Annotated in this window: 90 protein-coding genes and 2 tRNA genes (1 of these 92 running past the window's edge); 52 read left to right on the top strand and 40 right to left on the bottom strand. The window is 43.0% G+C overall.

Translation table 11 applies throughout. From position 1 onward, the window contains the following. Nucleotides 1-460, top strand: partial view of an alpha/beta fold hydrolase gene (locus BM090_RS09670; RefSeq protein WP_091511615.1) — the 3' portion only. The gene continues 452 nt to the left of window position 1, outside the view; only the last 460 of its 912 coding nucleotides appear in the window; its start codon lies beyond the left edge, outside the window; it ends in the stop codon at nucleotides 458-460. 50 nt (nucleotides 461-510) lie between these two features. Here the strand turns inward: BM090_RS09670 and BM090_RS09665 are convergent, their stop codons facing one another. After that, nucleotides 511-2223, bottom strand: coding sequence for a PAS domain S-box protein (locus tag BM090_RS09665; RefSeq protein ID WP_091511611.1), 1713 nt, complete (start codon nucleotides 2221-2223; stop codon nucleotides 511-513). Nucleotides 2224-2431: 208 nt separating this feature from the next. After that, a complete protein-coding gene (locus BM090_RS09660) occupies nucleotides 2432-2980 on the bottom strand; it encodes a rhomboid family intramembrane serine protease (protein WP_091511608.1) in 549 nt (182 codons plus the stop codon). A gap of 209 nt (nucleotides 2981-3189) precedes the next feature. On the opposite strand from BM090_RS09660, the gene BM090_RS09655 reads away from it, so the two are divergent. From BM090_RS09655 to BM090_RS09640, 4 genes are all read left to right on the top strand, one after another. Then, nucleotides 3190-3972 carry a hypothetical protein gene (locus tag BM090_RS09655; RefSeq protein WP_091511605.1) on the top strand — a complete coding sequence of 261 codons (783 nt, stop codon included), beginning with the start codon at nucleotides 3190-3192 and terminating at the stop codon, nucleotides 3970-3972. Between the two features lie 127 nt (nucleotides 3973-4099). Then, entirely contained in the window at nucleotides 4100-5809 is a 1710-nt protein-coding gene (locus BM090_RS09650; RefSeq protein ID WP_091511602.1) for a M3 family oligoendopeptidase, read from the top strand. A gap of 72 nt (nucleotides 5810-5881) precedes the next feature. Then, nucleotides 5882-6682, top strand: a complete 801-nt coding sequence (gene proC / locus BM090_RS09645) for a pyrroline-5-carboxylate reductase (protein WP_091511599.1) — start codon at nucleotides 5882-5884, stop codon at nucleotides 6680-6682. A 12-nt stretch (nucleotides 6683-6694) separates the two neighbouring features. Beyond that, entirely contained in the window at nucleotides 6695-7972 is a 1278-nt protein-coding gene (locus tag BM090_RS09640; RefSeq protein ID WP_091511595.1) for a sensor histidine kinase, read from the top strand. Nucleotides 7973-8022: 50 nt separating this feature from the next. Here the strand turns inward: BM090_RS09640 and BM090_RS09635 are convergent, their stop codons facing one another. From BM090_RS09635 to BM090_RS09610, 6 genes are all read right to left on the bottom strand, one after another. After that, entirely contained in the window at nucleotides 8023-8460 is a 438-nt protein-coding gene (locus tag BM090_RS09635) for a GNAT family N-acetyltransferase (protein ID WP_091511592.1), read from the bottom strand. 91 nt (nucleotides 8461-8551) lie between these two features. Beyond that, nucleotides 8552-9331: a LytR/AlgR family response regulator transcription factor gene (locus tag BM090_RS09630; RefSeq protein ID WP_091511590.1), complete on the bottom strand. Its 780-nt coding sequence runs from the start codon at nucleotides 9329-9331 to the stop codon at nucleotides 8552-8554. A gap of 18 nt (nucleotides 9332-9349) precedes the next feature. Continuing rightward, the gene (locus tag BM090_RS09625) at nucleotides 9350-10462 is read right to left on the bottom strand and encodes a sensor histidine kinase (protein WP_177199896.1); all 1113 of its coding nucleotides are present in this window, start codon (nucleotides 10460-10462) and stop codon (nucleotides 9350-9352) included. A 106-nt stretch (nucleotides 10463-10568) separates the two neighbouring features. Beyond that, the gene (locus BM090_RS09620) at nucleotides 10569-11282 is read right to left on the bottom strand and encodes a response regulator transcription factor (protein ID WP_091511584.1); all 714 of its coding nucleotides are present in this window, start codon (nucleotides 11280-11282) and stop codon (nucleotides 10569-10571) included. Nucleotides 11283-11290: 8 nt separating this feature from the next. Continuing rightward, nucleotides 11291-12421, bottom strand: a complete 1131-nt coding sequence (gene hemW / locus BM090_RS09615; protein ID WP_091511582.1) for a radical SAM family heme chaperone HemW — start codon at nucleotides 12419-12421, stop codon at nucleotides 11291-11293. A 75-nt stretch (nucleotides 12422-12496) separates the two neighbouring features. Continuing rightward, nucleotides 12497-13669, bottom strand: a complete 1173-nt coding sequence (locus BM090_RS09610; protein ID WP_091511579.1) for an AIR synthase related protein — start codon at nucleotides 13667-13669, stop codon at nucleotides 12497-12499. A 234-nt stretch (nucleotides 13670-13903) separates the two neighbouring features. Between BM090_RS09610 and BM090_RS09605 the strand changes: the two genes are divergently transcribed. Continuing rightward, nucleotides 13904-14761: an Rpn family recombination-promoting nuclease/putative transposase gene (locus BM090_RS09605; protein WP_091511576.1), complete on the top strand. Its 858-nt coding sequence runs from the start codon at nucleotides 13904-13906 to the stop codon at nucleotides 14759-14761. A gap of 60 nt (nucleotides 14762-14821) precedes the next feature. Here BM090_RS09605 and rseP read toward each other — a convergent pair whose 3' ends face one another. Next, entirely contained in the window at nucleotides 14822-16120 is a 1299-nt protein-coding gene (gene rseP / locus BM090_RS09600; RefSeq protein ID WP_245756710.1) for an RIP metalloprotease RseP, read from the bottom strand. Nucleotides 16121-16416: 296 nt separating this feature from the next. Here rseP and BM090_RS09595 point away from each other — a divergent pair, with 296 nt between their 5' ends. From BM090_RS09595 to BM090_RS09570, 5 genes are all read left to right on the top strand, one after another. Then, nucleotides 16417-21006 carry a PAS domain S-box protein gene (locus BM090_RS09595; RefSeq protein ID WP_091511572.1) on the top strand — a complete coding sequence of 1530 codons (4590 nt, stop codon included), beginning with the start codon at nucleotides 16417-16419 and terminating at the stop codon, nucleotides 21004-21006. Between the two features lie 13 nt (nucleotides 21007-21019). Next, nucleotides 21020-22171, top strand: a complete 1152-nt coding sequence (locus BM090_RS09590) for an aminotransferase class I/II-fold pyridoxal phosphate-dependent enzyme (RefSeq protein ID WP_091511568.1) — start codon at nucleotides 21020-21022, stop codon at nucleotides 22169-22171. 550 nt (nucleotides 22172-22721) lie between these two features. Further along, nucleotides 22722-23426: a hypothetical protein gene (locus tag BM090_RS09580; RefSeq protein ID WP_091511561.1), complete on the top strand. Its 705-nt coding sequence runs from the start codon at nucleotides 22722-22724 to the stop codon at nucleotides 23424-23426. A 376-nt stretch (nucleotides 23427-23802) separates the two neighbouring features. Further along, complete coding sequence (locus tag BM090_RS09575; RefSeq protein WP_091511557.1) at nucleotides 23803-24204, top strand: hypothetical protein; 402 nt, start codon at nucleotides 23803-23805, stop codon at nucleotides 24202-24204. Nucleotides 24205-24354: 150 nt separating this feature from the next. Next, nucleotides 24355-25494, top strand: a complete 1140-nt coding sequence (locus BM090_RS09570) for a hypothetical protein (RefSeq protein WP_143083937.1) — start codon at nucleotides 24355-24357, stop codon at nucleotides 25492-25494. A 53-nt stretch (nucleotides 25495-25547) separates the two neighbouring features. Here the strand turns inward: BM090_RS09570 and gcvT are convergent, their stop codons facing one another. Continuing rightward, a complete protein-coding gene (gcvT, locus tag BM090_RS09565) occupies nucleotides 25548-26648 on the bottom strand; it encodes a glycine cleavage system aminomethyltransferase GcvT (RefSeq protein WP_091511552.1) in 1101 nt (366 codons plus the stop codon). A 231-nt stretch (nucleotides 26649-26879) separates the two neighbouring features. Between gcvT and BM090_RS09560 the strand changes: the two genes are divergently transcribed. The 6 genes from BM090_RS09560 to BM090_RS09535 all read left to right on the top strand — a co-directional run bounded on the left by BM090_RS09560 (nucleotide 26880) and on the right by BM090_RS09535 (nucleotide 32017). Continuing rightward, entirely contained in the window at nucleotides 26880-27485 is a 606-nt protein-coding gene (locus tag BM090_RS09560) for an SOS response-associated peptidase (protein WP_091511549.1), read from the top strand. Between the two features lie 115 nt (nucleotides 27486-27600). Further along, entirely contained in the window at nucleotides 27601-28512 is a 912-nt protein-coding gene (locus BM090_RS09555; RefSeq protein WP_091511546.1) for a hypothetical protein, read from the top strand. 281 nt (nucleotides 28513-28793) lie between these two features. Further along, nucleotides 28794-29615 carry an alpha/beta fold hydrolase gene (locus tag BM090_RS09550; RefSeq protein WP_143083936.1) on the top strand — a complete coding sequence of 274 codons (822 nt, stop codon included), beginning with the start codon at nucleotides 28794-28796 and terminating at the stop codon, nucleotides 29613-29615. A gap of 231 nt (nucleotides 29616-29846) precedes the next feature. After that, nucleotides 29847-30443, top strand: coding sequence for a Crp/Fnr family transcriptional regulator (locus BM090_RS09545; protein ID WP_091511539.1), 597 nt, complete (start codon nucleotides 29847-29849; stop codon nucleotides 30441-30443). A 54-nt stretch (nucleotides 30444-30497) separates the two neighbouring features. Further along, entirely contained in the window at nucleotides 30498-31625 is a 1128-nt protein-coding gene (locus tag BM090_RS09540; protein ID WP_091511535.1) for an FAD-dependent monooxygenase, read from the top strand. 5 nt (nucleotides 31626-31630) lie between these two features. After that, the gene (locus BM090_RS09535; protein WP_091511532.1) at nucleotides 31631-32017 is read left to right on the top strand and encodes an LIC_13387 family protein; all 387 of its coding nucleotides are present in this window, start codon (nucleotides 31631-31633) and stop codon (nucleotides 32015-32017) included. A 79-nt stretch (nucleotides 32018-32096) separates the two neighbouring features. On the opposite strand, the gene BM090_RS09530 is transcribed toward BM090_RS09535, so the two are convergent. Then, nucleotides 32097-33425 carry a sugar MFS transporter gene (locus BM090_RS09530; protein WP_091511528.1) on the bottom strand — a complete coding sequence of 443 codons (1329 nt, stop codon included), beginning with the start codon at nucleotides 33423-33425 and terminating at the stop codon, nucleotides 32097-32099. A gap of 526 nt (nucleotides 33426-33951) precedes the next feature. Between BM090_RS09530 and BM090_RS09525 the strand changes: the two genes are divergently transcribed. The 5 genes from BM090_RS09525 (at nucleotide 33952) to BM090_RS09505 (ending at nucleotide 38698) form a co-directional block, all read left to right on the top strand. Next, nucleotides 33952-34662, top strand: coding sequence for an esterase family protein (locus BM090_RS09525; RefSeq protein ID WP_091511525.1), 711 nt, complete (start codon nucleotides 33952-33954; stop codon nucleotides 34660-34662). 108 nt (nucleotides 34663-34770) lie between these two features. Then, the gene (locus BM090_RS09520; RefSeq protein ID WP_091511521.1) at nucleotides 34771-35799 is read left to right on the top strand and encodes an ATP-grasp domain-containing protein; all 1029 of its coding nucleotides are present in this window, start codon (nucleotides 34771-34773) and stop codon (nucleotides 35797-35799) included. A 165-nt stretch (nucleotides 35800-35964) separates the two neighbouring features. Next, nucleotides 35965-37080 (top strand): carboxylate-amine ligase, encoded by a 1116-nt coding sequence (locus BM090_RS09515; protein ID WP_091511518.1) that lies wholly within the window; start codon nucleotides 35965-35967, stop codon nucleotides 37078-37080. A 148-nt stretch (nucleotides 37081-37228) separates the two neighbouring features. Next, entirely contained in the window at nucleotides 37229-37747 is a 519-nt protein-coding gene (locus BM090_RS09510; RefSeq protein ID WP_091511514.1) for an HNH endonuclease, read from the top strand. 114 nt (nucleotides 37748-37861) lie between these two features. After that, the gene (locus tag BM090_RS09505) at nucleotides 37862-38698 is read left to right on the top strand and encodes a type 1 glutamine amidotransferase (protein ID WP_091511511.1); all 837 of its coding nucleotides are present in this window, start codon (nucleotides 37862-37864) and stop codon (nucleotides 38696-38698) included. 53 nt (nucleotides 38699-38751) lie between these two features. On the opposite strand, the gene BM090_RS09500 is transcribed toward BM090_RS09505, so the two are convergent. Then, nucleotides 38752-39300 (bottom strand): hypothetical protein, encoded by a 549-nt coding sequence (locus BM090_RS09500; RefSeq protein WP_091511507.1) that lies wholly within the window; start codon nucleotides 39298-39300, stop codon nucleotides 38752-38754. 307 nt (nucleotides 39301-39607) lie between these two features. On the opposite strand from BM090_RS09500, the gene recJ reads away from it, so the two are divergent. From recJ to BM090_RS09485, 3 genes are read left to right on the top strand one after another with little or no spacing between them, the layout of a single operon-like run. Beyond that, nucleotides 39608-41344 carry a single-stranded-DNA-specific exonuclease RecJ gene (gene recJ / locus BM090_RS09495; protein ID WP_091511504.1) on the top strand — a complete coding sequence of 579 codons (1737 nt, stop codon included), beginning with the start codon at nucleotides 39608-39610 and terminating at the stop codon, nucleotides 41342-41344. Between the two features lie 15 nt (nucleotides 41345-41359). Beyond that, nucleotides 41360-42172 (top strand): outer membrane beta-barrel protein, encoded by an 813-nt coding sequence (locus BM090_RS09490; RefSeq protein ID WP_091511501.1) that lies wholly within the window; start codon nucleotides 41360-41362, stop codon nucleotides 42170-42172. Between the two features lie 58 nt (nucleotides 42173-42230). Continuing rightward, nucleotides 42231-43052, top strand: coding sequence for a DUF4197 domain-containing protein (locus tag BM090_RS09485; protein ID WP_091511497.1), 822 nt, complete (start codon nucleotides 42231-42233; stop codon nucleotides 43050-43052). An 83-nt stretch (nucleotides 43053-43135) separates the two neighbouring features. Here the strand turns inward: BM090_RS09485 and BM090_RS09480 are convergent, their stop codons facing one another. After that, entirely contained in the window at nucleotides 43136-43990 is an 855-nt protein-coding gene (locus BM090_RS09480; protein ID WP_091511494.1) for a helix-turn-helix domain-containing protein, read from the bottom strand. A 111-nt stretch (nucleotides 43991-44101) separates the two neighbouring features. On the opposite strand from BM090_RS09480, the gene BM090_RS09475 reads away from it, so the two are divergent. From BM090_RS09475 to BM090_RS09465, 3 genes are all read left to right on the top strand, one after another. Beyond that, nucleotides 44102-44497 carry a DoxX family membrane protein gene (locus BM090_RS09475; protein ID WP_091512087.1) on the top strand — a complete coding sequence of 132 codons (396 nt, stop codon included), beginning with the start codon at nucleotides 44102-44104 and terminating at the stop codon, nucleotides 44495-44497. Between the two features lie 11 nt (nucleotides 44498-44508). Continuing rightward, nucleotides 44509-45465, top strand: coding sequence for a polysaccharide deacetylase family protein (locus tag BM090_RS09470; protein WP_091511490.1), 957 nt, complete (start codon nucleotides 44509-44511; stop codon nucleotides 45463-45465). Nucleotides 45466-45657: 192 nt separating this feature from the next. Further along, complete coding sequence (locus BM090_RS09465; RefSeq protein ID WP_091511486.1) at nucleotides 45658-46005, top strand: hypothetical protein; 348 nt, start codon at nucleotides 45658-45660, stop codon at nucleotides 46003-46005. A gap of 378 nt (nucleotides 46006-46383) precedes the next feature. On the opposite strand, the gene hisF is transcribed toward BM090_RS09465, so the two are convergent. Next, nucleotides 46384-47139, bottom strand: a complete 756-nt coding sequence (gene hisF / locus BM090_RS09455; protein ID WP_091512084.1) for an imidazole glycerol phosphate synthase subunit HisF — start codon at nucleotides 47137-47139, stop codon at nucleotides 46384-46386. A gap of 151 nt (nucleotides 47140-47290) precedes the next feature. On the opposite strand from hisF, the gene BM090_RS09450 reads away from it, so the two are divergent. Then, complete coding sequence (locus BM090_RS09450; RefSeq protein WP_091511479.1) at nucleotides 47291-48835, top strand: glycosyltransferase family 39 protein; 1545 nt, start codon at nucleotides 47291-47293, stop codon at nucleotides 48833-48835. A 1-nt stretch (nucleotide 48836) separates the two neighbouring features. Here the strand turns inward: BM090_RS09450 and BM090_RS09445 are convergent, their stop codons facing one another. Genes BM090_RS09445 through BM090_RS09430 form a run of 4 tightly spaced genes read right to left on the bottom strand, consistent with a single transcriptional unit; the run spans nucleotide 48837 to nucleotide 52595 of the window. Further along, nucleotides 48837-50651 carry a gluzincin family metallopeptidase gene (locus BM090_RS09445; protein ID WP_143083935.1) on the bottom strand — a complete coding sequence of 605 codons (1815 nt, stop codon included), beginning with the start codon at nucleotides 50649-50651 and terminating at the stop codon, nucleotides 48837-48839. Between the two features lie 14 nt (nucleotides 50652-50665). After that, nucleotides 50666-51244 carry a hypothetical protein gene (locus tag BM090_RS09440; protein ID WP_091511473.1) on the bottom strand — a complete coding sequence of 193 codons (579 nt, stop codon included), beginning with the start codon at nucleotides 51242-51244 and terminating at the stop codon, nucleotides 50666-50668. After that, complete coding sequence (gene kdsB / locus BM090_RS09435; RefSeq protein ID WP_091511469.1) at nucleotides 51241-51999, bottom strand: 3-deoxy-manno-octulosonate cytidylyltransferase; 759 nt, start codon at nucleotides 51997-51999, stop codon at nucleotides 51241-51243. The genes BM090_RS09440 and kdsB overlap by 4 nt, the downstream gene beginning before the upstream one ends. Next, nucleotides 51999-52595 (bottom strand): DUF4230 domain-containing protein, encoded by a 597-nt coding sequence (locus BM090_RS09430; protein ID WP_091511467.1) that lies wholly within the window; start codon nucleotides 52593-52595, stop codon nucleotides 51999-52001. Before BM090_RS09430 ends, kdsB begins: the two co-directional genes overlap by 1 nt. A 793-nt stretch (nucleotides 52596-53388) precedes the next feature. Between BM090_RS09430 and BM090_RS09420 the strand changes: the two genes are divergently transcribed. Both BM090_RS09420 and BM090_RS09415 read left to right on the top strand, forming a co-directional pair. Continuing rightward, entirely contained in the window at nucleotides 53389-54348 is a 960-nt protein-coding gene (locus tag BM090_RS09420) for a ligand-gated ion channel (protein WP_091511461.1), read from the top strand. Nucleotides 54349-54380: 32 nt separating this feature from the next. Next, complete coding sequence (locus tag BM090_RS09415; RefSeq protein WP_091511458.1) at nucleotides 54381-54818, top strand: hypothetical protein; 438 nt, start codon at nucleotides 54381-54383, stop codon at nucleotides 54816-54818. A 422-nt stretch (nucleotides 54819-55240) separates the two neighbouring features. On the opposite strand, the gene BM090_RS09410 is transcribed toward BM090_RS09415, so the two are convergent. Both BM090_RS09410 and BM090_RS09405 read right to left on the bottom strand, forming a co-directional pair. Continuing rightward, a complete protein-coding gene (locus BM090_RS09410; RefSeq protein WP_221405373.1) occupies nucleotides 55241-55891 on the bottom strand; it encodes an acyltransferase in 651 nt (216 codons plus the stop codon). Between the two features lie 78 nt (nucleotides 55892-55969). Next, nucleotides 55970-59068, bottom strand: a complete 3099-nt coding sequence (locus BM090_RS09405) for a type ISP restriction/modification enzyme (protein ID WP_091512076.1) — start codon at nucleotides 59066-59068, stop codon at nucleotides 55970-55972. Between the two features lie 1118 nt (nucleotides 59069-60186). Between BM090_RS09405 and purL the strand changes: the two genes are divergently transcribed. The 3 genes from purL (at nucleotide 60187) to BM090_RS09385 (ending at nucleotide 64049) form a co-directional block, all read left to right on the top strand. Then, nucleotides 60187-62427: a phosphoribosylformylglycinamidine synthase subunit PurL gene (gene purL, locus BM090_RS09395; protein WP_091511451.1), complete on the top strand. Its 2241-nt coding sequence runs from the start codon at nucleotides 60187-60189 to the stop codon at nucleotides 62425-62427. Nucleotides 62428-62562: 135 nt separating this feature from the next. After that, nucleotides 62563-63534 carry a vWA domain-containing protein gene (locus tag BM090_RS09390; RefSeq protein WP_091511446.1) on the top strand — a complete coding sequence of 324 codons (972 nt, stop codon included), beginning with the start codon at nucleotides 62563-62565 and terminating at the stop codon, nucleotides 63532-63534. 26 nt (nucleotides 63535-63560) lie between these two features. Beyond that, nucleotides 63561-64049, top strand: a complete 489-nt coding sequence (locus tag BM090_RS09385; RefSeq protein ID WP_091511442.1) for a GyrI-like domain-containing protein — start codon at nucleotides 63561-63563, stop codon at nucleotides 64047-64049. Between the two features lie 73 nt (nucleotides 64050-64122). Here the strand turns inward: BM090_RS09385 and BM090_RS09380 are convergent, their stop codons facing one another. After that, nucleotides 64123-65043 (bottom strand): M20/M25/M40 family metallo-hydrolase, encoded by a 921-nt coding sequence (locus BM090_RS09380; RefSeq protein ID WP_091511439.1) that lies wholly within the window; start codon nucleotides 65041-65043, stop codon nucleotides 64123-64125. A gap of 142 nt (nucleotides 65044-65185) precedes the next feature. Here BM090_RS09380 and BM090_RS09375 point away from each other — a divergent pair, with 142 nt between their 5' ends. The 8 genes from BM090_RS09375 to BM090_RS09340 all read left to right on the top strand — a co-directional run bounded on the left by BM090_RS09375 (nucleotide 65186) and on the right by BM090_RS09340 (nucleotide 72891). Next, on the top strand, nucleotides 65186-66052 hold the full coding sequence (locus tag BM090_RS09375; RefSeq protein ID WP_091511435.1) for an Rpn family recombination-promoting nuclease/putative transposase: 867 nt from the start codon (nucleotides 65186-65188) through the stop codon (nucleotides 66050-66052). Nucleotides 66053-66194: 142 nt separating this feature from the next. Then, the gene (locus BM090_RS09370; protein ID WP_091511432.1) at nucleotides 66195-66806 is read left to right on the top strand and encodes a TetR/AcrR family transcriptional regulator; all 612 of its coding nucleotides are present in this window, start codon (nucleotides 66195-66197) and stop codon (nucleotides 66804-66806) included. A gap of 67 nt (nucleotides 66807-66873) precedes the next feature. After that, nucleotides 66874-67812, top strand: a complete 939-nt coding sequence (locus BM090_RS09365; RefSeq protein ID WP_091511429.1) for an HlyD family secretion protein — start codon at nucleotides 66874-66876, stop codon at nucleotides 67810-67812. 24 nt (nucleotides 67813-67836) lie between these two features. Then, on the top strand, nucleotides 67837-68757 hold the full coding sequence (locus BM090_RS09360) for an ABC transporter ATP-binding protein (RefSeq protein WP_091511426.1): 921 nt from the start codon (nucleotides 67837-67839) through the stop codon (nucleotides 68755-68757). Between the two features lie 24 nt (nucleotides 68758-68781). Next, nucleotides 68782-69528 carry an ABC transporter ATP-binding protein gene (locus BM090_RS09355; RefSeq protein WP_091511422.1) on the top strand — a complete coding sequence of 249 codons (747 nt, stop codon included), beginning with the start codon at nucleotides 68782-68784 and terminating at the stop codon, nucleotides 69526-69528. 526 nt (nucleotides 69529-70054) lie between these two features. Beyond that, entirely contained in the window at nucleotides 70055-71170 is a 1116-nt protein-coding gene (locus tag BM090_RS09350) for an ABC transporter permease (RefSeq protein WP_091511419.1), read from the top strand. Next, the gene (locus tag BM090_RS09345) at nucleotides 71167-72294 is read left to right on the top strand and encodes an ABC transporter permease (protein ID WP_091511415.1); all 1128 of its coding nucleotides are present in this window, start codon (nucleotides 71167-71169) and stop codon (nucleotides 72292-72294) included. Before BM090_RS09350 ends, BM090_RS09345 begins: the two co-directional genes overlap by 4 nt. A gap of 54 nt (nucleotides 72295-72348) precedes the next feature. Beyond that, nucleotides 72349-72891, top strand: a complete 543-nt coding sequence (locus BM090_RS09340; RefSeq protein ID WP_091511413.1) for a dihydrofolate reductase family protein — start codon at nucleotides 72349-72351, stop codon at nucleotides 72889-72891. Between the two features lie 70 nt (nucleotides 72892-72961). On the opposite strand, the gene BM090_RS09335 is transcribed toward BM090_RS09340, so the two are convergent. The 8 genes from BM090_RS09335 to BM090_RS09300 all read right to left on the bottom strand — a co-directional run bounded on the left by BM090_RS09335 (nucleotide 72962) and on the right by BM090_RS09300 (nucleotide 82351). Continuing rightward, nucleotides 72962-73705 (bottom strand): GLPGLI family protein, encoded by a 744-nt coding sequence (locus BM090_RS09335; protein ID WP_091511409.1) that lies wholly within the window; start codon nucleotides 73703-73705, stop codon nucleotides 72962-72964. A gap of 47 nt (nucleotides 73706-73752) precedes the next feature. Continuing rightward, the gene (locus BM090_RS09330; protein WP_091511406.1) at nucleotides 73753-76545 is read right to left on the bottom strand and encodes a TonB-dependent receptor; all 2793 of its coding nucleotides are present in this window, start codon (nucleotides 76543-76545) and stop codon (nucleotides 73753-73755) included. 259 nt (nucleotides 76546-76804) lie between these two features. Continuing rightward, nucleotides 76805-76878, bottom strand: a tRNA-Asn gene (locus tag BM090_RS09325). A gap of 44 nt (nucleotides 76879-76922) precedes the next feature. Next, nucleotides 76923-76996, bottom strand: a tRNA-Asn gene (locus BM090_RS09320). Nucleotides 76997-77116: 120 nt separating this feature from the next. Further along, nucleotides 77117-77791 (bottom strand): tyrosine-protein phosphatase, encoded by a 675-nt coding sequence (locus BM090_RS09315; protein WP_221405372.1) that lies wholly within the window; start codon nucleotides 77789-77791, stop codon nucleotides 77117-77119. 301 nt (nucleotides 77792-78092) lie between these two features. Next, entirely contained in the window at nucleotides 78093-78734 is a 642-nt protein-coding gene (gene udk, locus BM090_RS09310) for a uridine kinase (RefSeq protein WP_091511399.1), read from the bottom strand. A gap of 107 nt (nucleotides 78735-78841) precedes the next feature. Next, complete coding sequence (gene uvrC / locus BM090_RS09305; RefSeq protein WP_091511395.1) at nucleotides 78842-80659, bottom strand: excinuclease ABC subunit UvrC; 1818 nt, start codon at nucleotides 80657-80659, stop codon at nucleotides 78842-78844. A gap of 120 nt (nucleotides 80660-80779) precedes the next feature. Next, nucleotides 80780-82351: a T9SS type A sorting domain-containing protein gene (locus BM090_RS09300; protein ID WP_091511392.1), complete on the bottom strand. Its 1572-nt coding sequence runs from the start codon at nucleotides 82349-82351 to the stop codon at nucleotides 80780-80782. A 160-nt stretch (nucleotides 82352-82511) separates the two neighbouring features. Between BM090_RS09300 and BM090_RS09295 the strand changes: the two genes are divergently transcribed. Beyond that, a complete protein-coding gene (locus BM090_RS09295) occupies nucleotides 82512-83279 on the top strand; it encodes a hypothetical protein (RefSeq protein WP_091511389.1) in 768 nt (255 codons plus the stop codon). A gap of 776 nt (nucleotides 83280-84055) precedes the next feature. Here BM090_RS09295 and BM090_RS09290 read toward each other — a convergent pair. Next, nucleotides 84056-84559, bottom strand: coding sequence for a hypothetical protein (locus BM090_RS09290; RefSeq protein ID WP_091511386.1), 504 nt, complete (start codon nucleotides 84557-84559; stop codon nucleotides 84056-84058). 121 nt (nucleotides 84560-84680) lie between these two features. Between BM090_RS09290 and BM090_RS09285 the strand changes: the two genes are divergently transcribed. The 5 genes from BM090_RS09285 (at nucleotide 84681) to BM090_RS09265 (ending at nucleotide 91454) form a co-directional block, all read left to right on the top strand. Continuing rightward, nucleotides 84681-85718 (top strand): DUF3667 domain-containing protein, encoded by a 1038-nt coding sequence (locus tag BM090_RS09285; RefSeq protein WP_091511383.1) that lies wholly within the window; start codon nucleotides 84681-84683, stop codon nucleotides 85716-85718. Between the two features lie 121 nt (nucleotides 85719-85839). Then, on the top strand, nucleotides 85840-87084 hold the full coding sequence (fabF, locus tag BM090_RS09280) for a beta-ketoacyl-ACP synthase II (protein WP_091511380.1): 1245 nt from the start codon (nucleotides 85840-85842) through the stop codon (nucleotides 87082-87084). Between the two features lie 319 nt (nucleotides 87085-87403). Then, nucleotides 87404-87793 (top strand): hypothetical protein, encoded by a 390-nt coding sequence (locus BM090_RS18160; protein WP_143083934.1) that lies wholly within the window; start codon nucleotides 87404-87406, stop codon nucleotides 87791-87793. A 421-nt stretch (nucleotides 87794-88214) separates the two neighbouring features. Then, nucleotides 88215-90152, top strand: coding sequence for a fibronectin type III domain-containing protein (locus BM090_RS09270; RefSeq protein WP_177199895.1), 1938 nt, complete (start codon nucleotides 88215-88217; stop codon nucleotides 90150-90152). Between the two features lie 126 nt (nucleotides 90153-90278). Next, nucleotides 90279-91454 (top strand): T9SS type A sorting domain-containing protein, encoded by a 1176-nt coding sequence (locus BM090_RS09265; protein WP_143083933.1) that lies wholly within the window; start codon nucleotides 90279-90281, stop codon nucleotides 91452-91454. Between the two features lie 62 nt (nucleotides 91455-91516). On the opposite strand, the gene BM090_RS09260 is transcribed toward BM090_RS09265, so the two are convergent. Further along, nucleotides 91517-92305: a metal ABC transporter ATP-binding protein gene (locus tag BM090_RS09260; RefSeq protein WP_091511372.1), complete on the bottom strand. Its 789-nt coding sequence runs from the start codon at nucleotides 92303-92305 to the stop codon at nucleotides 91517-91519. Nucleotides 92306-92842: 537 nt separating this feature from the next. On the opposite strand from BM090_RS09260, the gene BM090_RS09255 reads away from it, so the two are divergent. Beyond that, nucleotides 92843-103648 (top strand): LamG domain-containing protein, encoded by a 10806-nt coding sequence (locus BM090_RS09255; RefSeq protein ID WP_143083932.1) that lies wholly within the window; start codon nucleotides 92843-92845, stop codon nucleotides 103646-103648. Nucleotides 103649-103767: 119 nt separating this feature from the next. Here the strand turns inward: BM090_RS09255 and BM090_RS09250 are convergent, their stop codons facing one another. From BM090_RS09250 to BM090_RS09225, 6 genes are all read right to left on the bottom strand, one after another. Further along, a complete protein-coding gene (locus tag BM090_RS09250) occupies nucleotides 103768-104214 on the bottom strand; it encodes a MoaF-related domain-containing protein (protein WP_091511366.1) in 447 nt (148 codons plus the stop codon). Nucleotides 104215-104245: 31 nt separating this feature from the next. Then, complete coding sequence (locus BM090_RS09245; RefSeq protein ID WP_221405371.1) at nucleotides 104246-104863, bottom strand: DsbA family protein; 618 nt, start codon at nucleotides 104861-104863, stop codon at nucleotides 104246-104248. Between the two features lie 94 nt (nucleotides 104864-104957). Continuing rightward, entirely contained in the window at nucleotides 104958-105347 is a 390-nt protein-coding gene (locus BM090_RS09240; RefSeq protein WP_091511363.1) for a nuclear transport factor 2 family protein, read from the bottom strand. 24 nt (nucleotides 105348-105371) lie between these two features. Next, entirely contained in the window at nucleotides 105372-105755 is a 384-nt protein-coding gene (locus BM090_RS09235; protein WP_091511359.1) for a DoxX family protein, read from the bottom strand. 108 nt (nucleotides 105756-105863) lie between these two features. Continuing rightward, nucleotides 105864-106454 carry a Crp/Fnr family transcriptional regulator gene (locus BM090_RS09230; RefSeq protein WP_091511356.1) on the bottom strand — a complete coding sequence of 197 codons (591 nt, stop codon included), beginning with the start codon at nucleotides 106452-106454 and terminating at the stop codon, nucleotides 105864-105866. Nucleotides 106455-106559: 105 nt separating this feature from the next. Then, a complete protein-coding gene (locus BM090_RS09225; RefSeq protein ID WP_091511353.1) occupies nucleotides 106560-107039 on the bottom strand; it encodes a hypothetical protein in 480 nt (159 codons plus the stop codon). A 98-nt stretch (nucleotides 107040-107137) separates the two neighbouring features. Between BM090_RS09225 and BM090_RS09220 the strand changes: the two genes are divergently transcribed. Next, nucleotides 107138-107698, top strand: coding sequence for a thioredoxin family protein (locus BM090_RS09220; RefSeq protein WP_091511350.1), 561 nt, complete (start codon nucleotides 107138-107140; stop codon nucleotides 107696-107698). 80 nt (nucleotides 107699-107778) lie between these two features. Here BM090_RS09220 and BM090_RS09215 read toward each other — a convergent pair whose 3' ends face one another. Next, entirely contained in the window at nucleotides 107779-108750 is a 972-nt protein-coding gene (locus tag BM090_RS09215; protein ID WP_091511346.1) for a KpsF/GutQ family sugar-phosphate isomerase, read from the bottom strand. Nucleotides 108751-109014: 264 nt separating this feature from the next. On the opposite strand from BM090_RS09215, the gene recQ reads away from it, so the two are divergent. Both recQ and BM090_RS09205 read left to right on the top strand, forming a co-directional pair. Then, entirely contained in the window at nucleotides 109015-111207 is a 2193-nt protein-coding gene (recQ, locus tag BM090_RS09210; RefSeq protein WP_091511343.1) for a DNA helicase RecQ, read from the top strand. Nucleotides 111208-111381: 174 nt separating this feature from the next. After that, entirely contained in the window at nucleotides 111382-112155 is a 774-nt protein-coding gene (locus BM090_RS09205) for an AMP nucleosidase (RefSeq protein ID WP_091511340.1), read from the top strand. 86 nt (nucleotides 112156-112241) lie between these two features. On the opposite strand, the gene BM090_RS09200 is transcribed toward BM090_RS09205, so the two are convergent. Both BM090_RS09200 and BM090_RS09195 read right to left on the bottom strand, forming a co-directional pair. Next, complete coding sequence (locus BM090_RS09200; RefSeq protein ID WP_091511337.1) at nucleotides 112242-114608, bottom strand: OmpA family protein; 2367 nt, start codon at nucleotides 114606-114608, stop codon at nucleotides 112242-112244. Nucleotides 114609-114797: 189 nt separating this feature from the next. Then, the coding region (locus tag BM090_RS09195; RefSeq protein ID WP_143083893.1) for a T9SS type A sorting domain-containing protein at nucleotides 114798-115343 on the bottom strand (546 nt) is incomplete at its 5' end.

Raw genomic sequence — 115343 nt, 5'->3', positions numbered from 1 at the left:
CGCGATTTTTAAGCATTTCGGCAAAATACATACGATTATTGGGCATTCGATGGGTGGTGCGGCTTCGTTTTATCGTTGCGCCAAAACGCCCGAAATTGAACTGGAAAATTTGGTAATGATAAGCAGTCCAACCGATATTCAAGGCATTTTCACAAGGCTCAAACAAACCTTGCATATTTCGGATAAAGTCATTGCCAATATGCAAAATGCAATGCACCATCGCTTTAATATTGATCGCGATATTTATGATTTGACACAACTCTGGAACAAGGTAAATGCCAAACGCGTGTTGTTGGTGCATGACAAAAATGATATTGTCGTGCCTTGCACCGATGCCCAACGGCTGGCGGAGGTGTGGTCGAAAGCGCAAATGCTAATTACCGAAAATTACGGGCACAACCGCATCATCAGAGAGGCTGAGCCGATCAAAGAAGTAGTGGAATTTATTAGCCAAGCATAAACAAAAAGTGTGCTAAGTCGTTGTTTCTCAAACTTAGCACACTTTTTGTTTTAGATTTGAACACCAATGACCAATACATCATCTACTTGGATTTGGTTGTTGCGCCAGCGTTCAAACTCAGTTTCAAGTGTCAGACCTTGCGCGTCCATAGGTATTTGTTGTACACTTTGCAAAAAAGATTTGAATTGCCGAGACGTATATTTTTTGCTGTCTTTGCCGCCAAATTGGTCTGTGATGCCGTCGGTAAAAATATAAAATCGGTCGCCTTTTTGAAGTTGTAACTGATGCGCTTGAAAATCTTTATGGATATGTTCTGTATTGCCGCCAATAGATATTTTGGTCGGGTTAATTTCTTCAATAACATCCCCATTTTGTCGATGAATATACAAAGGTCTGTACGCACCTGCATATGTTAGGGTATGAGTGCGCATATCTATGCAACACAAAGCCAAGTCCATGCCTTCTCTAAAGTCGGAATTTGCATTGTTTTTTTGCAAAGAAGCCGTAACGTATTGGTCTAGAGAGGCCAAAATAATATCAGGTTCATTTACCCCGAACTCATCTACGATTTTGTTCAGGTTGGTGTAGCCAATCAGCGACATAAACGCGCCTGGTACGCCATGCCCCGTGCAGTCGATGGCTGCAATAAAAATCTTGTCGTTTTTGCGGCTAAACCAATAGAAATCGCCACTTACGATGTCTTTGGGGCGATAAAAAACAAAATGATTGGGAATGTATTTGTTCAAAATGGCTTTTTCGGGCAAAATGGCCATCTGGATTTGGGAAGCGTAGCGAAGACTGTCAGTAATTTCTTTGTTTTTTTGCTCTAAAAGCGTTCGGGAAAGCGTTTCTTTTTCGAGCTTTTTTTGTTGGGTAAGGTCGCGAATTATTCCCGTAAAAATGGAACTTTTGTTGGAAACAGTTTGGTTAACCGACAGAAAAACAGGGAATTGTGCGCCATTGTAGCGAACGGCCACCGCCTCACGTCCGATATTGTGTGTAGCCGAAAAAACAGATTCGCGGAGGCGTTCGGGCAAATTGTTGGATGCTGTGGGTTGAGTAAAAAGCATCGCGACATTTTTACCGATAATATTGTAACGATGATAACCAAACATTTCTTCGGCGGCCACATTGAAAGAAGCGATAGTGCCTGTGCTATCGGTCATAATAATGGCTTCGTCGGCGTTGTCCAAAATGCCACGCATTAGGGCTTCGGATTCGCGAATCATGGCGGCTTGTGAGTGCAACTGTGCCAAACTTTGATTTAGCTCCTCAATATGTTGTCGTAGTTGCTGTTCGTAGTCTTTTATTTGGGTTAAGTCTTTGATAAGCACCACGAACAAAACGCCGTCGGCGGTCGGAATTTCGTTAAGAGAAAACTCCACATAAAACCAACGCCCATTTTTACGCACACATTTTACTTCTTTTTTGAGCGAACTGGTGTGATTTTGCCCCGTAATGCGGTAATGGCGCATATAAATATCAAATGTATGTGCGTGTTTGGGACACATCAACAACCCAACTTTTTGGCCAAGCAGTTCGGCTGGTTCGTAGCCAAACACTGCTTCTGCCGCCTGATTGAGCAAGTGAATAATGCCAGCAGCATTAACAATAATCATGGCATCGGATACGGTATTGACCAGATGGCGAATAAGTTTTTGTTCGGCTACCCCCGCGAACATGCGCAAATTAGCTTCGTGTTCTTGCTGCGTAATAAAATCACTGTTTTCGTGGTTCAAGTGTTTATTTACATGTGTTTTCATCGTGGTACGAATGGTTGAATACCCTGAAAATAAGAATGTTATAGAAGATGTATTGTAGTCGTGATGATAATACTATGGATTTGCGCTTTGTTTCTATTGAATTTACGGAACAAATACATGATTACCCAATAATTTTCTATAACGTAAATAAAACCTGTGAGTTTTTATGCGAAATGTGAATAAAAACAGAATTTTATTGCGATAATTCTTACGCTGGCTCCTCGCGGAAAATGTAGGCTCCCACGCCGCCAGTAAATGCCCCTAACAAATGCGCTTCCCAAGAAATATGAGGGTCGGTTGGGAACACGCCAGCCACCATACCGCCGTAAAGCAAAAATACAAGCAACGAGAGCAAGGCTGCTCGCCAACTTTTTCGGAAAATGCCACTAAAAAATAAAAAACTCGCGTAGCCATAAATCACGCCACTGGCACCAATGTGATAACTGGGACGAGCCGCCAGCCATACGCAAAGCCCCGTTCCGATATGAATAAACAACAGAGCAGCAGGAGCAAGGCGAGGATAAAAAAACAAAATCAAGAACATGAGCACAGCCACAGGCACAGTATTGGCTACCAAATGCCAGAGTCCGCCATGAAGAAACGGTGAAAATAAGATGCCCCAAAGCCCTGACCAATGGCGCGGCAATATGCCCCAAACGCCTAAGTCGATATGTGTAACCGCTTCAAAAAACCAAACTCCCCAGCAAATCGCCAAGAAAATAAACGGCCAACGGATAAAACGTGGTAGATTGTTCATAAGATTTGTATTGTAATGCGTCTGTGGCCTAACTTACAAATTTGATAATAAGTTTCGTTGTTATTTTCTTTCAAAGCATTTTTCCTGAATTTTTAATAATAAAAATTGAGAATAATGGTACAATCATTTTTTAAGCTCCGCTATTTGTGGTATTATTGGGGATTGTATTTTTAATAGTTCATCCTAATTCTTAAACATTTCTTTTTCCCATGAAAAAAATATTACTAGTAGGTTCATTCTTGCTTGCCACAGTATCAGCTTCTATGGCTCAACAAGCTGATCGTTTCGGAGGTTTTGGCCATTTTTTTGTTGGCTATACGGGTTTTGGCGACCAAAAATTTTATGATAAAGTCGTAAAAAATAATACAGGGTTGTTCAATTTCCCTGAGCCAAAAGCAGGTGCATTGGTGCTGGGCGGTGAGGGCTATGATGTGTTTAATAGTGTATTGATCGGTGGTGAACTGAATGTAACTTTGGGCAATAAAGCCGAACAATCTCATACTAATCTGCTGGCATTGGGCAATGAAGATGATTATAAATTTAAGTTAGGGACTCGTCGTGTGGGGGCTGCGGTATTGGTAAATGCAGGCTATATAGTGTTACACAAAAAGAATTTTGTGGTATATCCGTTGGTGGGGATTGGGTACGCTGCCAGCGGCCATATTCTTTCTGATCCACGCAGCAGCAACATCCTTACAGGCCGTAGCTACCCAGGAACAACTGAAATCTCAGAACAAAATGCATTGTATTATAACCATAATTTGGCCTTTAATGCTGCTGTGGGTGTAAACTATTTTGTACACAGTGGCGGAAATGACGACAATAAAGGATTTAATCTTGGTTTGCGTTTTGGCTACCAATCTCAAATGGCGAACAATAAATACAATGTGAACGATATTAAACTAGAAAATGCAAGTAATTATGCAAAGTCTGCTAATAATGGCTGGTATGTACGTTTGGCCATTGGTGGTGGTGCGTTACACCGCAAATAATTATTTTACGATATAATACTGGAATTGGCGAATGCTTTTCTTTGTTATCAGGGAAGCATTCGCCAATTTTGTTTTGATGCTTTTCCCGAATATATTACGATTTATCACTCCTAATATTTAAAAATTTATGCAAATACCATCTCGTCCACAAAGACATTTGCTGCCTGCCGATTTTACGGTAACTGATTGGGCAGCCTTAGAACCCTATTTCCAACAGTTAGCAGACCGCTCTATTGCTTCGGTAGATGATTTAAAAAACTGGTTGTCAGATCGCAGCGAACTGGAATCTTTATTGGAAGAAGAAATGGGTTGGCGTTATATCCGCATGACCTGCGATACGACTAACCCCGACCATACCGCCGCTTTTCATTTTTTTGTAGAAGAAATTGAGCCGAATATCGCGCCGTTTGCCAATCTTCTGAACGAAAAACTCAACGAAAGTCCCTTTGCAGGGCAACTCGATAGCGTGGCGTATCAGAATTTTTTGCGCAACGTGCGAAAAGACATTGAGATTTTCAGAGAAGAAAATATTCCACTCCAAACCCAAATCCAGACCGAACAGCAACGTTACGGGGCAATTTCGGCAGCCATGACCGTAACCCTCGACGGCCACGAATTTACGCTACAACAAGCCGCCGTGCGCCTGCAAGAAACGGATAGAGACGTTCGCCAGTCGGTGTACGAGGCCATTCAGTCGCGCCGCCTGCAAGAAAGTGAGCAACTTAACGAGTTGTACACGCAGTTGTTGGGGCTGCGCCATCAGGTTGCCCAAAATGCTGGTTTTGAAAACTTTAGAGATTATATGTTTAAGGCAATGGGGCGTTTTGACTATACGCCAGCCGACTGTTTTGCTTTCCATGAGGCCGTAGCCGAACAGGTAGTACCTTTGCTTAACGGTTTGGCAGAGCATCGCCGCCAAGCCTTAGAACTCACCGAACTGCGCCCTTGGGATTTGGCTGTAGATGAAGAACGCCGCAACCCGCTTAAACCGTTTAGTTCGGGTGAAGAACTTCTGGACAAAACCATTCAAGCATTTTATAACATTGATAAATATTTGGGTGATTGTCTGTCCGTGATGAAGGAAATGGGGCATTTGGATTTGGTCTCGCGCAAAGGCAAAGCACCAGGCGGTTATAATTATCCGCTCGACGAAATCGGCGTGCCATTTATTTTCATGAATGCAACTTCTACGTTGCGTGATTTGGTAACATTGCTTCACGAAGGCGGCCATGCGGTGCATTCGTTCCTGACGCGCGAACAGCCGTTGCAGTTTTTCAAACATCCGCCGTCGGAAGTAGCCGAGTTGGCTTCGATGTCTATGGAATTGATTTCGATGGAACAATGGCATTTGTTTTTTGAAAATGAAGACGATTTGCGCCGCGCCAAACGCGAACATTTAGCCCAAATCCTCGAAACATTGCCTTGGGTGGCCACGATTGACAAATTCCAGCACTGGGTTTACGAAAATCCTACGCACACGCTGGAGCAACGCAAAGCGGCTTGGCTCAGTATCTACGAGCAATTTAGCCCAAGTGCCGTGAACTGGAGCGGTTATGAGCATTTCAAAGCCAATATTTGGCAAAAACAATTGCATTTGTTTGAAGTGCCGTTTTATTATATCGAATACGCTATTGCGCAATTGGGTGCGGTGGCCGTTTGGAAAAATTACAAAGAAAATCCGCAACGCGGCTTAGAAGGTTATCTCAATGCTTTGCGTTTGGGTTATGCCGCGCCGATTAGCCAAATTTATGAAGCGGCTTACATTCGTTTCGATTTTTCCAAAGAGTACATCAAAGAACTTATGGACTTTGTGAGTGCCGAAATGAAAGCGTTGTAAATTATTGATTATGAATAAAATACAGGTCTGAGATACGGCCTGTATTTTCCTTTTTGCTGAAATAAAAATAAAATGAAAATACTCATTATCGGCGGCGGAAACATGGGCACTACCTACGCGGAAAGTTTGGTAGCAAGTCACGCCATTTCGCGCCAAGATTTACATTTGTTGGAGCGCACCGAAGCCAAAGCAGAGGTTTTTCGCGCCAAAGGTTTCGTGAATGTGCATTTGCAGGCAGGCGACTACATCGACGAAATAGACGTAATTATTTTGGCCGTAAAGCCTCAAGACGCGCATAAAGTTTACCCCATGATTGCGCCTTACATTAATGACAAACACTTGATTTTGAGTGTGATGGCGGGTGTAAAAATCCAAAATATACAAGCGACTTTGCCCACCGAACGCATTATTCGCGTAATGCCCAACTTGCCCGCCCAAATCGGAATGGGAATGTCGGGGTTTACGGCGGACGCGTCCGTGAGTAAAGTGGAGCTTTTCGCAATTCAAAACCTGCTGAACACGACGGGCAAATCCATTTATTTTGAACAAGAAAGCCTCATTGATGCGGTTACGGCGGTGTCGGGTAGCGGCCCTGCGTATGTGTATTATTTTATGGAATCTATGATAAATGCAGCGCAGCAAATGGGTTTTAGCTTACAGCAAGCCGAATTGTTGGTGGAACAAACTTTTATGGGTGCGGTGCATTTGCTCAACTTGCGCGATTTGTCGTGCCGCGAATGGATTACGCGCGTAGCGTCTAAAGGCGGTACTACGGAGGCCGCTTTGTCGGTGTTTGAGGCGCGTGCGCTGGACAAAATCATTGCCGAAGGTCTCCAAAAAGCCAACGAAAGAGCCATTGCTTTAGGACAATAAAAGGCCTGATTTATGAAAAATCGCACTATTGCACTCATTGTTACGCTGGGCGTGCTGTGTATCGCGGGTATTTTTTCCATTCAATTGTTTTGGCTGAATCGTGCTTTTGATTTGCGCGAAACCCAATTCAATTTTGGGGTAAATATTGCCTTGCGCAACGTGGCGGTGCGATTGCTTCATTACAACGGCCACCAGATGGCTGCCGAAAACCCTGTGAGTCAGCTTTCGCCCAATTATTTTGTGGTGCGCGTAAACGATGTGATTGATGCCAATGTGCTGGAGTTGTATTTGAGGGAAGAGTTACTCAAACGCAACGTAATCGAGAATTTCGAGTACGCCATTTATGATTGTGTGGGCGAAAAAATGGTGTATGGCAATTATGTTTCGTTGGAAAAAGATGAGAAAAATCCGTCGTGTACCAGTTCGCTGCCGCGTTGGAATACCGACAACTACTATTTTGGCGTTTATTTCCCGAATAAAGATGCTAACTTGCTCAGCAGCATGGGGATTTGGTTGTTTTCTACGGGCGTGTTGGTGTTGGTTTCCGTGTTTTTTGGCTATGCAATGTTTGTTATTTTGAAACAAAAACGCTTGTCTGAAATTCAGAAGGAGTTTATCAATAACATGAACCACGAATTTCAAACGCCGTTGGCCACTATCACCGTTGCCGCCGACGTTTTGCGTAAGCCCGACATTGGCAAACATCCCGCACGTCTCCAGAATTACGCCAATATTATTCAGCACGAAACGCAACGCTTGCGCAGCCAAGTGGAACGCCTTTTGCAAACGGCTTCCGCCGACAAAGACGTGTGGGAACTCAATCGCCAAACCGTACACTTGCATCAGGTATTGGAGCAAGTGGCCGAGAGCTACACCCAAACGTTGCAAAATGTGAATGGTCGTATCGCGCTTGATTTTCCGCAAAACTGCTCCGATGAGGTCTCCGCCGACGGCCTGCATTTACGGAATGCCTTCGCCAATTTGATAGACAATGCCATCAAATACAGCGCATTATCTCCCGAAATTGGTATTAAAACTTCGTGCCAGAAAAAAGGCGTTTTAGTAGAAATTTCGGATAAAGGCATTGGTATTTCGGCGGAGCATCAGCGCAAAATTTTTGATAAATTTTACCGCGTTCCGTCTGGAAACCTGCACAACGTCAAAGGCTTTGGGCTGGGGTTGCATTACGTGAAGTCGGTGGTAGAAAAACACGGCGGCAAAATCAATGTGCACAGCAGGGTAGGAGAAGGCACAACTTTTGGTGTGTGGCTGCCATATTCTCGAAAATAACAAAGCCCACAAATGTTTGCGGGCTTTTAAAAATACAAAAGTTAATACTTTTAAAATCTTTTAATCATTTTGAAGTGGTCGATGCCTGCTTCCTGAAAAGTGCTGCCTTCTGCCACAAAACCAAATTTGGTATAAAGTCCCATGGCTGTAAGTTGGGCGTGCAAATAAATAGTTTTTCCTTCAGACTCAGGTTTTTGGGCGATGTCTTCCAACATAAAACGCATAATAGCCGAGCCTATGCCGTAACTTCTGTATTCCTCTAACACTGAGAAGCGTTCGAGTTTTATGCCCAAATCCGTGAAACGCCAACGGCCAGTGCCCGCAGGATTGCCGTCGATGGTGGCTAATACGTGTGTGGACACGTCCTCAAACTCGTCGTATTCTTCTTCTTCGTCCACGTGTTGTTCTTCTACAAATACTTTGTGGCGAATATGGAAAGATGAAGCCATCGCTTCCTCTTTGCTTATTTTGTTAACTAAAACTTCCATAAAATTTTGTTTGGCGTATTAAAATGAAAATGATTGCATAGCGTAAATATACGCATAAAAAATATTGTTATGCAATGTTTTTCTTAGATTTTTAATCTAGCCAAGCCTTGAATAAAGTTGCTTTTTCACGGCTAATATCGATTTCAGGAGTAGAAGCACCGCCTTTGAGTTTGACTACCAATTTTCCATTAAAACCGCTCTTGAAACTCTCCACCGCTTCCAATCGAATGATGTATTGGCGGTTGGCCCTAAAAAATGTTCGGGGGTCGAGTAGTTGCTCCAACTCGTCCATTGTTTCGTATTCGCAGATGTAACGCTGTTGGTCTTCGGTTACCAAATAAATCAACTCGTCTTTGACAAAATAAGAAACTTTGTTGCTGGCCACAGGCATCATCGAATTGCGATACTGCACCATAAAACGTTCCTTGTAACGTGGCGTTTCGGTTACGGGGCTTTTCAGTAGTTTTACTAATTCTTCTACCGATTGGCTTTGGCTCTGCGAACCGTTTTGTAGCTCGCGCAGATGCTTAAATTTGTCCATCGAACGTATAAGGTCTTCGCGGTCAATGGGTTTTAGTAAATAATCTATGCTATTGACCTTGAAGGCGCGAATAGCATATTCGTTGTAGGCAGTAGTGAAAATAACGGGAACTTCGATGCGGGTTTGGTCAAAAATGGAAAAACTCACACCGTCCGAAAGTTGCACGTCCATAAAAACCAAATCGGGTTGCGGATTGTGCGCGAACCATTGCACAGCGTCTTCCACACTGCCGAGTTTGGTTACAATTTCCAAATCGGGTGCCACTTGGGCGAGCAGTTTGGTAAGGTCGCGGGCAACGAGTGGTTCGTCTTCTACGATAACGGCTTTCATAATTGTAGCTGGTTGGTTTTATAATAAAGGTAATTTCACGGCGAAAGATGTAGCCGTTTCTTCTATCAATACCTTGCGGTCGGCACTGTAGAAGCTATAAAGGTTTTGCATATTTTCAAGGCCTGTCTTGTTCGAATCCTCTACAAGCGTTTTGCGTTGCAGATTGTTTTCTACTACCAAATAATCGTTTTGGATATAAATATGAATCCGCAAATGCTTTGATTCGCTGATGATGTTGTGCTTGATGGCGTTTTCTATCAAAATTTGAAGCGTAACAGGCGCGATTTGCTTTTCCAGTTGGTCTTCTGGAACATCAAAATCAATGCGTAACATTTCTTCAAAACGGGTTTTGAGCAAGAAAACATAGTTGCTAATAAAATCCAGTTCCGTGCTCAAGCTCACCAACTCACGGTCTTTGGTTTGGAGCACATAGCGATACACGCGCGAAAGGTGCTTTAAGAAGTCAGAAGCAAGTTGCTGATTGTCAAATATTAAGCTATTGAGCGAAGTAAGGCTATTAAACAGAAAATGTGGATTGAGTTGGTTTTTTAGGTTATCGAACTGCACTTGTGCGCGTTCTTTTTGGAGGCGTTCGGCCTGTACTGCCGACTTTTTCCATTCCCTAAAGAAATAAAGCGAAATATAATTAGCGTTGATTACCAAGGTGATAAGAATATCTATGAAGAAAATAATGTGCTTTAGAATCGGAATGTTAAACTCATGCGGGAACAAATGAACCATGAGCGCGACCCAAAGTTTACGGAAGAATATAGTAAACAGCAGACTTATCGAAATTTGCAGGACAACACGTTGCATAATGCCCCGCTCGTAAGGCATTTTTTTGTCTAAATACTCGGAAAGCAGTCGCACCATGTCCCACGTAATGGTGAGGCCAACGGTAAAAACGGCAAATACCAACAAATGCAATTCGATGGCATATTGCGGGAACATGAAATAGCGCATCAAACCGCTGATAATTCCATAACCTACAATGATTTGGTAGCGGTTGGGTGCTTTGACAGGTCGCCAAGTGGTCAGGAGCGTGTGCGAATGTGGGCAACGCTTAGAAAATGTAGGAACAAAAACTTGGTGTTCCCGACGCGGAAAGAAGATAGAATGTCCGATTTTCATATTACAAAACAACTTAATTTGGTGAGGGAAATCAATTTTAATAGCGCAAACCGTATTGATTATGTGTGCAAATGCTTCAAATGCGTATTGAAGTGTATACATTGCTTTATTCGCGGACAATAAGCCGAAAGCCAACGCCGTGCACGTTTACGATTTCTATTCGGTCGTCGTGGCGCAAATATTTACGGAGCTTAGAAATGAACACATCCAAACTGCGACCATTGAAATAATCGTCGTTGCCCCACAAGGCTTTGAGAATGTAGTCGCGGCGCAAAGTTTGGTTAAGATTCAGAATGAAAATTTTGAGTAAATCCGCTTCCCGTTGGGTGAGTTGTTGGGTTTGGGCGGCGTGTTGTAATTGCAAATTGTTGCATTCCAAAACGTATTGACCTACCGAAAGTATTTCGTTATTGTTTTGATTAATAGGCGTTTGGGTGCTTGCTGCGGGTTTGCTTCTTCTCAAGAAAACTTCAATTCTCAAAATAAGTTCCTCGATGCTAAACGGCTTGGTGATGTAGTCGTCTGCGCCGAGCCGAAAGCCATGCAAACGGTCTTCTTTCAGGGCTTTGGCTGTAAGGAAAATAATCGGCATTTGTTGGTTTTGGGCTCTGATTTCGGAAGCCAACGTAAAGCCATCTTTGAGCGGAAGCATTACGTCCAATACACACAAATCAAAAGTTTGGGTGGCAAACGCCGTTGCACCTGCCGCACCGTCGGGGCAATGCGTGACGGCAAAGCCTTCTTCTTCGAGCGTGTCTTTAATCACAAACCCCAAATTTACATCGTCTTCAACTAATAGAATTGTAGCTTTGTTTTGCATTTTTTCATTTAATCAATAAACAAATCAGAGGCCAGACCGTCGGCCAGCAACTTGCCTTGCGTGGTGAGTTTGAGCACGTTGCCCGAAAGCGTAGCCCAGCCGTTGGCCTGCCATTGTTGCAGCTGTTGGGCAGCAGTCTCGGCCAAATTCAAATCTAAATTTGTGGCCAAATAACTCAAATCGCAGCCCCATTGCGTGCGCAACGTGGTCAGTATGTACTCATTCACGCGGTCGGCGCGACTCAAAATTTCTTTGGTGGCAGGAATTTCGTTTTGTTGCAAAGCCTTGATATACTGCGCGTTGTTGGCTACGTTGTATTGCCGCGACACCAAATCAAAAGAATGTGCGCTTGGCCCTACGCCCAAATACGGCTTTTGTTGCCAGTAACTGGTGTTATGGCGCGAATACATTTCGGGTTGCGCAAAATTCGATACTTCGTAATGTTCAAAACCTGCCGCCGTGAGCCTGTCGGTGAGCATTTCGAAATGCAGCGCGGCGGTGTCCTCGTCTATGGGCTTAATTTTGCCATTTTTTAGCCAATTACCAAACGCCGTGCGCGATTCTATCGTAAGACAATACGACGAAATGTGCGGCACGCCCAAGCCGATAGCCGTTGCCAAATCTTGCTCCCAAATGCGCGTCGTGTCGGGGTGCGGAATGGCGTAAATCAAATCTATGCTAATGTTGCTGATGCCCGTGTCTTGTGCTTGCTGTACGCAGAGGCTTGCTTGCGTGGCGTTGTGTGCTCTGTGCAAGTACGTTAGATTTTCGTTGTTAAAAGTCTGTATGCCAATGCTCAGGCGGTTAATGCCAGTTGCTTGCAGGCTACGGATTTTCTCCAAATTCAAATCGTCGGGGTTGGCTTCAAGGCTAATTTCGGGTTGTGCCGTTACGCTAAAATGCTGGTAAATGGTTTCTAACAAACTATCCAATTCGGCTTGCGAAAGCAGCGAAGGCGTACCGCCACCAAAGTAAATGGTTTCGATGGTTTGGCCTTGCAAATAATTTTTTTGTAACTGCAATTCTTGGCGCATGGCTGCCACCAAATCGGCTTTGAGTTGGGTGTTGGTGCTAAAATGAAAGTCGCAGTAATAACACGCCTGTTTGCAAAAGGGAATATGTAAATAAATGCCTGCCATGCTCTTCTAAACTAAAAAAGGAAAACCTTATAGGCGTTTGAATCCTATAAGGTTTGATTATTCAAAAAATAAAAATTAGGCTTTATCCCAAACGAATTGACCTTTAGGGCTGCTGATAGTGAGCTTTTTGCCGTTGTCGTGGGCTTCGGTGTGGCCAATGATTTGGGCGGCTATCCCGAAACTTTCCGAAATTTGTATAATGCTTTGGGCGGTTTGCTCGTCGGTATAAAATTCCAAACGATGTCCCATGTTAAACACTTTGTACATTTCGTCCCAAGGCGTTTGGCTTTCTTGCTGAATGAGTCGGAACAGTGGCGGCACGTCGAACAAATTATTTTTCACTACGTGCAAATTGTCCACGAAATGCAATACTTTGGTTTGTCCGCCGCCGCTACAATGCACCATACCAGCCACTTGTGCGCGATGTTCGGCTAACACTGCCTTCACGACAGGCGCGTAAGTGCGCGTAGGTGAAAGCACGGCTTTGCCCACGTTTATCGGCAAATCTTCGTAGCTGTCGGTGAGTTGGCGGCTGCCTGTGTAAACCAGTTCTTCATCAATGGCATTGTCAAAACTTTCTGGATAACGCGCGGCCAAAGATTTATGAAACACGTCATGACGTGCCGACGTAAGGCCATTGCTGCCCATGCCTGCGTTGTATTCGGTTTCGTAATGGGCTTGTCCGAACGATGCCAGCCCGACAATCACTTGTCCAGCTTTGATGTTCGCGTTGTCGATGATGTCGGTGCGGCGCATGCGAGCCGTTACGGTGCTGTCCACTACCACAGTGCGCACCAAATCGCCCAAATCGGCAGTTTCGCCGCCAGTGCTATGAATGCCCACGCCATGCGAACGCAACATTTCCAGCACTTCTTCCGTGCCCTGAATGATGGCCGCGATTACTTCGCCTGGAATAAGTTTTTTGTTTCGGCCAATGGTGGAAGAAAGCAAAATGTTGTCGGTTGCACCCACGCAAAGCAAATCGTCGGTATTCATCACGACGGCATCTTGGGCAATGCCTCGCCAAACGGAAAGGTCGCCAGTTTCGCGCCAATACATATAAGCCAGCGAGGATTTAGTCCCTGCGCCGTCGGCGTGCATGAGGTTGCAAAATGCCTCATCGCCGCCCAGCAAGTCGGGTACGATTTTGCAAAAAGCCTTCGGAAACAAACCTTTGTCCAAGTGGCTAATGGCCGCATGAACATCTTCTTTGGAAGCAGAAACTCCTCTTTGTGTGTAGCGCATCATCTTTTGGGGGAAATGGAGAATTAGGCCAAAAATTGTGTTAAAATATTGATAAACAAATGGATTTCAAATCGCCAAAAGGGGCGCAACAGCCCTAACAGGCCTCAAAGGTAAGTAAAAATTGTGAGAGGCTGCGGGAAAAGGCAAGGAAGATGTATTGCTACCATTCTGTTTTTAAAAAAGAATCTTATACCAATAAATTTGTAACTTGCACTTGTAATTTTGTCGCTTTGCCCCATGACCACGCAAGAAAAATATATCAATCCATTTACGGACTTTGGTTTTAAGAAATTATTCGGCTCTGAACCGAACAAAGACTTGTTAATGAGCTTTTTAAATGAAATATTAAAACTCAATATCGTAGAACTTACCTACAAGAAAACCGAACATTTGGGCGCGTCGGATTTGGATAGAAAAGTTATTTTTGACTTGTATTGCGAAAATGAAGCAGGAGAAAAATTCATCGTGGAACTGCAAAAAGCGCGTCAAAGTTTCTTTAAAGACCGTTCCTTGTTTTACGCTACTTTCCCGATACAAGAACAGGCGGAAAAAGGTGACTGGAACTATGAGTTAAATGCCGTTTATACGGTGGCGATTCTGGATTTTTGTTTTGAAGATGAAAACAGAAATGATTTGAAAATGAGCGTCAAGCTCATGGATGAGCATCGTAAACGCGTTTTTTATGACAAACTCACGTTTTTGTATTTGCAGATGCCGAATTTTCGGAAATCAGAAAATGAGTTGGAAACACTGGAAGACAAGTGGTTATATTTGCTAAAGAATTTGCATAAGCTGCAAAATCGCCCAGCACGATTGCAAGAGAAAGTTTTTACTAAAGCCTTTGAAACAGCAGAATTAGCCAAACTAAATGACTCCGAACGCACCGCCTATGAAGACAGTCTCAAATATTACCGCGATGTCAAAAACTCACTGGATACGGCCAAAGAGGAAGGTCGGGAAGAAGGTCGCTTAGAAACAACTATTAAAGGCATTCAGAAGGCTTTGCAGCGTGGTAAACTAACTGTAGCTGAAATCGCCGAAGATTTTGATATGCCCCTTGAATTTGTGCAGAAAGTTAAAAACCAAGAAATATAAAAAAGCCGAGCTACTTATCATTAGTAGCTCGGCTTTTTGCTTATAAATCAAAGCGATAGCCTAAAGTAAATCGTTGAGGAAAGCAAAAGCCATTAGCGAAAGCAACAGAATCATGCCAACTTTTTGGGCGTTTTCCAGCACTTTGTCCGAAGGTTTGCGACCACTAATGATTTCGTAAGTCAAAAATACCACGTGGCCACCATCAAGGGCAGGAATTGGCAACAAGTTCATAAAAGCCAAGACCATCGACAAGAAGCCAACTAAGTACCAGAATTTTTGCCAAATCCAAACGCCGCCAAATTGTTTGGCTATCCCAATAGGTCCGCTCAACGATTTGGTTGGAGAAATTTCGCCCGAAAACATTTTGCCAAAGGCTTTTACTTGCATGGCCACCAAACCGAAAGCCATACCACTGCCTTTGCTCACGCACGTTCCGAAACCGTAATGACGCGTAGAGTCTTTCAGCAAAAATTTAGGTTGAAAACCCAATGTTCCGTCGCCGCTGATTTCGGCTTTCAGGTGTAGCGTTTCTGTGCCGCGTAAAATGCCTAAATCTACGGTTTTGCCTTTTTCGGTTTCCAACACGCGTTTGAGTTCTTGGAAATAAGCAGTTTCTTTATTGTTGATAGTCAGGATTTTATCGCCAGTTTTTACGCCAGCTTTTTCCGCGCCAGTGTTCGGCGCAACCATGTCCACCACGAACGGCATACGCGGTTCTACGAAAGCTCCTTTTGCCGATGAAATTACGTCCATGAAACCTTTGGGTACTGCCAAATCCATGATTTGACCGTTGCGGTCGATGGTGTAGCGCGTGCCGTCGTTCATAAACAAATCGGGCTTGGCTACTTCATCGAAAGAATGTACCGCTTGTCCGTTGATTTTCAAGATTTTATCGCCGTCCTGAAAGCCCATTTTTTGTGCCGCAGGATGTGCAATAATGCCATATTTGGCTTGCGAAACAGGCAAATAACTTTCGCCATAGTAGGCCAACCACGCAATGAAAATCACGACACCCGTAATCACATTGACGATGATACCGCCCAACATCACGATAAGGCGTTGCCAAGCGGGTTTGGCGCGAAATTCCCAAGGTTCTGGGTCTTTTTGCATACTTTCCAAGTCCAAAGACTCGTCTATCATGCCCGAAATTTTTACAAAACCACCCAATGGAATCGCTCCAAAAGAGTATTCTGTTTCGCCCCATTGAAAGCCCCAAATTTTAGGCGGGAAACCAATAGAGTACTTTTCTACGCGCATACCAAAGAGTTTGGCAGCTAAAAGGTGTCCCAACTCGTGTAGGCCTACCAAAATTGTCAGGCCAAGGAGCAACTGCCCCGCCATGATTAGTCCTTCTAACATTTACAAAAGGAATTTTAAATTTAATTTATTGAAAAATAATAACTTACCGAATTGAATATTTTTTTGGTAAAATAAAATCGGCGCAATATACAGGCTTTGTGGCAAAAATGAAGCCATTGTGTGAGAATATGGCATTTTGACATAAATAAAACATTGCAACCACCATCACACGCACTTTGTTCGCTGAAGTAAAATAGAAAAACAAAAATATTGTTTTTCTGCACGAAACTTATGTTAATATTGTATTTTCGTACAAAGCTATATTTCAACCATTGTATAAGTTTTTTTAAGCGCAGATGGCCAAAGCAAAAATATTGATAGTAGAAGACCAACCTTTATTGGCACAAGACCTTCGCATCAAACTCACTAATATGGGGCATCAGGTGCTGGAAGTGGTCAGTTCGGGGCAAGCTGCTCTACGGGCAATTCTTAATGAAAAACCAAATATAGTGTTGATGGACATTATGTTGGAGGGGGATATGGACGGTATTGAGGCGGCCAAACGCATTCGTAATTATATCAACGTACCGATTATTTATCTCACGTCTTGCGCTGATGATGAGACTTTTGACCGTGCCAATGCTATTGGAACTTATGCCTATTTGCTCAAGCCTGTACAAGAGCGTGAGTTAGATTTGTGTATCCGTACCACTTGCCAACGCCATCAACTCGAACAAGATTTGGTAGAAACTCAAAGCCGTTACAGAAGTTTGTTCGAGAATACCAAAGAAGCCATTATTATTTTTGATGATGCAGGTAAAATTATAGACCAAAACCAGGCCAGCAAACAGCTTTATTACGCCCTTTTTGGTGATCAATTAGCCACTCATTTAAAAGATTTTTTGGGAGAAGGGAAGGATAAAATTTTTGGAGAACATTTTCATGTTTTTCTTGATCACCAAGAAAAAGAGGGCAGAATATGGGTATTTTCTGCCGATAAAAAAACAAGCAAGTGTTTGGAGTACAATGCAAAAGCTAATTTTTTGCCTCAACTGAATTTGGTTGTACTGCGCGATATTACCGAAAGTGTAATGGCGCAACGCGAAATAGAAAATCTAGCCCGATTCCCGTCAGAAGCTCCAAATCCTGTTTTGCGTGTGAGTTGTGAAGGTGATATTTTGTACGCCAACAAAGCGGCAAATGTGCTACTGGAAGAATGGACTACGACTGTTGGTGGTCGGATGCCTGACAATTTGTTGGGGCGTGTGGGCGAGCTTTCGGAAAAAGAGCCTCAGAGCCAAATGATGTTGGTGATTGGTGGAAAAATATATTCGTTGCTCTTTGTTTTTGTAGAAAAAGGCAGCTACGTGAATATTTATGCCAACGATATTTCGCAGCAAAAATATTCGGAACGAATTGTTAACTACCAAAAAGATATATTGGAAATGATTGCCCGAAATGCGACACTTTCGCATATTTTGGAGCAAATCTGTGTGCGAGTGCAATATTTCCTGACGGGCAGTGCGGCGGCTATTTTTTATTTTGATTCGCTGAATCGCAGCCTAAAACTGGCCGCAACTACGCGTTTGCCATACGATTTGGCGCACCTGATTGAGCAAGAAACCTTGCCCGAAAAGAAAAATTCTCCATGGGCAGCAGCCATTTCCGAACAAGAAGATATTATTATCGAAAACTTACAAACCGACCCTTTGGCCACTCCGTACCGAGAGCTGACCCAAAAATACGGTTATATGAGTTGCTGGATTAAGCCTGTGCAAGCCCAAGACGGCGAGGTAGTGGCTTGTTTCTTGATGTTTTACAAACAAGCCCTAAGGCCCTCTACTACAGATATTAATCTCATCAATATGGCGGCCAACTTGGTGGGTGTGGCCATTGAGCGAGATTTTATTTTTCAAAGCCTACACAAACAATCGTTGGCGTTTGAAAATATCAACGATGCTATTTTCCTGACAGATACCAGCGGCGTAATTACCGAATGGAGTCCGTCGGCGGAGCGTGTTTTTGGCCGTAGAAAAAATGAAATTGTAGGGCTTACGATTAAAGACACTAATTTATTTGAATTTACAGAAGGATTCGAAGAGTTTTTGACAAAAGATACGTTGTCCCGTTGGTCGGGTGAATTGCAATATTATTCATTGTTAGGCGAAGATGGAATCGTTCAACTCTCAATTATTCGGCTACTGGACATACAGGATGAGTATATGGGTATGCTTTGTGTGGCACGCGATATTACTCAAGAAAAAAATGTAGAAATTGCCCTCAAATACTCGGAGGCAAACCTAAAGGCCATTTTTGACAATACGGTTCAATCGTTTATTCTGATCAATGATAAATTTGAAATTGCAGCGTTTAATCGCACTGCCCGACAAATTTCGTATGCCCTGACAGGGGATTTTTTGCAAGTGGGCGAGCCGATTGTTAATTATTGGTACACAGAGGATAAAGAAACACTTCAGGATATCATGCGTCGCACGATGGACGGCGAGTATATCAGCTATGAAGAGTATATCACGACACGTACGGGCGACTCGTATTGGTTAGAAATTAATTTCTTGCCCATTTATGATTCTGCTAAAAATATTACGAGTATTTGTTTTACAACGCTTGATATTCAGGATAGAAAAAATACAGAATTGGCACTGGCTGAGAGTGAGGCGCGATTCAGATCGTTGGTACAAAACTCTTCGGACGTAATCGTAATTGTTTCGGCCAAAGGTTATATTACCTATACCAGTGAGTCGGCGGGTCGCTTTTTGGGTTATAATCCGCAAGATTTGTTGGATAATAATTTGTTGGATTTTGTTCACCCCGACGACCGCGATTATGTGGAAGTACTCATTCAGAATTTGGCTGATGGTATGAATGCCACGCCGCCTATTGAGTATCGTTTCTTGCACCAAATGGGCAAATACATTCACTTGGAGTCGGTTTGTACTAATATGCTCGACGAAGCTTCTGTGCGTGGTATCGTAATCAACTCCCGCGACGTGGAAGAGCGTAAAAATTCGGAAGAAACGCTTAAAAATATTGTGCGAGGTGTTTCGGATGCGACGGGTACGGATTTCTTCACGTCGTTGGTGGAAAATATGGCTACCTACCTCAATGTCAGTCATGTGCTTATTTCGGAGTTGGTGGAGGAGCGTCATTCTTTAAGAACTTTAGCTTATATTAAAAATAGTAATATTCAGCCTAATTTTATTTACAAAGCAGAACATACGCCTTGTGCTGATACTTTGCAACAGCAAATGTATTATGTTGAAGATAATTTACAGTTTTTGTATCCGCAAGACCAGTGGCTTTTGGACGAAAATCTGGAAACATACTTGGGCATACGTCTGAACAATAGCAAAGGCGAAGCCATAGGTTTGTTGTGTATTTTGGATAGTAAGCCGTTCCAAAATCATGACTTGGCGGGTTCGATGCTCAAAATCTTTTCGGTGCGAGCCGCCGCCGAGTTGGAGCGGATTTATACCACCGATGCCCTGATAGAAAGCCAAGCTAATTTACTTTCACTAATCGAAAACACGATCGATAATATTTGGGCAATAGACGAAAGCTATAAACTCATCGCCTTTAATACGGCATTTTCGCGGGATTTTGAGAAATATTTTGGCCATCAACTCACGCACGGGGATGTCATCATTAACTACTGTAAAGGTGAATGGGAGGGTTACTACACACGTGCGCTGAGTGGTGAGCAGTTTTTTGTAGAAATAGACCAGATTTATGACGAAGAAATTCAAAATATAGAGGTTTATTTCAATCCAATTTCTGACGAACAAGGCCATGTGAGCGGCGTAAGTATTTTCTCGCGCGATATTACCCAACGCAAACAAGCCGAAAATGCTTTGCGCGAAAGTGAAGTAAACTTGGTGGCTTTGATTGAAAATACCGACGATATTATTTTCTCGATTAATGCTAATTATCAGATATTGGCGGCCAACTCGGCTTTTAGACGCTTGCATAACCTCATGTTTAGTCGCATCATCAAACCTGGTGTGGACTTCGTGCATAGCTTGCCGACGGCTTACGGGCAAGTGTGGCAAGAGGGTTTTGATAAAGCCAAGAAAGGGGAACGTGTGCGTCAAGAAATTCATTATGCACACCCCAAGTTCCCAGTGCATTTGGAAGTTTCCCTGAACCCGATTTATTCTAAAGGCGGCATGATTAGCGGCATAAGTATTTTTGCCCGCGATATTACGTTGCGCAAGCAAGCCGAAAACGAGTTGAAGCGCACCAACTTTGAGTTGGATAGTTTCGTGTATAGGGCTTCGCACGATTTGCGTGCGCCGTTGCGCTCCGTATTGGGACTTATCAATTTGTTGCGCATAGAGGAGAGTAGCCAACAACGTGAAGTGTATTTGGGGCTAATGGAAAAGAGTATCAATAAGTTAGATACGTTCATTAGCGACTTGACGCACTTCTCGCGCAACTCACGACTTTCGCTTAACATCGAAAAGGTCGATTTCAATGCCATCATTCAGGATAGTTTGGGCAATTTGCGTTTTATGGAAAATGCCGAAAAACTCGCCGTAGAACTCAAAATTGACCAAAATGTAGATTTCTATTCGGACATATCGCGTATTAGTATCGTTTTACAAAACCTGATTTCTAACTCCATCAAATACCAACGCCGTGATGCAGGGGCAATGGTAACAATTGAAGTGAAAACGTCGGAGTTTGCGGCTACTATTATTGTTGAAGACAATGGAAAGGGCATTGAAGAGGTGTATTTGGAAAGAATTTTTGATATGTTCTTCCGTGCTTCGGAGGAGTCTTATGGTTCGGGCTTGGGGCTTTATATTACCAAACAAGTAATCGAAAAACTGGAAGGCAGCGTAAGAGTAGAATCCGAAATTGGTGTAGGAACTACGTTTATTATCAAAATACCGAATCTTAAATCACAAATTAAGATTTTATCATAACTAAGAAATTTCGATGAGTGCAATTCTTACTCGTTTAGAAAATGCCTTGTGCGAACGCGAGCAAACGCATAGCCTGCGCCGCCTGCAACTCACACAGGGCATTGATTTTTTTTCTAATGATTACTTGGGCTTGGCCACCAATGGCGCATTGGTCGAGCCTTTTTTGCAACAACAATATGCTAATCCATTGTTTGTGGGCCAAAAACACGGGGCTACGGGTTCGCGTTTGTTGTCGGGTAACAGTGCGTATGTATTGCAGGCCGAGCAATATTTGGCCAATCTTTTTGGGACAGAAAATGCACTGTTGTTCAATAGCGGTTATGCGGCGAACACGGCGGTTTTGTCGGCCATTCCCCAAAAAGGTGATGTGATTTTGTACGACGAACGCAGCCACGCCAGCCTCAAAGAAGGCGCAAGGTTGAGCTTTGCCAGTCGGTTTTCTTTCAAACACAATGATTTGCAGGATTTGGAAGCCAAACTGCTGCGACACAGCGGCAAAGGGGGCGAAGTTTTCGTGGTGGTGGAAACCGTGTATTCGATGGACGGGGATATTGCACCGCTGCCCGACATGGTGAAACTGTGCCAAGCACATCAAGCGCATCTGATTGTAGATGAGGCACACAGTACGGGCATTTGGGGTAGGGAAGGCGCAGGACTTTTGCGGGATTTGGGCTTAGAAAAAGAAGTATTTGCGGCTGTTTATACGTTTGGGAAGGCTATTGGCGGACATGGTGCGTGTGTGGCAGGCGCGGACGTGCTGGTACAATACTTAGTTAATTTTGCGAGGCCATTTATCTACACTACGGCCATGCCTTTGCAAAGTGTAGCGTATGTTTTGGCGGCTTTTGAGTACCTGAAAGCCACGCCGCAAGCCAGTGGGCAGCTTTTTGAACGGATACATTTTTTTAGAGAATACATAAATACGCTAGATATAGCGGCGCATTTTACAGAAAGTAATAGCCCCATTCAAATGCTGAAGGTGCAGGGCGGCAACGAAGCCGCGCGAACCTTGGCCAGCAACTTACAGGGGAAAGGGTATAACCTGCGGGCGGTACTTTCGCCGACAGTTCCCGAAGGACACGAACGCATTCGTATTTGTTTGCACAATTTCAATGGATTATCGGAAATTAAGACGCTTTTGGAAGAGATAAACAGGGCTGTATAGCGGTTGTTTGGCTCAAAATCTTCCCGAAAGGGAAGCCAGCAAATAGTAAACATGAAGTTTAGTGATTTGATGGAGTCATTGCGCCCAAAACTTAAGGCATTGCGCCCAAAACTTAAGGCATTGCGCCCAAAACTTAAGGCATTGCGCCCAAAACTTAAGGCATTGCGCCCAAAACTTAAGGCATTGCTCCCAAAACTTAAGGCATTGCGCCCAAAACTTAAGGCATTGCGCCCGAAACTCAAGTCATTGCGCCCGAAACTCAAGTCATTGCGCCCAATTCTTTAGCAAGAAATACAAAATACTGTATCTCTACGGCAATCAATGAAAGCAATACATTTAATTTTTAAGGTAATTTATTAAATACTTTATGAAGAAGTATGTAACGAAAGATCTGTATAGCTCTTTGGTAAAGTAAAAGTTATGTACAACATTAGGTATGTATAAATATTTTTATCAATAAAAAGAATTGTTATTTGTGTGGAATAGTTGATTTTATTATATTTGTTATATATTTAATTCATTTGTTCTAACATAAAAAGACAAGTTCTTTATGACCTCTATTTCAGAAAAATCATTTGGTGCAAGATTAGTTAATGCGGAAAGCCTTTCTATTCATTTGAAAGCGTTTGGTAATTATATACCTCCTTCGGAAGCATTAAGCATAGAAAACTTTGATCAATTTTTAAACAATATTCGTAATCATAATGCGAATGTTGCTAAGATACGGGCAAACTATTCTATGATGGTAGAAAAACGTTTACAATTATTTAGAAAAAACCCTGATTCATTGGAAAAAATATTAAGTCCGATTGGTTCTACGGTACGTGCGCAGTGTGGCAAAGATGCAAAGGTTACGTATGAGGTAGAAGATTTAATCACGCGCTTAAGAGGAAAGCATAAAGTTAAATCAATGCTTGAGCATGAAGATAATACAAAGCAAAGTATTAGTCAGTCGGAGCGTTCGTATGGTAGCATGACGCAACATTTTTCTGATTTGATCGTGATGCTTACGGCTATGGGTGCGAACTATGCGCCATCTAACGAAATGGTGAAATTATCAGCACTCAATACGAAACTAACAGCCATTAGAGCGGCTAATATTAGCGTAATTACTGCTTATGGAAGTTTAAAAATGGCCACAGATACGCGACAAAGTCAATATTTGGATTTGTTGGAGCGTACAAAGCGGATAAAAGAAGCGGTTAAAAGTCAGTTTGGAGTGAAATCAAATGAGTACGCTTTAGTAATGCAATAAAAAATACGATTTTTGCGGGAAACGTCTTTAAGCCTTTTGAATAGAAAGGCTTTTTTTATGTATATGTGTAATGTGTTTGGCAATCCAAGAGATAATAAAATATAAAGTCTAGGTATATTATCTAAAAAGCAATATTAAATGGTGGGAATTATTAACTAAAAAGTAAGTATTGTAGATATAGTTAGAAAAGTTATCCACCGTAAAGCATTACATAATATATAGTAACTTTTGAGCCGATGTATATCATGTATATTTGTGCGAGAGTATGCTTCATTTTGTAGCAATAATGCTATGTATTGTTGAAACAAGTTGGTTTTGTTGGTTACAATAATGAAACACTATTACTTACCATTTTACCATTTAAAAGTTTTCATTTATGAGTAAACTAAACATAGCCTCTAACACTTACTACAGTCTTAGTTATGATGAAAGTAAGAATCGTGTTTATTTGAGTATTAAAGGTTTTTGGCCAAATGAACAAGTAGTTAGCCATTATTTGAAAGATTGGGAACACGTATTGACTCTTACACAACCTAAATTTACATTAGTAACTAATCTTTCCTATGCTAAAATTTATACCCAAGACATAATGAGCATACATGAAGCAGCTCAACGCTTGATAGTGAATACAGGTGTTTTGCAGGTGGCAGAAGTGTTGAATGAAAGTGCCTTTTTGGAGGCGCAATCTAAAGCACTGATTATGAAAAGTCAGATGCCACGCAATAAGTTTAATTCTATGGCAGATGCAGAAGCTTGGTTGGATTCTTTGAATAGATAATTGATTATAAATAAAGTCTATGTGGCCGTTACTGAACAAGTAGCGGCCATTTGTTTTTAGAGAAAAAATGTCATTTTTGGAGTAATTAAACCTAATGTTTATTTAAGTGTCTATGATTAGTATTTTATTAAAAATTAACTACCCCAAAATATGTCATCATGTCTTTTTCAGTGTACTATTCAGCAGATAAATACTGATAGTCAAAGCCTTGTTTTAAAGCTATGCCCCACACAAGAATTTTATGAAGTTTCTTTGACAAAAGCATTTATCCTAAAAACTTTTGTGTTGGATGCAGATTGGAACAACATGAAAGAAACCAAAATGTACAAAGACCTTGCCGCCGAAGCCACCGCCTTAGACTGGGACACGCAGCAAACGCATTTGGAAAATCTTTCGTTGTGTAACCAATATATCCGCCAAGTGCGCGTGCGTCATTTGCACAACTACATTGATTGGCAAAAAAGCCAAACGCATTTCCAAAACACAGCCGCCATGCACGAGGCCGTGTATTTACTTTTCCCCAAAGGCCTGAGTAAAAGCACAGACCAAAGCATTGAGTTTGCCTATGAGTTGGAAGTGTTTTTTACTTCTGCTGATTGCATGGACGGCTTGCGAGAAGGAACGGTTTTTGATTCGTATCAGTCCGACTCTACTATTTTTGAGATAAAAGATTGGCTCGCCGAAGACGAAAGTAATATCTATGAGCTATTCAATTATTATTACGGAATGTATCGTTTTGCGCCGTATTTGCTCGAAAAAGGTCAAACTACTGCCCAAAATGCTGATGTTGCCATTACTTACACCGACCTTTGGGACACAATTGGCATAACAAAGCGTTATTTTGTTTCTGAGGCCAAAAATCCAGACAAAGAAAAGTTCTCGCGCTACGCGATACTGTATGTAAAAGATGAAACTTGTTGGGTGTCGGTGTCGGGTACGGCCAAAGGCGTGGCCAAACTCACGGGCAAAGCCGAGAAAGCCGAGAAAGAAGTAAAAGATTTGGGCAAAAAAGAATATACAGAGGTTACGGAGGCCGAATTTTATTTGCTTTGCGCCACTGTTTGGAAAGAAGATTTGGCGGTGATTCAGGTTGGGTCGGCTTATGGGCTTATCAATCGCGAAGGAAAAGCCTTGTTGCCTGTGGCGTATGCTGCACCGCCCATGATTGTTGATGCTGAGTTGGTGGTGGTATTCAATGCCAGCAAATTTGGGGCGGTGAATGTGATGACGGACAGGATTATTTGCCCGTTTGTGTACGGTTCTTACGATGAGGTAATCAAAAATTTGTAAGCAGCTATTATCATAAAAAAAGCCCCAGATTACTGGGGCTTTTTCTTGATGATTTATTTTTTGATAAACGGCAGTTTCACGACTTTGGCGCGAATAGCTTTGCCGCGAACATTTACAAAAATCTCGGAATCTGGCTTACTGAAAGCAGTTTGCACGTAGCCCATGCCGATACCGATGCCCAGTGTTGGGGACTGCGTACCCGATGTTACTTGCCCGATAAGGTTACCGTCTGCGTCTTGCAAATCGTAGTGTCCGCGCGGAATGCCACGCTCTACCATCTCAAAACCAACAAGTTTGCGAGCCGTTCCGTTGTTTTTCTGTGCCAAAAGTGCTTCGGAATTGTTGAAGTTTTTGGTGAATTTGGTAATCCAGCCCAAGCCCGCTTCGATAGGCGAGGTAGTGTCGTCGATGTCGTTGCCGTACAAGCAAAAACCCATTTCCAAACGCAAAGTATCGCGTGCGCCCAAACCAATCGGCTTAATGCCTTCGGCTGCGCCTGCTGCAAAAATGGCGTTCCAAATCGTGAGCGCGTCTTCGTTGCGTACATAAATCTCAAAACCACCCGCGCCAGTGTAGCCAGTAGCCGAGATGAGGACATCATTTACGCCCGCCAATGTGCCTTTGCGGAAAGTATAATATTCGATTTCGGAAAGATTTAGGTCCGTGAGTGTTTGCAACGCCGCAATGGCTTTGGGGCCTTGCACGGCAAACAAACTCAATTGGTCAGAAACGTTTTCCATTTCCACCCCAAAACGGTTATGTTCGCTAATCCAGTTCCAATCTTTTTCGATGTTGGAAGCATTTACCACCAAAAAATACTCTTCTTCGCTCATGCGGTACACCAACAAATCGTCCACGATGCCGCCTGTGTGGTTGGGCAAACATGAATACTGAATTTTGCCGTCGGTGAGTTTGGAAGCGTCGTTGGAAGTAACTAATTGCACCAAATCCAGCGCATTTTTGCCACGTAACACAAACTCGCCCATGTGCGAGACATCAAACACGCCTACGCCATTGCGCACGGTGTGATGCTCTTCCAAATCGGAGCTATAACGCACAGGCATATTGTAGCCTGCAAAAGGAACCATTTTCGCGCCCAACTGTACGTGTAGGTCGTTGAGAGCCACTTTTTTAAGTTCTTGAGTTGTTTCCATTGGTATTTATTTGGGAAAACTATCGGGGTAGTAAACAGGCCGCAAAGGTAGCGTTTTTCTTTGGGAAAAAGGAGGCGTGGTGTAGGAAGTGGCTACATTTTCAATAAAATATAACAATACTTTGAAATGTTGTCGGATTTTGAGAATTTGCGGGGGAATGGTGAGTGGAATGTTTGGTAAAAGTTTGTTATCACAACTAAATTTATTTTATATTCAACAAAAAATAAACCCATGTGCTACCATTATAAACCTGCGACGGAGGCCAAACGAATTGAATCGCGTTTTAAAGCGACACCCAAAATGCCGCTTGGTGATGCGCAAATGACCAACGGTTATTCGTACCCGAATATGCCTGTTATCTTAAATACTTCCCCGCAATTTGTTACGTTGGCCAAGTGGGGATTAGTGCCATTTTTTGCCAAAGACGAACAAGAATTTTTGAAAAAAGCCAATACACTCAACGCCAAAATTGAGACACTGGAATCGCTTAATTCCTACAAAAATTACGTTGAAAATAGATGTTTGGTACTGGCCGAAAGTTTTAAAGAATGGAAGCATGAAACCGTAAATGGGAAACTTTTTAAAATTCCGTATGAGATAGAAACTGCGGATAATTTGCCTTTTGCGATGGCAGGTATTTATAGTATCCGAAATGATATTTATACGTTTACAATTCTGACCACAGAAGCCAATGATTTAATGGACGAAATACATAATACAAAACGACGAATGCCTGTTATTTTGGGTCATCAAGAAGAATCGCTTTGGCTGAACAGAGAGCCGCTAAAGCCGTATTATAACCGCAATGAAATTAGATTAGTGGCCGAGCGTATTTGAAAAATAAGCTATCTGAAAATGAGGTGTAAAAAATATTTATTTTGAAAATATAAGCACTCAAAAGTAAGTTATTGTTGTATTTAGTATAATGATTTTTCAATAAAGTATTACTTGTATGAGAAAATATCTTTCATTAATTTTTATAGTTATAACAAGCACTTTTGTTGGTGCGCAAAATCTCAATCTTCGGAAAATAATTCAGAAAAGCGACTTGATTATTGCTATTCGTGATTATCAGTCAGAAGTTATTTGGGTAAATGATGTTACATATAAAACGTATATCAAAGTAGATAAAACAGATAGCACAAATATTTTTATTTTTCGCAATAAAATAGCTGCTGTTCCTCCTAAACTAATATTGCGAAAATATACAGACAATGAAGATTTTTATTCAGATTTAGCAATCACGAAAAGTGCTTGTGCGTTAAATGCATATGATCCAGGTAAATCATATTATAACTTATTCTTCATTAAAAAAGAAAAGGACGAGTACCGAATTTTGATGCATTTGCCTATGCTTGAATGGGAGCAAAGGGAAAATTATAGGCATCAAATTGAAACTATTTGTGGTGTTGAAAATATTAAAAAGTTGAAGGATCGTTTTGCTAAAACATTGGATTGGTTTATGGAAAATGGACTAACGCCTGATAGTGATTTTATAGAATATTATAAGAGTAAAAAAATTATAACAGATACCATTCAATATTCAGAAAAACAATATGAAAAAGCCTTACAGCAGTTTCATAATGGAAAAGAAGATATATTGCCAATTGTGAGAAAAAAGTATTTTGATCAAGTAAAGCAATATTATATACAGAAAATGGAAAATATTTTAAAAATTGACCAACCTGAGTTTCAAGATTATTATGCTTTTGACAAAGCATTTTATGCTATTATTGGTAATAGATTAGATTATGAATCAATAGATTATGTTTTATATGGTTATCTGACTGCTGATAAGTTTGACAAGTATGATAAGAAAATAATCATGGAACATTTATTGAAATTAGTAAAAGAAAGTATATAAGGTTGTGTAAAATTTTATATATTATGTTTGTTATTATCTTTTTTGCTATTCATAAGAAATACGAGCGTTTTACTTCAATAAAATAACTTAAATTACAACAATACAATACATTTTAACGCCCGACGAGTCATTTTAAAAAGTGTTCTCAAAGATTATTTTTAACCCCCTGACAATAGGTTGTCATACAGGCTATTTAGCTTTGCATCAAATTCAAATAAAAAGTAATTTAATTGCCTACTTCGCTTATATCAAGTGCAAGTAAGGCTAAAACACAGAATAGTATGATAGCTAAACAAGTTACAATCAGAGAAAAACAAGTTGAAATTAATTATATTCAACAAGGGCAAGGCGATACAACACTTTTGTTTTTACACGGTTGGTGTATTGATGGGACATATTGGAATAATCAAGTAGATTTTTTTTCTAGGGATTACAATGTTTTAGCAATTGATTTACCTGGTTTTGGCCAATCAATTGCTAAAAGGACTAACTGGACTATTGAAGAATATGCAAATGATGTAATTGCTTTTATAGATGCGATGAACCTTAAAAAAGTGATCATTATCGCACATTCTATGGCGGGAGAAATTATGTTGGAATTAGCGTTAATCAATAATCCAATAATAGTTGGTATTGTAGGTATTGACAATTTTAAAATGATTGACGTTATATTTACGCCAGAGCAAATGAAACAAATGACCGACTTTTTTCCTATGCTTGAAAACAATTTTAAAAATTCAGCACCTGTATATGCAGATTTGATGCTTTTTCATCCAACAACATCAACAGAAATACGGGATAGCGTAAAATCTGATTTTGCAAGTAGTAATCCTGTTATTGGCTATGAGACATTTATGAATCAAATGCAATATGCTTATGCCGATGCACAAAGGCTTGAACAGCTCAACTATAAGTTATACTTAATCAATAGTGATGGTTTTCCTACAAATGAAACAGGGCTGAAAAGCCATTGTAAAAATAGTTTTCATGTTGAATTTATCGCTGCAACTGGGCATTATCCAATGATAGAGAAACCTACTGAATTTAATTTAATACTAGAAAAAGTATTGGCAGAAATAAAATACAACTCCCTTTGCTCTTAATACTGTTTTAGCGAGTGATTATATATAAATAAACAATCGCTGGAATATAAAAACAGGTAGCATTTTGAATTTTTTTAAAATAAAAAACTAAGTTGAAAATCAACTATGGCCTAAACGAATGCCCGTTATTTTGAGCCAGCAAGAAGAATCGCTTTGGCTGAATAGAGAGCCGCTAAAGCCGTATTATGACAGAAACGAAATTGAATTGGTAGCAGAGCATATTTAATTTTTATGAATACACCATTTTACGACAAACTACAATCACTTTTGCAAATGGAAAAAGAACCATTTACGGAACTTTATTCGTTAATGCAATCCCAAGAAATAAAAAGAAATGAGTTTGTTTTGAAAGAAGGAGAAATTTGTAAATTTATTGGATTGGTTAATAATGGTTCGCTAAGAACTTTTTATGTAAATGAGCATGCGGAAGAAGTAAATTTTTTATTTCATTTTAATCAAAAAATAGAAGATATTGTTTTTACAGATTACGAAAGTTTTTTGTTAAGTACACCTTCAAAACTCAATATACAAGCCTTAGAAAATTGTACAGTTTATTTTATATTTCAAGAAGATTGGCAAAATCTTTGTAATAAAAATATTTATTGGCAAATGTTTTCTAAAAAAATGACCGAAAAAGCATATCTATCTGCTAAAAAAAGAGTGGAAGATTTACTTTATTATTCACCCGAAAATAGGTACATTAAACTTATACAGGACAATCCACTTATATTCCAAAAAATCTCGCAACGACATCTTGCCAGCTATTTGGGCGTTACGCCCCAGTCGTTGAGCCGAATCCGAAAACGCATTAGCATTAATTACCTTTAGTGTACGTTTTTTGCGGTGCTGCCGTCTAATTTTGCGCTGTAATTCTATCGTCAAATGAAAGAAACAGTTACTATTATCGGAGCAGGAATTGGCGGTTTGACTACTGCCCTGACGCTGAAACAGAAGGGTTTGTCTTGCAAAGTATTTGAGGCCGCACCCGAAATAAAACCTGTGGGGGCGGGCATTATTATTGCCAATAATGCCATGCAGATTTTTAGAAAATTGGGTGTGCATGAGCAAATAGAGGCCGCAGGAAATCGGATTTCTTATATGAAAATTACGGATGCGCAACTGAACTGCATTTCTGTCGCGGACTTGCGTGCGTATGAGCAACAATATGGCGTTCATAATATTGCGATTCACAGAGGCGAACTGCAAAAGACATTGGCAGATGCGTTTGGTTACCAGCATATTATGTTATCCAAAAGACTTTCTAAAATCGAAAAATCAGACGCTTTTAAGCTCACTTTTGAGGATTATTCTACCACCCAAACCAAATTTTTGATTGGGGCGGATGGTTTGAAATCGAAGGTCAGAAACCAACTTTTTGAGCCAAGTACTTTGCGAAATGCCAATCAAAAATGTTGGCGTGGTATCTGCGAAATAGATTTGCCCGAAAAATATCATCACGAATTAAATGAGGCTTGGGGCAAAGGAAAACGTTTTGGTTTTGTGAAAATTAGTGATAAAAAAGTGTATTGGTATGCGTTGGAAAATGCCAAAAATACAGAATTAGTACAGATAAATTTATCCGAAAATTTTAAAGAATTTCATGCAGATATTCTAAAAATAATAGCGGCAACTCCCAAAGAAAAAATCATTGCCAGCGATATTATAGACCTAAGTCCTATTGACCAATGGCAGCGCGAAAATGTATGTCTGATTGGTGATGCGGCGCACGCTACTACCCCAAATTTGGGGCAGGGAGCTTGTCAAGCTGTCGAAGATGCGTATGTGTTGGGCAAATTATTGGACAGCGGAATTGCTCTTGAAAATGCCTTTAAAGAATATGAAAATATGCGAAGAAAAAAGGCACATGCCATCGTCAAGACGAGTTGGGCAATCGGGAAAATGGCGCATTGGGAAAATGATTTTGGGATTTGGTTTAGAAATTTTGCGATGAAAAACACGCCTAAATTCCTGAACAAAAAACAGTTGGATATGATTTTTAAAATAGATTAATCAAGATGAAACTTTACAAAATTGGCTCTGTGGCTTTTATCGTTTTGGGTGCGTTGCATTTGGTGGCACATTTTGCAGGAAATGCCAACCCAAGCTCCGAAATATTGGCGGTGCTCCGGCAAATGAAAAATCTTAAAATTGAGCTTTTGGGCACACATGATTTCTTGAAATTTCATAACGGTTTCAGTATTATGATGGGTTTTTTACTCTCGGTTTTTGGTTTTCAAAATCTTATGATTGCCGATGTGGTTACCAAAAAATTGTTGATTTCGAGTATTGTAATCACCATTATATTATTGTTGTTGTCAATGCTATATTTTCATCTTTTAGCAACGGCATTTTTTGCCATTTCCCTAATCTGCTATTTGATTTTTTATAAACAAATTTCCTAAACAATTACGCTCTAATGACAACAAAAAACCCGTTCAAGTATATCTGAACGGGTTTTTGTTTTATATTTTGTACGATTGATTATTCCGCATCAGTGGCATGACCTTTCGCGCCATAATAGGCAATGTAAAGGTAGCACAACACAGGCAAGAAAAACGCAAAACGAATACCGATAGAGTCGGCAAAGAAACCTTGCAACAATGGCACAATCGCACCGCCCACGATGGCCGTACACAAAATGCCAGAGCCTTGGTCGGTGTATTTGCCTAAGCCTTTGAGAGCCAAAGTAAAGATGGTAGGGAACATGAGCGAGTTCATCAAGCCTACTGCCAAAATAGTGTAAGCCGACAAAGTGCCGCCCAAAATCATCGTAGCAATTACCAAGCCAGCCGCAGTCAACGCATTGAATGTGAGAACTTTAGCAGGGTTAATGCGTGTGAGCACATAAGAGGCCAAAAAACGGCCAACCATCGCGCCACCCCAATAGTATGATACCCAGTGACCCGCTTCGTGTTCTTTCAAGCCCATTACTTCGGGTTGTCCCAAATAATTCACCAAAAAACTACCGATAGCCACTTCCGCACCCACATAAGTAAAGATGCCAACCGCACCCAAAACAAGGTGTTTGTAGCTCCACGCGCTGCTGTGCTTGCTGTCTTGTTGGCCCGTTTCTACGTCTGCACCCGTAATTTGTGGCAATTTCATTAAGCCCATAATCACGGCAATCACAATAAACACACCCGCCAACGCCAAATAGGTATTTTGCAAAGTAGAGATATTGATAGAAGCAATAAAGCTGTTATAAGCTTCTTGTTGGCTGCTGTTGAGCTTCGTAAAATCCGAAATGCCGTTGAGTATTTCGGGTGTAGCTGGCAGGCTTTTGAGTACCAATGTAGCACCAACCACAGGTGCAATGGTAGTAGCCAAAGAGTTGAACGCTTGCGTAAGCGTCAGGCGGCTCGAAGCCGTTTCAGGCGAGCCAAGCACAGCAACATACGGATTACCAGCTGTTTGCAAAAGCGTAATGCCTGTGGCTAAAATAAATAAGGCTACCAAAAACAGGGCATAAACGCGCATCGCTGCCGCAGGATAAAATAAAAAGCAACCCAAACTGGCCACTAAGAAACCGATAATCATGGCTTTTTTGTAGCCAAGTTTTTCGGCGATTTTGCCCGACGGAATGGACATAAAGAAATACGCCCCAAAGAAACACGTATTAATGAGCATTACTTCCGTGTAGTTGAGGCCGAAAAGGATTTTCAAATACGGAATCAGAATGTCGTTGAAGCACGTGATAAAACCCATCATGAAAAACAGGGTAATCAGCGAAGAAAGGGCAGGGGTGTAATTTGCTTGTGGGTCGTGTGCGGTCGCTTGTGCCGCTCCGCCCGATGGTGCAGAAATTGCCATTGGTCAGATGATGTTGGATAAATAGTTTAACAATTGTTTTATAATGGTTTTATTGCCTTCTATATTATATGGCTATAAATGAAGCCTGCAAAATATTCATTTCCCCGCACAAACAAAAAAAGTTTTTTTGCTATAATCTATTATGTTAAGTATAACCGCTTGTTTATCAAGTTGTATTATTTAATATAATAGCGATACTATTCTTGAAAATAGGATAAATATCGATGCTTCAATCGTAGTATTTTGCAAAACATAGCATTTTTTTTGGCCTTTACCATGGAATATTTTTTTGCGAATTAACCAATGTATTTATGTAGTTTTTAATAGTATTAAATGTCTGTATATCAGTGTTTTGTGTGTGTTGATTGTTTTTGTAAAAGACTTACACGGTTATTTTTTTTTAATAAAAAGCCTTTTATAAAATTTTACCAAAAGCTTTTTTTTTGAATTTTTATTTGGCAAAATCAAATTAACCCATAATTTTGGATAAACAAAAACAGATGTACCACGCTAATTTGATTGTAATTTGAGAGAGGAATACTTGAAATGGTACTCGCCTGCTATTGGGCGAGAAACTGAAATGTTAGTTTTTGGACATGGAGGCTACCCTGTTATTGTGTTCCCGACATCAATGGGACGCTATTATCAGAATAAAGACTTCAAACTCATAGAGTCCGTACAGTGGTTCGTCGATACAGGACGTGTCAAAATCTATTGCCCTGATAGTATAGATACAGACAGTTGGTATAACAAAGCGATTCACCCTGCCCACCGAGCATATAATCACACACATTATGACCGCATGATTTTGGAGGAAGTCGTGTCGCGGGCGCAAAATGAAACGGGCTACCATAAAGTAGCAGTTGCGGGTTGTAGTTTCGGGGCGTATCATGCAACTAATTTTGGGTTTAGACATCCTGAAATGGTTGGCTATATTTTCAATATGGGCGGCGCATTTGATATCAAAATGCAGCTTGACGGTTACTATGACGACACTTGTTATTATAATAATCCCCCTGATTTTGTTCTAGGCTTGCAAAACCCCGCCATTTATGAGATGGGTGTAGTGTTTGGTGTGGGCGAACATGATTTTTGTTTGCAAGCCAATATTCAGATGTCCGAAATTCTGAATCGTAAGGGCTTGAATAATTGGCTGGATATTCGCAAAGGCGGCAATCATGATTGGCCTGTTTGGCGAGAGATGTTCCCTGATTATTTGGCGCAAATCCAATCTTAAAACTAATCCTAAAAGAAGTTTAGCTAAGGTATTCCTAAATTTATGGTAATCCAATGTATGATGAATAATGCATTGGGGTGGTATAACTTTTAACTTTCTATTGATTTTATGAAAAAAATTGGCATTTTGTTTGGGCAAGAAAGTACTTTCCCGCAGGCCTTTGTGGAGAGGGTGAACGAGAAACAAGAAAAAGGAATTGTGGCCGAAGCTGTACACATTAGCCGTGTAATTCAGGGCGAAGTATCGGACTATGCTGTAATTATTGACCGTATCTCGCAAGATGTACCTTTTTACAGGGGTTTCTTGAAAAATGCAGCCATTGGCGGCACAGCCGTCATTAACAACCCGTTTTGGTGGAGTGCCGACGAGAAATTCTTTAACAATGCATTGGCTCTGAAAGTAGGCGTACCTGTGCCGCGCACGGTGCTTCTACCATCTAACCAACATCCGCCAGATACGAATGGCAACTCTTTCCGCAACTTGGCGTTTCCCTTGGATTGGGAAGGTATTTTCAACTACGTTGGTTTCCCTGCCTATTTCAAACCGTTTGCGGGTGGCGGCTGGAAAAACGTGTACAAACTCAACGACATGGACGAGTTTTTCAAAGCCTACAACGAAACTGGCCAGTTGGTCATGATGCTACAAGAAGAAGTAGTGTTTGATGATTATTTCCGTTGCTATTGCATCGGTGGTAAAGACGTACACATTATGCAATATGAGCCGCGCAACCCGCATCATTTACGTTATGTAGTCGAAAAAGGCCCAGCGGAAAAGAAATTGTTGGATTTGGTGCGCGATTATGTGCTAAAACTAAACGTTGGTTTGGGTTACGATTTCAACACCGTAGAATTTGCGGTTCGTGATGGCGTGCCTTTGGCTATTGATTTCTGTAATCCTGCCCCTGATGCTGATGTAAATTCGGTAGGGCAAGAAAACTTTGAATGGATTGTGGAGGCTGCCTCTAATTTGGCCATTCGCCGCGCTAAAGAACACAAACCAGGCCAAATGAACCTTACTTGGGGCACATTTGTGGGTCAGGCTGTGGCAGGTGCAGCGATTACGGATACGTTGGCTAGTGCTGCTATTCCTAAAAAAGCACCCGCTAAGAAAGTGGCCAAAGTCCCCGCAGAAAAGTAATTGATCATTGAAAAAATAGCATGTTTATTGAGGCGTTTGTTTAACCTGCGCCTCAATATTATCCCTGATAAAGAACCTGTTAAGTACGCCAACATTCCTCACCAATTCCCGTCTTTGTTATTGTAATAGTTTATCATTTTAAACAAAAACACCATTGTATTTCGTATGGCAGAATTTACTTTAGGTATAGAAGAAGAATTTCAGGTAATAGACCCTCAAACGCGTGAGCTTCGCTCGCACATGCAACAGATTGTGGAAGGTGGGAAAATATTACTCAAGGAGCAGGTAAAAGCCGAAATGCACCAGTCGGTGGTAGAAGTAGGGACTAATATTTGCAAAAATATAGAAGAAGCACGCCGTGAAGTAACATATTTGCGTCGCATTATTGCAGAGCAAGCGGCCAACAATGGTTTGTTGATTGCGGCGGCTGGTACGCACCCGTTTTCGCTTTGGCAAAATCAGTTGATTACAGAACATCCTCGTTATGAGGAAATTGTGAATGAGTTGCAAGATGCGGCTCGCGCCAACTTGATTTTTGGTTTGCACGTACATGTAGGCATCGAAAGCCGCGAAGTTGGTGTGCAGATAATGAATGCAGTGCGTTATTTCTTGCCGCATATTTTCGCTCTTTCTACCAACTCTCCGTTCTGGGAAGGTCGTAATACAGGATTTAAGTCGTTCAGAACCAAAGTGTTTGATAAATTCCCGCGTACAGGCATTCCTGATTTCTTTGCCAGTGCTGGAGAATACGATAATTATATTAAATTGCTTATCAAAACGGGTTGTATAGACAATGGCAAAAAGATCTGGTGGGATATTCGTTTGCATCCGTTCTTTGAAACCATTGAGTTCCGTATCTGCGATGTGCCGATGTTGGTGGACGAAACCATCGCGTTAGCAGCACTGATGCAGGCATTGGTAGCCAAAATTTATAAATTGATGAAGGCTAATTTGAATTTTAGACTTTATCGCCGTGCGCTTATTAACGAAAATAAATGGCGTGCTGCTCGTTATGGTATTGAGGGCAAGCTCATTGATTTCGGTAAGCAAGAGGAAGTAGATTGCAAAGCCCTTATACAAGAGCTTCTTGATTTTGTGGACGATGTAGTGGACGAATTAGGAAGCCGCCATGAGTTGGAGTATATTCAACAAATGGTAAAACAAGGCACTGGTGCAGATCGCCAACTGGCTGTCTATAATGCTACTGGAGGCGATTTGCGCCGCGTAGTGGACTACATTGTCGAGCAGACGAATGTAGGTCTTAATAGTTATGCTTATTAGTTAAAACAGTAAATAGAAGTGGTTGCCATTAAAAGTAACCGCTTATCCCAAACAACTACACACAACTTAATATTTTCTATCTTTGTAGGAATGTTAAGGCTTTACATCCCTTATAATCAATTTCTTAAAGATTAAACCCCCAATTGCCATGCACACAATTAACCTTAAAAACACGGATAAACAAGTTGTTATATCCGACGACGCGCACAAAATGATTATGGAAAGCGATTACCTCAAATCCATTGATTTCTTGGCGCAACTTAGACTCCACTCGAACGGGTATGCTTTCTATCAGAAAAATTACCCAAACAAGGAGACGGGCATTTATCGCAACGAAACGATTTACTTGCATAAGTACATCGCCGAACAGCTGATTGAACGACCTCAATCCGACAGAACGCTGTATGTCATGTTCAAAAACGGAAACCGTTTGGACTGTCGCACGGAAAATCTTGAATGGGCACCCCGTTCACAGATTACTCGTAACACTCGTAAAACCACCAGTAAGGCAGGCTTCAGAGGCGTTTACCGCGATGGCGTGAATTATCGTGCCACGATTTATGACAAGGGAACGCGCTATGAATTGGGCTTTTTTAAGACCGCTGAAGAAGCGGCAGAAGCCTACAAACAGAAGTCTATTGAGCTCTTTGGCTCAGTAAGACATTAGGAGAAATGTATCATTGAACGTAACCGAAAGGCTTGTAGGGAAAAAAACTTACAAGCCTTTTATTTTCAGAACATTGTCTCGTACATTTGTTATTCTATTCAAAATTAAAATACTATGAGCAAGTCGGTTCCCGTAAAAGTAGCAATCCTAGACCTTTACAATAACATACCCAATCAGGGCATGAGAGGCATTCAGGAAATCCTGACCGCATTTGGACGCACGCTTCCGCAAGGCCTTGAATATAAGGTATATGAAACACGCTACAGAGATGAAGTTCCTTCTTTAGATTATGATGTTTTTATCTCGACAGGAGGGCCTGGTAGTCCTTACGATGGTGAAGGTTTGGCTTGGGAACACGATTATTTTAATTGGTTAGAAAATCTTTGGAATTTTAACGAACGCAATCGCGACGTAAAAAAACACGCTTTTTTTATTTGCCATTCCTTTCAAATGGTTTGCCGTTATTTTCAGATGGCAGAAGTAACCAAACGCCGTTCCACTTCGTTCGGGATTTTTCCGACACACAAAACGGAGGCGGGCGAAAAAGATATTTTATTCCGCAACTTGCCTGAGCCTTTTTATGTGGCTGATTTTAGAGATTGGCAAGCCGTACAGCCCAACCAAGCTCGTTTGGACGAGTTGGGGGCATCGGTGCTTTGTTTGGAAAAAATACGCCCACATGTCGAGTACGAACGCGCTGTCATGGCTATTCGTATGTCTGACGAGATGGTGGCTACGCAGTTTCACCCAGAAGCCGACCCCAAAGGGATGAGCGTACACTTTAGCCACCCAGAAAAGCAAATGCAAGTGATTATTGACCACGGTCAAGAAAAATATAACGATATGATTGAGCATTTGAGTACGGCAGATCGTATTCCGCTCACACATGAAACTATTTTACCCACGTTTTTGGCCGAAGCTACGCGCAAAAAACAAATGATTGAAGCATAGTAATCAGTGATTTATATAGAAAAAGCCCACCTTAAAAGTGGGCTTTTGTGTTTTTACCAAGTAATTAAATAGGTACAGCTATCTGCGTTATTTAGTCTGGTGGGTTTGGAGGTATCCAAAGACACTTCGTAGCGAATAGACTCTAATGGCTTGAATTTGCGAAGCATGGCCATGATAATCCCTCTATCAAATTCGGATGGATACGGATTTTTGCATTCCATTACGGCCGTTTTTTTCTCCTTATCAAACGAAATAAGTTTGTAATACCCTATTTCACCACCTCTATGATTCATTTTATAGGCTACGTCAATGGCTTGTAGTGCTTTTTCCAAATTATCTATTTGCGGCGGAAATTGCGCGTTTTCAGGAATGGCTTTTCCTATATTAAATAAGGTGCTTTGGCCAATGGTATCGTGTATTTCTTTGAAAGCATCAAGCCATTTGTCTTGCGGATACCATTGGTTGTCTTGTGGATTTATAATTCCGTGTCTTTCTAAAATTGCAATTCTGTAATCTCGTCCCATTGGAATTGCGTCAATGATAGAACGTGCTGTTTGCCCATTAACTTCGACGTTGGGGGCAAAAGGTACAAATTGTGCCATAAATTTTGCTTGTGCGTTATTTGTTGGAGAAAAAGGAGTAATTAAGTGTGCTTTTTTTGTACAAATAAAATAAACATAAAATCTATTTTTTGTTTATTTTGACATAGAAACATACTTGTATTATGTTAGAAAAGTGCTGTGTTATTTTTTGTTTATAATTTTATTTTTATGTAATGTATTGAATTTTAGTGTGTTGTGTGTTTGGAGGTAGGATAAAACCTACATTGATTCTTAATCGTAAAAGGATGATATATTTCCCTGATATATTTTTTATAAGCATTTTAATTTTGACCTATCTTTGCATTCTATGGAAAAACGCTGGGTACTCGCTCCAAAACCAAATCCCGAACAAGTCGATTCGCTTGCTTCGGTGGTGAATATCAATACTTCTTTGGCTGCTTTGCTGGTGCAAAGAGGCATTACGGATTTTGATCAAGCAAAGGCATTTTTTAGGCCAGAACTCACGCATCTACATTCGCCTTTCCTGATGCAAGACATGGAAAAGGCCGTTATTAGAGTTATTGAAGCCATTGATAATCAGCAGAAAATATTAATTTTTGGCGATTATGACGTAGATGGCACTACGGCGGTTTCGTTGGTGTATAGCTTTCTGCAAGAAATTTATCCTAATAATATAGATTATTATATTCCAGACCGCTATACGGAAGGTTATGGCGTGTCGTATCGGGCCATTGACTGGGCAGCCGACAACGGTTTTTCGTTGATTATTGCGCTGGATTGTGGCGTAAAATCGGTGGCGCACGTGGATTATGCCAACCAAAAAGGCGTTGATTTTATTATTTGCGACCACCATTTGCCCGACACGGTTTTGCCTGCGGCGGTGGCCGTACTTGACCCAAAACGCGCAGATTGTCAGTATCCTTACAAAGAACTTTCGGGTTGTGGCGTGGGCTTTAAACTGATGCAGGCCTTTTGCGAAAGAAAAAATATTGAGCCAGAACGTTTGTATCCGTATTTGGATTTGGTGGTGGTCAGTATCGCCTCCGACATTGTGCCGATTACGGGCGAAAATCGCGTGTTAGCATTTTGGGGTTTGAAGCAAGTTTGTACTGCGCCGCGCGTGGGTTTGAAGGCGTTACTGGACGTGGCGGGTTTTAGCCCTTCGGAAATGACAGGTCGTTATGATTTGCAAATCAGTCATTTAGTGTTTGGCGTGGGGCCGCGCATCAATGCCGCAGGGCGCATTGCACACGCAAAGGCTGCCGTAGAACTTTTGTTGGAAAAAGACGAGACAAAAGCCGCCGAATGTGCCAAAAACATCAATTTGCGCAACGACGAACGCCGCGATTTTGATAGCAATATTACACAAGAAGCTCTCGAAATGATAGAAACAGACCCGTTTTTGCAAAAGTCCAAGTCGTCGGTGCTGTTCAGACCAGACTGGCACAAAGGCGTGGTGGGTATCGTGGCTTCGCGGTGCATCGAAAAATACTATCGGCCAACCATTATCCTGACAGAATCCAACAACAAGGCCACAGGCTCGGCGCGTTCGGTGGAAGGTTTTGATGTGTACGAGGCGATTTCGGCTTGTGCCGACCTGCTCGAACAATACGGAGGTCACACGCATGCCGCTGGCCTTACGATGCCTTTGCAGAATGTGGAGAAATTCCGACAACGTTTTGAGCAAGAAGTAACAGCCCGCATTACGGAAGCGCAACTTGTGCCACAAATTGAAATTGATGGCGTGCTGATGCTCAATCAGATAACGCAGAAATTTTATAATATTATCAAACAAATGTCGCCTTTTGGGCCTGCTAATATGCAGCCAGTTTTTATGTCCGAGAATGTTACGGATACGGGTTATTCGCGCGTGTTGGAAGGCAAAAATGGCAAATACGAACACCTGAAAATATCCATTCGGCAAGCCGATGGCACGACGGCCAACGGCATCGCTTTTGGAATGGCCGAATTTTATCCCAAAATTGCAGAAGGAAAGCCCTTTAAGTTGTGTTATACAATTGAGGAAAATAATTTTAGGGGCAATATTTCGTTGCAACTTATGGTAAAAGACATTCAATTTTAATACTTAAAATACAAAATGAAATCTCACCTTAAACATGTGTTGTTTCTGCTTTTGAGCGGTTTGGCTCAGCAGGTTTTTGCGCAAAATGATATTTACTATACGCCGCCGCCCAAGCCGACCGCGCCGCCTGTTCAGCAAGAACCCGTTAAAACACAAGACGAATACCGCCCCACCACACAAAAAAGCAATGCTTTTGGAGAACATAAAACCAAAGTTTATTTGGGGTCTGTTCTGGGCGTTGGTTCGTATTCGATGAGCATAGACCCTGCGCCAAGTGGCGTTACTTATAAAAATTTTGGGTCGTTTCGAGGAGGGGCTAATCTTTTTATTAAAAGAGATGGCAATCGTTTCAGCTATCAAGTAGGTTTGCTTTTTAACAACAAAAAATCGGGTTTTGAATATAATTATCACAATCAAGCTGATTCGGTAGTTTCAGATAAATATGATTTCTATTATGTGGGTGTTCCCTTGATGCTTTCGTATTCGTTGGTGGACACGCGCAGTTTCAATTTATATTTGTCGGCGGGTCTGGAATACAATATCTTAGCATCAGCGAAAGAAAAAGTAACACCCAGTTGGGACAAAGATGATGTAACGTATGTTTATGACATTAAGAAAACAACCAAATCATCGGAATTGGCGTTTATTTATAGCTTGGGAGCAGATGCTCGCCTGACCGACAAACTGAGTTGGGTCGCAAGCGTCAATCTTATCAATGGAGCAAGCAACATCAATAACGGTTTTTTCCAATACGTCGGAGGAGCCACGCCCAATATCTCTAACAGTGGTTTTAATATAAGCACAGGTTTGCTTTTTAGAATCTACTAAAAAATTGGAACGGGATTTGCTAAGATTCTTATAACACAATTACTAAATTTCTGATTTTATGAAAAGAATAACGATGGCCGCCGCTTTGCTTGTTACAAGTGCCGCCGCCACCCAAGCGCAAAAAATTGACTTTAATAAAATAAAAGATAAAGCAACGGAAGTAATTAAGGGAACTTCTACTAGTGGAAGTAGCACCACTACAACAACTACTACTACCACCAGTACGAGTACGGCAAGTTCCGTATTGGGGTCTGTGTTTAGTATTGGTAGTTTGTCCGAATCAGATGTGGCTAGTGCCTTGAAAGAAGCCTTAAAAGTGGGTTCTAAAAATGCTTCTTCACAGTTGAGTTTGACCGACGGGTTTAACAAAAACTTGAATGTACGCATTCCGTTTCCTGAAGACGCGCAACGCGTAGCGACCAAATTGCGCAAGATGGGTTTGGGTAAAAAAGTAGATGAGTTTGAAACGACCCTGAACCGTGCCGCCGAAAAGGCCGTTCCGCAAGCAGTGGACATTTTCGGAAATGCCATTACGTCGATGAGTATTACCGATGCCAAAAATATTTTGCAAGGCTCCAACGATGCCGCTACGCAATATTTGCAAGGCAAAACCACCGACCAATTGTACACGGCTTTTTATCCGTACATTAGCCAAACGCTCAAAAGCACTGGCGCAACGTCTAAGTGGACAGACATTACCAAATTGTACAACAAAATACCGGGGGTGAAGAAAGTAGAAACCGATTTGGGCAAATACACCACCAACAAAGCCCTGAAAGGCATGTTTACGGTGGTAGCAGGCGAGGAGTTGAAAATCCGCCAAGACCCACAAGCCCGCGTAACCGATTTGTTACAAAAGGTTTTTGGTGCCAAAAAATAGCCTCAAATTTAGCTAATCTATATTTCCACAAATCAAATATCCGCCTTTTTGCCGCTGTGCAGAAGGGCGGATTTTTTATGCTTTTACTGCTGTGCAATAGCAACTTTGTTTTGTGTACGGTAGTCGCGCGGAGAATAGCCCAATTGCTTTTTGAAAAATTTATTCAAATGGCTTTCGTCCGTAAAATTAAACTCTTGCACGATTTCGCTAATCCGTTTGTCGCTGTGTTTGAGGCGATGCTCAATGAGTTTGGTGCGATAATGATTAATGTATTCCTGCATGGTTTCGCCCGTATGCGCTTTAAAATAACGGCCTAAATAATGATTCGACAAATTAAATTGTTGGCTCAAATGGCTTGCTTTTAGCTTGTCGGGTGTGTAAATATTGGTTTGGATATAATGCAGAATATCAATGGCTTTTTGTTCGGTTTGCTCGGATACGTCCAGCCGCTGAAACATCGAAATATTGCGTACCACCACCACAATTAAGGTATTGATAAGATGTTCTATGAGTTCGCGGTTGTACATCTTGGCATTTTCTTGCTCGCGCACGATGGCCTCCACAATGGGCTTAACCAAAGCCTTATCAGGCTGATTTTTCAGAATACAACTGGGTTGATGATTGGCATTTTGCAAAATAAATTCCAGATGCCTAATTCCTTCCAAAGACAAGCCGCCTTCTTTTAGATAAATATTATTAAACCGTAAATAAAAGAAAGTTGTAGGTGCTTGAATATCAAAGGAGTGAATGTCTTCGGGCGTAATGAGAAACAAATGTCCCGCATGATAATTAAACGCATTTTTGTTGATATGATGCAGGCCTGTTCCTTCTATAATATAAATTAACTCAAAAAAATGATGTTGATGCTCGGCTTGGGGACATTGGTCGAGTCGGCGCACCACCACCGAAAAGGCTTCGTGTAAAGTTTCTTTTGTCATGGTTCAAATGTACTTAATAATAGCAAAACTATACAAGTATTATTTGTTTATGTGGGTATAATTTTGCTGAAAAATAAATCATTTGCAAACTTTATTAAAATCAGAAAAAACATGAACACGACAAGTTATTTATTGTTACGCTTGGCCATTGCGATAAGTATGTTCGGGCACGGTTTGGTACGCATGCCCAAACTTCAGGGTTTTAGCGACTGGATGACCAAAAGTTTTGAGTCGTCCATGCTGCCGCAAACGTTGGTAAGGCCGTTTAGTTACGCCTTGCCTGTAGCGGAATTGTTGGTGGGGCTTTTGCTGCTTTTGGGATTGTTTACGCGCCAAAGTTTGTTGGTGGGCGGCTTGGTGATGCTGGCTTTGTTGTTGGGTACTACGCTGATAGAAAACTGGGAAGCGATTCCTTCGCAGCTTCTGCACGTGGTGTTTTTCGCGGTGTTGCTGCATTTTATCGAAAGCAACAGTTACGCGTTGGATTCTTTCTTTACCCAAAAATAATTCTTATCGCCATGAAATCCAGAAGAACATTTCTCAAAAATACGGGTTTGGCAGGAATGGCCGTTGCCGCTGCACCGTTTGCTACCTCGGCACAAACTATTTTTCCCGAAAACCAAACCGAAATTGCGCCACCTGCTGCCCATTGGCCAGATGGTTCTAAGTTGATTGTGTCGGTTTCTATGCAATTTGAGGCGGGTGGCCAGCCTACGAACGCCGAAAGTCCATTTCCGCGCAACTTGGAACAAGGCTTTGTGGATTTGCCTGCGGCTACGTGGTATGAGTACGGTTATAAAGAGGGCATTCCGCGTATGCTAGACACTTGGGACGAGTTGGGCATTAAGGTAACTTCGCACATGGTGGGGGCTGCTGTGCTCAAAAATCCCGCATTAGCGAAGGAAATCGTTCGGCGCGGCCACGAAGCCGCCGCACACGGCATGAACTGGAGCAGCCAATACAACATGAGTTACGAGCAAGAAAAGAAATTTATTGCCGATGGCGTGGAGGCAGTGCAAAGTGTTACGGGTTTTCGGCCTGTGGGTTATAACGCGAATTGGTTGCGCAGGGGTACGAATACGCTCAAAATTTTGCAAGAATTGGGTTTTACCTACCACATAGACGATTTGAGTAGAGACGAACCGTTTGTAATTCAGGTCAATAACAAAGATTTTGCGGTTGTGCCTTATACGCTGCGCTGCAATGATATTGTGTTGATTGAAGGCAAAAATTTTTCGCCGGAACAGTTTGCCAACCAAGTAAAAATGGAGTTTGACCAACTCTACAAGGAAAGTGCGACGCGCCGCCGCCAGTTGTCTATTAGTTTTCACGACCGCATCGGCGGCACGCCTCAAATGGCGAAAGTTGCCCGCGACATTATAACTTATATTCAGACACATAAAGGCGTGAATTTCAAGCGAAAAGACGAAATCGCTGCCATGATTCTGAAAGATAAAACGGCCATTCGGGAATGATTTTTTATGGCAAAACACAGTCTTTTTTAAGGCTGTGTTTTGTTTTTGTTGGCTAAAATCTTGCGTTTGGTAGAATTTAATTTTTCAGATAAAAAATAAACTTTAAAAATATTTGCAGATATTCTTAGTGTTTCGGATTTTGCACAGAGTGATAAGACATTTCTATTTTTAGGCTATAAAATAAAAAATAATATGAGTTGTTTGGTTGATATTGTTGTAAATCAAGTAAATGAAAGTTCGAGTAAAACCGACTGGACTCAAATAATAATAGGTGTGGGAACTATGATTATTACTTTACTAACATTTTGGCTGGCGCGGAAAGTCAATCAAGAGTTGCTTAACAACCATTTAAAAGTAAAACAAGTAGAAAAAATGTCTGAACTTGTAGAACTTCTTAATTCATCAAAAATTAAATTGGCTTTTATTAAGTATAATAATAATCTTAATAAGGGGTCAGCTGCTGAAGATGATCCTATTTTGTACAATATCTTTGAAATAGCAGACCTCTTGCATTATGAAAAAAAGGAGAAAGCTTTATAGCAAATTTAATCCACCCAGAATACGATAATGCTCCTATTTATATTTCATCAAATACAGAACAAATTATTGTAGGTATTAAATCTTTTATAGACAATCCCTTTATACCCAAAAACATAGCAGACCATTTGCTTAACTTTTTTATACAAGCATCGAAGGAGATTGACATAAATGACCTGACAGGCTCGGCGGTGCTTATGGGTGAAACAATATCTGGTTTTGACGTTAAAAAACCGTACTGTTTTACATTTGATACTTGGCTGGATTTTAAAACAAATTCTTATAATTTAAAAGAAAAATTGAGTAAGTGGTTTACTCAAAATGGAATAGATGATTTTAACTTAAGAGTTGATTATAAGAATATTAAAAGATAAAAATACGCTAAATCCGTACCGCAATGCCGTTTTGTTGCAAATAATGTTTTAGGTCGGGTATGGTCATTTCGCCAAAGTGAAAAATACCTGCGGCCAGTGCAGCATCGGCGCAACCTTCCTCAAAAACCGACTTAAAATGTGCCATCGTACCCGCACCGCCAGAGGCAATCACGGGGATAGAAACGCTTTGCGCCACCGTGCGTGTCAGAGCGTCAGCAAAGCCCGCTTTCGTGCCGTCGGAGTCCATAGACGTAAGCAAAATTTCGCCTGCGCCGCGCTCGGTTACTTCCCGCGCCCAAGCCAGCGTTTGCAGTTGTGTAGGCGTGCGGCCTCCGTGCGTGTGTACGATGTTTTCTCCGTTTACGTGGCGCGTATCAATAGCCACTACGACGCATTGGCTGCCAAACTCAGCGGCTAACTCATTGATAAGCGAAGGGTTACGCACCGCCGACGAGTTGATAGAGATTTTGTCCGCGCCCGCGTTGAGCAGTGCCGATACGTCCGCCACCGACCCGATGCCGCCCCCAACCGTGAACGGAATATTGATGTGTCGGGCAACTTCTTGCACCAAATGCAGCAGTGTTTTGCGGTTTTCGACGGTGGCCGTAATATCCAAAAAAACCAGTTCGTCCGCGCCTTGTGCGGCATAAAATTGCGCCAATTCGACGGGGTTGCCCGCGCTGCGCAGGTTCTCGAAGTTAATACCCTTGACGGTCTGGCCGTCTTTGATGTCCAAGCAAGGAATAATACGTTTGGTCAGCATACACAAAATAAGTTTCTGGCCGCAAAACAAAGCATTTTTGGCAAACATTCGCCACCCAACCCCCAAAAAAGGCAGATTATCAGTATTTTGTTTGTAGTTTTTTGCCCAAAAATATATTTTTCTGCTGTCTAATTATTTTGTAGCAAACGCAATGAAATTATTTCTTCAAAAACACCAGCACACATTTGTTTTATTGGCTTTTATCGCGCTCAAATTTGGGTTGCACGGTATCATTATTAATCCGCTATATGAGTTGCATCGCGACGAATATTTGCACCTAAATCAAGGGCAACATTTGGCATGGGGTTATTTGTCTGTTCCGCCTGTTACTTCGTGGATTTCTTTGCTTATTTTGTGGCTTGGAAATTCGATATTTTGGGTTAAATTTTTTCCTGCACTTTTTGGCGCAATTACCCTGTTTTTTGTTTGGAAAATAACCGAAATATTGGGTGGAAATTTATTTGCTAAATCGTTGGCAGTGGTGGCCGTGTTGTTTTCTGCCCTCGTGCGCCTGAATATGCTGTTTCAGCCCAATTCTTTTGATACGATGGTCTGGACTTTCATGTTTTGGGTGCTGCTAAAATATATTGAAAATCAGGAAAATAAATGGCTTTATGTGTTTGCCGTAGCCGTTGCGCTGGGTTTTCTGAACAAATATAATGTGGTGTTTTTGGTGCTGGGTACTTTGGCGGCTTTGCTGCTTTCACCGTATCGTAACGTATTCATTAACAAACATTTTTATTTGGCTTTGCTGTTGGCTGCGCTGCTGGTTGCCCCGAATTTGTGGTGGCAATACACGAATCATTTTCCTGTACTTTATCACATGAAATTGCTCAAAGCGACACAACTGAAAAATGTAGAAACGGGCAATTTTCTTAAAGAACAAATGTTGTTTTTCTTTAATGCTATTTTTGTGCTATTAGCGGCAATTTACGCGCTTATTTTTTATAAGAATTTTGCTAAATATCGCTTGTTTTTGTTTGCTCTTGTGGCGGTATTAGGGCTTTATATTTATCTGAAAGGAAAAGGATATTATGCTATTGGTTTGTATCCTGCTTATATGGCTTTTGGGGCGGTATTTTTAGAAAATTTGATTAAAAATAATATAGTAAAAACGGTGCTTTTACTTGTGCCTTTGGTTATTTTTTCGTTTGGTTTTAAATATTTATTTCCTGTGGATTCGCCTGAGCAAGTGCAAAAAGAAGCCGCCGTTTACGACGATTTGGGGCTGACGCGCTGGGAAGATGGCAAATTGCACGCGCTGCCGCAGGATTACGCGGATATGTTGGGCTGGAAGGAGTTGGCGCAAAAAGTAGATGCCGCTTACGAGCAAATCGGCGACACGGCGCACACACTGGTATATTGCGACAATTACGGACAAGCTGGCGCGATTAACTACTATTCGCGGCACGCTGGCCACATCGGGGCGGTCTCTTTTTCAGCGGATTACCTCAATTGGTTTGATTTGAGCCGACCCGTCAAGCATATTGTAATGGTCAAAGATTTGGGCGATACGGATACAACTCGCTCCGACGAACGGCCTCTTTTTCAGGAAATTAAATACTATGGAAAGATAGAAAACCCTTTTGCACGGGAGCAAGGTACACGGATTTATATTTTGAAAAATGCCCGCACAGACATCAACGCCATTTTGAAAAAAGAAATCGCGGAGGAATGGCAGCAAATTCACCAATAAATCAGCGTAACACTTTCCAACAAGCCGCCAAGCCTTCGGCGGTTTGGAGTTTTAGCACATAAAGCCCTGCGGCTTGGCTGTTGTTTTGGGGTAAAATAAATCGGCTTTCGGCTTGGCTGCGCCACGAGTTTTCCCAAAGGGTTTGGCCTGTGAGCGTATGCAACGAAAGTTGTACCGTGCCCATGTCTTTGAGACAAAACAAAGATGTTTGGTTTTGTTCGAGCTGAAAATACGATTTAAGCTCAGCGCAATTACGCACGCTTGTAACGACGGGCAAAATCTTACGATTTGCAAATATCTGCCTGATAGCCAGAGAGTCAGCCCCGCCACGCAAAAGCGTATTGGCTTGCAAAAATAGGTTAGCTGCATCGCGCATTTGCAAACTCGGCGCGTAACTGAACATGGACGTAAGCAATAGTTTTTCGGAAGCATCGCGGCCAATCAGCGCACGAATGAGCATGAGCGGACTACTCCAAATTTCGGCATCGGCATATTTTTGGCCTACGCGCTGCGAATAAGTGCGCGTGCCGCTTACCGACCGCCCCGCCCAAAATTCGTTGTGCCCGTCCCAATTGAATACCTCGCCAGTTCCGAAACTGCTCACCGAAGCCGAATAAGAAGCGGCCATAAAATCGGCGTTGGCTTCTTCGATGGTTTGGCGTTCGGTGCCCGTGTTGGTGTTGGGGGCGGCATCGCGGCTTACGGCGTGCGTGTATTCGTGCCAAATATTGTCGGCATCTTCGGCATCGTCCACGCCACCTTCCCCAAAATACAGCGCGTCCGAAAATCCCGAATACATGGACTGGTCTGCGCCGTTCAGGGCGTTAGCATCTACTTTTATGGGTCTGTTTACCAGATTGTTAAACCCCAACTCTTGCACGTGCATTTGGTACTGATTCACGTGATAATAAGCGTTTACTTGCTCAAAATTGTCGTTGCTCCGCGTGTAAACGAAGTCGGGCGTAAGCGAAAAACACACAGGTTTTTCGGGCGCATCAAATTCTTTTATTTTACAAAACGGACTGGCCAACAGAAAACTATCATTTCGGTACAAAACTTTAGCCGAAACCATCATGCGTTGGGCGGTGAGTTCGGGACAATCTGCGTCGTTGTTGTCTTTGTACGGCGTGCCGTAACTTACTTGTGCCGTACAAAGTGGGTCGGGTCTGAAAATAGCCAGCGTAACCGTAGAATCTTTGGTCGGGTGAGGCGGGTCGGCGGTAATGTGTTGGGCGTGTTTTTTTTCGTGCAAAGAAACAAGATCTATGATTTGGCCTTTGTTGTTCAGAAGCACTTCGGCAGCCTCTATTTCGCTGCTCAGGCTTCCGTACCGCAACCAAAGCCCTGAAACCAACGCATTGTTATCCCAGTACAGCATTTTTTGGGTTTCAAAATCAATGGGTTGGCTGCATTTGGCCTGCTGCGCGGCGATGTAGCGGCGGGCAAGATTGGTGTCTATTTCTTCCTGAATAATATTGGCGTTGCTGATGGCTTGGCATTGGCGCATTACGGACAAAATTTGCCCCGAATGGCTAATATTTATCTTGATAAATTGCTGATAAATAGGAGTTTGTGCCGCCAGTTGTTGCCAAGTGTAATGCTGCCCGATGGGGCTATTTTTTACGTTTGTCAAAACAAATTGGCCGTATTGCGTGGCGGGGTATTGTTTGGCTAAAAAAGTCTGTACCGTTTGGCGGCTGGTGTCGGGTAGGGTAGAGGCTTGCGGAAAGTCAATGCAAAGGGGGCTTTCGGTGTTGTTTTGTCCGAAAGAAACCCAATGAAGACTTACCATGAAGCAAAAAACTATCCAACGCATTGATTTAGAGCTTTTCAGGGAGAAATAAAATGTTGTTTGAGGTCGGTCCAGCAAGGCGTTTGCGCATCGGTGCGGTTGTCTTGCCAACGGCTAATAGCCCATTCGCTGGAGCTGTTGCGGTGCATGGACAAAATACATTTACCCACAAAATGCGTGGCCGTGTAGCTGCTGTCTTGGTGATAAACGAACAAATTGTAGTTGGCGGTATATTCCAGCGAGTCAGCCGTCAGAAAATTAGTTTGTTCGTTGGAAAACGTGAATGCGTTTGCACCAGTCTGGACGGTTCGGGCTTTTAGGTTTTTGAGATATTCCAACTCCTCGACGGTCGTCCATGTCTGGAAAACGCCTGTATTGTTGCCCGACAAGTTGCGGTCTGGGCTGAAAATGAGGTATTTGTTAAGACAACGCTCGTAGTTGTTGAGGTTGAGTTCTAAAACCGATTTTTTAAAATTATCCAACAAAATAGATTGCTCCGTCGGGCTAATCCAAGAGGTAGCCGACGAAGGTTGTGCGGGTTCGCGCGTGTTGAAACAGGCCGCTAATCCGCACAAAATACTAATGTAAATGCCTGATTGTAAGAAGTTTATTTTCATAAACCTAAGAAAAGTTTTTCGGCTTTTGCTAAATCTTCGGGCGTGTCTATGCCGTGGCTGTCGTGCTCGGTGATGGCTACTTTTATTTTAAAACCATTTTCCAACCACCGCAATTGCTCAAGGCTTTCGGCTTGCTCCAAAGACGAGGGTTCGAGTTGTGTTATTTTGGCCAAAACGTCCGTGCGATACGCATAAATACCGATGTGTTTGTAAAAAGTATGGTGCTCAAGCCAGTGTTCGGGCGCAATGCCGCGCAAGTAGGGCAGCGTTTGGCGGCTGAAATAAATGGCTTCTTGTGCGCTGTTGAGCAACACTTTAGGTGTGTTTGGGTTGAAGAGGGTTTCCGCGTCGCTAATCTGTTTTACCAACGTGGCCAATTCGGGTTTATTGTCGAGGGCTTCGGCCAACAGGTCTATTTGTTCGGGCTGGATAAATGGCTCATCGCCTTGTATGTTAATGATGTAGTCGGCTTTGTATTCGCTATTGAAATAGGCTTCTTGACAACGGTCTGTACCGCTTTGGTGTTGCGGCGAAGTAAGCACGGCCACACCGCCGAAGCTCTCCACGTGTTCAAAAATGGTCGGGTGGTCGGTGGCTACGATTACTTTGTTTAGGGAATTGGCTTTGCAGGCTTGCTCGTACACGCGCTGAATCATCGAAATGCCGCCAATTTTGGCGAGGGCTTTGGCGGGAAAGCGCGTAGAAGCATAACGTGCGGGAATGATGCCTAATATGTTGGGTTCGGAATGTAACATTAGTGTTTTTGGGGTAAAGTAAAACGGTTTCGATAGCGTAAATGTATTTTTTTGCCCGTAAGCGATGCAAACAAAGGTACTAATATTTTTTGGGCGTTGGCTTTGGTTTGCGCTAAGATGTTGGCTTGCAGGGCAGAAGTCAAGATTTGTTTTTCGGCATGGCGATAAGCCTCGTCGATGAGTTGGGCTTCTTCCATGAATGCGTATTCGGTGTTATAAACCTTTGATTTCTGATGGTCTATTTTGTGATAACAGATTTCAGGTTCGGGCAAATACACGGTTACGTTGGCCGAGTCTGCGCTAATGTCGGTGCTGTCTATTTGGCTCAAATCCAAGCAGCCGACGGCCTCGCCACTCACTATCAGCAATACACGCGAGTTAGGCAACCATTGTTTTACTTGCTCATGCTCCACGATGTCGCGGAACTGATAGCGCACCAACTCCATTTTACCCAAATGCTCTACTTCGGTCAGGAGGATTTGGTGTGTGGTCCGGCGCGTGCTGGTGTCGGGTTGGCTTTTCTTCCAAAAATAAAAACTACTTATGCCCAAAATGACGCATAACACCCACGCAATCCATTGTTTTGGCTGTTTCATTGGCTAATTTTTTTGCCAAAAATAAGGGATTTTGTAGTAAATTTGTAGAGCAACCAATTAAGAGTCTAACACTTTAAAACCATATAAGTTATGACAATTCCGAAGGCAAACTATGTAGTTGATGCACAAGGTGAAAAAATGAGTTATCAGTCTGCTAAAAAGTTGGACGCAACGAAAAGTATAATTTAGTGTCCAGTTTTTTTACAGGTTAGAACAAAAGTCCTCCCCTTGGGGAGGATTTAGGAGGGGTCTTTGATATTTCGTTCCTGCGCATCATTTCCAAAAAAAACTTCTCTGTGGTTTGTGTCCTCACAGACCACTACCGTATATAAGATAACTCTTTTTGTAGAATGTGTTTGGGCAGATGTCACGCCTACGGCGTTCTTTTTTTTACAAACATTATCATTTCTATAAAGATGACAAGCCTGACGGCTTTTTGCGCGGCCTTCCCCGTGGTTTGTGTCCTCACAGACCCTTAACTGACTTCTGTTCAAGTCCTCCCCTTGGGGAGGATTTAGGAGGGGTCTTGGGAAAAACAAAGAGGGGTCTTGGGAAAAACAAAGAGGGGTCTTTGATATTTCGTTCTTCCCCATGGTTTGTGTCCTCACAGACCACTACCAAACATTGAAAATAAATCCGTTAGGATTGAAATATTGGTAGCTAAGCATGGTGATATTCATTTCTAACGCCGTAGGCGTGGCATCTTTCCGCCGTTTGATGTTAGAGTAGAAATGTACGGTTATGCGTATCTACTTTTTTTTGGTAAAATTGTGGGTTTAAAACCTGCTTTTTCATGAAACGAATTTTACTTCTTATTTCGCTTGCCTTCTTTTTGCTTGGTAAACCAAACGCGTGGGCGGCGCACGACAATCACCCCGACACCGTAAAAGTGGGTTGTTATATTATTAGCCTACACGATTTTGATTTCATAGAAGAGCAATACACGACGCGTTTTTGGCTTTGGATGTTGCACGACCACCCCATCGACAAGCCTTCGGACATGATAGAGCTGCCCGATGCCAAAGAATACAAGATTGATAATATGATGATGGACAGTTTGAACGGCAAAGGCTGGTTGCAACTCAAAATAAAGTCGGTGATGAAGCAGGCTTGGAACTTGCAAAATTTTCCTTTCGACGAGCAAACCCTCAAAATCAAGATAGAAAACCCCGAATTTATGGTACAAGACTTGATTTTTGTGCCCGACACGCTGGGTAAGTCATACGACCCCGCTTTGGAAGTGGACGGCTGGAAAATCAAGAGCTTTCATATAGACACAGGCCGCGCACATTATAACACCGCGTTCGGGGATAATACCCAACTCAAACCAGAATCCGATTACGCGCAGTTTGTCGTGAACATTACCATTAAGCGCGACGCGTGGGGCTTGTTCTTTAAGCTGTTTTTGGGAATGTATGTTGCCTTTGCCATTTCGTATGTGAGCTTTTTTATTGACCCAAGCCATGCCGAACCGCGTTTTGGCTTGCCTGTGGGCGGACTTTTTGCGGCAGTCGGTAACAAATACGTGATAGATAGTTATTTGCCCGAAACTTCTACGCTTACCATCGTGGACACGCTGCACGGACTTACGTTTGTGATGATATTCGTGATTATTGCGTTTTCGGCTTTGTCGTTGCGGCAGGACGATGACGGACAACAGAAACTTTCCAACGCCACCGACCGCCTCGTCGCGTGGATAGTGGGCGGCATTTATTTGGCCGTGAACGTGGTGTCTGTGCTAATGGCTTTGTAACTTTATACAATGAATCCCAAATCTTTATTCCCATGAAAAAAATAGGATATACAATGCTTGTCGCCTTGGTGTGCGTGGCGCAAATACCCAATAGTTGGGCTTTAGGGCAAAAGAAAACCCGCCGCCAAACAAAATCATTGACCCAAACCAAACCCCAAAAGCAAACGGCTGTTCGGCTCTCAGGTAATTTTGACAGTGCCAAAGGGCGTATGCACCCGCTGAGTGTGTTGGGTTATAATATTGGCTACTTAGACGGTACAAAGGCAGGAAGCAACACCCCACAACGGTTTATTGTGTGTTTTGACAGGCTTGCGGGCGGCGAAGACTTGGACATAAGCGGCAACGTAACCGTAGAAGGGTATTTTGAAGCGAAAAAGCCCGCCGCCAACCCAAACCCTCAACTTGCCCGTCCTGTGGGTTCGGAAAGCAGCACGGACACTATTTTTTATGTAACCAAGTGGCAGAAGTAATGGGTTGAATTTTGAGAGATGATAGAGGAGCACCCCATCTCCATGTGGTTTAAAAGTCCTCCCCATTGGGGAGGATTTAGGAGGGGTTAGGAGTCTTTGATATTTCGTTTCTGCGCATGGGGGGCGGCAATATTTAAAAGTCCTCCCCATTGGGGAGGATTTAGGAGGGGTTAGGAGTCTTTGATATTTCGTTTCTGCGCATGGGGGGCGGCAATATTTAAAAGTCCTCCCCATTGGGGAGGATTTAGGAGGGGTTAGGAGTCTTTGATATTTCGTTTCTGCGCATGGGGGGCGGCAATATTTAAAAGTCCTCCCCACTGGGGAGGATTTAGAAGGGGTTAGGAGTCTTTGATATTTCGTTCCTGCGCATGGGGGGCGGCAATATTTAAAAGTCCTCCCCAGTGGGGAGGATTTAGGAGGGGTTAGTAATCCCAACTAATTTCTTCTTTCAATAATTGAGCTGGTTGGCCGCCATAGATGGCATTTTCTTTGGGCAATTTGCGGCTTACCAACGAATTTGCTCCAATAACGGTGTTGTCGGCAATCGCTGCGCCTTTCAAAATGAGGCAGCGGCATCCAATCCAAACTTTATTGCCGATCCGAATGGGGCTTGGCGCATTGATTATTGCGCCTGACTGGTTTTTTATGTGATGAAAATCGGTGTCCATGACCAAGACATCCCAAGACAACAAACAATCGTCTCCGAAATGAATCTCGCACGCTGTTACAATCGAGGATTCCGCCGTAATCGTAAAATTCTTACCCAAACGCAGTGTTCCATTCATTACGCAGATTTTTGAACCATGACCAATATTGGCCGTACCCCCAAAAATAACAGTCCCTGTTACTTCCCAGATACTCCGAGATTTTTGTTTATCAAATATCCCCACGTATCCGTGTCCGAGTTGTATCATTCCCGTATGTATCGGACAATCAAACTGTATTTGTCCGCCCATTCGGGCTAAGTGAACTTGCGATGATACGTTGATGGGGAGCCGAAGGGCCTGACGAAACGGTAAGTATTTAAAATTGAAGTAAATAGTCTTGCGATTCGCTTTCAATAAGGTGGCCATAACGCCCAAAAGACGTTTGACCTTTTTCAAAAATTGTATCATTTGTCGGTATATTAAATCAACCTGAAAACTTGTTTTTTACGCGGGCATCTGACCAATGATGCGCATGGTTTCCACGCTCACGGTGCAGACTTTTTGCAGCAGTTCGATGACCTGTTCTTTGTAGTCGGCAAAACGGTACGTGTTGAACTTGTCCCGAATCGTGGGGTCGGAAGGCGTGGATTCTTTGTATTGGTCGAGTATCCACTCTAAGGCCGAACGATTGCCGAGTTTGTAGTCCCATGCGGCGGCAGGAATGCCCGACAATTTGGTTTGTTCGTCGAGCTGAATTTCCCCCAATTCCTTGATGGCTTTGAGTTTGGCTTTGGGCGCAAGCGTTGGGCGAGGCGTTTCGAATAGCGGCTCAACCGTCGGGTCGGCAAACAAAGCATTATCTTTTTGTTTCTTGGGCTTGGGCATTACGTCCGTGCGCTGCAAGGCATAAGGGGCGGCGTTTTCGTAGTTGATATGCCAATCCAACAAGGCTTTGCCCCATGCCACCCATTGCCCGAAATCCTCGTAAAAAGGCAGGCGCGGAAAATCCCGTTTGAGGTTTTGTTCGTATTGGCTGCGGTAACGAGGGTGATGCAACACCGCATACACATAATGGAAAATGTCGATTTTCTGGATATTCTCCGCCCCATATCGCGCCCGAAACTGCTCCAATGCCCAATTCGTAATATTATCGACTTGCTTGCCCTGTGCGTCGTAGGTGTACAGCGGAAGGCATTGGCCGCCTGCTGGCATGGCGTTTAAGTCTATAATATCTTTTAAACCAATACAATAAAATTCTTTAGGAGAGCCAATTCCTGGGACGGCAATAATAGATTGTTCCGCTGCATTATAAATATTAAACCACTGATAAGTTCTTCCGTTGAAATGCTTATCAAAGTAAAACCACATCTTGGAGAAAGGGCGGTAAAGACTTCTAACCATTTGGGCAGGTTCAAATTGTTTGGCGATTTTTCGGTTTAAATAACTTTCCAAATCTGCATCCCACTTAATGGCCATTTTCTGTGGATTATGGGGGTTGGCCAGTGTTTGGGTATAGGTATCGGCAAAAAACTGCATTTTGTGGCTTAGATTTTCTTTGTTAAAATCATAAACCCATTCATCACGCTGGGATTTTATTCCGCTTGAAAACAATTTAAAAACGGCCTCGCCGCCTTTTCCTGCTTTTACGTTCTTGTCGCAAAGGGGTAAAAGGCTTTCCCAGTCGTTGTCGGTTTGGTTAATCCAGTTATGCTTTGCGTCGGGGGTGATTTGCAAGAACTGCCATTTGTCGGGTTTGTTTAAATCATGTAGTTTATTGACACGCATATATTCCATTTTGTCGGCACTTGTTGCGTAATCATGGATAGCATGATAATAAATTTTACAGCCTGTTTTTTCTTGGTTTTTTACGAAGAAATAAACAGCAACTCCCACACGGATTTTATCATCAAAAACATTTCCGCCCTCTTTACGGCGTTGCTCCCCAGATGTACGCGCATTGCCTTTGAGGTCGATAATGTAAATTTCGTTAAATTCTTGTGCGGCCATTTTTCTAAAACCGTCAAAAGATTGTGCATCAATAAATGAACTATTGGTAACAAACGAAACAACACCATTTTTGTCTAAACGGTCGCTTGCCCAGCGAAAGAAACGCACATACATATCATACAAAACGATTTGGTTTTGAGCAGTGCCGTATTTGATATAAGTATTTTTGATGCGTTTGTCTATGGCCTCGTAGGCGCGGTTTGCATTTTGGAAGTTATAGTTTTCTTGCTTGGCATTATAGGGCGGGTTTCCGATAATGACCGAGATTTTGCGTTGGTTTTGTCGGCGAATGCGCTCGGTGTTTTCGCTGCTCATGCTGAACATGCTGTGTTGCTTGGACTCGTAGGCCAGCGCGTCGATGTTGTCGAGCGTGTCCACCAAACAAATATTGTCGAAAGAGGCATATTGCCCCGTGCGTTGTTTGTAGGTGTATTCGATGTTGAGGTTGGCAATGTAATAGGGCAAAATGGCGATTTCGTTGGCGTGTATTTCGTGTTTGAACTTGTGGGGCAAGTTGGCCAGTGGCAGGTAGTCGATGAGGTTGGCTACAAACGTGCCCGTGCCTGTGGCGGGGTCTAAGATTTCGACGTTTTTGCTGGCCATGGTGCGGCCAAAATGTTTTTCGAGCAAATAATCCGTTGATTCGAGCATGAAGCGCACGATTTCGTTGGGCGTATAGACTACGCCAAGTTTGTCGGCAGCTTTGGGGTTATAGACTTTGTAAAAGTTTTCGTAAACGGTTTTGAGAAACTCTTGTTTGTCGTGGTGGTCGTAAATGTGTTTGGCCCCGTCCTGCAAAGCCCTGTAATAATACTCAATGTCTTTGAGGTATCGCATACGGGTTTCGCGGTTCATAAACGCGCTGATAACCTGCTCAATTTCTTGGGCAATGTTGTTTTCGCGGTGAAAGTCGGCATCGTCAAACACGCGTGTGAACAGGTCGGAGGTAAGCAAATGTTGGATAATCATTTCGTCGATGTCCTCTTTGCTAATGCCCTCGTTGATGGAGGCTTTGCAGGAATCCCAAAAGGCGTTGAACTTCTGTTGAAAGCCTGCGTTTTCGTGGTGCTTTTCTTTGAGGAGTTCCCGAAACGTATCCAGAATCTTGGGAATATCGGTTTTGAACTGCTCCAAAGCCTTGTTAAACTCCTGCACGTAAGGGAGTTCGAGCTTGACGAATTTCTGGAGGAGTTTGTCCAGCTCGGCATCGTCGCGCATATTGACGCGCAAAACGCGGTCGTTGTTTTGGTAAAGAATGGCCGTGTTGCTGTCCTCAAAAACGGTGTTGGAAAGGGGGTATCCTTTTCGGATTTTGGCTTCGATTTCTTTTTCCAAATCGTCTTTGCTGTCTTTGGACTCCCAGTACCCGCAATCGAGTTTCATCATGTTTTTGAGGATACCGTCAGGCCTGATTTTGGCGGTTTGGGTGTGGCTGTGGGTGGTCAGCTCTGCGATGAGCATGAGGTTTTGTGGTTCGGCGTAGGCATTTACCAAGTTAATAAAAGGCTGACGAATAGCCATTTCGTTGGTGCTGCCGCCAAACTTAACGACACGTTCCAACTGAGTACGGTATTGTTGAATGAATAACTGAGACATGGTTTTTGGAATCAAATACAATGCAATGATAATATATTTGGGGGTAAAAATGTACATACCCCACGCCACCCCACCCAGCCAGCCACCCCAAAGTAAAGTCCTCCCCTTGGGCATTTGAAGTCCTCCCCTTGGGGAGGATTTAGGAGGGGTTTTGGGAAACAGAAGGAGTTTTTTTTTCAACCGCGTTTAGAACCCCACCCAGCCTCTCCAGTGGGGAGGGGAAATGTAAAGTCCTCCCCTTGGGCATTTGAAGTCCTCCCCTTGGGCATTTGAAGTCCTCCCCTTGGGCATTTGAAGTCCTCCCCTTGGGCATTTGAAGTCCTCCCCTTGGGGAGGATTTAGGAGGGGTCTTTTGAAGCACAGGATTTAGGAGGGGTCTTTTTTCAACCCAAGATTTAGGAGTTTTTTTTTCAACCGCGTTTAGAACCCCACCCGACCTCCCCAGTGGAGAGGGTTGAAGTCCTCCGCAAAGTAAAGTCCTCCCCACTGGACATTAAAGTCCTCCCCTTGGGGAGGATTTAGGAGGGGTCTTTTGAATATTCCACCTGCAATTCCTGTTAAAGTCTTCCCCTTGGGGAAGATTTAGATGGGGTTTTAATATTTCCTTTCCGCGACTCCTGTTATCCCACCTGCAACTTCTGTTATCCCACCTGCAACTTCTGTTATCCCACCTGCAACTTCTGTTATCCCACCTGCAACTTCTGTTATCCCACCTGCAACTTCTGTTATCCCACCTGCGACTTCTGTTATCCCACCTGCGACTTCTGTTATCCTTCCTGCAATTCCTGTTATCCTTCCTGCAATTCCTGTTATCCTCCCTGCAATTCCTGTTATCCTCCCTGCAATTCCTGTTATCCCACCTGCAATTCCTGTTAAAGTCCTCCCCTTGGGGAGGATTTAGGAGGGGTCTTTTGAATATTCCACCTGCAATTCCTGTTAAAGTCCTCCCCTTAGGGAGGATTTAGGAGGGGTCTTTGAGAAACACAAGGAGGGGTCTTTGATATTTCGGTTCTGTGCATCATTTCCAAAAAACTCCTTTGCCATTCGGGTTTAGTGTTTACCTTTGTTCAACAATTCAATAAAATATCCCCGCTTTTTCGATTTACTGTTGTTCATTCATGGAAACGTTACAACTCCCTACCGTAGAGACAGCCGCCAAGTTGGGGCTATTACCCGAAGAGTACGAGAAAATCAACCAGATTTTGGGGCGCAAACCCAACTTCACGGAGCTTTCTATCTTTTCGGTGATGTGGTCAGAGCATTGCTCTTACAAAAATTCTATTGTGTGGCTCAAAACCCTGCCCAAAGATTCGCCGCGTATGTTGGCCAAAGCTGGCGAAGAAAACGCTGGTCTGGTGGACATTGGCGACGGGCTGGCTTGTAGCTTCAAGATAGAATCCCACAATCACCCTTCCGCCCTTGAGCCTTATCAGGGCGCAGCCACAGGCGTAGGCGGCATCAACCGCGACATTTTCACGATGGGCGCACGCCCTATTGCCCAGCTCAATTCCTTGCGTTTCGGCGACTTGTCCAATGAGCGTTCTCGTTGGCACATGCGCGGCGTAGTGCGTGGCATTGCAGGTTACGGCAATGCTTTCGGCGTGCCAACTGTGGGCGGCGAAATTTATTTTGATGAATGCTATAACGTGAACCCTTTGGTCAATGCCTTTTCGGCGGGTATCGTGGAAGTGGGCAAAGTGGCGCGTGCCACGTCGTATGGCGTAGGCAACCCCGTGTACATCGTGGGTTCGGCTACGGGCAAAGACGGGATTCATGGCGCAACCTTTGCGTCGGAAGACATTTCCGACAAGTCCAACGCCAAACTCCCAGCCGTACAGGTAGGCGACCCATTCCAAGAAAAATTGTTGTTGGAAGCCTCACTGGAAGTAATCGCTACAGGCAAAGTGATTGGTATTCAGGATATGGGCGCGGCAGGTATCATCTGTTCTACGTCCGAAATGAGTGCCAAAGGCAAACACGGCATGGAAATTTGGTTGGATAAAGTACCTACCCGCCAAGCCAATATGCAGCCTTTCGAGATTCTTTTGTCCGAATCGCAAGAAAGAATGTTGGTAGTAGTAGAAAAAGGCAGCGAAGCACAAATCAAGGCTATTTTTGATAAATGGGATTTGAACTGCGAGCAAATCGGGGTCGTGAACGATACCGAACGCCTACATTTCTTCATGAATGGCGAGTTGGTGGCCGACGTGCCCGCCGACGATTTGGTATTGGGTGGCGGTGCGCCAGTGTATCACCGCGAGTACAGCGAACCAGCGTATTTTGCTGAATTTAAGAAATTTGATATTAACAGCATTCCACAACCCGATTACAAAGCCGTAGCGAAACATTTGCTTTCGCACCCGAATTTGGTGTCGCGCCGTTGGGTATATCAACAATACGACTCAATGGTCGGAACGGCCAACCTCAGCACAAACGCGCCTTCGGATGCGGCGGTTGTTTCCGTAAAAAATACGGATAAAGCGTTGGTAATGACGGTAGATTGCAACGGACGTTATGTGAAATCTGACCCCGAAACAGGCTGCGCAATGGCCGTAGCGGAAGCCGCCCGCAACATCGTTTGTAGCGGTGGCGAACCTTTGGCTGTTACTAATAACCTCAATTTCGGAAACCCGTATTTGCCAGAAGTATATTGGCAGTTTGTGGGTTCTGTGAAAGGTATGAGCAAGGCTTGTATCAAATTTGGCACGCCAGTAACGGGTGGAAACGTGAGTTTTTACAACCAATCTACGCCTAAAAACGTGGTGGCGGGTGTAGAAAGTGCCGTTTTCCCAACCCCAACGATTGGTATGTTAGGTTTGTTGCACGATTTGGGCAAACGCATGACGCTGGACTTTAAAGCCGCAGGCGATCGTTTGTATTTGGTGGGCAAATCTCAAAACGATATTGCTTGTAGCGAATATTTGTATTCGTATTGCGGCGTGAAGGCTGCCCCCGCACCGTATTTTGATTTGGAAGAAGAATTTGCGATGCAACAAGCTGTCAAACAATTGATTGACCAAAAGTTAATTGCTTCGGCACACGATTTGTCGGACGGTGGTTTGTGGATAGCGTTGGCCGAATCTGCTTTTGTGCGTGATTTGGGTTTTGCTGTCAAAACGAATGCTGCTTTCCGCAAAGACGCGTATTTGTTCGGAGAAGCCGCAGGCCGCGTGTTAGTGTCGGTTTCTGCAGCCCAAGAACAAGCGTTTGTGTCGGCGATGACGGCCACAGGCGTAAATTTTGAGACAATAGGCGAGGTTACAGCCAAAGATTTTGTAGTAGATGGCGAAACGCTTATCAGCTACGCAGAGGCCAAAGACTTGTACAACAATACGTTAGAGCGACTTTTGTCTAAATAAAAACTGATACTATTTTGAAAACGTGCCGTTGTAGCTTTAGGGCTTGCAACGGCATTTTTTATAACAATGGGGTAGGGGTTTCCGCGTTTTTTTTATCTTTACCGCCCAAACCTTCCAAACACAATCCGCAGAAATATGATAAGTTGGGGCAAATCTTTTACCGAATTAGAATACTGGCTCATTGCTTTGTTTGTGCTGCTGTCGGCGGCTTTTTTGTATCGTAATTATGTAATTGCCAAGCGTTTGCATAGCGAATCAAAATCTATTTGGGTGAAATTTATTGTCCGAACCCTGTATTTTTCGTTGTTTATTGTGGCACTTTTAGGCCCTTCGTTTGGGGCTTTGAAGAAGGAAGTAAAAGCCGTAGGAAAGGATATTTATATTGCCGTGGACGTGTCGCAGTCGATGGACGCGACCGACATTCAGCCTTCGCGTTTGGCCAAAATCAAATATGAACTGAATAATATTTTGTCGGCGTTTAGCTCCGACCGCATCGGTCTTATTATTTTTTCGGCAGATGCTTTTATGCAATGCCCGCTTACTTACGACCAAAACGCCCTGCATATTTTCCTCGAAACCATCAACACGGGGCTGATGAGTAGCGGCGGTACAGATTTTGGGAAGGCCTTGGATATGGCTTTGCAAAAGCACCTTGACCCCGCCAACTCGTCCACCAAACAGCAATCCAAAATTATTTTGCTCATCAGCGACGGCGAGGACTTCGGCGAAGACACCGAAGAGGCTGTACAAGAAATTGAAACCAACGAAATAAAACTGTTTACGTTGGGTGTAGGCACGCCACGCGGCGGTAATATTCCCGAACGCGGCGGTTATAAACTCGATAACAATGGCCGTAGAGTGGTTACGCGCCTCAACAACACGGATTTGCGCGAGATTGCCACGCAAGCAGGCGGCCAATATTTTGAGGTAAGCGACACGCGTAACGAAGTGCCGCAACTCATTCAGGCCATTAGCCAGATAGAAGGCCAAGTGCGCGACGTAAAAAAACTTGATGTCGGGGCAAACAAATATTATTATCCGTTATTTATCGCCATGATTTTGTTCATTACGGACATTCTCTTTACTGTGAGCGTGATTAAGTTGTAGAAGAAAAGGAAATTTGAGATCGAAAAATGAAGCCCAGAATTGAAGTATCGAACGAAAAAAAATTGGTTGGGAAGCGATTAACAATGAGCTTGGCCAATTATAGAATAGGCGAGCTTTGGAGAAGTTTTATACCAAGACGAAAAGAAATAACCAATACTCTGACAAGTGATTTGATTTCATTGGTTGTTTATGAACCGACATATTTTACGGATTTTAAACCAACCAACGAATTTGAAAGATGGGCAACCGTTGAAGTTGTAAATTTTGACAATGTGCCAACCGAAATGGAAACGTTTGTGTTGTTGGGTGGACTTTATGCCGTTTTTGATTATAAAGGTTTGAGTACGGACAATGCTGTTTTTCAATATATTTTTCAAACATGGCTACCAAATTCAGCTTATATTTTAGATGATAGACCGCATTTTGAAGTTTTAGGAGCGAAATACAAAAACAACGATCCTGCTTCGGAAGAAGAAATTTGGATACCTATAAAATTAAGAAATACCAGCCTCTAAGGTTGTATTGGTAATAGTAGGACTAATGTTTTGCCCCACCATTACCAATGCCGTAAATTGTTTTGCGAGGTTCTTACAAATGCTTCATCATATATTCGTAGAGGCCAACCATTGCCGCGATGTCGGCTTTGTGTACTTTTTCGTTGGGCGAATGTACGTGGTCTTCGGGCGCACCCACAAAACACCAATCAAACGGATACGGTGAACTTTGCAACTCTTTGCCGTCCGAACCGCCTGCACCTTCCACTTCCAACTGATATTTCAGGCCAGAGGCTTTCGCCAAATCAATGATTTTGTTCACGTAACTGCGGCGCGGAATGCCACGGTCGCGGATAGAAATGGCCACGCCTTCGCCGTGTTTTACACCTTCCGTTACCCACGTAATATCAGAAATAAGTGCTTGTTTTACAGCGTATTGTTCATAAATATACTTCGCAATATAAGCCACCGAACCGCCGCCATGTTCTTCCCACGTAGAGAAAACAATAATGCCATTTTCGAGGGTTTCGGCCACTTGCAAAGCCGTCCAAACGCCCAAGCGGTTGTCCATGTAGCAGCATTGCACGAAATCTTCGGTTTCCCTGAAATCTGGCTTAAAAGTCAGACTTGTACCGCGTTCTACCACGCGCGGATAATCTATGCACAAAATCTCGCCTTCTTCGTCGGCTACCATCGTGGCTTCTATCGCGCCGTGCGCGTCTTTGCCTACGAGTTTATAGCCGTTTTCCGTGTCAGGGCCGCCAATGGGTACGAGTTTGTTGTCGTAGCGCACCGTAAACCCGATGGAGTCGATGTGCGCAAAAATGGCTGTGCGCGGCTGCCCGAACACCAACACGATATTGTCTTGCCAGCCGTCACCATGCAAAATGGTTGGTTTTACTTTCCAATTTTGTTGGGCTTGGCCGATATATTCCAGTAAAAAATCCGTGAGCGGAGCTTCCTCGCCCGAAGGGGCATGAATGGCGCAGAGTTGGCGCAATAAATCAAAATTCATAGTCGTAACGTATAGTTTTGGGTGCAAAAGTATATAAAAGCAATTAGCCTTTTGCGTTTGGCCGCAGATTTGGTTATGTATCGGCAAAGGCTGTATCTTTGCTTAGAATAATTTTGGATTTTAAGAATAAAAAACACAAAAAATGAGCAAGAAACTAATAAGATTCGATTGGGCTATCAAAAGGCTTTTGAGAAACAAGTCCAATTTTGTGGTGTTGGAAGGCTTTTTGAGTGAACTTTTATTTGATAATATCAAAATTGAACAAATCTTAGAAAGTGAAAGTAATCAGGAGATTGAAGATGATAAATTTAATCGGGTTGATATTCTTACACAAAACTCTAAAAATGAGCTGATTATCATCGAAATACAAAATTCGTATGAGATAGATTATTTTCATAGAATGGTCTATGGTGTTGCCAAATCTATTTCCGAAAACCTAATGCTTGGGCAAAAATATTCGGAAATTAAAAAAGTAATTTCGGTGAATATCGTGTATTTTGACCTTGGGCAAGGCCAAGATTATATTTACAAAGGCAAAACAGATTTTAAGGGTTTGCATCAAAATGATGTACTTGGACTTTCGGAAAAACAGAAAAAAACTTTTTTGAAAGAGTGTGTTTCTGATATGTTTCCAGAGTATTACTTGCTGAAAGTCAATCAGTTTGATGATGTTGCCACTGATACGTTAGACGAATGGATTTATTTTTTGAAAAATAGCGAAGTAAAAGACGAGTTTCGCGCTAAAGGGCTAAAAGAAGCAGGAGAGGTGCTCGACATTATGCGTTTGCCCGCGCAAGACCGATACGGTTACAGCCGCTATTTGGATAGCTTACACCTGAAAGCCAGCGAGTTGTTTTCGTTGCAAACAGAAGCCGAATTTAAAATCGAGGAACGGAAAACCCTTGAGATAGCTAAAAATGGTATTTTGAAGGGATATAGCAACGAAATTATAGCAGATTTAACGAAGCTAACTTTTGAGCAAATCGAAAATCTAAGAACCGAACTTTAAAATTAACATAATACCTTTTACACCCAAGCCGATAAATTTTATCGGTTTATTTTTTTTCTTAAAATTCTGATTTAATCATTTGATTAAAAAATAAAATTACTTTCCTTTACGCCATCTTATCAAACAAAATTGGTTGCACAGAATGGACACTCAAAATACTGACATAGAACTTAGTACAGAAGAAAAAATAAAGGCAGCGGCGCGGAAAGTCTTTACCCAAAAAGGCTACGATGCTACCCGTACACGCGACATTGCCGCCGAAGCAGGCATTAATTTGGCTTTGCTCAATTATTATTTCAGAAGCAAAGAACGCCTTTTTGAAATCATTATGACCGAACAATTTCAACAGTTTTTCGGTGCAATTTCGCCTGCGCTACACGACGAGGCCACGAGTTTGGAAGACAAAATGCAGATTATTTCCAGCCGCTACATTGATTTGTTGTTGGCCAATCCTGATTTGCCGTTGTTTATTGTTACGGAAGTGCGCCGCCGTCCGCAACATTATTTGCCAGCTATTGGCGATGTGCGTTCGGTGTTTGAATCGGCCTTTGTGCGGCAATTGCGCGAACGCAAACCGCAAGCCAATCCGCTACATTTCTTGATGAACCTGATGGGAATGTGTGTGTTTCCGTTTGTGATGCGACCTGTGTTACAGACAATGCAAGTAGTTGAAAGTCATGTATTTGAAAATTTGATGCAAGAAAGGAAACAACTGATTCCTGTCTGGATAAAAACGCTTTTGGAAACTTCCTAAAAAAATTTGATTGCCATTTAAACAAATGATTAAATCAAATGAATAGCTTTAAACAAACATCTATTGTATGAAAAATAGCATTTTAGTAACGTGGGCGGCGTTGGTGGGTTTGGCGGCCTGTCATCGTGGGCAACCCAAAGCCGACGCTTCGGGCAACTTTGAGGCCGACGAAGTAATCGTGGCCGCGCAACAAAACGGCCAACTGCTCACCTATCAAATTACGGAAGGCGCAAGGCTCAAAGCAGGCGCGGTGGTCGGTCAGATTGATGTGGCCGTGCCTACGCTGCAACGCGAACAAACGTTGGCTTCGATAGCGGCTCTCAAGAAAAAAACCAATGATGTAACGCCTCAAATTCAGGTGGTTAAAAAACAAATTGTAGTGCTTCGGTCGCAGCTTGAGCATTGGCAGCACGAACAAAAACGCACGCAAGCCTTAGTGCAAGCGCAAGCCGCCACCCAAAAGCAACTCGACGACATCAACGACCAAATAGACCAGTTGCAAAAGCAAATAGAGGCTACGCAAGCCCAAATAGATTTGTATCAGACGAATGTGGCCACGCAAAACCGCAGTGTTTTGAGCGAAACCGCACCTTTGCAGAAAGCCGCCGAGCAGTTGGAAGTACAGATTCAGCGCGGACAAATTACTAATCCTGTGGCGGGAACGGTGCTAACCAATTACACTTTTCGGGGCGAAATGGCCGCCATCGGCAAGCCTTTGTACAAAATTGCGAATGTGGACACGCTCACGTTACGCGCCTATATTACGGGCGACCAATTGCCACTTTTGCGCGTGGGGCAGCCGCTACAAGTGCACACCGACCAAGCCGACAAAACCTATACGGGCAAACTCACGTGGGTAGCCGACAAAGCCGAATTTACGCCCAAAACCATTCAGACACAGACCGAACGCCAAAATTTGGTGTATGCCATTAAAGTACGTGTGCCAAACGATGGTTTTCTGAAAATCGGAATGTATGGGGAGATTTTTTTGGAGAAGAAAAAATAAAAAAGGATTGTAAATAAGGTGGTTATGGTAGCGGTTTCTTTAGAAAATATTACAAAAACCTACGAAAATGGAAAGGTTCGCGCCGTCGAGAATGTGAATTTGCAGGTGCAAGAAGGCGAACTTTTTGGGTTGATTGGGGCAGATGGCGCAGGCAAAACCACCATTTTCCGAATACTGACTACGCTTTTGTTGGCCGATAGCGGCAGGGCTACGGTACGGGGTTTTGATGTGCAAAAAGAGTATCAGGCCATACGCAACCGCATCGGCTATATGCCAGGGCGGTTTTCGTTGTATCAGGATTTGACGGTGGCCGAAAATCTGCACTTTTTTGCGACGCTTTTCGGGACGACTATCCAAGAAAACTACGACCTCATTCGGGATATTTATGAGCAAATAAAACCTTTTGCCTCGCGCCGTGCGGGGAAACTTTCGGGCGGTATGAAACAGAAATTGGCGTTGTGTTGTGCGCTGATACACAAACCCGAAGTGCTTTTTCTGGACGAACCAACTACGGGCGTAGATTCGGTTTCGCGCAGGGAATTTTGGGAAATGCTCCAGCAACTCAAGCAGCAAGGGATTACGATTTTGGTTTCGACGCCGTACATGGACGAGGCGGTTTTGTGTGAAAAAATTGCGCTGATTCAGGGTGGAAAAATTATGTCGGTGGATACGCCCGACCAAATTATAAATAGTTACCCGACGGCCATGTATGCGGCACGCGCCGACAATATTTATCAATTGCTACAAGATTTAAGACAAATGCCGCAGGTGGCCAGTGTGTTTCCGTTTGGGGAATATTTGCACATAACCTTTGCGGCGGCGGTGGCTGAACCCGTGCCGCTTTTGGTGGGGTTGGCGCAGGCACACGGACACACGAATTTTGAAATAAAAGCCATTACCCCAACCATCGAAGATGCGTTCATTGCCCTGATGCAACGCCAATAATTTTATTTAACCCCAAAAAAGACCATGACAGAAGATAAAGTAATTGTTTGCCAAGACCTTACCAAACGGTTCGGGGATTTTGTGGCCGTAGATAAACTCTCGTTTGAGGTGCGAGCAGGGGAAATATTTGGTTTTTTGGGAGCAAATGGCGCAGGCAAAACCACTGCTATCCGTATGTTTTGTGGGCTTTCGTACCCGACAGCAGGCACGGCGCAAGTGGCTGGCTATGATGTTTATAAGCAACAAGAATTAATCAAACGACACATCGGCTACATGAGTCAGAAGTTTTCTTTGTACGAAAACCTCACGGTACTGGAAAACATAGAGTTCTTTGGCGGGGTGTATGGGCTTTCTCGTGCGCAGATTCGGGAGCGTGGCGCGGCTCTGGTGCAGCGTTTGCAGTTGGAGGCCGAAGCTAAAAAGTTGGTGGGTGGTTTGCCGTTGGGTTGGAAACAAAAACTTGCGTTTTCGGTGGCGATGTTGCATCGTCCGCGCATCGTGTTTCTGGATGAACCGACGGGCGGCGTTGATCCGATTACGCGCCGCCAGTTTTGGGACATGATTTATGAAGCCGCCGCCGCAGGTACGACCATTTTCGTAACTACACACTACATGGACGAGGCCGAATATTGCGACCGCGTGTCCATTATGGTCGATGGACGCATTGAGGCGTTGGGCAGTCCGCAAGCCTTGAAAAAAGAGTTTGCCGCCCCGTCCATTGATGAAGTATTTTATTTGTTGGCCAGAGGCGCACAGCGCGGCGCGGATTAAATAATTCTTTTTGTGGAAGCAGAATATTCAAACCCCATCTAAATCTTCCCCAAGGGGAAGACTTTTGCAGGAATCCACAAAGCAATAACAGAAATTGCGGAGATTAGATACGGACTGCCGTCCGTATGTACAAAAGTTGCGGGAGTAGAATATTCAAACCCCATCTAAATCTTCCCCAAGGGGAAGACTTTTGCAGGAATTGCAGGAGGGATAACAGGAATTGTAGGTAGGATAACAGGAATTGTAGGTAGGATAACAGGAATTGCAGGTAGGATAACAGGAATTGCAGGAGCAGAATATTAAAACCCCTCCTAAATCCTCCCCAAGGGGAGGACTTTTGCAGAAGTCCACAAAGCGATAACAGGAATCGCAGGTGAGATATATTCAAACCCCATCTAAATCTTCCCCAAGGGGAAGACTTTAATAGAAGTTGCGGGAGAAATAAGAAATGGACTACTGTCCGTAGGTACTTTGTTGTGTGGGTTTGTGAAAATGATAGAAGAAATAACACTAAGTATTTTTTAGCATGAAACAGTTATTAGTTTTTATACGAAAAGAATTTTACCACGTGTTCCGCGATCGCCGCACGCTGCTCATTATGTTTGGGCTGCCTGTGGTGGAAATTTTGTTGTTTGGTTTTGCGCTGACCAACGAAGTGAAAAATGTAAACACGGTGATTGTTGATGCGTCGGACGATGTACATACGCGGCAGATTATTAGTAAGATACGGGGTTCGGCTTACTTTACGGTGCAACGCCAAACGCCTGCGCTGTCGGCGCAAGATATTCAGGCGGCTTTGCGACAAGGCCAGACCAAATGTGTGTTGGTTTTTGGACAACATTTTGGGCAAGATTTGCAGGCATTGGGTAAAGCGCAAGTGCAAATTGTTGCTGATGGGTCTGACCCGAACACGGCCAAAACGATTGTTAATTACCTGAACGCCATTATTGCCGATTATCAAAGCCGCCTCAATGCGCAAGCCGCCAAGCCTGCGTATATGATTGTGCCACAGTCGCGTATGCTCTACAACGAAACGGCTACCGACGCGCTCAATTTCGTGCCTGGCGTGTTGGCGTATGTGCTGATGATTGTTTGTACGGCTCTTACGTCGGTGTCGGTGGTGCGCGAAAAGGAACTGGGAACGATGGAAATTCTGTTGGTCTCGCCGTTTAATCCGTTGTTGGTGCTGGTGGCGAAAGCTGTGCCGTATTTGCTGCTGTCGCTGTGCAATTTTACGTTGATTTTGGTGCTGTCGGTGTTTGTGCTGGGCGTGCCGATACAAGGAAGTATTGTGTTGCTGTTGGTGGTGAGTATGTTGTTTATTGCTACGTGTCTGAGTTGGGGTTTGGTGATTTCTAACCTGACCAACTCGCAACAAACGGCCTTGTTGATTTCGATGTTCGTGATGATGTTGCCGACCTTGATTTTTACGGGCTTTATGTTTCCGTTGGAAAATATGCCGTTGCCGCTGCAAGTCGTTTCTAACCTTGTGCCTGCGCGTTGGTATTACGAGGCTGTAAAGGCTGTGATGATTAAGGGTTTGGGGCTGGCTTATGTCTGGAAACAAATGCTTATTCTGTCGGTGATGACGGTGGTATTGTTGGGTTTGGCTCTCAAAAATTTTAAAATTCGACTTACATGAGCGTACTATTTTTTTTATTGCAGAAAGAATTTAGGCAGATTTTCAGAGATAAAACCATTATTGCGATGATGTTGGCCGTGCCGACTATGCAACTGATAATCATGCCTTTGGCCATGAATTTTGATGTAAAGAATATTAATTTGGTGGTAGTGGACAACGACCACAGCAGTTACTCGCACGAGCTTACGGGCAAACTGGCGGCAACGGCTGGATATTTTCGGTTGGTAGCCCAGAAAAACAGTTACGCGGAAGCGTTGGAGCTAATAGAGCGCGACGAAGCCGATGTAGTTTTGCAGATTCCGCAAGGTTTTGAAAAGAATTTACAACGCGAAGGCAAACAAGAAATTGCGGTGTTTGCCAATGGCATCAATAGCATGAAATCGGCGTTGGGAACGGCTTACTTGACGGTGGTTTTGGGGAATTTTAACCAAAATTTACGCAATATTTCCGCCCAAAATAGTAGTAGCGTGCTGCCCAAACCTGCCCAAATCGAGGTGATTTATTCGCATTGGTTCAATCCTTTGGCCGAATACAAATACTACATTGTGCCTGGGATTTTGGTGTTGCTGCTCACGATGATTGGCGGTTTTATTTCGGCTCTCAATATTGTACGCGAAAAGGAAATTGGGACGATGGAGCAAATCAACGTTACGCCTATTCGGAAATGGGAATTTATTTTGGGGAAATTGATACCGTTTTGGGTGGTGGGCATGGTAGTTTTTACGGTGGGGCTTACTGTCTCGTATGTGGTGTACGGGATTGTGCCGCTGGGAAGTTTGGGGTTGTTGTATGGTTTTGCGGCGGTGTATTTGGTGGCGTTGCTGGGCTTTGGGTTGCTTATTTCCACGTACAGCGATAGCCAATTGCAAGCCATGTTTTTGGCCTTGTTTTTTGTCATGATTTTTATGTTGATGGGTGGTTTGTTTACGTCGGTGGACAGTATGCCCACGTGGGCAATGATTATTTCCAAACTCACGCCCATTACGCATTTTATCAAAGTGGTGCGTATGATCGTGCTGAAAGGCAGCACGTTTGCGGACGTACAGGCGGAGTTTTGGTACGAAGTGGCCTTTGCGGTGGTGCTCAACACGTGGGCAATTCGCAACTATAAAAAGACTACTTGATATTGGATTTTTGGGGTATATTTGGCGCAATTTTTATTCAACCAACTATCTTTTATGCCCCAGCTAATTCTTTACATTGCCATGAGTTTGGACGGCTATATTGCCGCGCCAGACGATGATTTATCTTTTCTGGAAGCAGTACACCAAGAAGGCCAAGATTACGGCTACACAGATTTTATTTCGCAAGTGGACACGGTCATTATGGGCCGCAAAACTTACGATTGGGTAATGGCACAAGTGCCACAGTTCCCGCATTTTAACAAAGTTTCTTATATCGTTACGCGTCATCCTCGCCCCAGTATTGGCAATACGCATTTTTATACGGGCGACATCGAAGAGCTGGTAACAAGGCTTAAAAGCCAACACAATTCCAAACATATTTTTGTAGATGGCGGTGCGGAAATTGTCAATTTGCTGTTGGCCAAAGGCCTGATAGATGAGTTGTATATTTCGGTGATTCCTGTGCTGTTGGGTGCAGGGGTGCATTTGTTTGAACCCGAAAGATATAAAAATCAACTGTTGCGGCTATTGGGTGCGCAGGCCTACGACAAAGGGCTGGTACAATTGCGATACACTATCCAGAAACAAAAGGCTTAATGTTTCTTCACCAATAAAAAAAGGTTGCCTAACGTAGATGTTTAGGCAACCTTTTTTTGTTGGGGGAAATTTAGTAACGAACCATCCAATACGGATTGCGTTCTTCTTTTATTTTTTCCTTGATAAACTTGCTCAATGTCTGCTGATAACCTGCTTCGGTCAGGACTGTTCCTTTGCGTTTTTTGGGTAAATCCAGTTCGTTGGTTAGCTTTTTGGTTTCGATGCGCGAAGCCGTAATTACGACCGTTCCGTCGTTGAGGTCAAGTTCCAATATCATGCCTGGCAAACCATACGAACGCTCAGGGCCTACACTTACGGGAATGTCTTGCGCGAACCAAGCTACAATTTTCTGTTTTTTGACGGTGTCTTCTTTGAACGCTTTCATACAAATATGGCCTGCTACTTCTTTGAGGTCGTTGAGCACTTTCCATTTTTGGGGCGAAAGCGTGTCTTGCACTACATATTTTTTGCTGGCAATTTCTACCAAATCGGTAAGCGTATTTTTTTCAAAATCGCGCGTGACGACAAACTGTTCTTTGCGCCAATCGTAGCCCATATCTTCGGCAGATTTTTCGTCGGAATGCGTGTATTTGCTGGCGTGGTCATTGAAATACAACACGGTATATTCTTTCCAGTCGTCGCGGTTGCCCCACATGTAGGCTTGGCGTTCTTTTTCTTGTTTGCTCAAAAAAGTCAGTTGGCTATTGAGCTTTGTCCAGTAGGTTGTGCGCGTAAAATGCACGACACCTTCCTGTTGGGCGTAGGCGGTGGCAGCCATAAAACTCACCGCGAGCAATAACAATATTTTTTTCATAAGAATAATAAAATCAGTGAATTAAGAATGTTTTTTTACGCAAAAAATTAATGGCCTCTCTTTTCGAGTTTGTCCGAATAGCCGCGCAAGTTATACGATACACTCAACATAAAATAACGCGCCAAGGTCAGGGCCGTTTGTTGCGTGATGGTATTTTGCATACCGTTTTGGTAAATGCTTTTGCGTTTGTTGAGCAAGTCGAAAGCCGCCAAACGAACTTCTAACTTATTGTCTTTGAGGAATAATTTGCGCAAAGAAGCATTGATAATCGGAATGTTTTGTTTGAAGTCTAAGCGATTGTTTTCGTAAGAGTTATAATTGAAATTTCCTTCAAAGAAAAATTTCTTATAAAAATTCCACTTGAGCGTGGTGCGTGCGCTTCTGTTCCAAATCTTTTGATTTTGGCTTTTTTGGATAGAATAATCAATGGTGTTGTACGTGAGGTTTCCGCCCAAATCCAAGATAAGTTTATCCGTCGGCGTGAAGCTAAAACCAAGCCCGCCGTTATAATTGTTGCTGGTCGTGTTGTTGCGTGCGCTATTGATAAAAGTGGGCGTTTCGCCTAACTCGTAGCCAGCATTCATATTGAATTTTAGCTTGGTTTTGACAATCGGAATGCCCGCATAAAGAGACGGCGCAAGGCTGTAACCACCCGAAATATTTTCGGGGCGCGTATAAGTAACAAAGTCTGGGTCAATGGTTTGGTTATACACTACACGGCTTAAATAGCTGGTATAATCAATCCAGAAGTTAAGATACGAGAAGGTCGAAGGGTCAAATTTATTGATAGAAAAATTGAAGTTATGACTTCTTTCTGGCAAAAGGTCTGGGTTACCAGTGGTTACATAATACGGGTTACTGTTGTTTACAATCGGTTGCAAATCATTGAGTTGAGGAGCTTTTACATTGAATGAATAGCTTGTACTCAAATACATATTGTTGTCGGTTTCGATGCTCGCATCAATGTTGGGACTAAATGCCGTAAAGTTGCGATTGATGTGGCTGCTTGGTAACGACGCACTTGGCGCGTAGCTGCCTTCCAAATCGTAGCGCAAGCCTGCCGCCCCAACCGAAACGTTTACGCCCGAATTAGAATAACGCACGGAGCTACCCACACGGTTATAGTAAATTTGGTTGGTGTAATACGTGCTCAGGCTGTCCATGCGTTCGTCGCTTTGCAGACGGTTGAAGGCATCGCGATATACTTTGCGGTGATCAGAACTGAAATTGTAGAATGTTTCCCAATAAAATTTCTTGCTCAAAGGCTCCAAATACAACAAACTTGATTTGAGTTGCGTCTGGTCGTTGTTGTTGTCGTTGAGCTGGCGAATCGCCCGAATTTGGGCGTTCGGGTCGGTGCTGGTCAAGTATTTTGTAATGGAACTTAGGTTTTGCGTTTCGTCCGAAGAGCTGATATTCGCCGCCGCACTGGCCGCAAAGCTGCGTCCTTTTTTCTTGAATTTATGACGATAAATAGCCGTTCCGCTCACGGTATAAGAACTCAGGTCGCTGCCGTTGTCTATGTTTAGCGTGTTTTCGGCTATTTTGTCATTGTTGAGGTAGCGTTGGTATTGCTTGTTGGTGTTGTCCGAACCGCTAAAACGCGCCGTAGCTTTGGTAATAAGTGTATTGTTAGAATCTAAATTTTGCTCCAAACGCATGTTAATGCTGTGATTGCCTCTGAAATTGTTTTGCGCCGTCGTGTCCAGATTATAGAAAGAACTGTTTTGCAAAAACGTTTGCTTGTAGCTGTATTGGTCGAGGTTTAGGCGCGTTTGGTTGTAGAAATAACTGGTATTAAACTTCGTTTTTTCGTGTGAATAATTATAGTTCACGCCAACGCCTGCGTTTTTGGTAAAGCCGCGCCCATCAAAATTATTGACTACATCGCTTGTCATATAATAGAAATTGCCGCCCGAACTAAAGCCAAAATCGCCGTTGTCGAAGTCATTAAATGAGTTATTGCCTTTGAACTCTCCATAATCTTCCCAGTTTACGCCCGTCTCGTTGATGTTGTTGGCGTAGCCAATCACCGAGAACTGTTCTTTTTGGTTAAAACGGTTGTAGTTGCCGCGTGTCGCCCAACGGTCTTCCGTGCCTGCGGCTGCTGTAATTTTCCCAAAAGCTCCTTTTTTGAACTCGTCTTTGAGTGCCAAATTCATTACTTTTTCGCGTTTGCCGTCGTCGATGCCAGTGAGTTTGGCTTGTTCGGATTTATCGTTAAATACCTGCACTTTAGAAAGCGTTTCTGCGCCCAAATTTTTGGTAGCAGATTTTGGGTCGCCGCCAAAAAAGGTTTTGCCATCTACCGTTACGCGTTTAATGTCTTTGCCTTGCGCTTTCACGTTGCCATCTACATCTACTTCGATGCCAGGCAGTCGGCGCAACAAATCTTCTACGGTTGAGCCTGTGGGCACTTTAAAGCTCGAAGCGTCGTATTCGATGGTGTCGCCTTTGATGCTGAGCGGTGCTTTAGCCGTCTGGATTACCACTTCGAGTAGTTCTTTGGTAATAGGCTTTATTTTGAGTGTTCCGATATCGTTTATATCGGTGGCACTTGCTGCAATGCGTCTTTGGTATGGCAAATAGCCCACATACGAGATTTTGAGCAAATACGGGTTATTTTTTACGTTTTTAAACTCAAATGCACCGTTGGTATTGGTTACGGCATAGCTCACCAGCGAGGAATCTTGCGGTTGCAAAAGCATGACGGTTGCGGCGGGGAGTTTTTCGCCTGTTGTGTCTTGTACCGTGCCTTGTATTCGGATACGTGTAGGGTTTTGCGCTTGCGCCAAGAATGCGGCCAAGCCGAACAGAAAGGAGAGGAGTAATTTTTGCATAGACTGTTTGTGAAATAATAACGTATTTGATCAGGTTGGTTTGTTTCTCTTATCAACAAATAAAAAAGCGCACATATTGCATTATAAGCCGCAAAAAACACAAGAATGTACAATAAGAACAGTGTTTTTGTTTGAGAAGAAGAAAAACGCTGCTGATTGGTAAAAAACGATTAGGAAAGGGAAGAAGGAAAATAGATTTTTGGGGATGTAATAAAAACAAAAAAGCGTCACAAATACTTGCGACGCTTACGTTTTTTTGCTCTCCCTCTTGGGCTTGAACCAAGGACCCCCTGATTAACAGTCAGGTGCTCTAACCAGCTGAGCTAAGGAAGAATTTTTCTTTGAATGAAACTTTATTTTTAAATTTAAAGTTTTTGCTCTCCCTCTTGGGCTTGAACCAAGGACCCCCTGATTAACAGTCAGGTGCTCTAACCAGCTGAGCTAAGGAAGAATTTTTGTTTTGCGTTTGTGTTTCCCTCAAATGCGATGCAAAAGTAGGGAGCTTGATTTTAATTTGCAAATATTTTTTACAAAAAAACGCTACTTTTTTTGCCATTTAAACAAAAAACACTCATAATGAATGGTTTAATAATGGCATTTCTAATAGCTTTTTGTAGTGTTTTGTGCGTTTTGTCTGTTCCAGCGCGTCGATATGCTTCATTTTATGGCAATCGCTACCCACAAAATGCACCATATTTTCATCAACTAGGCGTTCGGCTAACTGCTGAATTGGGCGCGAATAATATCCCGCCAGCGATGGCAAGTTCACTTGAAACAACACGCCCGTATTGAAAATTTCTTTGGCACGTTTAAAATCGTTGCACAAATACGTGTAGCGTTCGGGGTGGGCAAATACTGGCCAATAACCCGCGCTTTGCAGTTTGAAGATAACATCTTTCAAATACATTGGCTCATTCATAAACGGCGTTTCGATAAGCACGTACTTATTGGCTCCAAAACTCAGAAATGGAACATTATTATTTAGTTTTTCCAAGAAAAACTCGTCTATCAAGTATTCGGCGGCGGCATCAATCTTGATGTCCCAGCCTTTGGCGGCAACGGCTTGGCGTACTTCGGCTAATTTTCTCAAAATGATTTCGGGCGTATTTTTATAAAAATCGTCGATGACGTGCGGCGTAGTAATCAAGTGTTTGTAACCATTCTGCATAAATGCTTCGATGAGTTGCAAGGTTTCTTCCATGTTGGCTGCGCCGTCGTCAATGCCAGGCAGTAGGTGAGAGTGCATATCTGCGGTAATGGGCGGATTTAACGTCTCAACTTCATTTTTTTTACGAAAAAAGAATGAAAACATCGTGTACTTTGATATTATGCTAAAAAATAAAGAAAATTATAGAAAAAGTATTAGTGTGTTTTCTGGTTAATACGTTTGCGTTCTCAAATGTAATAACTCTGTGATAGATTTTTGGTTTTATTTTCCCCAAAAAACAAGGCAAGTGCTAAGTTTGTAATTATTGTATGTTTTTTTAAAATAAAAGGCTAAAATCAGTTAGATTTTAGCCTTTTATCAAACTAAATTTTTATGAAAACTAAACCGTTTGAGGTTGTTCAATTTTGGTTTTTAGATAAGCGACCAACACTTCTAAGGCACGTTCAAAATTTTGGTTGTTCGGCACTACAATATCGGCATCACCTTTGAAAGGCTTAATGTATTTTTCGTACGTCGGCATTACGTGATATTCGTAACGGTAGAGTACATCTTCCAAATCGTAACCACGTTCGTTGTTGTCGCGCACGATGCGGCGTTTGAGTTTGATATGTTCTTTGGCATCAATAAATACTTTCAGGTCAAGCATTTTGGCCACTTCTGGGTAATAAAACACAAAAATTCCTTCCACAATAATAATCGGCGCAGGCGTGTACGTGAGCATCTTAGGCACTACGTTCGGATTATTGAAAGTATATTCTTGTTTGGTTACCACGTTGCCTTCACGAAGCGAAAGAATATCGTTGCGATACAAATCGAAGTCAATAGAAAAAGGAGTATCAAAATTATGCACGCCGTTTTCGTCGATGGGCTGATGGTCGCGCGTCTTATAATAGTTGTCTTGGGAGATGAGGCAAACCTCTGAAGGCTTAAAGCTATTAAGCAATCGCTTGAGAAACAGTGTTTTGCCTGAAGCACTGCCTCCTGTGATACCAACGATAAACGGTGTAGTTCCTGTAGTCATGGCCACAAAATTAAATTCTGTTTGTGAAAAAAAAAAGATTTGCCCAAAAGATTACGATTTGGCAGCAGAAATATATAATCCTATCAGGTTTTTTATTTTAGTACTTGTCATTCCGCCTCGCCTCGCCGCTCTTTGAGGTAATCGAAGAGTAATTCCGTGCGTTTTGCCCCGATAAGTGCTTCGATGTCCGTGCGGTCTTCGTCCCGAATCAGGTTCAGGGATTTGTACTCGCGATACACGATGGCAATGGTTTTCGCGCCCAGCCCTTTTACTTTTTCTACTTCCAGCTTCAAATTCTTTTTGCTGCGCTGGCTGCGGTGGAACGTGATGGCGAAACGGTGCGTTTCGTCGCGGATTCGTTGTATAAAAATCAGACTTTCAGACTTTTTGGGCAACATAAGCGGCAGCGGGTCTTCGGGGTAATAGATTTCTTCCAAACGCTTGGCAATGCCAATAATGGGAATTTGTCCGTAAATATTCAGGGCTTTGAGTGCCTCGCAAGCCGCGCCGAGTTGGCCTTTACCGCCGTCGATGATGATGAGTTTGGGCAAAGGTTGGTTTTCGGCAATTAGGCGGCTGTAACGGCGCGTAACAATCTCGTACATAGACGCGAAATCGTCGGGGCCGACTACCGTTTTGATGTTAAAATGTCGGTAATCTTTGGGCGCAGCCTTACCATTTTTGAAACAAACCATTGCGGCCACAGGACTCGAACCCTGTATGTTAGAGTTATCAAAACATTCTACATGGTCGGGCAACTGTGTTAGGCGCAAATCGGCTTGCAACTTTTTAAGTACACGTTCATAGCGGTCGGGCTTGGGCGTTTCGGTGGCTTTATTCATCAAATCTCGTTTAAAAAACAACGTATTTTTGATAGATAAATCCAATAGTTTGCGTTTGTCGCCGATTTGCGGGACGTGAATCGCGAGGCGCGGAATGCCCAGCGAAAGCGGAATATTGACCAGTACTTCTTCGGATTGGCTGCCAAACTGCTGGCGCAATTGTAGCAGCGCGAAAGCCAAAATATCTTCGGGGCTTTCGTTGAGTTTCTTCTTAATTTCTACGTTGTGCGTGAGGTTAATGCTTCCGTCCACGATGCGCAAGTAATTGATATACGCGGAGTTGTCGTCGGAGAGAATCGAAAAAACATCTATGTCCGAGAGGTTCGGATTTACGATTACGGACTTGCTTTGGTAGTTGTCGAGCAAGGCCAGTTTTTCTTTGTAGCGTTGCGCTTCCTCAAAGGCGTAGTTTTCGGCGGCCAGCAACATTTGTTCTTTAAAATATTGCTTGGCAATGGTCAAATGTCCCCTGATGATGTGCGAAGCCTGCGTAATTTCGGCGTTGTAGTCGGCTTCAGTTTGTTTGGCCTCGCAAGGCCCTTTGCAGTTGCCGATGTGGTATTCCAGACAAACTTTGAATTTGTGGGCGTTTACGGCGGCCTGCGTGAGGGCGTAGTTGCAGGTGCGGAACGTGTAGAGTTTTTTGAGCAATTCCAACAAGGCATTCATGGTGCGGCCACTCGGATAAGGACCAAAGTAAATGCCTGCATTGCGCACTACGCGGCGGGTCGGAAACACGCGCGGAAAACGTTCGTTGGTGGTGATGCAAATGTACGGATAGGTTTTGTCGTCGCGGAGCATAATGTTATACTTGGGCTGATGCTCTTTGATAAGGCTGTTTTCGAGCAGCAGCGCATCGTATTCGGTGTCCACAACGATATATTCAATTTGTCGGATTTGGCTTACCAGCCGCATGGTTTTGCGGTCGGTTTGGGTTTTGGTAAAATAACTACTCACACGCTTGCGCAGGCTTTTGGCTTTGCCCACGTAGATCAGCGTATTTTCTTGGTCAAAATATTTGTAGATGCCCGGCAGTTCGGGCAGTTGTCGGATTCTTTCTTTGAGTGCTTCGGCGTTGTTCATGGTCGCAATTTCAAGCTACAAATTTATACCAGCTTGTTTTTAATTTAGCTAAATTACTAAAAAAAGCAAAGCCGCCACTAAATTACTTAGCGGCGGCTTTGGACTACAAATATTTGCTTTTTATTGCTTCACAAATTTTCCGTTTTGGACGCGTTCGTTTGTAGTGCGGATATTGTACAAATACAAACCTGTTTGCAACTGATTTACGGTGATTTGAGAAACGTTTTGCAACAGATTTTGTGCTAATACTTTTCGGCCTTGCATGTCAAATATTTCTATTGTTGCTTCATTTTCATTGTCGAGCAACGCGATATTGAGTATGTCTTTGGCTGGAACAGGATACAAACTGGCCGCTGTTTGCTCATTTTCGCGCACAGAGGTAGCTCCTTGTGGGGAATAGTAGTAGGTAAAAGTACTATCTACTTGCCAAGTGCTATTGACCCATGAAGAGTTTTGGCGGGAAAGAACCATGCTTGAGAAAAAACGGGCATTTGATAAGCTATACGGTAAGACCAAAGCCGTTTTGGCATAGGCTGTATTGTGAGTATAATCTTGTTTGCCATAGCTTAGCCAAGTATTAGCTGTATTGTCCCAAGCATAATAACTTTCTGAAGTTTCGTCGTTGTTGGAATTGTAGGTGAATTCACTTTTAAGATAATTCCGCCAACTGCTATTAGAAGAGTTCCAAGTAGAATGAATATTGGTGGTTAGGGAGCTATTTGCATCGTAGATATATTCAAATTTAGACATACCTACCCATGAATTGTTTGAAAAATAATAAGTAGTGTACAACAATACTTGGTTGTTGGTATTGTAGGTGTATTCTTCTTTTATGTAATTACTCCAAGTATTGCTTGTTGTGCCCCATGAGTTAGTGATGATTTGTGTTAGATTGTTATTGATATAAGCATACTCGTATTTATAATCATTTGCCCATACATTGCCTCCCCAGTGAGCCGTAATTTTTTGGGTTAATTGATTGACATTGTTATAAACATAATCTTCTTTTGAATAATTAGTCCAATTATTGTTGTTCGCATTCCATTTATAGGTAGCAGCTTGTGTTTGATTATTGTTGGTGTAGGTATAATTAATCTTGGAATAGGCAACCCAAACATTGTTACTCCAATTGTAATAGGTATCTTGAATTAATTGGTTGTTTGTATTGTAAATATATTCATGTTTGGTAGAATATTGCCAATTGTGGTTGGTCGTGTTCCATACATAGTAAATGATTAAGGTATTATTCCCAATGGCATTATAAGTATATTCGTTTTTTTCGCTTCCAATCCAAGTGTTAAACATACTATTTATATATGTACTGCTTTGTGTCTGTCTGCCATTGGTATCATAGGTGTATTCATTTTTGAGATAGTATATCCAAGAATTTATGCCAGCAGCCCATGAGTATTGTATTTCGGATAGGGTTTTGCCGCTGGCATTGTAGGTGTAGCAATATTTTTTGGAAAGTGGCGCAACGACACTGTCCAATTGCTGTTTTATGGCATAAGTATCTGTGGTAGAAGAATTGTTGTTGGGAGCTTTAAGGGCGGTGGTTCTGGTCAAAGGGTTGATATTTGAGGCGTTGGGGATAAGTGGGGCGTGAGTTGTTTTGGCGTTTGGTGCGGTTTGCGCCCAGCTATTAAAGGCAAAAAAAAGGAGTCCAAAGAGCCGAGTAAAATGGTAATTCATAATGATAAGGAGTTTAAGGGATTAGAAAATAAATAAGTTGATAAAATTAGTTTGTTTTTAAACTAATTTATTGATTTCCAAATATAAATACTATTTCTGTATTATTAACAGTAATGTTTTATTTTTGATGTAAAGTAATGATTTTTTTAAAACAAAACGAATGAAACTACACTACGTTTTTAGATTAATTGGGCTATTTTTGATTGTGTGCAGCTTGTGGAGTTGCGGCAGCAAACCGCGTTATTATGTGTTCCGAACCGTGCGCCACAACCCTACCGCCAAAGCCCCGAAAGCCCTTGCCGCCGCCGATACTTTGTCTTTACCCGAAAATATTTTACAAGAAAAAATAGCTACTAATCAGGGTTTTATGCGCCAAGATGCCAAGTTCAGGGCCAAGCAGTTGCGCAAAGTAAACCGCCGTCTCAAAGTGGCCAAACGCCTCGTGCGCTTGATGCCTGCGGCGCAAAAAACCCAACTACAAGCGCAATTAGTTTTGGCATTGCAAGCACAACAAGCTCAATTACAGGATTCTACGCAAGTAATTATGCCTGCTTCTTCTAAGCCGTGCTTTACGTGTATTTTGTGCGACCCCATCAAAAATTATAACAGTGTGCGGGAATGGGTTAAAAGTTCGCGCCCGCGCTATACGACCAACCGCCGCGGCTTTGCGGGTTGTATGTCTTCGCTGGTCAATCTGATTACAGCGATTGCCTATCCGTTTATACTCATTATTGCGGGCGTAATGATGGTGGCATTGTTGGCCGAAATGCTCGCGATATTGGGACTGCTGACTCTGGTTGGTTTTGGCGTTTTGTACGGTTTGTTGTCGTTGTTGGGAGTGTCCAGTGTCCTTGTTGTGCCGCTTAGTGTGGGGCTGTCCGTGCCACTGGCTTTGGTATTTTATTCGCTATTCTGCTTTTTTGATTAAAAAAGTTCAGGAAATTAAACCTGATAGGGTTTTAAAGCCTATAAGATTTAGAGGTTGTAAAACCTCTACTGGCAAGAGACTGGCCATACAAAAGAATAGATGGCAAGTGTAGAGAACTTTTGTTTGACTTAATTTTTGCCGCAGATTATCAAAGGATTACGAAAAAAAACACCATTGCTTTTATTACACTTGCTGTTTGTTCTATTATGTTGGATAAAATTCTCTAAATTTCCAAAACAAGCTCATAAGGTTTATTCAAAATTATTTGATACTTTGCCAGAAGGTTGTTCATGATAGTATTTGCTTCGTAAGCAAAATACTATATATTTAATTTAAGTAACATGAACAATAATTTTTTATAAGTACCTGCTATAAGTTAATGATACATTTTTTTATAAGAATATGATAATTATATATATTGAATATCGTTGTTTAATTGTCGGTACTTAGTACATTACGCCTTACATTAAACATATTTCAAAATAATTATTGCGATTAATTATAAAATATTTATATTTGTGCCTAACTTTTAACTATAAAAAATATACAATTATGATTTTAAAACTTATGACATTGTTCTTTCCAACCGTTGGCAGTTTTGCATATGAATTAGGAAAAGCTGTAGGAAAGCTTATTGCTTGGCTTCTTAATTAAATTTATTGTGAGCTTGCTATCCCATGGTCTGTGCCCTCACAGACCATTTTTATTTGTAATACACAATATACATACTTGTATATTTTTTCTGTTAGGACAAAGACTGTGGAGCAAATTAAACCTTATAGGATTCTAAAGCCTAAAAGATTAGTAAATAGTTGCTTGAGCAGTGTTCCCATAAAACCTAATGCCAAAATCCATTTGATAAGCGAACAAGTTGCCGCTAACGGTACAAGTGTAGTTGCTGTGCCGTGCGGTAGCGTGATGATGTATAAATGCAGCTCGTTTTCTATCAAATCCATAATCCCAGCCACAGGCAAAGCCGCCAAAAAGAAACGATACCAAACGGGACTAAATTTTTTGAAAAAGGTAGTCTGCTGTACCATGACGATGCCAAAAGCCGAATAAGCCAGCACATGAAACAAGTCCCAACTAAAATGCGAAAGATAAATTAGTAAACCTTCGGTTTTCCATTGCTCAATAATGCCCCAAAAGCCCGCCGCCGTGAAGGTGAGTTGCAACTGCACTAAACTGGGTTTGAGGCTATTGACCATATAAGCCAAATGGATTTGGGAAGCCAAATAAATAAGTGTTACGACCCAAACGAGTATTTTGTTACTTTTCATACATGATTGTTTTTTTGGAAAAAGGGCTTAAACCTAAAAAAAGCAATGTTTTGAGCAAATGATAATTAGCCCGTAGGCATTTTTTTTTATTTTCGCACAGCAATCAATTTTTTAGATACACATGAAAACACGCCGTAAAACTGACCATTGCCTTAACTGTGGATTCCAATTTGAACACGACGAAAATTATTGTCCGCAGTGTGGCCAAGAGAATAACGACAAAACGGTTTCGGTGCGGGTGTTGGCTTCCGAAATTGCGGAAGAAGCCCTCAATTTGGATTCGCGCGTGTTTCGGAGTTTGTTTCCGTTTTTCTTTAAACCTGGTTTTTTGGCCGTAGAATTTAACGCAGGCCGCCGCGTGAATTATGTTGCGCCATTGCGTTTGTACTTGATTGCCAGCTTTTTGTATTTCTTTACGTTGTCGTATTCGCCTAATCAAGGTTTTTTGGACAACGTGAAAGAAGGCGTAAAAACCAGTTCGGATACAACGGCGAAGGTATTAGAGAAAATTGATTTGGCGCAGAAAAAGAAACGCAAAGCCGATTCGTTGGCGCGTGTGTCCGAAAAACAGAAAAACCCGAAAGTTAAAACCCAAACCGACGAACTGGACTTGGATTTGGGCGTGTTAAAAGGCATACCTTTACACGGAATCCGTAAAACGATTTCTGCCGATTCGTTGCTGGATTCTTTGAAAATAGAAAAAACGTTTATGACACGTGTGGCTGCCAAACAAGCCATTCATATTTCCAAAGAAGACGGTGTGGATTCTTACTTAAATACAGTTCGGGAGAATTTGTCCATTGCCATGATTTTACTTATTCCGCTCATGGCTTGGCTACTCAAATTGCTGTATATTCGGCGCAAAACGCTGTATGTCCAACACTTTGTTTTTGTTTTATATACGCAGGCTTTCGTTTTTTTTGCATTATTTTTTCTGGCCTCTTTGGAGTATATTGATTTTTTGGGGAAAATTGAAGAATTCTTATCTATTGCGATTTGGGTAATTATCCCTGTATATATTGTGTTGGCCATGCGCCGTATGTACGGGCAAAGTTGGACGAAAACCATTTTCAAAATGGGCATCTTTTCGTACTTTTTCCTGATAATGCTCTTCATCTCCTTTATTTTTGATTTGATGGTGGCTTTCTTTTTGTTTTAGGAAATACCAAATCTTTCTACATTTGAGCAGACAAGACACTGGTTGATTAGTGTTATTGAATATTAAATCAAACAGCGCGTCTATGTTTATTACAATTGGTACAAGAAACTAAAAACACAAAATGCAAAGAGTTGTCGTTACTGGCTTAGGGGCTCTAACGCCTATCGGGAACAACATGACCGATTTTTGGAATGGCCTTATTAGTGGAAAAAGTGGCGCAGGACTACTGACGCGCTTCGACGCATCAAAGTTCAAAACACGTTTTGGCTGTGAGTTAAAGAATTTTGACCCACAACAATTCATCGAAAAAAGCGAGGCTCGCCGATACGACCTCTACACGCAATATGCCTTAATCGCAGTAGATGAGGCGGTTAAAAATGCTGAAATTGATTTTTCTTCCCTCAACTGTAACCGTATCGGGGTGATTTGGGGTAGCGGAAACGGCGGTATCATTACGTTTCAGGAGCAAGTAATGGAGTTTGCCAAAGGCGACGGAACACCGCGTTTCAATCCTTTCTTTATTCCTAAAATGATTGTGGACATTGCCGCAGGCATTATTTCAATGAAATACGGCTTGCGTGGCCCGAACTTCGCGACGGTTTCGGCTTGTGCCACGTCCAACACGGCTATTATTGACGCATTCAACTATATTCGTTGGGGCAAAGCCGACATGATTATTACGGGTGGTTCGGAAGCTCCGCTTATCGAAACGACAATCGGTGGTTTTAATGCGGCAAAGGCTCTTTCTACCAATAACGATGAGTATGAAACGGCTTCGCGTCCTTTCGACGTGTCGCGCGATGGTTTCGTAATGGGCGAAGGTGCAGGAGCTATTATTTTGGAAAGCTATGAAAGTGCCGTGCGCCGTGGTGCACCAATTATTGCGGAAGTAGTAGGCGGTGGTATGGCTGGCGACGCGTATCACCTTACGGGCACACACCCGAACGGCGAAGGTGCGTTTTTGGGTATGTGGGAAGCCCTCAACGAAGCAGGCATTAAGCCCGAAGACGTAGATTATATCAATCCGCACGCGACCTCTACGCCAATGGGCGATATGAGCGAACTAATTGGGATTGAGCGCGTTTTTGGTGCAAATCCACAATTAAATATCAGTGCCACTAAGTCCATGACGGGACACTTGTTGGGCGCGGCGGGAGCTATCGAAGCGATTGCTTGTATCAAAGCCACGCAAGAAGACATCGTTCCGCCAACCATCAACACCAAAAACGTAGAACCAAGCGTAGCCGACAAATTCAACTTTACGTTGGGCAAAGCCGAGAAACGCACCGTTCGTTATGCCTTGAGCAATACTTTTGGTTTTGGCGGTCACGTGGCCGTTTCGCTTTTCAAGAAATTTGAGAAGTAAAAGCTATTAAAATAGAAAAAGTCTCTATTGTTAGCCGCACCCAATTATTAGGGTGCGGCTTTTTTTTGTTTTCATAAAAAATATTTTATTTGATAATATAATAAAAAACATAAATTGCTGATATTCTTTTTTTTGTACAAAAAGTATTTGATTATCGAATACATATTGTATTTTTTTTGTTTTGTCTATGTATATTGAGTGATTTTTTTGTATTGTATTGTTTTTTACCTTTCGGTGTTTTTCAGCCACCTATTTATTTTTTTATTCATTTTATTTGAAATAAATTTATTTTTTTATGAAAAAAACATTTATAACACTAATGGCTGCCATGTCATTGGGTTTTAGTTACGCCCAAGTGCCAACGTTATCAAATAGCGTAAGCTTTGGGGACGCTGCGTCACAAATTTCAACAGGAACGGCAGTCAATCCAGCAAATGGAACTACCTATTCTACGGGTTACTATTGGGGAAGTCCTTCATTTGGAACAAATGTATTACCAGCACCTACAGGAGGAAATGGTGGCGAAGACCGCAATATTTATATATTAAAGCTAACAGCACCCTATTCGAGTAGTAGTGTTGTTTGGGCGCAGTCTATAGAGGGAGACTCTGTCTTAATAAGCAATAGTATAGCTTATGATGCAGCAGGAGATGTTTATGTTACAAGGCAGTATCAGAGGTGCTGTAACAGTAGATGGCACGACATTTAATTCTACAGGTTCTGTGAGTCAATCAGATATCTTTTTTGCTAAATTTAATGGAGGAACTGGGGAATTAATATGGTTTAAAGTGTTGGGCAGCAGTGCAAATGGGGAGGTTGGTTACGCATTAGCCACTCATGAAGATAAAGTATATTTAGCGGGTGTACTTAGTAACACTATCAATTTTGGAAATGGTACAAATGTGTTATTTCCATCAAATTATGCAGACGGTTTTGTTGCATCTTTTGATATAAGTAGTGGCAACCCAAATTGGGTAACAAGAGTGCATTCAGGTAATTTTCCTGTCTTACATCAATTGAAGGTGAATGCTGGTGGTGTTTATTTTAGTGGGTATTTTAATGCTTCTATTAATGTTGGAAATAGTGGATCTATATCATACTTGGGTAGTAAAGATGGTTTTGTTTCGAAATTGTCGCTCTCAGGAGCTCATCAGTGGACGACACGCATAGCAAGTAGTACATCAGATGAAGTTTATGGCTTGGCAATAGATTCGGAGACAGATAATGTTTATGCCAGTGGTTATCATACAGGTAGTGCATTGTCTGTAATGAATGGAGGAATTAGTACCAATATTCCGTCGTTAGGTGCAGGTCGTACTGGTTATATAGTGAAGTTAGGTTCGGACGGTAGTTTCAGCAATTTAGTAACTCAGTTTGCAGGGGGAAATAGCGCGAATATAACAGGATTAACTTTAGATAACAATGGCATATTGTATGCTAATGCGGCTGTTAGCAATACAGCATCTGTTGATTTTGGTAACAGTAGTTTTAATCGTTCATTTAGTATGCGCATCAATACCTCGAACTATTCGGATGCATTTGGTTTTGATGCAGTTGCAGGAGGAATAGTAGCAGCTACGCCAAGCAACTTATACACCGCAGGTAGTTTCAGTGGTACGAGAATTTTTGATCCCTCTAATCCTAGCACAGGTACTTCTATGACAAGTGTTGGTGCTTATGATATTTATTTTACACGGCTAAATACTTGTGGTTACTATACGACTGTCAGCCCTAATGCTTTGTCAAATATTTCAAAGTCTGTTTCTTATAGCCAGCAGTTAAGTGTAGATAATGCACCAAGTGCAGTATTTACATTAACTTCAGGTGCATTACCTGATGGGCTTACATTAAGCTCAAGCGGTTTAATTAGCGGAACACCAACAACGGCAGGGGCTTATAGTTTTACTATTTCTGCTTCTGTTGGAACTTGTGTATTGACAAAGGACTATACCCTAGTGGTGGATTGTAACAATCCATCCAACATCATAGCAATATTGGGTGCAAGGGCAATTAAGCTGACTTGGGATGCAGGTTCTTATACTGCGATACAAGTTCAATGGAAAGCAGCCTCGACTTCTGTTTGGTATGGAGCGAATCCAGCAAGTACGGCAACTGAGTATCGTATTACAGGTCTTACCCCAAGTACAACGTATGATTTAAGAGTAAGAAACCATTGTGTTGCGGGTGATGCTAATACCACTTGGCAGACCCTTTCTGCTACAACATTAGAAACTCCGACCTGTTCACCATTGAGCCCAGCGACGGCGATAGCAGGAGCGAGTGCCGCGAGATTCAGTTGGCCAGGTTATACTTCAGGTACTTACAAGTTTGAGTTGCGTTATCGCGTTCAGGGTAGCAGCACATGGACTGTGATTACGACAGGGGCAGTAGTGACGAACTATACGGTGTATGGTTTAAGTGCCAGTACGACGTATGAGTGGCAAATACGCAATGCCTGTAATCCTGTGGGAGAGGATTGGAATGCATGGTCAAGTATTAGCACCTTTACGACGTTATCTGGCCCATCTTGTGTATCATTGGATGCAACGGCAACGACCAGTGTCAATACGGTTAAATTTAGCTGGCCAAGTTATCCAACAGGCATGAGTAAGTTTGAATTACGTTATCGCATTCAGGGTAGCAGTACATGGTCAGCTATTATGACAGGGGCAGTAGTAACGAACTATACGTTATATGGTTTAAGTGCCAGTACGACGTATGAGTGGCAAATACGCAATGCCTGTAATCCTGTGGGAGAAGATTGGAACGAGTGGTCGACTTTATCTACTTTCACTACCTTACCTGCTGGCGGTCGTTTAGGGGAAGAATCGTTTAACGTATCTGTTTACCCCGTTCCAAGTACGGGCATGGTCAATGTTGAGATAGCAGATTTGGAAGAGTCAGCAGCGTACGAAGTGTATAATGTGTATGGTCAAAAAGTCGCTGCTGGTACACTTGCTGCCTCGTCTAACGTGTTAGATTTGAGTAGCCAAGCTACAGGCGTTTATACGCTTAAAGTAGCAACGGCGAAAGGCTCTGCTACCAAACAAATCGTATTGAGCAAATAATTTTAATGCGATAAATTAAACAAAAAAGCCGCACCCAATTATTAGAGTGCGGCTTTTTTGTTTTTGTGTATTCTCTTTATTACACTTGCTATAGTTAATTTTATTTTAAACCAAACTTTTAAAATCATGAGAACATATTTACGATGCTCTGGCAGTTGTATGTTTAGACTTTTAGTTTGTCTAAACATTTTATTAGGTATCCCTTTTATCGCTTTAGGACAAGAGTCTTTTTTTCGTTGGGGCGAAAACAGTATTCAAAGTGATATTCCCTCAAATCTAACAGTAGCTAATACGGCATCTCTTCATGCTGGCTATTTTCACTCGGCCGCTATTAAAAAAGATAGTACTTTATTTGTTTGGGGATCTTCGGGTACTCATATCACTGGCCCTAACGGAATGAAAGTGATAGATGTTACTTTAGGACGACCATTTACAACTATTATAAAACCTGATAGTACTGTTGCTGCTTGGGGTGATAATTTATATGGGCAATGTAATGTTCCTCAAAATTTAACAAAAGTAATAAAAATAGATGCGGGTTGGTATCATACACTGGCTCTAAGAGCAGATAGTACAGTGGTTGCTTGGGGTGATAATTTTTTTGGACAATGCAATGTTCCTGCTGGCTTACATAGCGTAATTGCCGTTTCTGCGGGAGCAAAAGCCTCATATGCAGTTAAGGCTGATGGAAGTGTAGTGGCTTGGGGAAATGGCGATAATGGCCAATTAAATATTCCAGCGAGTGCAGTAGGAGTTACTGATATTTCAGCTGGGGATTTTAGCGTAATAGCACTAAAATCGGATGGCACTGTTGTTCATTGGGGAACTATGATCACTAATGTATCCATGCCTTCTAATTTGAATGATATTGTAGCTATTTCAGCAGGATCATTTCATTATACAGTACAGCGAGCAAATGGAAATATTGTTAGTTGGGGGCAAAGTACTTTTTTGGAGGCACCTGCTCCAAGTGGTTTAGTCGCAATTCAATTTTCTGCAGGATACCATTATAATTTAGCAATAGGCCACATTGATAATCTGACATCTCTCAAGTCTATTTCGGAATTTAACGTTTCCGTTTATCCCGTTCCAAGTACAGGTATGGTGAATGTTGAGATAGCAGATTTGGAAGAGTCGGCAGCATACGAAGTGTATAATGTGTATGGCCAAAAAGTGGCTGCTGGTACACTTGCCAACTCGTCTAACGTGTTAGATTTAAGCAAACAAGCTACAGGCGTTTATACGCTCAAAGTAGTAACAGCGAAAGGTTCAGCTACCAAACAAATCGTATTGAATAAATAATTTTAATGCGATAGATTTAATAAAAAGAACCGCCCAACTTATGTTTAAGTTGGGCGGTTCTTTTATTTTTCGCGGGTCGGAAACTGCTTTTTGTGCATCAACTCGCCGAGTCGGGAAAGAATCGTGAGTTTGCCGCCGTAGGTTTCTTGCAGCAGTTCGGGCGTGAACACTTGTTCGGTTTTGCCCGAAGCCACCAGCCGCATATTGAGCAGTATTATCCAATCAAAATACTCGGAAGCCGTTTGCAAATCGTGGTGTACGACTACTACGGTTTTGCCCGCATCGCGCATTTGTTTGAGCAGTTCGATAATGGCCGCTTCAGTGGCCATGTCCACGCCTGCAAAGGGTTCGTCCATGAAATAAATATCTGCGTCTTGTGCCAAAGCACGTGCCAGAAATACGCGTTGTTGTTGGCCGCCAGAGAGTTGTGAAATCTGACGATTGGCAAAGCCTTCCATGCCTACTTTTTGCAGGCAACTAATCGCAATTTCTCGTTCTTGGCTGCTGGGGCGTTTGAAAAAGCCCAATTTCCCGTACAAACCCATCAGAACCACGTCCAGTGCGGAGGCCGGGAAATCCCAGTCCACCGACTCGCGTTGCGGCACATAGCTAATTTTGGCGCGTACTTTATCCAGTTCACGCCCAAAGAGTTTGACATAGCCGCTACTAATCGGAATAAGCCCCATTGCCGCCTTAATCAGGGTTGATTTGCCCGCGCCATTTGGCCCGATGATGCCCGCCAAAATGCCTTTGGGCAACGACAAATCCACGTCCCAAAGTACAGGTTTGCGGTTGTAACTGACGGTCAGGTCATGGATTTCGATTACTGGATTTTCGGCTTGAACTATCATAGAAGTAACTACACAAGGATAATGTTTTTTCCAAAATAAACATCATTTAATAAAAATGCAAAATGTAGCAATATTTAATTTGTTGTTTTTTGGGATAATTCAAGTAAATATTTGTGATTTAATTGTTGTTAAAATAATAATTATTGAGTGTTTTATTGTTTCAAAAAAGTAAAAATAATAGTTGCTACTGGCGTGTATATTGTGTCTTTTTTTAGTGCAAATGGTTTTCATATAAACATTTTTTGTAATGTTATATCAAATTATATTACATCATTTCTGTCGAAAATTTTATCACACTATCAGGTGTAATATGTAAATATTGTTTTTTGTTATATGCTTAAAATCAATATATAAGAGATTTTACTTGTCTATTTAAAGACTCATTTCGCCGATATAAACTTGTATTTTGTCGAATTTATTGAATGAAGAGAATCGTATAGTTTACTATTACTCATCTACTAAAGAAAGTAAAAGTTATTTAAACAAATAACACCTCTACAAAAAGATACTTTCTACACTAAATAAATGCAAAATACAATGAAAACATTAGTTGCAAATCCACTCAAAATTATTTTTTTGTTTTTGTGTATCAGCACGCTGATGAGCACCCAAATAAAAGCCCAAACCGCTCCAGGTGGCGTCGGATTGGGCGACGGTACGTCGGCTTTGCGGCTTTGGCTCAAAGCAGATGCGGGTGTAACGGGCACGCCTGTGGCGCAATGGAACGACCAAAGCGGACGCGGCAATCACCTTACGCAAAGTTCGGCCTCCAACAAACCCGCCCTAACGGCCAACGCGCTGAACGGTTTTCCTGCGCTTACGTTTGATAACAATGATTACCTTTCGCTCAATAGCGTGCTGGGTAGCGAACTTTTTGATAACGACAGCGCAACCATTTTCTTTGTCAAACGCTCTACGGGCGGCATCGTGTGGTTTACGTGGGAGTCGGTGTCTTCCAATCGTTTTGGCTTTGAGCTGAGCAGCGGCAACACGCGTTTTGATTGCCCGAATCCGACCAGCGGACAAGGCCAATTGGTCGATACGGTGGCCATGCTCAATCGCTGGCGACAAGTAACCGCCCTCAAACAAAGCACAGTTCAAAGCATTTATCTAAAAAATGTACTGAAATCTACGTTTACGTATTCTCCCGCACTGACGCTTACCACGACGGCCACAGGTAATTTGGTGGTAGGCAAATATCAGGGTGGCGCGTTGAGTTGGACGGGCGATATTGCCGAAATTATTTTGTACAAAACCGCCCTTAATCCCGCGCAACGCAGCATTGTAGAAAATTACTTGAAAGCCAAATACAACTTGCCCGTAGATGGCGCAAATTATTATCAGGGCTACGCCGCTACTTACATTAAAGACATTGTGGGGATTGGTTCTACGTCGTCCACACTCAAACAAGCCGCCACACAAACTACTTCGGGCGGATTGTGGCTTTCGGAAGCTAACAGCAGCCTGACGGGAACGGCTTTTTTGATGGCTGGACACAACGGGGCAAGTACTGCTGATGCGGTTACGGATTTGCCGACAGGTTTTACGAATCACTGGACGCGCGATTGGTATTTGCGCAAAACCAACAGCCTCGACGCACAAATTACGTTTGATTTTGGAGATGCTGGCCGCGCTGCCCCCACTTCGGCAGATGGTTACGCGTTGTTTTATAGAAATGCTACGACAGGCGCGTATTCTGTCGTGAATACATCAGGCACGGTGCTACAAAATGGCGACCAAATTTCGTTTACCGTACCCAATACTTTTTTGCAAAATGGTTATTATACAATAGGTTATAGCGCGATTCCTGCCCAAACTTTTTATAGTTATAATGGCAATTGTGCGGGAGCAGGTTGTAATTTTAATGTGGCTGCCAACTGGACTACCGACCCGTCGGGGACTACGTGGGTAAATGCGAATAACATTGCGCCGCGCCCCATCGACAATATTGTGATTTTGGCAGGCCACAAAGTAAACGTAACGGCTAACAATCAAGCCAAAGCCAATAATTTGTCTTTGTTGGGTACGTTGGATATGTCCACGTTCAATGGCGGTAGTTTTACGACGGTTTCGGGACAAGGTTTGCTCCGTATTGCGAGCACTAATTTTATTTCTTACAATACAATGCCTTTGCTCAATAGCGGCGGCGGTACGGTGGAATATTATGGCGCAAGTGCTTTTAATGTGCCAAATCTTTCAGGCACAGACCGTTATTATAACATTGTTTTTAGTGGCGCAGGCATCAAAACGCTACAAGATAGTTTGGTGGTAAGTGGCGATTTGACCATTCAGACGGGCGCGACATTGGCCGCCGTTGCCAACAAGATTACGCTCAACCAAGGCAATTGGGCGAACAATAGCGGCACTTATACGGCCAACACCGCCACGCGTGTTTCTTTTACGGGCACGGCCACCCAAACCATTACGGGAGCAACTAATTTTAAATTACTCAACATTACTTCTACGGCTAAAGTCCTGATGGCTTCGGCCAGTATCAATGCCGACACGTTAGGGGTTTTTGGTCAATTGGATTTGAGTACAACGCCTTCGCACGCTTTTGGGCGTATTCGCGGGTCGGGTTTGTTGCGTTCGGAAGGCGACAACTGGACGATAGGCGACCATATCGGCAGTTTTACACGTAGCGGTGGCGGTACGGCAGAATATTACGGCGCAGGCAGTTATTTACTGTCGGCTTCTGTGAATAATTTTAACCACCTGACCGTAACGGGCGGCGGCACCAAAACTATGCAAACGGGGATTGTGGTGAATGGCGATTTGACCATCGGCGCAAATACTTCGTTCAGTGATGCAGGCGTAGATTTGAACGACATTGTTTTGTATGGAAATTGGGTGAATAATGGCACATACAACGCCACGCAAAACGAAGTTACTTTTAAAAATGCGGCTACTAACCAGACGGTTACAGGCATTACGACTTTCCATTCTTTGACGCTGGACATGGCCGCAGGCCGCAGCGTTACGCTTTCTGCTAACACAGACGTAAGGGTAAACGCGAATCTTTCACTTAAAAACGGGAAAATCGTGTTGTCGGATAATACCTTGCGCCTGAGCGATGGTGCGGGCTTTGTCGTGCCTGTGGGTGGTTTTGACAATACGCGCATGATTCAGCAAGACGGTACGAATGGTAGCGGTAGTTTGCTGATCAAAGAAGGGGCAGACATGGCTGAGTTTCAGAGTCTTTTGTTGCCAATCGGTACGAACTCGGATTATACGCCTGTTTCGTTGAGTAGTGTGTCGGGTAGCGTGTCGGGTACGGCTACGATTGCCTTCAAATCTATTCCGTTTGCTTCGGCTGCGCCTAATATTCTCAAACGTTATTGGCGAATCGAAACGACGGGTTTGAGTGGTGTAACCGATGCCATGCTGGATTTTTATTTTGTTTCTACGGATTTGAACGGCAGCCCAACGGTTGTCAATAGGGTAGAAGATGGCATTTCCAACACCGTAACAGGTTCTTATTACAATTTGGCGGGTTTGCGTTTTGGGGTGAGTGGTTCGGGTAATAATTATCTGACACAAGACTGGCGTTTGGGTAGCAGTTTGGTAATTCCCAAAACCTATTACACCTATGGTGCGGGTGGCAATTGGAGCGGTGCAACCACTTGGACAACAGACATTACGGGTCAGGATTTGGTAGAACCACCTGCCGCAGGCCCAACCATTCAGGACGTTGGGGTAATTCTCAACGGCGGCGCAGTAAACATGGACGTAAACAATGCTCGTATCACATCGCTTACGATTTTGGAAGGTGGTTCGTTGGATATTAACACAACTACTGGCCACAATTTCGGGACGGTTTCGGGGCAAGGTTTGATAAAAACCGTTTCTACCACATTGCCGACGGCTACTTACACCTCGTTTTTGTCGGCTAATGGCGGTACGGTGGAATACGATGCCACCACTTCATTCAACTTGTCGGGGCTGTATCCTTCTTATAAAAACTTGATTATCAATTCGGCCAATGCCACAGATACCGTGTCGGTGGCAACGGGTGTTTTTGCTTCGGACAGTTTGGTTTTGTATGGAAATTTGACAGTTCAGCGAGGAATCGTCAGACTTAATACTTCTTCCGCTGCTGCTGGTAATACGGTGGTGCTCAATGTAATGGGAGATGCAAGCATTGCGGCTTCGGCGCAATTGCGTGTAGGCAATCGCCGCACATTAGGCGCGTACAACAGCCTAAGCGGTGGCCTGAATGCTTCTACTGTTCCGACTTGGCGTTATCATTTCTTGCATAATAGAATGTATGTGGGCGGCAATTTTACCAATAGCGGCATTGTGCGGTTTAGTAATTTGGCGCAACCTGTGTATGACCGCAACGACTCGACGGGTGCGGCAGTGCTTTGGTTCAAGGGCGCGGCCAACAATACCATGCAACTCAACAATACAACCGACCTTTACAACCTTATCATTGACAAAGGAACGGACAGAACCTTTTTACTAACGCTCAATTCTGCCGATAGTACTTATTTGCGCCTTTTCGGACGCAACGAATGCGGCAACGCAGGCGGCGGCAACAATCCCGAAATGCGTAAAGCCCTTTGGATTCGTAACGGAACACTTAAACTCACGGGCAGTATTTCCATTCCAACCCTCACGGAAGGCACAGGTGGCGGCAATCCTAACTCAGATTTTTATATTCCAGCCAATGGCGCGTTGTGGATTGCCGACGACAACGTAAGAATTTATAATACAATAGATTCCTATGCGCAATCCAATGTAGGTGGCCTTACGGGTACGATGGTTTCGACGGCTTTGACGGGTGGTGCGCAATCTTTTTCAATTTATGGTTTGTTCCGCATTACAGCAGGCAAATTTGAGTCGCGCAATTGCGGCGGTTTTATTTTCTGGAGCAATGCCGACGGTATCATTCAGATAGAAGGCGGAACGGTTATTGCTTCGCAGTTGCGCAGCGCGGGCAGTTCGGGTGGTAAATGTTCGTTCCTGATGAGTGGCGGACAACTTTCGCTCAAAGGTCGCGGTTATGGCGGCAGCGGTACGCAAAGTTTGTTTGGTACGTTTAGTATTTCGCAGGCCAACAACGTGTTTAATATGTCGGGTGGCCGCATCACGATTACCGATGTAATTGGTTCGGGTAATAGCTTTATTCCGTCGGGTGGTACTATTCCCAGTGCCAATGCTTTTGAGGTACAATCTACGGTGGACAATTACAGCGTAACAGGCGGTACGGTGGACATTTGGGTAAAATCTAATTCAGGAAATTATAACTACGAAATAGGCAGTACCGCCCCGATTTACAATTTGATTTTGACTAAAACAGATGCCAGCCCAACGGTTTCTGCACGCAACATTTACGCGCCGTTGGTGGTGAGCAACGACTTTACACTAAGTTCTTCGTTGGGTTCTGCTTTCGAATTTCAGACCATACGCACCAACGTAAGTGTAGCTAATAATTTTTCGTTGGGGGCTAATGTGCTTTACGTGCCAGACAGTACCAATTATCTGACTTTCAACGGAACAGGCAATACCCAAACGGCGACTTTGAACGGAACGCTTAAGCCTGCTTTGTATAATTTGGCTATTAATAATCCGAATGGCACTGTGAATTTGGCGGGCAGCTTGGCCACAGTGCCCGTTCTCAATCGCTTGCAACTGCTGGCGGGCACGCTCAACGACGGCGGAAAAACAATACAAGCAATCGGTAACGTAACCAACAACGCAACCCATACGGGTACGGGACAAGTAAAACTTAATTCGGCAGCCGTGCAAACTACTACGGTTACGGCGCAAGGTTCGGGTTATACGAGTGTGCCAACGGTTACCGTTTCGGGCGGCGGCGGGGCTGGAGCTACGGCGCAGGCTTATTTGTCTTTGTCCACGATTACGATTACCAATGGCGGTTCTAATTATGCTTCTACGCCTACTGTCATCATTGGCGGCAAAGGCTATGGCGCATCGGCTACGGCGGTGATCTCTGGCGGTGTGATTACGGCCATCAATATTACTAATGTCGGTTACGGTTATGAAGGTTTGGCTACTATTTCGCTTTCGGGCGGTACGCAAACTTCCCCTGCAACGGTGGCAGCTACTTTTAGCGTTACCATGAAAGTTTCTGAAGTTCGGATTACCAATGCGGGCAGTGGTTATACTTCCGCCCCGACGCTGACTTTTTCGGGTGGCGCGGGTACAGGTGCAGCCGCAACAACGACTATTGGCGGTGCGCAAGTGATTGCGGGTAGCGGTTCGGGTATTTTTGCGAATCTAAATATTGACAATAATAGCGGCGCAACACTTACGGCCAACGAAGCTGTAACGGGTACGCTCACGCTTACTAATGGGGTTTTGAACATTCAGCAATACGGTTTGGATTTGGGAAGCAATGCCGCCATTAGTGTAAGCAGCCCAAGCACCAGCCGCATGATAAAAACGAATGGGCAAGTTTCAGACGTTGGGATTACCAAAACGTTTACGTCTGCGACAGGTACGTTTGTGTTTCCTGTGGGTTCGGCCACGTATTACACGCCTGCCGTTGTGCAAGTGCTCAGTGCCAGCAACTACGGGGCTATTAACCTCAAACCCGTAAACGATTTTAATCCGTTTTTGGCCAGTGGCAATGCCTTGAAATATTATTGGAAACTCAATTCCACAGGCTTTACGGGAAGCAAATCTTTGCGTTACAAATTCAAATATACAGGCCTGACCATCAATGGAACAGAGGCGAGTTATATACCAGGTTATTTTGATGTAACCTCAAGTCTTAACTGGACAAACGAATCGGTTTCGGATATGAATACGGCCGCCGATACGATTCGCTTTGATGGAACGGGTAGCGGCGTAAACTACATTAACGGCGATTATACGGCAGGCCAAGTAGATGCGTTCCAATCGACGGTGGCATTTTATAGCCGTACCAGTGGCGATTGGAACAGCCCAAGCAGTTGGTCAACCGTGTCGCATACGGGAGCCGCCGCCACTACAACGCCAAGCGTAGGCAATCCCGTGTTTGTGGGCAATGGCCATACCATTACACTCACCGCCAACAACAAAGCCTGCGGCGCACTCAAAATAGAGTCGGGCGGCGTGGTGGACATTGGTACAAGTACAGGCCATAATTTTGGGGCTTTGTTTGGAGAAAAAATTATTGGTAGCGGATTGATGCGCATTTCGTCGGCAACGGCAACGGCGGAGTTTCCGCGTGGTGATTTTGGTCAATTCTTGGCTTGTGGCGGCGGCAGTGTCGAATATTATACCACAGGCGCACAAGATTTCTTGATTCCGTCGCTTTCGGCAAGTTCAGGTTCTTTGGCCAGTTACAATTATTTGATAATCAATGCGGCGGCAAGTCGTGGCATCACATTGCCCAACACCAATTTGAGCATTTGCAAGGATTTGACGGCCAAAGGCGCGGGTACGGCCTACATCAGTGCAAACACCAACGGCGATATTTCTGTAGGCAATAACCTGAAAATTACGGCAGGTACGTTGCAGTATCCGAGTGCCGTGAATCGTAGCATGTCGGTTACAAATAATGTAGCGGTTTCGGCTGGCGCAACTTTTAATGTAAACAATACGGGTTCGGCTACGCACGCCATGAGCATCGGCGGCAGCCTTTACAATGACGGTACTTTTGATATGTTTACGGCGGGCAGCTTGTGCAACACTACGTTCACGGGTGCGGCCAACGACAGCATTGCGGGTACGGGCAGCACTACCGATTTTGCACGCCTCACCCTCGACAAAGGCACGAGCCAAGCCAGTATTTTGGAAGTAAATGTGTCTAATATTTCAATTTCGGGTTCGCTTTCGGGCACAACCAAAGCCCTTACGCTCAACAACGGAACGTTTTATTTCAATACCAACAACGCAAGTAACGCCATCGCTTTTACCAACGATAATACGGCTTGGTTTATTCCAGCTACTGCGCAATTGTGGTTGAACAATGGTATTTTCCAAGTAACACAAAACAACGTTTCGGGCGGGATTCTTTTATCTGGAAAAATTAAAGTGTCGGGCGCGGCCACGCTCAATGTGGCCAATACAACGCCTTCGGGAAGTGTCGAGAATTACATCGAATATTCGGGCGCAGGCAATCCGTCTATTGAGATTTCGGGCGGTTCGCTTACGGTCGGTTCGCAAATTCGCCGCAACCCGAACGTACCAACGGGCAGTCTTAATTATACGCAATCGGGTGGTACCGTACGCATTGGCCACAACGTTTACGCTCCCCGAACAGGGCGCGGCGTGCTCGAAGTGCTCAATGCTGGTAGTAATTTTACCATGACGGCGGGAAGTTTGTATTTGCTTACGCCTCAGACTTCTACGCCAACTATTGCGGCGTTGTATCTGCAACCCGAAAATAGTTCGGTAACGGGCGGCACGATTTATTTGGGAAATAACACGACTGCTGTTACGCCAAGTGCTCGTACTTACCGCGTGAATGTTTCTATTCCTTTGTGGAATTTGGAGCTAGCCAACTCCATTACTTCAGACAGGCCAGACGCTTCTCTGGACGTGAACGGCCTGAATGTTCGCAACAATTTAATTCTTAACTATTCAACCAATCAACTTATAACCAATGGTTTGCCTGTTAATATTGGCGGCAATTTCACGAACAACGGCACGTACACGGCTGGCGGAAATCGCACGACCTTTGACGGAAATGTGGTTTCGCAAAGCCTAAACGGCACGTCTTACACTACATTTAATAAGCTCATCATCAACAATACAAACGTTTCGGGCGTGGTTTCGCCTGCTACCGTAGGTTTTACAATCACCGATACGCTTTCGTTGATGGCGGGCACATTGCACGACAACGGCCTTACGCTTACGGCTTTGGGCAATGTCTATAACGCGGCTGCGCATAGCAGCTCGGTGGCAGGCAACTTGGTGTTGGCCGCCGCCACACAGCAAAGTATCGGTGGTAATGGCAACGGCAAATTTGGTCGTCTTATCCTCAACAATACGGCAGGAGCTTTAATGACAGCCAGCCAAACCATTAACACCGAGCTTGCACTTACTGACGGGATTCTGGATATTCAGGAATTTACGCTTACCTTCAACGAATCGGCTACGGTGTCGGGCGTGTTCGGGCTTTCGCGCATGATTCGCACTACTGGCCAACTCTCGACGGGCGGCGTAACCAAAAAAGTAGCGGCTGGTGCTTTTGATTTTACGTTTCCGATAGGGGTTTCCAGCACTCCGAACAAATACACGCCTGCGCGTTTTGTGGCAACGGCCAACACTGCCGCAGGAAGTATAAATATTATACCTGTCAACGCCTCGCATCCGCTTACGGATATGTCTATTCTGAAAGAATTGGGCTTTTTCTGGCGCGTAACGGCTTCGGGCATGGCTAATTTATCGGTAAAAAACTTGTTTTACTACGACCAATCCGACGTAAAAGGCAATGAGTCGGCGTATGTGGCGGCGGTGCTTAGATCGGGTACGGTTTGGGGCTTTGGTACGACCACCACGGGAACGGTTAATGTTACAGACAATGAAATTCGTGTCGATGGTGGTTTCAATACTTCCAACGGCGGCGTAAACTACATTACAGGCGACTATACCACAGGCGAAAGTGATGAGTTTAAGGCGATTCAGACCTATATCAGTGCCCAAAATGGCAACTGGGACAACCCTAACACTTGGACAATTGCGCAAGTACCCCCGACGGGTGTGCCCGTAATTATTGATGCCAACCATACCGTAACCATTACGGCTAATGCGAAGCGCGTCAATAGTTTGGTGGTGCGTAGTAATGCGGTGTTGGCCTTAGGCACGACGGTGGGGCATAACTTCGGCACGGTGTCGGGTACGGGTACGATTCAATTGGGCTTGGGTACTTTCCCTGCGGGGAATTACGCAGCCTTTACCAGCGAAGGCGGCGGAACAGTCGAATATACGGGCAATGCTTATACATTACCGACCCAAAACGTTTATAATCATCTCAAGATTAGTTCTTCAGGAAATTTGATAATGCCAAACCGTGATTTGGTGCTCAACGGTAACTTTGTAATAGCTTCGGGTACTACCGTAAATACAGCTTACAACCGTAATATCAAGATTTCGGGCAACATACAAAGCGACGTAGCCAACGGTTATGCGCAAGGAACAGGCTCTATCACGATGGCGGGTAGTGGCGTGCAACTTATTAAAGGTTCGATGCCGCTTTCTATTAACCGATTTATTGTACAAAAAGCGTCGGGAGCGGTTTTGTTGCAACAAAAGTTGGTTATCCGTGACCGCATGACGTTTAGCAGCGGCAATATTATTACGGCCAATGATACTTTAGAGTTTTCGGCCAGTATTACCGTAAGCGGTGGCAATGCCAGCAGTTATGTAGTAACGGATGGTACGGGCGCACTCAAACGCCGACTGACTACATCAGGTGCTCCAATGGCTTTCCCCGTAGGTGATGCGGCTTATTTTACGCCGTTTAACTTCCGACTCAATTCAGGTACGCTCAATCAGTCCTTTGTTTCTGTCCGCGTTACAGACCAACCGCACGCACAACGCGGCGCAACTTCTTCGTATCTAATGCGTTATTGGACGCTCGAACCCCACAATATTTCGGGACTTGTCAATTATAATGTATCGTATTATTATGGGTATATGGAAGAAGCCGTAGGCGACAATACAAATTCTTTGTTCAAGCCTTACAAGTATTCGGGAGGCCTTTGGACTTCGGGCGGAACGCATACGCTTGCTGCCAAATCATGTACTTGGTCGTCAGTTACTTCCTTTAGCGACTTTACCGCGGGCATTGACATGGGCGCAGTCCCTTTGCCTGTTACCTTGTTGAGTTTTGATGCGGTGGCACAAGACAACCATACCGTACAACTCATCTGGCAAACCGCCGCCGAGATGAATAACAGCCATTTTGTAGTAGAACGCAGTGCAGACGGCAAAAACTTTGAGTACGTGGCCTCCGTCAAAGGCGCAGGCAATAGCAAAACGCTCTTGCATTATGGCCTTACAGACCACCAACCTTATACGGGACAAACCTCGTATTATCGCCTCAAACAAGTGGATTTTGATGGCCAATTCCATTACAGCCCTTTAGCGGCGGTTCATTTGTTGCATCACCCTGTTAGTTTGCAATGGGCTGTATTCCCCAATCCCGCTGACATAGCCGACGAGGTACTTGGCGACTTGTCCACTTACGAAGGCCAACAAGTGGTAGTGAAAGTAACAGACATTTTGGGCAAAGAGCATTTGCATCGCGATTTGTGGGTAGAGCCAGTTTCCGCAAGCAAAACCGTCTTATTCTTGGCCAAAGATTACCCAACAGGGATTTATACTTTGTCCATCACAGACCAAAACGGAAATACGGAAGTACAACGTTTGGTCGTAAAACAATAAATTAAATAAATAGTCTAGATTTGAATTGTATTGAAAATGAAAAACGCTTCTTCGATTGAGGAAGCGTTTTTTTATGGATTAGTAAAAGGAAGGTAAACTGGTTAAAATTGTGCTGATGCTTATTTAACAAATCTAAAATGGCCTTCGAGGTTCACGCTACTTCTTTGCCCTCTTGGGCTTTGTGCGTCGGCAAATGACCCAAATGCCGTTACTTGGCCTGCTTTTACATCAATTACCTGACTCACCGTAAAGCCTGTTTCCTCTATCCAATTCAAAAAGTACTGATGTTCGTTGAGCTTTTTCAAAAATACTTGCTCTGTGCCTTCTTCTACTTTCCCATCAGAAGAAGTCGTTTTCCAGTGCAACGTGCTATCCGTCAGATACGATACTTCCGCCTTAAATGTCGGATACTCCAATACGGCATTCTTTCCAACTAAACGGTAGTCTTCCCCTTGCCCGACAGAATCCGAAACGCTTGTACTGGCCGTACTTGTTTGCCCTTCATGCTTCGGCTGGCACGCCGCAAACAACCCCGCCACAGCGAAGCTTACTAATATTTTTTTCATGTTGTAAGGTTTAATTAGAAAAGATAATTAGTTATTTTTTTAAAGCATCAATACTTTCTTCCAACGTATTCAGTGGTGCATAACCTTGTTCTATAACAGTGAGTGCCCCATTCTTTTCTACGAGCATTGTCGGGTAAGCCTGCGCATATTGCGTCGCTTTCCTAAAGGTTTGAAGCGTACTTTGGCGTACTGCTTCCGAACCAAAGGCCTCTAAAAACGCTGCTTGCGAAATCCCTAAGCCATCACAAAGCGGAAGATAAGTAGCTGTCAAATTCAAATCTTTTCCATTATAATAACGTGCCTTTTGAACAGCTACCATAAAAGGAATACTTTGCGCTGGAGCTATTTTTTGCACCGCAACAATGGCTCTTGACGGTATTTCACTATCCAAGACGAGTTCTTTTTTCAGCAATTCCATGTAGGCTGTTCCAAACGTTGCGCCTGTTTTTTTCGCAATTGCCTCATCATGGCGCATAAAGTAATTAACCATCTGTGGAGATTGTTTCCGTACATTATCTCCCGCCCACATACCACCAGGAATTACTTCAAAATCAACCGTACTTTTATATTTTTCATACAGTTTTAAGACGTTATCTTCATTACCATAACACCAACCGCACAAAGGGTCCATCACATAAATTACTTTCATTCTTTTTGGTAAACTATTACGCTTTTGTGCCTTGCAGGTTACGCCATAAAGCCCCCAACAACACAAAAGACTTATCCATAAAACATATTTCATATTACTGCATGGCATCTACCACAGACTTACTGTCAACAAATTGTTCAAACGCCCTAATCTTACCGTCTCTCAACTGCCAAACATGGGTAGCACGAGCCGAAAAAGAAACATTGGTCGCCTTGTAAGTACCTTTATACGTCCCGATGGCAACTACTTTATCTTCACTGGACACATAAGTCTCCACTTCAAAACGAAAGTCTTGCCAGTCGCTATCCAAGCGGCTAAATACATGGGCTTGCACCGAGGACAAACCCACATACGTCCCCGCATACGGAAACCCTGCTGCTTCTGTCCAACGAATATCTTCCGCCGAATGAGCCGAAAGGGCTGCACCTTGTTCCGACGCGCTTGCCCCTTCGTAAGTACTTCGTATAATGGCTAAATTTGTCATAATCCTATCAGCCTTCAAACGTATTTAGTCCCAATTATTACTTGATGATACCGAATATTTGCCCGCTCCCGTAAAAAACAACGTTACCGAACCCAACAAATAAAGCATCAATAATTCATTCGCATAGCCTCCATGTTCGCTAATGCTAAATAATTCCTTGCTATGCACCATGCCAATGGCGACCACGCACGTAATCCCAAAAAACACGCTCGCTATACGGCTTCTCCAGCCCAACAATATCGCCAACGGCGCAATTACTTCACCGATATACACCGCATAACCAAACAAACCCATCGTTTCGGTCAGAAACGAAATACCATGAAGTACTTTCGCTACGCCATGAAACAACATCAAGCCTCCCAAGCTGATACGCAGCACTAACAATCCTAAATCTGTGTTCTTTTGCATTCTTTTTTTATTTAAATCAATGGTACAAAACTCTACATATCTACTTGTACAAAAATTGAACAAGTTCAATAAATGGTATATCTCCCCAAAAACAAACAGCATCAGCATTTAACTATTCGGTCGAGGCCGTGCCGCTTTCCGCCTTATTTTACTCAAAAACTCATGACTTATTCCCAGATAAGCTGCGATTTGTATGTTGGTAAGTCTTTGACCAAGAGAAGGATATTTTTCCATAAATTCCCAATAACGTTGTTCTGCTGTCTTGCTCATGTTATCAATGACGCGCCGTTGCAACGCAGTGTGTGTCTTTTGTGTCATTATCCTAAAAAGTTTTTCTACTATTGGATAATGTTCGTACGCAAAATCTTTATCTTTTTTACTAATAAGCCATATTTCGCTATCTTCAATGGCTTCTATAAACAATCGCGATGGTTCTTGATTCATAAAACTGTCTATATCCGTAATCCACCAGTCTTCCATACCAAAATATAGAATCTGTTCCGTTCCTTTGGCATCAATATGATATACTTTAAAAAGCCCTTTAGTTACAAAGGCTTCAAACTTGCATACTTCGCCTTTTCGTAATAGAAATTCTTTTTTATGAATTTGTTGAAAGCTAAACAAATCACAAAATTGCTTTATATCAGCTGGCGAACTGGATATATGACGAGATATATTAAGAAAAAGAGCTTCTATCATGGCCTCTTGATGGGATTAACGCACCAACATAAAACACTTACTAAATAGTTTTGTTCATTATCTCTTTATTTCTCTTTTACCAAAGCGATATTACTGCGTACTTCTTTATAAATTATCTAGCATAACGGCATGAAAATCTAGCATAACGGCATGAAAATCTAGCATAACGGCATGAAAATCTAGCATAACGGCATGAAAATCTAGCATAACGGCATGAAAATCTAGCATAACGGCATGAAAATCTAGCATAACGGCATGAAAATCTAGCATAACGGCATGAAAATCTAGCATAACGGCATGAAAATCTAGCGCAACGGCATGAAAATCTAGCGCAACGGCATGAAAATCTAGCGCAACGGCATGAAAATCTAGCGCAACGGCATGAAAATCTAGCGCAACGGCATGAGTATCGGGCGCAACGGCATGAGTATCGGGCGCAACGGCATAAGAATTGGGCGCAACGGCATAAGAATCTGGCGCAACGGCATAAGAATCTGGCGCAACGGCATAAGAATCTGGCGCAATGGCATAAGAATCGGGCGCAATGGCATAAGAATCGGGCGCAATGGCATAAGTATCGGGCACAATGCCTTAGTAAATACGCATTGTTGTGTATTTCATTGAACTTTTCTCTGTAAAAACGTATTTTTGATGCCAATAATCAATCCCAAAACATCAAAACCATGACATTCGAGCAGTATTGCCAGTATTTCGAAACCATTATTAACAAACACAACGAAGAGCAAGCCGCTCCTTACGACAAACCCGAATACATCGACTATACACGCCTGAATTGGGCACGCATGACGCGCTGGCTCAAGACCGCGCACCTCACCGACGCGCTCAAAGCGGCCTTACACAACATCAAAACCCCGCAACACTGGATTATTATTACCGAACCATGGTGCGGCGATGCGGCGCATTGCGTTCCGTTTTTGCATTTGGCCAGCCAACAAAACCCATTGATTGCGGTTACTTATGAGTTGCGCGATGCCGAGCCGTTCCGCATCAACGATTATCTTACGCGCGGCGGCAAAGCAATTCCAAAACTCATCGTTAAGGATGCGCACGGCCACGATCTAACGACATGGGGGCCACGTCCTGCCGCTTGCCAAGTCGTTTACGACGCACTCAAAGCCGAAAATGCCGATTTCGAACGCGTCAAAACAGAAATACAGATGTGGTACAACCACAACAAAGGCGTTGATATTCAACAAGAACTCACAGACCTGTTTAATAAATAATTGATAGTTCATTACCAATAAAAAATCCCTCCCCATCGTAGCAATGAGGAGGGATTTTTGAGTTTTAATCAATAAAATATTTAGACCAAACCTTCGCGCAAAAGGTCGTGCAAATGCACAAATCCAGCCAGTTGCCCGTCTCGCAACACCACCAACTGCGTAATGTTGTAATGTTGCATTTGTTCTAAGGCTTTCACGGCGTACTCATCGGCTTCGATGGTTTTGGGAGTCGTGTTCATTAGGTCGGTTGCCTTAATTCCCGAAAGGTCAGTATGTCTGTTGAGCATACGACGAATGTCGCCATCGGTAATAATTCCCAACAATTTACTGTCCGTATCCACGACCGCTGTCGCGCCCAAACGTTTGGACGTTATTTCCATAATGATTTCTGAAACAGTGGCCTGTGGGTTTACGGTCGGCAAATCATGCTGCCCAAAAAGGTCGGCCACGCGCAAATACAGGCGTTTGCCAAGCGTTCCGCCTGGGTGATAACGTGCAAAATCTTCGCTGGTGAAGTTGCGAGCCTCCAACAAACAAACCGCTAAGGCATCGCCTAATGCTAAAGCGGTGGTTGTGCTGGTCGTGGGGGCAAGATTGAGCGGGCAAGCTTCAGAATCTACGCTGGCATCCAAAATAAAGTCAGATTGTTGTGCCAAATAAGAATTTTTGTTGCCTACCAACGCCGCCATTTGTACGCCTGTGCGTTTGAGCAAAGGCACTAACATTTTGATTTCGGGTGTATTGCCGCTTTTGGAAATGGCAATGACAAAATCATTGGCCTGAATCATGCCCAAATCGCCGTGAATAGCGTCGGCAGCGTGCATGAAAAGGGCAGGAGTACCCGTAGAATTGAGGGTTGCAACGATTTTTTGGGCGATAATGGCACTTTTGCCAATTCCTGTAATGACAACTCGCCCCGCACAATCCAAAATAGCTTCGACACAAGCCTCAAAATCACTGTCTTGAAGCAAAGATGCTAATTGCAACACGGCTTCTGCTTCTTTTTTTAAAACATTTGTTGCAATCTTGTGAATATTTATTTGTAGTTTCAATGTTAGAATGAGTTAGGGGGAACAAATTGTTTCGTAAGTAAGATTTTATATACAAGTAATAGTATTTTTTGTCGAGTAATTTATTATCTTTGGTTCATTACAGAAAACCACAAGGAAAACTACAAAACATAACGCACCGTCAGCAAAGTATATGTAATGAAATTTTCAAATCGGATTTGGCCGAAACCTATTCTTGGGCGTAAATTTACACAAAATATACAGCTAACAACCGTTTTTTTAATCAACGACATCTATTAGTTCACAATGATATTAGAAGAACCCATCACCACCGAACGACTAAAAAACAAATTACGTGAAGTATTTGGTTATAATCAGTTTCGTGGCGAGCAAGAAGCCATTATCAAACATATTTTAGAGGGAAGAAATACTTTTGTGATAATGCCCACTGGGGCTGGCAAGTCGCTTTGTTATCAATTGCCTGCGCTCATGTGTACGGGGACGGCCATTGTCATTTCGCCGCTTATTGCGCTGATGAAAAATCAGGTTGACCAACTCAATGCCGTTGGTGTAAACGCTCAATTCCTGAACTCTACGCTTTCTAAAGGCGAGATGAACAAGGTAAAAAAAGAAGTGTTGAGCGGAGAAGTAAAGCTGCTGTATGTTGCCCCTGAGTCACTTACTAAAGAAGAAAATATTGCCTTTTTGCAGAAAGCGAATATTTCGCTGGTGGCCATCGACGAGGCGCACTGTATTTCGGAATGGGGACACGATTTCCGCCCCGAATACCGCAAAATCAAAAATATCGTGGACATGCTCGGTAATTTGCCTGTCGTAGCCCTTACCGCAACGGCTACGCCCAAAGTGCAAATTGATATTCAGAAAAACTTGCAGATGGAAGAGGCGGCAGTGTTTAAGTCATCGTTCAACCGCAAGAATTTACTTTACGAGGTTCGCCCCAAAGTCAATAGCAAAAAGCAGCTTATCAAGTTCGTGAAAGCCAACAAAGGCAAATCAGGCATTGTGTATTGTTTGAGCCGCAAAAAAGTAGAAGAAATCGCTGAACTTTTGCGCGTGAACGATGTAAGAGCTTTGCCATATCATGCGGGTTTGGACGCGTCCGTGCGCATGAACAATCAAGATTCGTTCCTTAACGAGCAAGCCGAGGTAATTGTGGCTACTATCGCTTTCGGAATGGGCATTGATAAGCCCGATGTGCGTTTTGTGATTCACTACGACGCGCCAAAATCGTTGGAAGGTTATTATCAAGAAACGGGTCGTGCGGGTCGCGATGGGCTGGAAGGTACTTGTATCATGTTTTACAGCTACGACGACATCCTAAAATTAGAAAAATTCAATAAAGATAAATCCGTAACAGAGCGCGACAACGCCCGCAATTTGTTGCAAGAAATGGCTGATTATGCAGACTCTTCGGTTTGTCGTCGCCGCCAATTGCTGCATTATTTTGGGGAAATGCTCGACAAAGATTGTGGTTTTTGCGATAACTGCCTTAAACCCAAAGAGAAATACACGGTAGAAGATGAAGTGGTAATGGCACTCAATGCCGTTGTGCAAACCGACGAACGCTTTGGTATTGACCACTTGTGCGACGTACTGACAGGTACTGAAAATGACTACGTGAAAAGCTACAATCACAACCAATTGCCGATTTTTGGCAAAGGTGCAGAACATGAGACAAAATACTGGTATTCGTTGCTGCGCCAAGTGATGTTGTATGATTTTCTGGAAAAAGACATCGACAATTACGGAATATTGAGACTTTCGGACAAAGGTCGTGCGTATTTGGCCGCGCCGTACATGGTAACACTTTCCAAAGACCACGAGTACTCGGACGAAGAAATGGAGGAAGAAGTAGAGGAAGACCGCAATAATTTGGCGGCCAAGTCTTACGACGAAGCCTTATTTGAGATGCTCAAAAACTTGCGTAAGCGCGTAGCCAAAGAGAAAAATTTGCCGCCTTACGTGATTTTCCAAGACCCATCTTTGGAAGAAATGGCCACCACGTACCCGATTACGGCGCAGGATTTGAGCCAAGTCAATGGCGTGGGAATGGGCAAAGTGAACAAATTTGGCAAGCCATTTATTGACCTGATTCAAAAATACATCGAAGAAAACGACATCGAAACGGCTTCGGAAGTAGTGATAAAGTCGGCGGTGAACAAGTCCAAAACCAAGATTTTTGTGATTCAACAGATTGACCGACAGGTGGATTTGGAAGAAATTGCCGAGTTTCAGAATATGTCTATGCCCGAACTTATCGAAGAGATTGAACATATTTGTTATTCGGGAACGCGCCTTGATTTGAGCTACTACATCGACCAGATTTTGGACGAAGAACGTCAAGACGAAATTTTTGATTATTTCATGAATGCCGAAACCGACAGCATGAAAGTAGCCATGGATGAACTGGGGAGCGAATACTCAGAAGAAGAATTAAGGCTGATGCGAATACATTTCTTGTCGGAAGTAGCCAACTAAAATTTAAAATAAAAAAGGTGCTGAAATCAAAAGATTTAGCACCTTTTTTTTAACCGAGAGTACATAGAAATTTAATTTTAAAACCAATATATATTTTTATTTTTTGGTGAAAATTGTTGTAATTGCGACACTGAATACACCAAAAATCATTTTAATTTAAAACTCATATTTGAGATGAAGACAAAAGACGAAATTGTAGAAAACTGGTTGCCGCGTTATACGGGTATGGCACTCGACGAGTTTGGCGAATATATTTTACTTACCAACTTTGGAAATTATGTGGAGCTATTCGCCGAGAAATTTGGCGTGAGTATCACGGGTAAAGATAAGGCAATGCAAGCAGCTACCGCTCAAAACATAACCATCATTAACTTTGGTATGGGTAGCCCGATGGCCGCAACGGTTATGGATTTGCTCAGTGCCATTAAGCCTAAAGCAGTATTGTTTTTGGGTAAATGCGGTGGTTTGAAACGCAAAACACAAATTGGAGACTTGATTTTGCCGATTGCAGCGATTCGCGGCGATGGTACAAGCAACGATTATTTGCCGCCCGAAATTCCTGCTTTGCCTTCGTTCCGTTTGCAACGCGCCGTGTCGTCTATGATTAAAAAACACGAATTAGACTACTGGACAGGTACGGTTTATACCACCAACCGCCGCGTATGGGAACACGACGAAAAATTCAAAGATTATTTGCGCGAAATTCGTGCGATGGGTATTGATATGGAAACGGCTACAATTTTTGTGGTTGGTTTTATTAACGAAATTCCACACGGTGCATTGCTTTTGGTATCGGATAATCCAATGATTCCAGAAGGCGTAAAAACATCGGAAAGCGACAAAAAAGTAACTTCTGGTTTTGTGCAAAAACACTTAGAAATTGGCATTGATTCGTTGAAAGAATTAGCTAATTCGGGCGAGTCTGTGAAGCACTTACGTTTTGAATAACAGCCATTTTAGTTAAAAAAACAATAAAAAAATCCCCCAGCAAATCAGTATTGTTGGGGGATTTTTATTGTTGTATTGAAGTTGTTTTATTTGCCGTTGTGTTGCGGTGCTTTTACGATTTTAATTTCCACTTTACGGTCTTTTTGTTTGTCGGTATCAGACTTGATTTTGCCTTCGCGGAGCAATTGTCCAAAGCCTTTGGCTACCACTCTACGGCGCAAAACGCCTTTGCCTGTCATGTATTTTAGCACTTCTTTGGCACGGCGATTCGATAATTTAAGGTTGTAATCTTTATTGCCGTCTGAATCCGCATAACCATCTACTTCTACGGCTACGCTCGGATATTCTTTCAACTGCGCAATTACTTTATCCAAAGCAGCATAATATTCGGCTTTCAAATCAGCTTTATCCGAATCGAAGTAAATGCGTGTAACGGCCTTGTAAACAGCTGCTTCAGGTTGTTTGCCTTCCAACATTACAGGGCGATTTTTGTGCAAATCTGCCGAGTCAGTATAAAGGACAGGGGCTGTATAAATCGTGTCGTTGCCTACGATCATTGGCACGAGCTTGTCTTTTTCGTCAAAGAAAAATGTAGCCGTAACGGGCGGCTCGGCAATGGCCGAATCTTTGAAATTCACTTTATCCAAAGGATTTACTTTAAACATCAAATCCAAAAGATATTCAAATGCAGTGCTATCGCTGGCTGCAATTACGTTGTCCATCAAATCGTACACATCTAAGCTATCGCGCACCAACATCGCTTCGTTAGCCATGCGCGGCGTAACCTTGATTTTCTCCGAACCGCCGTTTGGATTTACGTCTTTGAAGGCGTTTTGTACGGTAACTTGCTGACCTACCACCACATCAAACTGTTTTACAGGTTTTAAGTGGATTTGTTGGTAAAGCTCATGGAAATACGTTTGGTCTGGAATATTGATGTTAATCGTGTGTGGTACATAACCTTTTGCTTCCACGATCATATCATAATTTTTGCCAGGAGGGAAGATAATCAAGTAGTTACCTGTTTTGCGGTCTGGGTGATAAACCCCTTTTACCAATTGCTTGGTTGCTTTGTCAATTACTTTGATTTTGGTCGGAACGGGCTTGAGCGAGTCGCCAGCCAACACGCGACCTTTAACGAGTGTCAGCGGAACTACGTCTTGTTCTTCAGGAATACCCAAGAAATAAATGTCTTGGCCGCCAAATCCGCCTGGGCGGTCGGAAGAGAAATAGCCTTTTTTGCCGTCGGGCGACACTACAAAGAAATTGTCGTTGTAAGTGCTATTGATGGGATAGCCCATATTGGTTGGCTTCGTGAATTTGCCATTGACCATAATGGTTTTGAAAATATCGTCATTGCCCATTGAGTTGTGGCCGCTCGAATGGAAATACAATGTTTTTTTGTCTGGGTGAATAAATGGAGCTTCTTCGTCGTACTTGGTGTTTACTTCTGCGCCTAAGTTTATGGGATTTGCCCAACGACCATTTTTGTCTTTTTCTATTTTGTAAAGATCTTGTCCGCCGAAGCCGCCAGCACGATTACTTGAGAAATACAAAACTTGCTCATCTGAGCTAAGACTGCCGCTGTTTTCTAGGCCAGCCGAATTAATTTTAGATTCAAAGGCACGCAAGTTCACTACTTTATTGTCGTCAATGTCGCCGATATAGAGGTCTCCACCGCCGTTGGTCGCGCCTACAAACAAAATGATTTTTTGTGCATCGGGCGTAAGTGCCACAGAAGCAACATTATAATCACAACCTTCTAAGCGTTTGGGGCTTGTCCAAGTTGTACTGCCGCTCTCTTTGCGTGCATATAAAATACATTCAGCTTCTCGACTTTCGCCAGATTTTGGGTCAATAACGTTGATAGGACGCAAAGTTGTATAAATCAACAAATCTTCTTCGCCATTGATGATAGGGCTGTATTCTGTGTACTTAGTGTTGATTTCAGAACCCATATTTTGGATAACAACCTCCAATGGTTTTTTCATCAATACCACACCACTACGACACATTTCTACTTGGCGGTAAATGGTTTTTAGTTCCGCCGAGTTTTTAGGTAAGATATTTTTGTATTTGGTATAAAGATTTATAGCCTCTTCAAAGCGATACGCTTTGTGATAAAGCTGCGCAAGGTCGCGGGGGAGCGTTGTGGGAATGTCTTCGCTGCGGCTTGGTAATGCAAATTCAAAATAAGGAATCCCTTTTACTTGTTCGTTGGGGTTGCTTGATTGGGCATAGCAATATCCCAAACCATAATTGACAAGCGTATCGGTAGGGTACTGCTTGTATAATTCGGTAAAAGAAGCGGCTGCTTGCTCGTATCTGGCCAAATTCATGTCCTGAATGGCTTTGTCTAATTTTTTTCTTGCAGGGCCATCGCCAATTTGTGCATAGAGGGTATGTGTTGCCAACCAAAAGGAAAGAAGTAGAAATGTAAATTTTTTAATCATAGCAAAAAAACATCGTTATTTGAAATATGCAATCGCCGAAATATATAATCTTTTGTTTAGAAATGGTAGAAAAAAGTCCAATATTTCAGTAGAAGTATTGAGTTTCGGCGTAATATTTTGGGCTGTTTATAAAAAAGCCTTCCTTCAAATTGTTGAGAAGGAAGGCTTTTGAATGAAATTTAGAATATATTATTTACCAGTCAAAATCATTTGTCGAGTAGCGACCCCTTCCGCAGACATTACTTTCAAAATGTATGCGCCTTGTGGATACGCACTCAAATCTAATTGTAACACGGCTTCTTGACTTACTACTTGCTCGCCTGACAGCACTTGTTTGCCTACACTATTGTAAACAACATAGTTCACAGCACCACTCAAGCCTGCTACATTAACTAGACCCGTCGTTGGATTTGGATAAACACTTAATTGTGCTAGCTCCTGACCCAAACGCGCAGCACCTGTCGTAAACGTACTGATAGAAGACCATTCGTTCCAATCTTCCGCCACTGGCAAACAAGCATTACGAACACGCCATTCATAAGTAGTATTTGGGGTAAGACCCGTTACGCGGGCAGCCAAAGTTGGCGCTCCATAACCTGTAGATTGATAGCCGTACCAAGTACTTGTACCCTGTACTCGGTAATGGATTTGGTACATGTAGGTATTGGTGGTGTAAGATGGCCAGTCAAATCGAACTGCTGTCGCACTTGGTGTTGCGGTAACAGTAAGTGGCGC

The organism is Flexibacter flexilis DSM 6793, assembly GCF_900112255.1.
GTDB lineage: Bacteria > Bacteroidota > Bacteroidia > Cytophagales > Flexibacteraceae > Flexibacter > Flexibacter flexilis.
This window is presented reverse-complemented; position numbering and strand designations above follow the sequence as displayed.

What these genes read in the sequence shown, in the direction of transcription:
- BM090_RS09665 (WP_091511611.1), bottom strand. Translation starts at nt 2,223, where the DNA reads ATGAAAACACATGTAAATAAACACTTGAACCACGAAAACAGTGATTTT.
- BM090_RS09660 (WP_091511608.1), bottom strand. Translation starts at nt 2,980, where the DNA reads ATGAACAATCTACCACGTTTTATCCGTTGGCCGTTTATTTTCTTGGCG.
- BM090_RS09655 (WP_091511605.1), top strand. Translation starts at nt 3,190, where the DNA reads ATGAAAAAAATATTACTAGTAGGTTCATTCTTGCTTGCCACAGTATCA.
- BM090_RS09650 (WP_091511602.1), top strand. Translation starts at nt 4,100, where the DNA reads ATGCAAATACCATCTCGTCCACAAAGACATTTGCTGCCTGCCGATTTT.
- proC (WP_091511599.1), top strand. Translation starts at nt 5,882, where the DNA reads ATGAAAATACTCATTATCGGCGGCGGAAACATGGGCACTACCTACGCG.
- BM090_RS09640 (WP_091511595.1), top strand. Translation starts at nt 6,695, where the DNA reads ATGAAAAATCGCACTATTGCACTCATTGTTACGCTGGGCGTGCTGTGT.
- BM090_RS09635 (WP_091511592.1), bottom strand. Translation starts at nt 8,460, where the DNA reads ATGGAAGTTTTAGTTAACAAAATAAGCAAAGAGGAAGCGATGGCTTCA.
- BM090_RS09630 (WP_091511590.1), bottom strand. Translation starts at nt 9,331, where the DNA reads ATGAAAGCCGTTATCGTAGAAGACGAACCACTCGTTGCCCGCGACCTT.
- BM090_RS09625 (WP_177199896.1), bottom strand. Translation starts at nt 10,462, where the DNA reads ATGAAAATCGGACATTCTATCTTCTTTCCGCGTCGGGAACACCAAGTT.
- BM090_RS09620 (WP_091511584.1), bottom strand. Translation starts at nt 11,282, where the DNA reads ATGCAAAACAAAGCTACAATTCTATTAGTTGAAGACGATGTAAATTTG.
- hemW (WP_091511582.1), bottom strand. Translation starts at nt 12,421, where the DNA reads ATGGCAGGCATTTATTTACATATTCCCTTTTGCAAACAGGCGTGTTAT.
- BM090_RS09610 (WP_091511579.1), bottom strand. Translation starts at nt 13,669, where the DNA reads ATGATGCGCTACACACAAAGAGGAGTTTCTGCTTCCAAAGAAGATGTT.
- BM090_RS09605 (WP_091511576.1), top strand. Translation starts at nt 13,904, where the DNA reads ATGACCACGCAAGAAAAATATATCAATCCATTTACGGACTTTGGTTTT.
- rseP (WP_245756710.1), bottom strand. Translation starts at nt 16,120, where the DNA reads ATGTTAGAAGGACTAATCATGGCGGGGCAGTTGCTCCTTGGCCTGACA.
- BM090_RS09595 (WP_091511572.1), top strand. Translation starts at nt 16,417, where the DNA reads ATGGCCAAAGCAAAAATATTGATAGTAGAAGACCAACCTTTATTGGCA.
- BM090_RS09590 (WP_091511568.1), top strand. Translation starts at nt 21,020, where the DNA reads ATGAGTGCAATTCTTACTCGTTTAGAAAATGCCTTGTGCGAACGCGAG.
- BM090_RS09580 (WP_091511561.1), top strand. Translation starts at nt 22,722, where the DNA reads ATGACCTCTATTTCAGAAAAATCATTTGGTGCAAGATTAGTTAATGCG.
- BM090_RS09575 (WP_091511557.1), top strand. Translation starts at nt 23,803, where the DNA reads ATGAGTAAACTAAACATAGCCTCTAACACTTACTACAGTCTTAGTTAT.
- BM090_RS09570 (WP_143083937.1), top strand. Translation starts at nt 24,355, where the DNA reads ATGTCATCATGTCTTTTTCAGTGTACTATTCAGCAGATAAATACTGAT.
- gcvT (WP_091511552.1), bottom strand. Translation starts at nt 26,648, where the DNA reads ATGGAAACAACTCAAGAACTTAAAAAAGTGGCTCTCAACGACCTACAC.
- BM090_RS09560 (WP_091511549.1), top strand. Translation starts at nt 26,880, where the DNA reads ATGTGCTACCATTATAAACCTGCGACGGAGGCCAAACGAATTGAATCG.
- BM090_RS09555 (WP_091511546.1), top strand. Translation starts at nt 27,601, where the DNA reads ATGAGAAAATATCTTTCATTAATTTTTATAGTTATAACAAGCACTTTT.
- BM090_RS09550 (WP_143083936.1), top strand. Translation starts at nt 28,794, where the DNA reads ATGATAGCTAAACAAGTTACAATCAGAGAAAAACAAGTTGAAATTAAT.
- BM090_RS09545 (WP_091511539.1), top strand. Translation starts at nt 29,847, where the DNA reads ATGAATACACCATTTTACGACAAACTACAATCACTTTTGCAAATGGAA.
- BM090_RS09540 (WP_091511535.1), top strand. Translation starts at nt 30,498, where the DNA reads ATGAAAGAAACAGTTACTATTATCGGAGCAGGAATTGGCGGTTTGACT.
- BM090_RS09535 (WP_091511532.1), top strand. Translation starts at nt 31,631, where the DNA reads ATGAAACTTTACAAAATTGGCTCTGTGGCTTTTATCGTTTTGGGTGCG.
- BM090_RS09530 (WP_091511528.1), bottom strand. Translation starts at nt 33,425, where the DNA reads ATGGCAATTTCTGCACCATCGGGCGGAGCGGCACAAGCGACCGCACAC.
- BM090_RS09520 (WP_091511521.1), top strand. Translation starts at nt 34,771, where the DNA reads ATGAAAAAAATTGGCATTTTGTTTGGGCAAGAAAGTACTTTCCCGCAG.
- BM090_RS09515 (WP_091511518.1), top strand. Translation starts at nt 35,965, where the DNA reads ATGGCAGAATTTACTTTAGGTATAGAAGAAGAATTTCAGGTAATAGAC.
- BM090_RS09510 (WP_091511514.1), top strand. Translation starts at nt 37,229, where the DNA reads ATGCACACAATTAACCTTAAAAACACGGATAAACAAGTTGTTATATCC.
- BM090_RS09505 (WP_091511511.1), top strand. Translation starts at nt 37,862, where the DNA reads ATGAGCAAGTCGGTTCCCGTAAAAGTAGCAATCCTAGACCTTTACAAT.
- BM090_RS09500 (WP_091511507.1), bottom strand. Translation starts at nt 39,300, where the DNA reads ATGGCACAATTTGTACCTTTTGCCCCCAACGTCGAAGTTAATGGGCAA.
- recJ (WP_091511504.1), top strand. Translation starts at nt 39,608, where the DNA reads ATGGAAAAACGCTGGGTACTCGCTCCAAAACCAAATCCCGAACAAGTC.
- BM090_RS09490 (WP_091511501.1), top strand. Translation starts at nt 41,360, where the DNA reads ATGAAATCTCACCTTAAACATGTGTTGTTTCTGCTTTTGAGCGGTTTG.
- BM090_RS09485 (WP_091511497.1), top strand. Translation starts at nt 42,231, where the DNA reads ATGAAAAGAATAACGATGGCCGCCGCTTTGCTTGTTACAAGTGCCGCC.
- BM090_RS09480 (WP_091511494.1), bottom strand. Translation starts at nt 43,990, where the DNA reads ATGACAAAAGAAACTTTACACGAAGCCTTTTCGGTGGTGGTGCGCCGA.
- BM090_RS09475 (WP_091512087.1), top strand. Translation starts at nt 44,102, where the DNA reads ATGAACACGACAAGTTATTTATTGTTACGCTTGGCCATTGCGATAAGT.
- BM090_RS09470 (WP_091511490.1), top strand. Translation starts at nt 44,509, where the DNA reads ATGAAATCCAGAAGAACATTTCTCAAAAATACGGGTTTGGCAGGAATG.
- BM090_RS09465 (WP_091511486.1), top strand. Translation starts at nt 45,658, where the DNA reads ATGAGTTGTTTGGTTGATATTGTTGTAAATCAAGTAAATGAAAGTTCG.
- hisF (WP_091512084.1), bottom strand. Translation starts at nt 47,139, where the DNA reads ATGCTGACCAAACGTATTATTCCTTGCTTGGACATCAAAGACGGCCAG.
- BM090_RS09450 (WP_091511479.1), top strand. Translation starts at nt 47,291, where the DNA reads ATGAAATTATTTCTTCAAAAACACCAGCACACATTTGTTTTATTGGCT.
- BM090_RS09445 (WP_143083935.1), bottom strand. Translation starts at nt 50,651, where the DNA reads ATGCGTTGGATAGTTTTTTGCTTCATGGTAAGTCTTCATTGGGTTTCT.
- BM090_RS09440 (WP_091511473.1), bottom strand. Translation starts at nt 51,244, where the DNA reads ATGAAAATAAACTTCTTACAATCAGGCATTTACATTAGTATTTTGTGC.
- kdsB (WP_091511469.1), bottom strand. Translation starts at nt 51,999, where the DNA reads ATGTTACATTCCGAACCCAACATATTAGGCATCATTCCCGCACGTTAT.
- BM090_RS09430 (WP_091511467.1), bottom strand. Translation starts at nt 52,595, where the DNA reads ATGAAACAGCCAAAACAATGGATTGCGTGGGTGTTATGCGTCATTTTG.
- BM090_RS09420 (WP_091511461.1), top strand. Translation starts at nt 53,389, where the DNA reads ATGAAACGAATTTTACTTCTTATTTCGCTTGCCTTCTTTTTGCTTGGT.
- BM090_RS09415 (WP_091511458.1), top strand. Translation starts at nt 54,381, where the DNA reads ATGAAAAAAATAGGATATACAATGCTTGTCGCCTTGGTGTGCGTGGCG.
- BM090_RS09410 (WP_221405373.1), bottom strand. Translation starts at nt 55,891, where the DNA reads ATGGCCACCTTATTGAAAGCGAATCGCAAGACTATTTACTTCAATTTT.
- BM090_RS09405 (WP_091512076.1), bottom strand. Translation starts at nt 59,068, where the DNA reads ATGTCTCAGTTATTCATTCAACAATACCGTACTCAGTTGGAACGTGTC.
- purL (WP_091511451.1), top strand. Translation starts at nt 60,187, where the DNA reads ATGGAAACGTTACAACTCCCTACCGTAGAGACAGCCGCCAAGTTGGGG.
- BM090_RS09390 (WP_091511446.1), top strand. Translation starts at nt 62,563, where the DNA reads ATGATAAGTTGGGGCAAATCTTTTACCGAATTAGAATACTGGCTCATT.
- BM090_RS09385 (WP_091511442.1), top strand. Translation starts at nt 63,561, where the DNA reads ATGAAGCCCAGAATTGAAGTATCGAACGAAAAAAAATTGGTTGGGAAG.
- BM090_RS09380 (WP_091511439.1), bottom strand. Translation starts at nt 65,043, where the DNA reads ATGAATTTTGATTTATTGCGCCAACTCTGCGCCATTCATGCCCCTTCG.
- BM090_RS09375 (WP_091511435.1), top strand. Translation starts at nt 65,186, where the DNA reads ATGAGCAAGAAACTAATAAGATTCGATTGGGCTATCAAAAGGCTTTTG.
- BM090_RS09370 (WP_091511432.1), top strand. Translation starts at nt 66,195, where the DNA reads ATGGACACTCAAAATACTGACATAGAACTTAGTACAGAAGAAAAAATA.
- BM090_RS09365 (WP_091511429.1), top strand. Translation starts at nt 66,874, where the DNA reads ATGAAAAATAGCATTTTAGTAACGTGGGCGGCGTTGGTGGGTTTGGCG.
- BM090_RS09360 (WP_091511426.1), top strand. Translation starts at nt 67,837, where the DNA reads ATGGTAGCGGTTTCTTTAGAAAATATTACAAAAACCTACGAAAATGGA.
- BM090_RS09355 (WP_091511422.1), top strand. Translation starts at nt 68,782, where the DNA reads ATGACAGAAGATAAAGTAATTGTTTGCCAAGACCTTACCAAACGGTTC.
- BM090_RS09350 (WP_091511419.1), top strand. Translation starts at nt 70,055, where the DNA reads ATGAAACAGTTATTAGTTTTTATACGAAAAGAATTTTACCACGTGTTC.
- BM090_RS09345 (WP_091511415.1), top strand. Translation starts at nt 71,167, where the DNA reads ATGAGCGTACTATTTTTTTTATTGCAGAAAGAATTTAGGCAGATTTTC.
- BM090_RS09340 (WP_091511413.1), top strand. Translation starts at nt 72,349, where the DNA reads ATGCCCCAGCTAATTCTTTACATTGCCATGAGTTTGGACGGCTATATT.
- BM090_RS09335 (WP_091511409.1), bottom strand. Translation starts at nt 73,705, where the DNA reads ATGAAAAAAATATTGTTATTGCTCGCGGTGAGTTTTATGGCTGCCACC.
- BM090_RS09330 (WP_091511406.1), bottom strand. Translation starts at nt 76,545, where the DNA reads ATGCAAAAATTACTCCTCTCCTTTCTGTTCGGCTTGGCCGCATTCTTG.
- BM090_RS09315 (WP_221405372.1), bottom strand. Translation starts at nt 77,791, where the DNA reads ATGCACTCTCACCTACTGCCTGGCATTGACGACGGCGCAGCCAACATG.
- udk (WP_091511399.1), bottom strand. Translation starts at nt 78,734, where the DNA reads ATGACTACAGGAACTACACCGTTTATCGTTGGTATCACAGGAGGCAGT.
- uvrC (WP_091511395.1), bottom strand. Translation starts at nt 80,659, where the DNA reads ATGAACAACGCCGAAGCACTCAAAGAAAGAATCCGACAACTGCCCGAA.
- BM090_RS09300 (WP_091511392.1), bottom strand. Translation starts at nt 82,351, where the DNA reads ATGAATTACCATTTTACTCGGCTCTTTGGACTCCTTTTTTTTGCCTTT.
- BM090_RS09295 (WP_091511389.1), top strand. Translation starts at nt 82,512, where the DNA reads ATGAAACTACACTACGTTTTTAGATTAATTGGGCTATTTTTGATTGTG.
- BM090_RS09290 (WP_091511386.1), bottom strand. Translation starts at nt 84,559, where the DNA reads ATGAAAAGTAACAAAATACTCGTTTGGGTCGTAACACTTATTTATTTG.
- BM090_RS09285 (WP_091511383.1), top strand. Translation starts at nt 84,681, where the DNA reads ATGAAAACACGCCGTAAAACTGACCATTGCCTTAACTGTGGATTCCAA.
- fabF (WP_091511380.1), top strand. Translation starts at nt 85,840, where the DNA reads ATGCAAAGAGTTGTCGTTACTGGCTTAGGGGCTCTAACGCCTATCGGG.
- BM090_RS18160 (WP_143083934.1), top strand. Translation starts at nt 87,404, where the DNA reads ATGGCTGCCATGTCATTGGGTTTTAGTTACGCCCAAGTGCCAACGTTA.
- BM090_RS09265 (WP_143083933.1), top strand. Translation starts at nt 90,279, where the DNA reads ATGAGAACATATTTACGATGCTCTGGCAGTTGTATGTTTAGACTTTTA.
- BM090_RS09260 (WP_091511372.1), bottom strand. Translation starts at nt 92,305, where the DNA reads ATGATAGTTCAAGCCGAAAATCCAGTAATCGAAATCCATGACCTGACC.
- BM090_RS09255 (WP_143083932.1), top strand. Translation starts at nt 92,843, where the DNA reads ATGAAAACATTAGTTGCAAATCCACTCAAAATTATTTTTTTGTTTTTG.
- BM090_RS09250 (WP_091511366.1), bottom strand. Translation starts at nt 104,214, where the DNA reads ATGAAAAAAATATTAGTAAGCTTCGCTGTGGCGGGGTTGTTTGCGGCG.
- BM090_RS09245 (WP_221405371.1), bottom strand. Translation starts at nt 104,863, where the DNA reads ATGAAAGTAATTTATGTGATGGACCCTTTGTGCGGTTGGTGTTATGGT.
- BM090_RS09240 (WP_091511363.1), bottom strand. Translation starts at nt 105,347, where the DNA reads ATGACAAATTTAGCCATTATACGAAGTACTTACGAAGGGGCAAGCGCG.
- BM090_RS09235 (WP_091511359.1), bottom strand. Translation starts at nt 105,755, where the DNA reads ATGCAAAAGAACACAGATTTAGGATTGTTAGTGCTGCGTATCAGCTTG.
- BM090_RS09230 (WP_091511356.1), bottom strand. Translation starts at nt 106,454, where the DNA reads ATGATAGAAGCTCTTTTTCTTAATATATCTCGTCATATATCCAGTTCG.
- BM090_RS09220 (WP_091511350.1), top strand. Translation starts at nt 107,138, where the DNA reads ATGACATTCGAGCAGTATTGCCAGTATTTCGAAACCATTATTAACAAA.
- recQ (WP_091511343.1), top strand. Translation starts at nt 109,015, where the DNA reads ATGATATTAGAAGAACCCATCACCACCGAACGACTAAAAAACAAATTA.
- BM090_RS09205 (WP_091511340.1), top strand. Translation starts at nt 111,382, where the DNA reads ATGAAGACAAAAGACGAAATTGTAGAAAACTGGTTGCCGCGTTATACG.
- BM090_RS09200 (WP_091511337.1), bottom strand. Translation starts at nt 114,608, where the DNA reads ATGATTAAAAAATTTACATTTCTACTTCTTTCCTTTTGGTTGGCAACA.